Below are 115,343 nucleotides of genomic sequence, written 5' to 3'. Positions count from 1 at the left end.
ATCAACAAATACTTTTAATTTTTCTCTTTCTGAAGAATTAGAATCAGTATATTGTTTATGTTTAAATGATATGAAATTACATATTTTTAAGGTTTCAGGTATTCATGCTAATATAAATAAAATTACATTTAATGAAAATTTAGAATTAAATAATGAAGGATTAGAATTAAATCCTATTGATATTATAACAATTGATAAATTAGACTATTGGACAAATTATCAGGATGAGCAATCAAGAATTGAATCTTTAGCTACAAAAAAAAGATTAGAAGGTAATGACGGAAAATTTGAAACAAAAGAAAAGTTTATTAACTGGTATAATAAAGAAAAAAGAATATGTTGTTATTGTGGTGTCGAAGAAAAAGATTTAAAAGAATATTTTAATAAAGATAATGAACAGTATAAAGATGCAAGACAACGAGGTCAGGTATTAGAAATTGAGAGAATTGTTACTGCCCCAAAAGAAAAGAATGTATATTCTCCTGAAAATTGCTCTTTATCTTGTTATATTTGCAACAATGCAAAAAGTGATTTTATTTCTCCTAAAGATTTTAAGCCAATTGCCTATGGAATAAATAAATTTTGGAAGAATTACTTAAATAAAGATGTAAATTTTCCTGAAAAATCAAAAATATGGGAAATGAAATAAATTGTAAATTTAGAATATTTACTAGAAAATTTCATTCGTAATACAATGAATAGCACCACCAACTTCAATTATTTCATTTAATTCTATTGTTTCAATAATATAATCAGAATAGATATTTTGAAGTTGATTTATGGCTAACTTATCCTCACTAATTCCATAAATTGGAAGGATAATCAAGTTATCAATTTTTAAAAAGTTTAAATATGCTCCCCAGTTTCTGTTTTCATTAAAAAAATTATCACTGTATTTCATAGATAAGATTCTCAAATTTGAATTATTAAGAGCTTTTTTTAGCATTGTATTAAAAGTAGTTGACTCAATAGAAAAGTCATTTATTAAAACACTGTTTTCATCTATAAATCTAACCATACTATCGCTATGACCTAAATAATCATATGGCTGCTTAGGTATTATAATTAATTCATCTAACATACAAATTGATTTTATTTCATTTATTATTTCGTCTTTTGATTTTTTAGGATTTTCTTTAAAAATTTTATCAGTCATAATAGCTTTATTTCTATATCTTACAAAATTTCCACCATCTAAAACTAAATTTAAGTGATTCTTTTTATAATGTATTTTAGTAATAGTTTTTTTATAAAATTGATCTTGAAGATAATCAGGATTATAAATATATGATACTAACTGCCCATTATCTAAACAAAAAGGCATAAAATCCCTTACCCATATATCATTAGTATTTTCTAATACCTTATACTTAATATTATACTTTTTAAAAATAGTTACTAATTTATTTGCACTATTTGGATATTTTTTAAATAGTAATTCTGATAGATTAATTAAAGTCTCCATTTATGCTCCTTGTAATCTTTATCATAATTTATTAAGTAGACATTTCTTTGTCTAATTTAGAAGCTATATTTATATTTAATTATGTAACTTAACTTTCGCACGTTAAATTGATTAAAATTGTAGCTAAATCTCCCTAAAACATTACTCCTTTAGTTAATAATCTTATCCTTGTTGACATAAAAATAATTTAGTTGTTTTTCTATGATATTTTTCTATTTTGAACTCTCAATAAAGCCCTTAAATAGGCACTTTTAGCTATAATATCTATTATATTAAAGGGTAAGAATGCAGATAGAATCCAAGATCATCGGTATTATAAACGATAAGTTAAAAAATCCAATCTATGAAACATTACGTTTGTTAAATATGAAAACTATTTTAACCAAGAGCAATTTTTCTAAAAAAGAGGGAGTTGCTGTTCATATGGTTGTATTACATTTTGTATATATGCTGGTTATGAATAAAAAAATATCAACCTTTATGGATCAAAGTAATGATAGTTTCAAAAAAGATGTATATTATCGATTACTTTCCAATACTTCTTATAATTGGAGAAAACTATTATCTCTTAGTTCTTTAAAGATCTTATCACTACTTCATAAAGTGCAAGATTCAAAGCTAGTAAGAGTTCTTATACTTGATGATACTGTTGAAGATAAAGTTGGTAAAAATATAGAGGGAAGTTGTGACAACCTTTGGAGCAATAAAGCAAAGAGAAAAATCAGAGGTGTAAATGTTGTATCACTAAACTATAGTGATGGTTATTCAAATTTTATGTTGGACTTTGCAATTGCTATGAACAGTTATGCAAGGGTAAAGATAGAAGAGTTTACAAATATTATTGATCATCGAACCAATGCACATAAGCGAAGATTGGAAAGCTTAAAAGGGAAATCACAAATTGCTATAGAGATGATTAAAAGAGCAGTAGCTAGTGGTATATATGCAGATTATCTGCTTGTAGATAGCTGGTATTCTAAACCTGTATTTATAGAAACTATGAATGAACTTGGAGAGGTAACATAAATTCAGACAAAGAATTTTAGAGATTCTGCGTTAAAATAAAAAATGAATAAGGGTTACCATGAGAAAATATAGTCAAGAGTTTAAAGACTCAACAGTACAATTAATTATTAACAATAATGAAAATGTAAAAGATATAGCAAAAGATTTAGATTTAAATCCAAAAACATTATATGCATGGGTTACTGCATATAAAAAAGAACATAATATTCCAATGAGGAATATTGAAATAAAAAGTACACTCAAAGAGAGTGAAGCTGAAGAGCTTAAACGCTTACGTAAAGAGAATAAGATTTTAAAGCAAGAAAGGGATATATTAAAAAAAGCAACAGCATACTTCGCAAAAGAAACTCTATAAAGTATGCCTGGATACAAAAACATACAAAGAGTTTCAATATCAATAAAATGTGTAAAATTCTAAAAGTAAATAGAGCTTCATATTATCATTGGGTAAAAGCTGGTTGTATTGTAAAAAAAGTAGATATTCAACTTAATGAACTTGTAAAATCTATATTTGTTTTTGGTAGAAATAATTATGGCAGTAGAAGAATTCAAGATAAACTAAAAGAACTCTATGGGCTTATTGTATCAAGAAGACGTATTTCTACTATTATGAAAGATTTGAATCTAAAAGTGAATATTAAAAGAAGATATAAAAATACTACAGATTCAAATCATAATCTACCAATAGCACCAAATATTTTAAATAGAGATTTTTATGCTTCAAATCCTAATGAGAAATATGTTGGTGATATTACTTATATTCCTACTGGAGAGGGATGGTTGTATCTTGCAACTGTAATTGATTTATATTCAAGAAAAGTTGTTGGATGGTCTATTGATGATAGTATGAAAGTATCACTTGTAAATGATGCTTTAGATATGGCAATTAAACATAGAAATCCACCTAAAGGACTTATTTGGCATACAGATCGAGGAAGTCAATATGCTTCTTATAGTCATAAAGATTTATTGCAAAAATATGGAATAATTCAAAGTATGAGTAGGAAAGGAAATTGTTGGGATAATGCAGTAGCAGAGAGTTTTTTTAAATCATTAAAAAATGAGTTAATTTATCAGAAATATTTCTATACTAAAAAACAAGCAAAACAAGAGATTTTTGAGTATATTGAGTTTTATTATAATAGAACAAGATCACATAGTTATCTTGGAAATTTATCACCTGTTAGATTTGAAGAAATCAATTTGATGTTACAAAATGAAATAGCTGCATAGAATTATAAAAAAAGTGTCTTATTTTAAGTTACCACTCCAACTTGGATTGCAAGTCATTTCAAGAATGGTAAACAATGACAGGATATGGAATTTTACAGGAGAGAAAAAGACCCTTGATGGCATCTATAACAAATTTAAAAAGCTTAAATCTATCAAGATGGGTCAATATGGCAAAAAGATAAAGTTTGAGTATTTTTCAACCATAGTTGAACATAAAAAAGCTGGTAAATTAAAAATTGTTTTTATAAAAACAAAAGAGAATTTAATACCAATCGTATCAACCAATCTTATACTTAGTGATGAAGAGATTATAGATATTTATAAAAGACGATGGGATATAGAACAAGGGTATAAAGAACTTCGTGAACACTTTGGATTCGGAAAAGAAGAGAATCGAATCTATGAAGCTTTGATAGCCAGAATTACACTATCTTTTTTTACATACAATGTTGTTAGCTATATAAATCGTATCAGCAATGAACCTAAAACAATTGGTGGATTGTTTAAAGATTTAGAATGTGAACTTCATACTCTAGCAATAGCTATGCAAGCATTTTTAGCTATTTTAGATGAGATTGCAAAAATTGAAGAAGTTGTCAATAGAAATGAGGATTTTACAGCTATCATTGATCTATTAAGAGATGTGACTGGAAAATTGCTTGGTTTTAGGTGCGAAAGTTAAGTTATGCTTAAAAATAAAAGCGGTAATTTAGATGACAATGAATTAAGAAATATTAAGATTATAAACAGCTGTGGTAAAGATTTATTAACTTTAATAAATGATATTTTAGACGTTTCAAGACTTGAATCAGGTCAAGTAAAGATTAGCCCATCAAAATTTGATTTTAATAAATTATTTGATGAAATAGTAGATATGTTTTTATTAGCAACAAATGAAAAAGGCTTAGAGTTTATTTATGAAAAAGATGAAAACTTAAATTTTATTTACAATGATGAAGTAAGAATAAAACAAATTATTGTAAACCTTATAGGAAATTCAATTAAATTTACTCAAAATGGGAAAATAACTCTTTGTGTATATTTAAGTGGTGAAAAAATAAATATATCTGTTAAAGATGATGGAATTGGAATTCCAAAAGATAAACAAAAACTTATTTTTGAAAGATTTAAACAAGTGGATGACGGTATTTCAAGAAAATATGGCGGTACAGGTTTAGGTTTAGCAATATGTAAAGATTTAGCAAGATTATTAGGTGGAAATATAAATGTAAAAAGTGAATTAGGTTTGGGTAGTGAATTTGTTGTTACAATTGATAAAAATTTAGATGAATCGAGTTTTAATAAAGTTATTGAAAAAGATAGTTTAAAAAATGATGAATTAAATCAAGATATAAAATGTGAAAAGAAATATAATATACTTCTTTTAAATGATGATGTTATAAGTTTTATGAAGTATACAATAGAATTAAAAAGAGAAGCAAATTCTCTAGTTCAAGTTGATGAAATTACACAATTTATAAAAAACTTAACAAAAAATAAGTTTGATGTTATAATTATAAATATTGAAAACTTTTCTCAATTTATAATACATGATTCTTTGAGAGGTATTGAGTTTAAAAAACTATATTTATTATCAAAAAGTGACATTAAAATTGACAAGAATCTATTAGATTTATCATCAGAAGTTTTTATTATGCCTATAAATAAAGAGGAGTTTATTTCTAAAGTAACTTCATAAAAAATGAATGCAATGAATTAAATCATTACATTCATTTCATCTTCCGTTAGAGTTTTAACACCAAGTTCAACTGCCTTATCATATTTACTTCCGGCATCTTCACCATATATAACATAATCAGTCTTTTTTGATACAGATGAGCTTACTTTTGCTCCAAGTGCTTCAAGTTGTTTTTTTATAACACCTCTACTTACACTCATAGTACCAGTTAATACAACGGTTGTACCTTTAAAAACATTTTCACTAATCTCAACTTTTTCTTCAACTTCAGGATTTATTATCTCAATAAGTTTTAAAACTAATTCATGATTTACTCTCATAAATTCAACATATGAATTAGCCATTTGTTCACCAATCCCATCAAGGGCAATTAATGAATCAATATCAATATCAATTACACCTAAACCAAACTCTAAACAGATTTGTTTAGAAGCTACTTCACCAATATGTTCAATTCCAAGAGCGTTTATAACCCTATGAAGTTGTGTTCCTTTTGTATTTTCAATTGCATTTAAAAGATTATTGATTTTTTTCTCTTTAAACCCTTCAAGGTTTTCTAAATCTTCATATTTTAATGAGTATAAATCTAAGATATCTTTGATTTTCTCTTCTTTAACTAGAAGTTCAACAATCTTATTTCCAAGACCATCAATATTCATACAATTTTTACTTGCAAAATAAATTATTGAATTAACTACTATAGAAGGACAATCAAGGTTTTGACACTTTATCATTGTCCCTTCATCAAGAAGTTCACTATTACATTGGGGACATTGAGTTGGTCTTGAAATTGGTGTTTCATCTCCACTTCTTCTATCAGTAAATACTTTAGTGATTTTAGGAATAATATCTCCACTTTTTATGATAATTACTTCATCATTGATTCTTAAATCAAGTCTTTCAATCTCATCAAAGTTATGTAAAGTTGCACGGCTAACTGTACTTCCATCTATAAGTGTTGGCTCAACGCTAGCAACAGGTGTTATAACACCTGTACGTCCTACTTGTAATATAATCTCTTTTATTCTTGTGGTTTTTTCAACTGCTGGGAATTTATAAGCACAAGACCATCTAGGAAACTTAACTGTATAACCTAATTCTTCACAAGTTTCAATGTCATTTATCTTTACAACCATACCATCAAGCATCATAGGAATCTCATCCCTTGAAGCTATGATTTTATGATAAACTTCTTCTATTTCTTTAACGGTTTTAGTTAAAGTTTGAAGTGGTGGTTTTACAAAACCTAATGAATAGATATAATCCATTTTATCTTTCATATTTTTATGTTCAAGTGTATTTACACCAATTCCCCAAACATTAAAAAATAGTTTTCTCTTAGCTGTGATGCTAGGATCTAGTTGTCTTAAACTTCCAGAAGCTGCATTTCTAGGGTTTGCAAATAGTGCTTCATTGTTTTTTAGTCTTTCTTCATTGATTTTTTCAAAATCTTTTTTTCTAATAACAATCTCACCTCTAATCTCTATTAAAGATTTTTCCTTAATTTCTAAAGGGATAGAGTGTATTGTTAAAACATTATTTGTTACATCTTCTCCAACACTTCCATCACCTCTTGTAATAGCTTGTTTTAATAAACCATTTTCGTAAATAAGGTTTAAGCTCGCTCCATCAAACTTAGGTTCACAATAAAACTCTAGATTTGTATTTACTTTTTGTGCTCTTTTAATCCAATCTTCTAATTCTTGTGTATTAAAAACATCTTCTTGTGACCACATTCTTGATAGATGTGATGCTTTTTCAAAGCCATCTAAAACAAAACCTCCAACTCTTTTATTTGGTGAGTTAGGATGTGATAAATCAGGATATGTTTGTTCAAAAGCTAAACAAGTTCTTGCTAATTTGTCATACTCTTCATCTGTTGCAATTGGGTTATCTTCTACATAATATGCATGTGCCCAATTTATAAGTGTCTGTATCTGTTTTTTATATTCATCACTAGTTATTATTTTTTCCATAAATCTTTCTTTATTAAATTTTATTTTGTATTATATTGAAATTTGCTTATTAATAAGATTAGCTTATATATAAATATTTTTTATACTAAATAGTTTAAAACAAAAAGATTATAAATATTTAATTATGGATTAAAAAGCTTAAAGAATGGACTATTAAAAGTTATTTAGCTAAAATAATATAATTTTTTTTAATAAAAGGTAATCAAATGGATTTTAATCTAACTATCGCGCTAACTATCGCGAGAAAGATGGTGCTTTTTGGAATTGTTGTTTTTATTATTTTAGTTGTTTCTTCAATTGTTAAATATAATCATGTTAGTAATGCAAAGAATAACTTTGAAATATATGCTAAAAAAGCTATGGTTGGTAAATTTGCAGTTATAGAAATAGAAAAAGAATTAAACTATATAAGTAGATGTACTAGAGATATTATGTTAGGTAATGAATATAATAAAAATATTACAAAAATAGAAAATAGTAGAAATGAAATAATAAAACATTTTGATACTTTAAAACAAAGTGTTGTTAATACACCTAATGAAAAGAAAAAGATTGCAGATACTGAAATCTCAAAAAATAATACTTTAGCTTTTATTGATGATGGATTTTCTAAAGTAAAAGCTTTAGAAAATATAGATAGAACAACTGAAGTTTTACAAAAAACATATCAAAATTATAAAAAAGATGCTACTCCTTTAGCAAATGGATCAAGGGAAGCATTAAATAAAATTAAAGATGTTAAGACTAAAGGTTTAGAAAAAAGAACAAAAATGTTGAACGAAGAACTCGATAGTTTAGTTACTTTTATGATTGTAGAATTTTTTGTTTTAGTCTCTTTAATATTTACATATTTGTTCTTATTGATTAAAAATATTTCAAAATCATTAGAAGAATTCAGAACAGGCTTATCATCATTTTTCGATTTTTTAAATAAGAAAACTGACAAAGTTGAGTATATTAATATTAATTCTAAAGATGAGTTTTCACAAATGGCTGCTTTAATTAATAGTGAAATTGATATAGTAAAAAAATCTCTTGATGAGGATAAACTTTTAATTGATGATGCATCGGTAGTTATTAATAGGGTTAAGAGTGGTTGGTATTCTCAAAAAATAGAAGTAGATACAAGTGATCCAACATTGAATACTTTAAAAGAAGGAATTAATAATATGATTGATGCTACCAAAGAGCACTTTCTAGATGTTAATAAAGTTCTTATTGAATATTCAAATTATAATTATACAAATAAACTAGCATTAAATGGGATAGAAAAAGGTGGAGTTTTTGAAACATTAATTAATTCAATAAATAATGTAAGAGACACAACTAATGAGATGTTAAAAGAGAATAGAAAAAATGGTTTAATATTAAATAAATCTGCCAGTCAATTACTTGGAAATGTTAATACTTTAAATAAATCATCAAATGATGCTGCAGCAAAATTAGAGGAAACAGCTGCTGCATTAGAAGAGGTTACTAGTGGTATAAAAAACTCAAGTACAAAAATCATTGAGATGTCAAATATTACTAGTTTAGTTACAAGTTCAGCAGAAAATGGTGAGACACTTGCTAATGAAACAACTCAATCAATGGATGAAATAAATGATAAAGTAACAGCAATTAATGAAGCAATTTCAGTAATTGATCAAATTGCTTTCCAAACAAATATTCTATCACTAAACGCAGCTGTTGAAGCAGCAACTGCAGGTGAGGCAGGAAAAGGTTTCGCTGTTGTTGCTCAAGAGGTTAGGAATTTAGCTTCAAGAAGTGCCGAAGCAGCAAAAGAGATAAAAGATTTAGTGGAAGATGCTACTCAAAAAGCAAATAATGGTAAAAAAATATCTGATACAATGATTAAAGGTTATGAAAGTTTAAATACAAATATTAAAGAAACTATTGATTTAATTAATGATATTTCGTTATCATTTAAAGAACAAGAAATGGGAATTGTTCAAATTAATAATGCAATAAACTCTTTGGATGCTCAAACACAAGCTAATGCTTCCGTTGCTGTTCAAACGAATGATATTGCAAAAAACACTTCTGAAATTGCATTAAATATAGTTTCAAATACAGATTCTAAAGAGTTTGAAGGCAAAGATGAAGTTACAAAACAGTTTTCATAATTATTAAAAAGTAGGTAATATGAGTTATTTAGATATTTGTATAGTTGGATGGAATTTAAATGCATTTATGTTTGTAGTAAATTTTTTAATTGCAATAAAATCTATTTCAGGTGTAAATAGAGAAAATTTAATGGAAGAGAGCCAAGTATTAAAAGAGTTAAAAGAGGAGTTAGAAAAATACTATCCTTATAGAACACAAAGCACTATAATAAGTTATATTGTACCTTTTACAGCATTTTTAAGAATGAGTTTTAGATTGCTTGAAATGTTTTTTTTCTTTCAAAAAAACACTCAAGCAAGAATGTTTGATTACATGGTATATAAATATACAAATGAGATTAACAAGGCTAAAAATCGAGTTAGTTAAGAGTTTTGTGAGAGTTTAGGGACAAAAGAGGGGACAATCTGGTTCTGTATGTAAAGTTTGTCCCATACGTTCACAATGTATTCCTGAAAAAACTCCTGCAAAACGTCTATGGCGTTGGGAACATGAAGAAGTTGTCATTGCACACCGTGCAAAGATGAATACACAAGAAGCTAAAGTGATGATTCAACAGCGTACAGAATTAGTTGAACATCCATTTGGGACAATCAAACAAAAGCTTGGCTGGAGTCATTTTCTAGTACGGGGTAAAATAAAAGTTGCTGGAGAAAATGCTCTTATTATGCTTACCTATAATTTTAGAAGATTATTAAATCTAATTGGTATTACACTGTTTAAAAAGCTGATAAAAGCCAGTAAAAGTGGCAATATTGAAGATATAAAACAAGAAATAGCAGAGTACATTGCAGTTCTAGTCTTTTTTAAAGCTTTTTATCATCGAAAAATGAGTTTATACATTTAAATATTGAAAAATATTCTTTAACTCGATTCTTTTTACTTACATAGGAGTTAGTTCTTTCACAGTCTCTAGAGGTTATGAAAAAGACTATATAGAGTTTATATTCTATTTTTTATTGATATATCAATCCTTTCAAATTCTTTGTTCTATCAACTCACGAATATTCTTGTGCAGAGATTCAAGTTGTAATATTGTTTCCATATCTTCTATATGGTATTGCATTACCCACCATGAAGCCTTTTTAGTATGAGCATGTAAAAGTACTAAATTAAGCGATGAGACTCATTCCAAGAGTATTAGCAAAAAGTTTGTGTTTTAATGCCAAACTTTTGTTTGCTTCAAAGATCTAAATCCAGAGTATTATAAACTTCTAAATTTTCTAATACTGTACTATAGTACAATTAGTAAATGACTAAAAATTGCTATTATAGTATATAAAATTTTACTAGGGACATACTATGGCAGAAACAATAGGAAAAGTACAAGAAGTAAATGGAAATTTTCAAATAGTAGATGAAAATGGTAATGCTGTTCAATTACAAGAAGGTTTAGAAGTTAAAATAGGTGATCAAATACAAGGAGTTGTTGAAGTAGTTAATGGACAAATACAACTTGTTGATGAGTCTGGAAATATTCTAGAGCTTATTGATGGACAAACTCTAAATACTTTAGATGAAACTACAGTTAATGCTAATCAGAATACGACTATTGAATTAAATAATGGGCAAGAAGTGATAGTAAATAATCAAAATAATTTACTATTAGATCAAACTGTTACAAATAATGCTCCAGTTGATTTTCAAGATACAGTTATAGATAATGATACATTAGATTCGTTAGAAAATGATTTAGTTAATGAAGAAAATTTAGTTGTTGAAAACGATAATGATAATAATGAAAATAATGAAGAAGAGCAAATTCAATCAGATTCATCAAAAGCTAGAGAATTAGATAGAAATGCTGATGTGGCAAATGTAATTGCTGACTTAAGAGAACCTGTTTTAAATTTTAGAGAAGAAGATGAAAATATTTTTGGTGATGATATTTTATTTACACAAGCTACATTATCAATAAGTGGAGCTTCTATTGTTTATGAAGGTAATGAAACAATATATACATTGTCACTTACTGAAACTGCCTCGACTGATATGTTAGTGACTTTATCTTATAGTGGTGTAGCAATTGATGGTACAGATTACACATCTATTAAAGAAGTAACTATTCCAGCAGGAGAAAAAGAAACAACCTTTATAATTGAAACTATTGATGATTATATCTCAGATAATAACGAGCCTTATACTATTGTAATTATAGATGCTGTAGGTGGTGGATTTGATAATTTATTTATTGATAGTCAGGCAGATAGAGTAACAACAACAATTATAGATGATTCAAAACCAAATACACCAAATGACCCAAGTGATCCAGAAGAGCCAGGAACATTAGATAGTGTAACAGTAAAATTAGTATCAACAGATATAAATGGAAATGAGATAGCACCAGCAACAATAGCAGAGGGTGAGACAGCATACTATAAAGCAATATTAGTAGATCCTTCAGGAAATCAAATAGTTGGAGCATCAGGTAATGTAGATATTACATTCACTGATGATAGTGCAAAAAGAACAGGAACAGCAGCTAATAGTGATTTAGACTTTGCAGGAACAAACCAAACAGTAGCATTAAATACAGTATTCTCTGCAAATGCCTTAGATGATTATGTAGCAGATTCTGGTGAAACATTTAATGTGCAAATAACAGATGATACATATACAAACGCAACTGCTTATGAAAATGTAATTCATGATACAACAGCAGTAGTAACAACAATAATAGATGATAATGATACAGTTTATGTAAAATTAACACAAGATTCAACAGTATACGAAGGTGAAAATTTAACTCATACTGTTACTCTTGTAGATTTAAATGGGGATCCAATAAGTCCTGCTTCAAATACATCAATTACAGTTAATCTTGAATATCCTACTTCAACTGATGAAACAGAAAACGTTGATTTTAATCCAACAAGAACGATTCAAGTGACAATTGGCAGTTCAGGTACAGCAACTATTTCAAATAGTGCTTTTGATGATATATTAGTTGAAGGAAGTGAAAGTTATAAATTAAAAATTTTAAGTATTCTAGATAATAATTCTACATATGAAAATATATTGCCAACTAACGATAATGTTATCGGTATTATTTATGATGATGTTGAACCTAATCCTGATACTTCAACAGTTAAAGAAGGTTCGAATACTATCACTGGCAATATCTTAACAAATGATGAAATTGGTATTAATGGTAAAATTACACAATTTGATTATACAGATGAAAGTGGAAATACACAGACAGCAACTTTAATTGGAGGAACAGCTTCTGTTGATACAATATATGGAAATATAACAGTAAATGAAAATGGTTCATACACATTTACTTCAGATCCAAAAGAAGATCATTCTTCAGGTGATTTAAGTGATATTATTACTTATACACTTAGTGATGGAACATTAACTGAAACATCAACTTTAACTATTACTGTAACAGATGACACACCAACAGCAGTAGTAGATACAAAATCTATCATAGAAGATGAAATAAGTGTAAGTGATAATGTATTTGATAGCTCAAATAATTCACAAGATGATGTAATAGGAGCAGATACAACAAGTACTCCAGTAACAGGAGTAAAAGCAGGTTCAGATACCTCTGCAGATGCAACTTCAAATGTAGCAAGTGATGTAATAGGGACTTATGGTAAAGTAAATATAGCAAGTGATGGATCTTATACATATACATTAGATAATGCAAACCTAAATGTTCAAGATTTAACAACAGGTGAAAGCTTAACAGATACATTTACTTATACGATTACAGATAGTGATGGAGATATAAGTACAACAACATTAACTATTACAATTAATGGTGCAGATGATGGAGTTGAGCTTACAGTTCCAACAGGACAAAGTGTAAATGAGAGTGGATTAGCAGATGGAAGTAATCCAAATGATAGTGATATAGTAGATTCAAGCTTTACTTTTAAAACTCTAGATGGTTTATTAGAACTTGTAGTAGGTGGAACAACACTTAGTAAAACGCAAGTAGAAGCGATTACTTCAAGTAATACTACTACTATAGATACAGGTGAAGGTACACTAGTACTTAATGGATATAGTAAAGCAGCAGATGGAACAATCACAATAGATTATGAATATACATTAAAAGATAATGTGGATTCAACAACAATCACAAAAGATGATATAAGTATAACTGTAAAAGATACAGATACAACAGCAGATACTCAAACATCAATATTAAGTATAGCAATTGTAGATGACACACCAACAGCAACTCTAGATACAAACTCAATAAAAGAAGATGTTGCTAGTGTGACAGATAATGTATTTACAAATGATACAATAGGAGCAGATACAACAAGTACTCCAGTAACAGGAGTAAAAGCAGGTTCAGATACCTCTGCAGATGCAACTTCAAATGTAGCAAGTGATGTAATAGGGACTTATGGTAAAGTAAATATAGCAAGTGATGGATCTTATACATATACCTTAGATAATACAAACTTAGATGTACAAGATTTAACAACAGGTGAAACATTAACAGATACATTTACTTATACGATTACAGATAGTGATGGAGATATAAGTACAACCACATTAACAATAACAATAAATGGTGAAGATGATGGTGTAACTGTAACTGTTCCAAATGATACAACAGGAACAAAAGGACTTATAACTGATCATGTAGTATATGAGAGTGGATTAAGTGATGGAAGTGCACCAGATGTAAATGATTTAAAAGTAGATTCAAGCTTTACACTAAAAGCATTAGATGGCTTAAAAGATATAACAGTAGGTGGAACAACACTTAGTAAAACGCAAGTAGAAGCGATTACTTCAAGTAATACTACTACTATAGATACAAGTGAAGGTACACTAGTACTTAATGGATATAGTAAAGCAGCAGATGGAACAATTACAATAGGTTATAAATATACTCTAAAAGATAATCAAACACATACAAATGCAGAGTATACAGATGATATAGTAATAGTAGTAAATGATACAGATACAGATACAGATACGATTACTTCAACACTAAAAATCACAATAGTAGATGATGTGCCAACAGCAGTAGCAGATACAAATGCTATTACAGAAGATGCAAGTCCAAATACAGTAAGTGCTAATGTTATAAATAATACAACAGATGATTCTCAAGATGATATAGTAGGTGCAGATGGCGCAACTGTAACAGCTATTAAAAATTCAGCTGATACAGCTGGAACAGTTGGTTCTTCATTAAGTGGAATTTATGGATCAATTGTTTTAGATAGTACTGGAGCTTATACATATACATTAGATAATGCAAACCTAAATGTTCAAGATTTAACAACAGGTGAAAGCTTAACAGATACATTTACTTATACGATTACAGATAGTGATGGAGATATAAGTACAACAACATTAACTATTACAATTAATGGTGCAGATGATGGAGTTGAGCTTACAGTTCCAACAGGACAAAGTGTAAATGAGAGTGGATTAGCAGATGGAAGTAATCCAAATGATAGTGATATAGTAGATTCAAGCTTTACTTTTAAAACTCTAGATGGTTTATTAGAACTTGTAGTAGGTGGAACAACACTTAGTAAAACGCAAGTAGAAGCGATTACTTCAAGTAATACTACTACTATAGATACAGGTGAAGGTACATTAGTACTTAATGGTTACTCAAAAGCAGCAGATGGAACAGTAACAATAGATTATGTATATACATTAAAAGATAATGTGGATTCAACAACAATCACAAAAGATGATATAAGTATAACTGTAAAAGATACAGATACAACAGCAGATACTCAAACATCAATATTAAGTATAGCAATTGTAGATGACACACCAACAGCAACTCTAGATACAAACTCAATAAAAGAAGATGTTGCTAGTGTGACAGATAATGTATTTACAAATGATACAATAGGAGCAGATACAACAAGTACTCCAGTAACAGGAGTAAAAGCAGGTTCAGATACCTCTGCAGATGCAACTTCAAATGTAGCAAGTGATGTAATAGGGACTTATGGTAAAGTAAATATAGCAAGTGATGGATCTTATACATATACCTTAGATAATACAAACTTAGATGTACAAGATTTAACAACAGGTGAAACATTAACAGATACATTTACTTATACGATTACAGATAGTGATGGAGATATAAGTACAACCACATTAACAATAACAATAAATGGTGAAGATGATGGAGTTGAGCTTACAGTTCCAACAGGACAAAGTGTAAATGAGAGTGGATTAGCAGATGGAAGTAATCCAAATGATAGTGATATAGTAGATTCAAGCTTTACTTTTAAAACTCTAGATGGTTTATTAGAACTTGTAGTAGGTGGAACAACACTTAGTAAAACGCAAGTAGAAGCGATTACTTCAAGTAATACTACTACTATAGATACAGGTGAAGGTACATTAGTACTTAATGGTTACTCAAAAGCAGCAGATGGAACAGTAACAATAGATTATGTATATACATTAAAAGATAATGTGGATTCAACAACAATCACAAAAGATGATATAAGTATAACTGTAAAAGATACAGATACAACAGCAGATACTCAAACATCAATATTAAGTATAGCAATTGTAGATGATGGACCAACAGCATCAACAGCAACAGCAAATACAGCAGTAGCAGAGTTAGATGAGACAGGTGGATTAGATACAGTAACAATAATAGCTAATGATGTAACAGGATTATTTAATAGTGATGGATCATATGGACAAGATGGAGAAGGGACAACAAGATATAGTTTAAATGCAACAACAGTAAATACAGGTTTATTCCTAGTAAGTGATCAAGCCCATGCAAATGAGATAGTATTAGAATCAGATGGGAATGGTGGATATATAGGTAAAGCTGGGACTACAGAAGCATTTAGTGTAGCAATCAATGCAACAACAGGTGAGATTATAGTTATCCAAAAAGAGGAGTTAGATCATCCTTTAGAAGGAAGTAATCATAATGATGAGTTAAACCTAGATGCTGCAGGAATCAAAGTAGTACAAACAATCACAGATCAAGATAATGATAGTGTAACAACAACAAGTACAAATGCATTGGATATCGAGTTCTTAGATGATGGACCAACAGCATCAACAGCAACAGCAAATACAGCAGTAGCAGAGTTAGATGAGACAGGTGGATTAGATACAGTAACAATAATAGCTAATGATGTAACAGGATTATTTAATAGTGATGGATCATATGGACAAGATGGAGAAGGGACAACAAGATATAGTTTAAATGCAACAACAGTAAATACAGGTTTATTCCTAGTAAGTGATCAAGCCCATGCAAATGAGATAGTATTAGAATCAGATGGGAATGGTGGATATATAGGTAAAGCTGGGACTACAGAAGCATTTAGTGTAGCAATCAATGCAACAACAGGTGAGATTATAGTTATCCAAAAAGAGGAGTTAGATCATCCTTTAGAAGGAAGTAATCATAATGATGAGTTAAACCTAGATGCTGCAGGAATCAAAGTAGTACAAACAATCACAGATCAAGATAATGATAGTGTAACAACAACAAGTACAAATGCATTGGATATCGAGTTCTTAGATGATGGACCAACAGCATCAACAGCAACAGCAAATACAGCAGTAGCAGAGTTAGATGAGACAGGTGGATTAGATACAGTAACAATAATAGCTAATGATGTAACAGGATTATTTAATAGTGATGGATCATATGGACAAGATGGAGAAGGGACAACAAGATATAGTTTAAATGCAACAACAGTAAATACAGGTTTATTCCTAGTAAGTGATCAAGCCCATGCAAATGAGATAGTATTAGAATCAGATGGGAATGGTGGATATATAGGTAAAGCTGGGACTACAGAAGCATTTAGTGTAGCAATCAATGCAACAACAGGTGAGATTATAGTTATCCAAAAAGAGGAGTTAGATCATCCTTTAGAAGGAAGTAATCATAATGATGAGTTAAACCTAGATGCTGCAGGAATCAAAGTAGTACAAACAATCACAGATCAAGATAATGATAGTGTAACAACAACAAGTACAAATGCATTGGATATCGAGTTCTTAGATGATGGACCAACAGCATCAACAGCAACAGCAAATACAGCAGTAGCAGAGTTAGATGAGACAGGTGGATTAGATACAGTAACAATAATAGCTAATGATGTAACAGGATTATTTAATAGTGATGGATCATATGGACAAGATGGAGAAGGGACAACAAGATATAGTTTAAATGCAACAACAGTAAATACAGGTTTATTCCTAGTAAGTGATCAAGCCCATGCAAATGAGATAGTATTAGAATCAGATGGGAATGGTGGATATATAGGTAAAGCTGGGACTACAGAAGCATTTAGTGTAGCAATCAATGCAACAACAGGTGAGATTATAGTTATCCAAAAAGAGGAGTTAGATCATCCTTTAGAAGGAAGTAATCATAATGATGAGTTAAACCTAGATGCTGCAGGAATCAAAGTAGTACAAACAATCACAGATCAAGATAATGATAGTGTAACAACAACAAGTACAAATGCATTGGATATCGAGTTCTTAGATGATGGACCAACAGCATCAACAGCAACAGCAAATACAGCAGTAGCAGAGTTAGATGAGACAGGTGGATTAGATACAGTAACAATAATAGCTAATGATGTAACAGGATTATTTAATAGTGATGGATCATATGGACAAGATGGAGAAGGGACAACAAGATATAGTTTAAATGCAACAACAGTAAATACAGGTTTATTCCTAGTAAGTGATCAAGCCCATGCAAATGAGATAGTATTAGAATCAGATGGGAATGGTGGATATATAGGTAAAGCTGGGACTACAGAAGCATTTAGTGTAGCAATCAATGCAACAACAGGTGAGATTATAGTTATCCAAAAAGAGGAGTTAGATCATCCTTTAGAAGGAAGTAATCATAATGATGAGTTAAACCTAGATGCTGCAGGAATCAAAGTAGTACAAACAATCACAGATCAAGATAATGATAGTGTAACAACAACAAGTACAAATGCATTGGATATCGAGTTCTTAGATGATGGACCAACAGCATCAACAGCAACAGCAAATACAGCAGTAGCAGAGTTAGATGAGACAGGTGGATTAGATACAGTAACAATAATAGCTAATGATGTAACAGGATTATTTAATAGTGATGGATCATATGGACAAGATGGAGAAGGGACAACAAGATATAGTTTAAATGCAACAACAGTAAATACAGGTTTATTCCTAGTAAGTGATCAAGCCCATGCAAATGAGATAGTATTAGAATCAGATGGGAATGGTGGATATATAGGTAAAGCTGGGACTACAGAAGCATTTAGTGTAGCAATCAATGCAACAACAGGTGAGATTATAGTTATCCAAAAAGAGGAGTTAGATCATCCTTTAGAAGGAAGTAATCATAATGATGAGTTAAACCTAGATGCTGCAGGAATCAAAGTAGTACAAACAATCACAGATCAAGATAATGATAGTGTAACAACAACAAGTACAAATGCATTGGATATCGAGTTCTTAGATGATGGACCAACAGCATCAACAGCAACAGCAAATACAGCAGTAGCAGAGTTAGATGAGACAGGTGGATTAGATACAGTAACAATAATAGCTAATGATGTAACAGGATTATTTAATAGTGATGGATCATATGGACAAGATGGAGAAGGGACAACAAGATATAGTTTAAATGCAACAACAGTAAATACAGGTTTATTCCTAGTAAGTGATCAAGCCCATGCAAATGAGATAGTATTAGAATCAGATGGGAATGGTGGATATATAGGTAAAGCTGGGACTACAGAAGCATTTAGTGTAGCAATCAATGCAACAACAGGTGAGATTATAGTTATCCAAAAAGAGGAGTTAGATCATCCTTTAGAAGGAAGTAATCATAATGATGAGTTAAACCTAGATGCTGCAGGAATCAAAGTAGTACAAACAATCACAGATCAAGATAATGATAGTGTAACAACAACAAGTACAAATGCATTGGATATCGAGTTCTTAGATGATGGACCAACAGCATCAACAGCAACAGCAAATACAGCAGTAGCAGAGTTAGATGAGACAGGTGGATTAGATACAGTAACAATAATAGCTAATGATGTAACAGGATTATTTAATAGTGATGGATCATATGGACAAGATGGAGAAGGGACAACAAGATATAGTTTAAATGCAACAACAGTAAATACAGGTTTATTCCTAGTAAGTGATCAAGCCCATGCAAATGAGATAGTATTAGAATCAGATGGGAATGGTGGATATATAGGTAAAGCTGGGACTACAGAAGCATTTAGTGTAGCAATCAATGCAACAACAGGTGAGATTATAGTTATCCAAAAAGAGGAGTTAGATCATCCTTTAGAAGGAAGTAATCATAATGATGAGTTAAACCTAGATGCTGCAGGAATCAAAGTAGTACAAACAATCACAGATCAAGATAATGATAGTGTAACAACAACAAGTACAAATGCATTGGATATCGAGTTCTTAGATGATGGACCAACAGCATCAACAGCAACAGCAAATACAGCAGTAGCAGAGTTAGATGAGACAGGTGGATTAGATACAGTAACAATAATAGCTAATGATGTAACAGGATTATTTAATAGTGATGGATCATATGGACAAGATGGAGAAGGGACAACAAGATATAGTTTAAATGCAACAACAGTAAATACAGGTTTATTCCTAGTAAGTGATCAAGCCCATGCAAATGAGATAGTATTAGAATCAGATGGGAATGGTGGATATATAGGTAAAGCTGGGACTACAGAAGCATTTAGTGTAGCAATCAATGCAACAACAGGTGAGATTATAGTTATCCAAAAAGAGGAGTTAGATCATCCTTTAGAAGGAAGTAATCATAATGATGAGTTAAACCTAGATGCTGCAGGAATCAAAGTAGTACAAACAATCACAGATCAAGATAATGATAGTGTAACAACAACAAGTACAAATGCATTGGATATCGAGTTCTTAGATGATGGACCAACAGCATCAACAGCAACAGCAAATACAGCAGTAGCAGAGTTAGATGAGACAGGTGGATTAGATACAGTAACAATAATAGCTAATGATGTAACAGGATTATTTAATAGTGATGGATCATATGGACAAGATGGAGAAGGGACAACAAGATATAGTTTAAATGCAACAACAGTAAATACAGGTTTATTCCTAGTAAGTGATCAAGCCCATGCAAATGAGATAGTATTAGAATCAGATGGGAATGGTGGATATATAGGTAAAGCTGGGACTACAGAAGCATTTAGTGTAGCAATCAATGCAACAACAGGTGAGATTATAGTTATCCAAAAAGAGGAGTTAGATCATCCTTTAGAAGGAAGTAATCATAATGATGAGTTAAACCTAGATGCTGCAGGAATCAAAGTAGTACAAACAATCACAGATCAAGATAATGATAGTGTAACAACAACAAGTACAAATGCATTGGATATCGAGTTCTTAGATGATGGACCAACAGCATCAACAGCAACAGCAAATACAGCAGTAGCAGAGTTAGATGAGACAGGTGGATTAGATACAGTAACAATAATAGCTAATGATGTAACAGGATTATTTAATAGTGATGGATCATATGGACAAGATGGAGAAGGGACAACAAGATATAGTTTAAATGCAACAACAGTAAATACAGGTTTATTCCTAGTAAGTGATCAAGCCCATGCAAATGAGATAGTATTAGAATCAGATGGGAATGGTGGATATATAGGTAAAGCTGGGACTACAGAAGCATTTAGTGTAGCAATCAATGCAACAACAGGTGAGATTATAGTTATCCAAAAAGAGGAGTTAGATCATCCTTTAGAAGGAAGTAATCATAATGATGAGTTAAACCTAGATGCTGCAGGAATCAAAGTAGTACAAACAATCACAGATCAAGATAATGATAGTGTAACAACAACAAGTACAAATGCATTGGATATCGAGTTCTTAGATGATGGACCAACAGCATCAACAGCAACAGCAAATACAGCAGTAGCAGAGTTAGATGAGACAGGTGGATTAGATACAGTAACAATAATAGCTAATGATGTAACAGGATTATTTAATAGTGATGGATCATATGGACAAGATGGAGAAGGGACAACAAGATATAGTTTAAATGCAACAACAGTAAATACAGGTTTATTCCTAGTAAGTGATCAAGCCCATGCAAATGAGATAGTATTAGAATCAGATGGGAATGGTGGATATATAGGTAAAGCTGGGACTACAGAAGCATTTAGTGTAGCAATCAATGCAACAACAGGTGAGATTATAGTTATCCAAAAAGAGGAGTTAGATCATCCTTTAGAAGGAAGTAATCATAATGATGAGTTAAACCTAGATGCTGCAGGAATCAAAGTAGTACAAACAATCACAGATCAAGATAATGATAGTGTAACAACAACAAGTACAAATGCATTGGATATCGAGTTCTTAGATGATGGACCAACAGCATCAACAGCAACAGCAAATACAGCAGTAGCAGAGTTAGATGAGACAGGTGGATTAGATACAGTAACAATAATAGCTAATGATGTAACAGGATTATTTAATAGTGATGGATCATATGGACAAGATGGAGAAGGGACAACAAGATATAGTTTAAATGCAACAACAGTAAATACAGGTTTATTCCTAGTAAGTGATCAAGCCCATGCAAATGAGATAGTATTAGAATCAGATGGGAATGGTGGATATATAGGTAAAGCTGGGACTACAGAAGCATTTAGTGTAGCAATCAATGCAACAACAGGTGAGATTATAGTTATCCAAAAAGAGGAGTTAGATCATCCTTTAGAAGGAAGTAATCATAATGATGAGTTAAACCTAGATGCTGCAGGAATCAAAGTAGTACAAACAATCACAGATCAAGATAATGATAGTGTAACAACAACAAGTACAAATGCATTGGATATCGAGTTCTTAGATGATGGACCAACAGCATCAACAGCAACAGCAAATACAGCAGTAGCAGAGTTAGATGAGACAGGTGGATTAGATACAGTAACAATAATAGCTAATGATGTAACAGGATTATTTAATAGTGATGGATCATATGGACAAGATGGAGAAGGGACAACAAGATATAGTTTAAATGCAACAACAGTAAATACAGGTTTATTCCTAGTAAGTGATCAAGCCCATGCAAATGAGATAGTATTAGAATCAGATGGGAATGGTGGATATATAGGTAAAGCTGGGACTACAGAAGCATTTAGTGTAGCAATCAATGCAACAACAGGTGAGATTATAGTTATCCAAAAAGAGGAGTTAGATCATCCTTTAGAAGGAAGTAATCATAATGATGAGTTAAACCTAGATGCTGCAGGAATCAAAGTAGTACAAACAATCACAGATCAAGATAATGATAGTGTAACAACAACAAGTACAAATGCATTGGATATCGAGTTCTTAGATGATGGACCAACAGCATCAACAGCAACAGCAAATACAGCAGTAGCAGAGTTAGATGAGACAGGTGGATTAGATACAGTAACAATAATAGCTAATGATGTAACAGGATTATTTAATAGTGATGGATCATATGGACAAGATGGAGAAGGGACAACAAGATATAGTTTAAATGCAACAACAGTAAATACAGGTTTATTCCTAGTAAGTGATCAAGCCCATGCAAATGAGATAGTATTAGAATCAGATGGGAATGGTGGATATATAGGTAAAGCTGGGACTACAGAAGCATTTAGTGTAGCAATCAATGCAACAACAGGTGAGATTATAGTTATCCAAAAAGAGGAGTTAGATCATCCTTTAGAAGGAAGTAATCATAATGATGAGTTAAACCTAGATGCTGCAGGAATCAAAGTAGTACAAACAATCACAGATCAAGATAATGATAGTGTAACAACAACAAGTACAAATGCATTGGATATCGAGTTCTTAGATGATGGACCAACAGCATCAACAGCAACAGCAAATACAGCAGTAGCAGAGTTAGATGAGACAGGTGGATTAGATACAGTAACAATAATAGCTAATGATGTAACAGGATTATTTAATAGTGATGGATCATATGGACAAGATGGAGAAGGGACAACAAGATATAGTTTAAATGCAACAACAGTAAATACAGGTTTATTCCTAGTAAGTGATCAAGCCCATGCAAATGAGATAGTATTAGAATCAGATGGGAATGGTGGATATATAGGTAAAGCTGGGACTACAGAAGCATTTAGTGTAGCAATCAATGCAACAACAGGTGAGATTATAGTTATCCAAAAAGAGGAGTTAGATCATCCTTTAGAAGGAAGTAATCATAATGATGAGTTAAACCTAGATGCTGCAGGAATCAAAGTAGTACAAACAATCACAGATCAAGATAATGATAGTGTAACAACAACAAGTACAAATGCATTGGATATCGAGTTCTTAGATGATGGACCAACAGCATCAACAGCAACAGCAAATACAGCAGTAGCAGAGTTAGATGAGACAGGTGGATTAGATACAGTAACAATAATAGCTAATGATGTAACAGGATTATTTAATAGTGATGGATCATATGGACAAGATGGAGAAGGGACAACAAGATATAGTTTAAATGCAACAACAGTAAATACAGGTTTATTCCTAGTAAGTGATCAAGCCCATGCAAATGAGATAGTATTAGAATCAGATGGGAATGGTGGATATATAGGTAAAGCTGGGACTACAGAAGCATTTAGTGTAGCAATCAATGCAACAACAGGTGAGATTATAGTTATCCAAAAAGAGGAGTTAGATCATCCTTTAGAAGGAAGTAATCATAATGATGAGTTAAACCTAGATGCTGCAGGAATCAAAGTAGTACAAACAATCACAGATCAAGATAATGATAGTGTAACAACAACAAGTACAAATGCATTGGATATCGAGTTCTTAGATGATGGACCAACAGCATCAACAGCAACAGCAAATACAGCAGTAGCAGAGTTAGATGAGACAGGTGGATTAGATACAGTAACAATAATAGCTAATGATGTAACAGGATTATTTAATAGTGATGGATCATATGGACAAGATGGAGAAGGGACAACAAGATATAGTTTAAATGCAACAACAGTAAATACAGGTTTATTCCTAGTAAGTGATCAAGCCCATGCAAATGAGATAGTATTAGAATCAGATGGGAATGGTGGATATATAGGTAAAGCTGGGACTACAGAAGCATTTAGTGTAGCAATCAATGCAACAACAGGTGAGATTATAGTTATCCAAAAAGAGGAGTTAGATCATCCTTTAGAAGGAAGTAATCATAATGATGAGTTAAACCTAGATGCTGCAGGAATCAAAGTAGTACAAACAATCACAGATCAAGATAATGATAGTGTAACAACAACAAGTACAAATGCATTGGATATCGAGTTCTTAGATGATGGACCAACAGCATCAACAGCAACAGCAAATACAGCAGTAGCAGAGTTAGATGAGACAGGTGGATTAGATACAGTAACAATAATAGCTAATGATGTAACAGGATTATTTAATAGTGATGGATCATATGGACAAGATGGAGAAGGGACAACAAGATATAGTTTAAATGCAACAACAGTAAATACAGGTTTATTCCTAGTAAGTGATCAAGCCCATGCAAATGAGATAGTATTAGAATCAGATGGGAATGGTGGATATATAGGTAAAGCTGGGACTACAGAAGCATTTAGTGTAGCAATCAATGCAACAACAGGTGAGATTATAGTTATCCAAAAAGAGGAGTTAGATCATCCTTTAGAAGGAAGTAATCATAATGATGAGTTAAACCTAGATGCTGCAGGAATCAAAGTAGTACAAACAATCACAGATCAAGATAATGATAGTGTAACAACAACAAGTACAAATGCATTGGATATCGAGTTCTTAGATGATGGACCAACAGCATCAACAGCAACAGCAAATACAGCAGTAGCAGAGTTAGATGAGACAGGTGGATTAGATACAGTAACAATAATAGCTAATGATGTAACAGGATTATTTAATAGTGATGGATCATATGGACAAGATGGAGAAGGGACAACAAGATATAGTTTAAATGCAACAACAGTAAATACAGGTTTATTCCTAGTAAGTGATCAAGCCCATGCAAATGAGATAGTATTAGAATCAGATGGGAATGGTGGATATATAGGTAAAGCTGGGACTACAGAAGCATTTAGTGTAGCAATCAATGCAACAACAGGTGAGATTATAGTTATCCAAAAAGAGGAGTTAGATCATCCTTTAGAAGGAAGTAATCATAATGATGAGTTAAACCTAGATGCTGCAGGAATCAAAGTAGTACAAACAATCACAGATCAAGATAATGATAGTGTAACAACAACAAGTACAAATGCATTGGATATCGAGTTCTTAGATGATGGACCAACAGCATCAACAGCAACAGCAAATACAGCAGTAGCAGAGTTAGATGAGACAGGTGGATTAGATACAGTAACAATAATAGCTAATGATGTAACAGGATTATTTAATAGTGATGGATCATATGGACAAGATGGAGAAGGGACAACAAGATATAGTTTAAATGCAACAACAGTAAATACAGGTTTATTCCTAGTAAGTGATCAAGCCCATGCAAATGAGATAGTATTAGAATCAGATGGGAATGGTGGATATATAGGTAAAGCTGGGACTACAGAAGCATTTAGTGTAGCAATCAATGCAACAACAGGTGAGATTATAGTTATCCAAAAAGAGGAGTTAGATCATCCTTTAGAAGGAAGTAATCATAATGATGAGTTAAACCTAGATGCTGCAGGAATCAAAGTAGTACAAACAATCACAGATCAAGATAATGATAGTGTAACAACAACAAGTACAAATGCATTGGATATCGAGTTCTTAGATGATGGACCAACAGCAGTAAATGATAGTAAATCAGTAGAAGAAGGTGCTGTAAAAGTTACTGGAAATGTAATTACTAATGATACACAAGGTGCTGATGGAGCTGTATTAAAAGATTTTACTTATACCGATGGTACTGGTGCTACAGTTTCTAATTCTATTAACTTTGGGATTGATTTGACAACTCCAACTGGTACTTTAAAAGTAAATCAAGACGGTTCATGGGAATTTACACCAATTAGTTCTGTAGACCATGATGATTCAGGAACACTAGGAAGTTTTACTTACACGCTTATAGATGGTGATGGCGATATTTCAAATAGTGCTACAAACACTATAACAGTTACGGACACTACACCTAAAGTAGGTACAGTAGCAACCGTAAGTGTAGATGAAGATGATTTACCTACAATTGGAACTTCTCCAGATAATAACGCATTAACTGTTGAATCATCATTAGAGATAACTGCAGGTCAAGATGCTTTTGATACTATCTTTGATATTACAGAAGGTGCTGTTAGTGGACTTACAAGTAATGGAAGTCAAATATATTATTGGTTAGATAGTACTAGTAAAGTTTTAACCGCATCAACATCATCTACTGAAAGTGGAGTAAACTCAGGGAATACAATATTTACTGATACTTTAAGTACTACTACAGCAGCGTCAGCTAAACACACTTTTGTATTAAGTGGTGTAATAGACCATGACAATGCAGATGGACAAAATACAAAACCTTTAACGTTTAATTATGATGTTATAGATATAGATGGAAGTAAAGCAGATGGAAGTTTTATTGTAAATATAATAGATGATATTCCAGAAGCTAAAAATGATAATCAATCAACTCCTAAAACAGTGGTAGAAAATGCAAGTGCTATAAGTGGTAATGTCATAACAAACATAAATGATGATGGGGCTGATGTTGGAGGAGCTGATAGTAATTTAAAACTAGTTGACTTTACATATGACACAAACCAAACATATACTTTTGGAACAAGTGATGATGGTACAGATGCTAATGGAGCTTATAAAAAAGTTACTACAGCTAATGGAACATTAAAAGTTTGGGAAAATGGAGATTGGTTATTTACTCCAAATGCAAGTGTAGATAATAGTTCTGGAAATGTTAATGCTAACTTCGATTATACTATTGAAGATTATGATGGTGATGAGAGTTCTGCTACTCAATATATAGATATTTTAGATGGTGCTGATCCAGTTGTAAATAATATAAATAATCCAGATATTGTAGTAAAAGAGGGTGATAGTAAAATAGTATTTGATAATACCACTCAAACATATACAACATATAACACATCAGGTTACAGTGAAACTATACCTTTTTCAACTACAGCCAATGAACACATACTTAACTTTACACAAGGAACAGATAAAGCTGGAATAGTAGAGTTTACTTTTGCAGGAACTACTAAAACTATTTTAGAAGATGGTTCAAATACAGTTACTTCAGCAGCAGATGGAACACTTAAAGTTTATTATAATGGAAATTGGGAGTATACACCTCCATCAAGTTTCTCACATCCAGGTACCAGTGGAAGTGATGATATATTAGATGATTTGAATTTCACATATGTTGTAAAAGATGTTGAAGGTGATGAAGCTAGTGTAACTGGTTCTCAAAATATTACTATCATGGATACAGCACCAAGTATTGGTGCAAATGAAGATATGAGTGTTAGTGAAAATGATTTACAAGGGCTTACAGGAAATTCTGTTATAGTTGATGCAACTACAGATGGAACGGATACTACAGGAAGTCTTGGAATAACAAAACTTCAAGATAGTATAGTTGTTACATTTGATGGAATAACTGATAAACAAAATAGTGGCTTAACAAGTTCTGGAGATACGGTGTATTATCATTTAAATGGAGATACACTAACTGCAGCAACTACAAATGATGATACTGCTATAACTAATGCTAACACAGTTTTTGTTTTAAATTTAAATGATACTACAAGTGCTAGTGCCAATTATGATTTTAAACTTTATAATGAAATTGATCATAGTGGAGCTGATGATGTAAATAAAACAATTACATTTGGATATAAGGTTACTGATAGTGATGGAGATGTAGCAACATCAAATTTTGATGTAACTATTGTGGATTCAACTCCAGAAGCAAGTCCTGCAATAATAAGTACTAATGAAGATACTGCAGTTACTTTCTTTTTATCAGATGAAGCATTTAATGGAGGTATAACTGTAGGTAATTCAACTGATCAAAATGGTAATGCAGTAACGGTTAGTGCAACAACTATTACATCAGGAGGAAGTATTACTCTTTCTGGAAATATAGAAAATGCAACAAGTCAGACTATAGGTACTTTAACAAATAATGGTGATGGTTCTTTAACTTTTACTCCAACAGCTGATTATAGTGGAACACCTAGTTTTAATTATACTGTAACAGATAATGATGGTGATACAGCAAGTGGTACAGTAGATATAAATGTTTTACCAATAGTTGATGATATAGATTATGTTGGTATTGGTGCAACATTAGAGAGTGGGAAATATAAATTAACTGATTTAGATATAAATGAAGATAATTTAATTGATGGTAATAGCGATGGGCAAGAAGATAGTACAGTTAAGCTTGACCTTTCAATACCAAATCCAAATGCACACCTTGGAGAAAGTGATGGAAGTGAAGAGAATGTAGATGTTTCACAAATTACTATAAGCGATATAGCTATTGGTGCAACTATTGAATATAAAGATGGTAGCAATGCAGATGTTTCATTTACTGCAAGTTCAGGAAATACATCTGTAACTATTCTTGTTGCAAATAATTCAACAAACGTAAAATATATACCTGTAGCAGATACAAATGTAGATAATACTTTAAAATATACTTTTACAGTTACAGATGCTCCTGATAATAACAATGATTCTACAACTGATAAAGAACATGATGGTACTACAGACTTACTTGATACAAAAGAGTTTACTCTTTATCAAGATATAAATATAAGTGGTGTTGCAGATGATACTACAATTGGAACTACTAGTCAAACTGGAGATGAAGATACTTGGTTAGATATAGATTCATTTATTACTTCAAAAAGTTTTGGAGATAGTAGTGATGGTAGTGAAACTCATATAATAAGACTTGAAATAGCAAAAACTGAATTCCCAGATGGAGATATTCCTACATTTAAATATAGTGGAAAATCAAGTACTAACTTTACACTTCAAGATGGAAAATATGTTGCTGAGATACCAGAAGATAAATTTACATCTGCTCAAATTAAGATGCCTTCAGATTATAGTGGAAGTGTTGATATTGATGTGTTTGCTATATCTTATGAAGATGATTGGTCAAATATACCTACTGGAATATTACCTTCCACTCACGAGTCAATATCTGAATTGGGATATGATGAGTCTAAAAGTACTGTAAGCATATCTTTCACACCAGATGCAAATGATTCTAGGATAAATAGTGCAGGAAACACTGGTTCTGAAGATACAAAAATAGATATGAATATTAGTATAGATATGAATAGGGATGATGATGGAAGTGAAACAATATCAAGTGCTAAGATATCGAGTTTACCATCAGATGTAAAGATATATGATTCAAGTGATAATTTACTATTTGATAATACAAGTACAGGTGCTGATAATGGAAACACAGAGTTTATCTTAGACTTTAGTGGTTTAAATGAATCCCAAAAAGAGGCATTAATTGAAGGTCTTCAAATTCTACCGCCAGCTCATTCAAGTGCAGATTTAGAAGATTTAGTATTTAGTTTAACTATAGAAGATGTAACAGATGAAGATCTTAATGCTCAAACAAATACTAAAACAAATACCTTTGATATTATAGTTACTCCAGTTGCAGAAAGAACAGATAGTGATACTGCTGGAACAGTTGGAAAAGATATTATTACTCAAGGTAATCATACTTATACAACTAAAGCAAATGAAGATGAATTTTTTGATTTAAATACAGCAGATAGTGGCTTTTCTCTATCTTTAACAAATGAAGATAGTGTAGAAACAACAACTGTACTATTTACTCCAAAAGATGGAAGTGGAAATGAATTAGATGGTACTATATTTAAGTATGGAACTACAGAACTAACATATAATGGAACAGCAATAGAGATACCAGTATCTGAACTTTCTAACTTAGAAGTAAAAGCACCAGCTGAATACAGTGGAAAACTAGTATTGACTACTGAAGTTAAATCAATTGATTATGATGATGATGCTTCTGGAAAAGAAACTGCTAATACTCAAACAAGCTCAGGAGATACTTTGACTATCATTGTTGAACCTGTTGCTGATACTGTAACTGTTGCAATAAAACAGTCATTTGGAAATGAAGATGCAGGTAGAAATGATAATGGAGCAAGTGGGATTCCTTTAAATATAGGAATTACATCAGCAGATGATTCTGAAACATATGATTTAAGATTAAATGATATTCCAGATGGAGCACAGATATATTATAATGGTACTTTATATACTAACCCAAGTCCTGGTTCAACTTGGACATTAGATATTGAATCATTTGATAATGCAGGAGATCTTAGATATGTTCCAGAAGAAAATTCAAATGAAAATATCACATTAAATGTACAAGCAAAATCAACAGATGCTGTTACTGTGGATGGAAATGATATCACAGATGATACATCTTTTATTCCTGCAGATGGATTAGATGTTTTAGTAAATGTTAAAGGTGTAGGAGATAAGCCTACTCATGCTACTCTTGCAACAGAAACAATAACTGATACAAATAGCAACTCAAATACTTACAATAAAATTGTTGCAGAAGATACAGATTCTATTTTATTAAAAGATTTATTTGACTCAAGTACTCCAAACTTTACTTCAGTTGATACAGATGGTTCTGAGTCATTGTTTGTAACTATTACAGGAGTGCCTGCAGGATTTGATATCTCATCTCCTGCTGTTTTATTAAGTGGTAGTGGTACATCAAGAGAGTGGTTAGTTGAAAAAGATAACTTTGATAGTGTGACTTTAGTAATTCCTGAAAATTATAGTGGAGAAGTAAATAGTATAAAATTAAAACTTCAAACAATTGAAGATGATGGAAACAAATCAACAATTACTACAGTAGATACTTCGATTTTAGTAACTCCAGAAATTGATGGAAGTATCAATAAAAATACAACTCAAAATGAAGATACAATACAAACATTAGCTTTTGCTTTTAACAATGGTGGTGATTCAAATGAAGCTCTAACTTCTCTTCAAATCGATACTGATAGTATTAGTTTAACTGGAGTTAGCCTATTTAAAAATGGAATAGATATTACTGGTAATGGATGGGTAAATGTAGATGTTGATAGTGATGTTATCACAGCTTCAATACCTGCTGATTTAGATACAGATTATAGTTTCCCAATTAGATACACTATGAGTGATACAACAAATGATAGCTCTTCTTATACTGATACAACAATTGGTGATAGTACTTATGATTCAACAAATACAAACTACACAACAGCTACATATAATGTAACAGTAAATGCCGTAACTGATACAGCAACATTTACTTTAGATGAATTTACAGATATTGACGGTGACGGTACTAATGATATTACTTATAATAGTGGAACTCAAACAGTTACAGTAAATGCAAATACAAAATTCCAAGTGCCACTTCATTTAACAGCTGATGATATGGCAAGTGAAAGTTCAAATGGACAAGATTTAGATAGTGAAACAATAAGTAATACCGTTACTCTTTATAATGTACCAAGTGGAATTTATGTAAATGATGGTACATATTATGGAAATGGTATCTGGAGTGTTGAGATAAGCGATGATTTAACATTGGATCAAGTTTTAGGTGAGGTAAATAAAATATCATTTGAAGTTGGAAATACAAATTATCCTAATATAAATCAAGAAATTACAATTAATATTTCCCACCAAGATGTAGGAGCAGATGTTCTAACAAATACACAAACATTTACTTTAGTAATAGATGGAGATACTTTTAGCAATACTGATACAGGGGATATTACACCTATTGATTTAGAAGTGAGTGAAAAAATACCAACAAATCTTACTGAAGATAGAGGAACACCATTGAGTGATTTAGTAGAAGTAGCAGATGGGATAGTGGGTAATGACACTGGTGATTTCGTTATTTTAGTTTCAAACTTAAATGGAGCAACAATTTCTGGTATGCAATTAATCACACAAAATGGTAATAGTTTTTACTCTCTTCCTGGAGATGGAACGTATACAGATATTCAAACAGCATTAGAATCAATAACTATAACACCAAATTCTAATGAAAATATAAACACGCTTTCAAATGTAACTTTTGATTTTTCTATAGAAACTATAGGAACAAATAATACAAATACATATGATTTATCTTTAGATAAACAAATAGCCCCTGTTACAGATGAAACAGTTATAAATATATCAGGTTCAGATGTTGATGAAAATAGTAGTGATAATGTATTCACAATATCATTAAGTAATGATGCAGATGGAACAAGAACTCAAATAATAGATGGAAAAGTTTATTTACAACTTTCTGATAATGGTAATGGTGGTACATTTGTAGGAGATAACTTCACCCTACCAAGTGTTACAACAATAGCTGCAAATAGTGTGAGTGATGATCAAGGCAACTCTTTACCTGCGGGAGATTATTATGTAATAGAAAATGTTGATTATACAGACTCTTTAAGTATAAAATACACACCTAATACAAATGTGATTGCTCAAGATGTAATAGACATAAAAGCCTACACTATATCTAAAGAAGACCCAGAATCAAGCCCTTATACAACGCAAACTTTATTATCAAGTCAAACAGCTACTTATGATATAAAAGCTGTCAATGATGATATTACAGATTTTAATCCAAGTGCCAATGGAAATGAAGATGAAGTTGTAAACATCTCTTTACCTAACACAGTTGAATTAAATGATAATACAGAGTCAATAACAAGTGTTATACTAAAAGATATACCTTTTGGATATAAAGTTACTTATGATGGAGCTGAAGTTACAGGAACTCCTGTTGGTGTAGATGCTAATGGTGATTATATTTATGAGTATAGTTTTCTTGGTATTAGTGACATAACGACAGATATTGCAAAAATTGGTATTGAAAAAGTTGGTGTTGAGAATTTTAATGGAACAATTTCAGATGCAAAATTGAGTATAAGTTATGGAGAAACAGGTATTCCTAATAATACAGTAACTGAGAATTTTGATATTGTATTCAACCCTGTTGCAGATGAGTTGATTTCTTTTAATCCTACTGATGCCTTAGGTGATGAGTATGTAGATAGTAGTTCTCCTTGGACTAAAATAAACCTAAATACTAATGTTAAAGATGTAGATGGAAGTGAGACAGTTTATGTAGAGTTTACTAACCTTCCTGATGGAACTACATTTAGTTTAGATAATGGTAGTACGACAATAGCAGCTAGTAATATTAGTTATGATAGTGATACAGGAAAATATACAGTTGCTAATATTCCATATGATCAAATAAACTCACTTTATATTCAAACACCTACAGGATATAAAGGTGGTACAATTACAGTAGACGCATGGACTGTGGAAAGCTCAAATAATGACACTAGTACAAAAATAACAGGGAAAACTTTTGACATAGAACTTGAATCAAAAGCAAGTGGGGTAACTTCATTTACAAGTACAGTTGGAAATGAAGTAAATACTACAATAAGTGGTAAAAATGTTGTAAGTTCTGGATATGAAATATCTTTAACTATAGATAGTTTAGATTTATTAGATAAAGATGGAAGTGAGTCTTTATTTGTAAAACTATCTGGATTAGGGAATTCTTTTGATGTAGATGCTTCAAACTTGACAGGAGTAACAGCTACAAAAGTTGGAAGTGATTGGATAGTAGATATTGGAAGTGCAACTGATAGCCATTACGCTGATGCGATTACAGCACTTTCAAATGGAAATTTAAAACTAGTTTCTACAACTACAAGTGGTACAGTTAATACAATTAATGTAAGTGCATATTCTGAACTTGATGATGGAAGTAAATCAAGTGAAACAACAGTTTCAAATGTTGCTTTAAATACTACTGTTGATACAACAGAAGATATGGATGGAACAGCAAATAATGATATTATTCAAGGTAGCAGTAATGCTGACACTATAAATGGTCAAGGTGGAGATGATGAAATCAATGGTGGTTCAGGAAATGATGTTTTAAATGGTGGAAATGGAGTTGATACTATTGATGGTGGAGCAGGAGCTGATATTATAAACGGTGATGGTGGAAATGATACTATAAACTTTGATGGAAGTGATACTGTTGATGGTGGAACTGGAACTGATACTTTAGTTTTAGATAGTGGTATAGACTTATCAGATGTATCAAATATTTCTAACATAGAAAAAATAGATTTAACTCAAAATGGAGATCATGATATTACAGGACTTTCATTACAAGATGTTATTGATATGACAGATAGTGATAATGATTTGGAGATACTTGGAGATGCTTCTGATAATGTTCAGTTAGTAAATGAAGCTGGTAAAACATGGTCAACTAATAACGTTGTAGATGGTGATGGTAATAAAACTTATACAAATATAGGTGATGCTAGTGTTACGTTAAAAATAGATCAAGATATAAACATAAACATAATATAAAAGGTAGAGGAAAATAAAACATGAAAAAATTATTAGTAGTATTAGCTTTAGGGGCAATGGTAAGTTTAAACGCAGGAATGGTATCAGCAGTAAGTGGACCAAATACATCTGAGAATGAGTATGAGAATAAGGAGAGGGGAATTATTGTAAATCAAGATGTAGATGGTGATGGTATTATTGATACAGAAGATGATTGTTTAGAAACAATTCCTTGTAAAGAAGAAGGTTGCCAGAAAAAAGAAGAGCCTAAACCAGTTGTAATAGGTGATGATGATAAAGATGGAGTATTAAATAATATAGACCAATGTCCAAATACGCCAGCAGGATTTGAAGTAGATGAATTAGGATGTAGTAAGTTAGTTGATTTAAAAGTATTGTTTGAGAGAGATAGTTATATAGTAGACTCAAACTTTACACAAAGACTAGATACATTTATAGAATTTATGAAAAAACATCCAAAATATAACGCAGAGATTCAAGGACATACAGATAGTAGAGCAAGTGAGAAGTATAATGAAGTACTATCACAAAATAGAGCAGACTCAGTAAAAGCATATTTAATCGAAAATGGAATTGAAGAAGAGAGATTAAATTCAGTAGGATTTGGAGAGTTAAGTCCAATAGATACAAATGATACGGCAGAGGGAAGAGCAAATAACAGAAGAGTTGTTGCTGTTTTAAAAAAATAGTTATATATAAGTAAGATATCTATAAAATTAGATATCTTACAAAATAAAGAAAAATATGAACTTACTGAAAAATATCTTATTCTTTTTAATAATCCCACTACAAGTACTTTCTAGTGAACTTGATTTGACTAAAGACGAAAAACAGTTTATTTCTTTTAATTATGATGAGTTAAAATATCTAGATAGTTTGAAGACAATTAAAATGTGTGTTGATCCAAATTGGGAACCCTATGAAGTAATAAAAAATAATAAATATGAAGGATTAGTATCAGAATTTATTAAATTAATAGAAAAGAAAATTAATAAAAAATTTGAATTAATAGTTACAGAAAGTTGGATAGAAAGTTTAGAGTTTATCAAAAATAAAAAATGTCAAGTTTTGCCATTTTTAAATGAAACAACTAAGAGAAAAGAGTTCCTAAATTTTACACCTACCTTGTATACAGAACCAGATGTAATAGTCACAAAAAATGATGTTCAATATATTTATAACTCCTGAACAGGAAGAAAACTTAGATATAAATGTTGAAATAAAATATGTTTCATCTATGAATGAAGCTTTAGAAATGGTATCTGAAGGAAAAATATTTGCAACAATAGGTTCTTTTTTAGGAACAGTTGACAAAATGAAAGAATTAAATTTGCCAAACATAAAAATTGCGTTAAAAATTGGTATTGAAAACTCTTATAAAATGGGTATAGTTAAAAATGAACTTGTTTTACATTCAATATTATCTAAAGCTGTAACTTCGATTACAAAAAAAGAAAAAGATAAAATTGTTAATAATTTATTATACATGATTGTATTTATAGTCTTAGTGATATCAATATTTTTTATTTATAGACATTATGAAATTAAAAGAAATGGTTGAAATAGAGTTAGAAAAATCTAGAGATAAAGATAAGCTATTGTTCCAGCAAAATAAAATGGTTTCAATGGGCAGATGCTAGAAAATATTGCACATCAATGGAGACAACCTTTATCTCAAATCAATTCTTCGATTTTAGTTATAGATGAAATTTTAAGTGAATCTAATTTTAATAATCTTGAAGTTAATACAAAACTAAATGAAATTGAAACAATGACAAAATATATGTCACATACAATTGATGATTTTAAAAATTTTGTATCAGTTGATAAAACTAAAACAAAGTTTAATATAATAAAAACTATTGAAAAATCTATTGAGATAGTAGATGCTGCTTTTATATATGAAAATATAGATTTAATATTAAAATACAATAAAGAAAATATAATTTATAAAGGATTCCCTAATAATTTGCAGCAAGTATTACTAGTAGTTCTTAATAATGCAAAAGATGCATTTAATTTAAGAAAAATAAAAAAAGGTGTAGTTGTGATAGAAGTTACAAAGATAAATAAAGAATGTATAATAAGTATTTCAGATAATACAGGTGGAATTGATGAGAAAATAAAAGATAAAATATTTGAACCTTATTTTACAACTAAACATCCAAATGTTGGTACAGGTTTAGGACTATATATATCTAGAAAACTTTTAGAGAAAACAATGAATGGAAGTATTAAAGTTGTTAATAGAAATCAAAGTGCAAATTTTATTATAACATTAAAAGAGGAAGATGAAAAGTGAATACTGAAAAGAAGTTATATTCAATGCTATTCATTGAAGATGAAGATATAATTAGAAAAAACTATGTTAGATACTTAAGTCAATATTATAAAAATGTTTATGAAGCAAGAGATGGAATAGAAGCCTATGACCTTTATAAAAAACTTAATCCAGATATTTTAATTGTAGATATTAATTTACCTAAAATGACAGGTTTGGAACTACTAAAAAAGATAAGAAAGACTGATCATTCAACAAGAGCTATTATTTTAACTGCTCACTCAGAGGTTGATTATTTATTAGAAGCTACAGAACTTAAGTTAACAAAATATCTTGTAAAACCTATTACTAGAAATGAAATAAAAGATGCTTTAAATATTGTAAATGAAGAAATACAAATGTTTGAAACTAAAATGAAAAAATATGTGGTTTTAGATGATGATTTTATTTGGAATCTTGAACTTAATGAATTATATAATCAAAAAGTATCAGTATTTTAACTCCTCAAGAAAATAAAATTTTGAAATTATTTATTGAAAATATTGGTAAAGTATTGTCATATGAAACTATTATAGAAGAGATATGGTTTGATTACGAATTTAACAAAGTTGATGCTTTAAAAACTTAAGAAAGAAGCTATTAAAAGGGATTATAGTCAATGTATATGGTATTGGCTATAAAATGCTAATTAAGCAATAATTTTTTTCCTTTGCTTGTTGGTAGCTTAAAATAATTTATTTTAATAGAGCCACTTGCAGATTATAAAAAACAACCCGTAATTTAAGCTGATTTAAATTTTAAAAAGTTGAATCAAACTTCAGATAAGTTATAATTTTTTACTACAAAAATTTAACAGAAGAGCGATTCAACTTATGGAAATTATTCTACCAAAAATATCTTCAAGTCTATCTAAAATGTGGACTAAGGTTTTAAATCTTGAAAATTCACTTTTTCCTTCTTTGAAAAGAGAGCTTCAATTAGAAGAGTTGTCAAATAAAGAGCAAAAGCTTATTAAGATATTAGACTTTGCTGCGATTGAAAAAAATATCACTGTCGTATCTATTACAAACACTCCAAAGCATAGAGAAGAGATTGCACGAGCATTTATTGCAAAGAGTGTTTACAATATCCAAACAACCAGAGACCTTATCGATAGACTTCATAGTGATAGAACGCTGAGGATCTTGTGTGGGTGGAGATATAAAAACGATATTCCAAGTGAGTCTAAATTTAGTAGAGTCTTTAAGGAGCTCAGTGAGCTTAAAATTGCACAAAAGACGCATGAGCAGTTTGTGAAGGAGTATCTAAGGGATACACTCTTTTTTTATAATGCAAGTGATGCAACAAAAATACCACTGAGAGAAAAACCTGTAAAAGTAGAAAAAGAAAAGTTTAAACCAAAAAGAAGAGGACGACCTAAAAAAGGTGAAACAAGAGAGCCTAAAACACCCAGTATCTTGCAGCAACAAGAAGATATGAAAACCACAAAGCAGATGCTATCTTTGGTATCAACGCAGTGTGGAGTTGGAAGAAAACAGAATTCCAAAGGCAACTTTGAAACATGGATAGGAGGGAAACTCCATATCAGTGTAGTAGATGGAGATATCCCTATTACTGCTATTTATTCAGGGGCAAATGTTCATGATAGCTCAGTAGCACTTCCTCTTATAAACGAGACAAGCAAAAAAGTATCATATCTTTATGACTTACAAGATGCAGGATACGACAGCAATATTATCAGAGATTTTTCCAAAAAACTAAATCATAGACCGCTTATTGATATCAATCCGAAGAACTCCAAAGAGTTAAAAGAAAAAATTCAACTTATAAAAGATGAAAAAAAGAAATTTAAAATTCTAAACCTTACTCAAAGTTTAGATACCCATCACTATAATCAAAGAAGTATGGTTGAGAGAGTCAATAAATACCTCAAAGAAGACTTTGGATGCAGTAATATTTATTATAAAGGAGCTACAAAAGTAGCTTCTGTTTTAGCATTTGGTATTTTATCAGTTTGTATTCATCAGAGTTTGAAACTGGTAACATAACTTTTAGCTAAAAACACTAAAAATTAGCCATTTTTAAAACTCAACCATCAAGCACGCACCCAATAATAGTTTTTTATCTAAAATTGACTCATAAAGCGGTAAAATGATTAAAAGTTTAAAAGATCTGCTTGATAAGTTTAGTAGGTTTACAAATTCACTAGTTTATGATGGTGGAATTTGCAAGCGGCTCAATAATAAATTATTTTTGTAAAAAAGTTATAAATTAATGTAATTATTACAATTTCCTCATTATTTACTCACTTTTATATGCTATAATAATAAAAATTTTTTATTTAGAAAAATATTATAGGGAGAGAGGGTGAAAGAGGTTTTTTTATCAAAAAAAGTTTTATTGAGTTGTTTGATTTTAGGACAGGTAGCAGTTGCAGAGAATTATAAAAAAATAGTTTTAGAAAGCTTTCAAGATAGTAGTAAAGCTCAGGCTAAATATGATTTGTTATTAAAAGACATTAATGGGAAAATAAGCGCAGAAAAAGATAAATATCCTTTCAATGTTGTAGTAAGACCGTCAGGAAACTATCATATTTTAGCAATAGAACCATTTAAATATCTATCTGAAGCTAAAATAGTTTTATCAAAGCTAAAAAATGATTTTCCAACCGCTTATATCAATAGCAATGCAGAGACTTTTGATAAAAATGAACTGATAGATAAAAAAGATTTAAATAAAGATAAAGAGGTGTTAATAGTAAATACCTTTACTCTTGAAGATATGCTAAAAGAGATTATTTATACTGATCCAGAAATTAAAGAAAAGTTATTTCAATATAATTCAATTGTAGAAGATATAAATATTTCAGATGCTGGTAACTACCCTACAATAGACTTAATAGGTAAAACAGGAATAAAAGAAACTAAAAAAGAAGGTAGTGAAAGAGATAGATATGATACATCTGAAATCACTCTTAAACTTGTTCAAAATCTATTTAATGGTTTTGGAACAAAAGCTGCAGTAAATAGAGATGAAGCAAGAGCAAAAGCTGCTTTTAATAAATACATAGAAGTTGCTCAAGATAAAATGTATAGAGCAATTGAATCATATATTAAAGTTGTAAGATATAATGAAGTTCTTAATATTGCAAAAGATAATGTGAAAGTACATGAAGAAACACTTCTAAAAATCCAAGATAGATATGAAAAAGGGTTTAGCACATTAAGTGAAGTTGAGAGAGTTAAAGGTAGACTAGCTTTATCTAAATCAAATTATGTATCGGAAACTAATAATTTAATTGATGCAAAATTCAACTTTCATAAAGCATTAGGTAGATATGTGGATGAGAATAGTTTAGTTCCTCCAACTTTTAATGGTACTTTACCTAAGACTTTAGAACATGCTAACGATATTGCAATTCACAATAACCCATCTATTTTAGTAGCTAATTATGATATAAAAGCTATTCAAGAATCATTACAGTACGTTCAGAAGAATGATTATCCTACATTAGATTTAGAATTGCAAGGGTCAAGGTATAATAATTTAACTGGTTCATCAGTTGGTAGAGAAGATGATTTAAGTGCTATGCTAGTTTTAAATTATAATTTATATAGTGGTGGTGCTCATAAAGCTGAAAAACAAAAATATATAAGTTTATTAAACTATGAGTACGCACATAAAAATAAATTAAAAAGAGATGTTATTGAATCTTTAGGCTTGTCTTGGAGTGCATATAAAATGATACAAGAACAATATAAGTATCAAATTGATTATAGAGACTTAACTGCAAAAACAAAAATTGCTTATGATGAAGAGTTTCAGTTAGGAAGAAGAACCCTTATTGATTTACTTGATGTTCAAGACGAGGTAAATAATATTAAGATAAAAGTTATACATAATAAGTATGATTTAATTTTTGCCAAGTATAGAGTATTGGATGCAATGGGAGAGCTATATAAATCATTTGGGCATGAGTTTAAAGAAGAGTATAAAGAAGATAAGTTATTAGCTTATGTTGACCAAGATAATGATAAGATTTTAGATTGTGAAGATCAATGTGATAATTCTGCTAAAACAGAAACTAATATATATGGATGTCAAGGAATTACTTGTGTTGAAGTTGATGAAATTCAGTTTAATACAAAAATAAAAGATACTAAAGAACAACTTGATACAAGTGAAGTTCAAAATTTATGGGGTGTAAAGTAGAAAATAAATGAAAAAATCATTTGTATTATTTTTTATAGTTATTATAGTATGCACAACTCTTGTTTCAAAAGAGTTGTACACGAATACGATTTTAAAAAAGATAAATGCTAAATATGGAAAATTTACTACAAATAGATTTCTACTTTTAAAAGAAAAAATTAATAGCGTAAAGAAAAAATCAGATTTTGAAAAATTAAAAGTAATTAATGCTTTTTTTAATAAAGTAAAATATGATTCTGATTCTAAAATATGGAATAAAAAGGATTATTGGGCAACACCATATGAGTTTTTAGCAAAAGATAGGGGTGATAGTGAAGATTTTGTTTTTGCTAAATATTTTACATTAGTAAATGAATTAAATATTGATAGTAGTAAATTATTCTTTACCTATGTTAAATCAAAACAAAAAAAAATATCTTATATGGTTTTAACATACTATAAAACAAAAAAATCAATACCTATTATATTAGATTCAATTAATTACAAAGCACTTCCTGCAACAAAAAGACCAGATATAATTCCTATTTACAGTTTTTCAGCAAAAAGTGCGGGTATAAATAAAAATCAAAAAAGTAAATTTAAAGCATCTCAAAGTTTAAAGTTTAGAAAATTAATAAGAAATATAAATGAAGGAAAAATATGAGTTTATATAAGCAGTTAACAATTTTAATTACTATTTTTTTAGTTTTAATGTCAACAGTTCTTTTGTGGTTTATTTTAAGCTACAATAAAAATTTAATTGAAAATCAATTAGGTTCAAATGCAAAGAATAGTGCATCTTTTTTAGGATTATCTATAAGTAGAGATGTTGATTTTAAAGATACTTCTACAATGGAAGGGATGATTAATTCAATTATTGATAATGGTTTTTATGAGTATATTGCTGTTTATGATATTGATGATAATGAAGTTATAAAAATTTCATCACCAAGAGAATTAGAAAAAACACCTAAATGGTTTTCAAATATTTTTGCTATTAATGCACCAAACTTTAATTCAAATATTATGAATGGTTGGATTAATATTGGTAGTCTAGAAGTAAAAGTTCATCAGGACTATGCTAATAATCAAATGTGGAACACATTTAAATCAATTGCAAAAATTTTCTTTTTTTCAACTATTTTATTGTTAATAGTATTCTATTTCTTTATAAATAAAATTTTAAGACCTTTAAATAGATTAAGTATTCAGGCCAAAGCTATTGATAATAATGAATTTATAATTGAAAAAGAGCTTCCAAATACTGTAGAGTTCAAGAATGTAGCACTTGCAATGAATAAAACTATTTCTAAAATGGAGACTATTTTTAATAAAGAAGTAGAAACATTAAATAAATATAACGAACTTCTATATAAAGACAGTGATACTAAGTTGGGTAATAAAAATTACTTACTTCTAAAGTTAAATTCATATCTTAAAAATTCTCATGGTTTATTAGGTTTTGTTGATATTAAAGATGAAATTTCCTTTAAGAAAACAGTTGGATTTAAAAGTTATTTTTCATTTAAAACATTTATAATTGAACAATTAGATAATGGCTTTAAATCAAATAAAGATTTTATTTTATGTAAACTTGATGATGGTGTAATTGCAATATTACTACCAAATACACATTATGAAGATGTTAGTAAAAAATTTGAAAATATTTATAAAAATATTCAAGATTATATTAAAACAAACAAATTAAATGAAGTATTTGATTTAAAAGTTGCAGTTGGTATATCTAACTATGTTCAAAATACATCACTAAAAGATGTTATGTCTAAAACAGACCAGTCTTTATCAATAGCAATGCAAAAAAATGATTTAAAACTAAATTACTTAGAAGATGATATTAAATTTACGAAACAAGAATGGATAGAATTACTTCAATGGGCGTTTGATTATGATGGATTATTTTTCCATTCTCAAAATATTTTAAATATTACAAATAACACTTTGTATATGAAAGAGTATTACACTAGACTTAAGGATAAAGACGGAAATGTTTATTCTCCAGGTGACTTTTGGTCTATTGTTGGGTCTATGGGATGGTTAGGAAAACTAGAAAAACAAACTATTAAAAAGATTTTCCAAACAAAAAAAGAATCTACAATAGAAGATAAAGCGGTAATTAATTTAACATCTGATTTTATTTCAAATAAAGTAAGTGTTCAATGGCTTATAGAAGAATTAAATAAAAGTTTTATTAATAAACCTATAACTTTTTATTTTGAGTGTATTAATGCAGATATATTAAGTAATATTGATGATTTTAAATACTTTACAAAACAGTTGGAAACTACAAAACATAAATTTGCAATTGAAAGTTTTACTTTTGACAGTGATAATTTAGATTACTTAAAAGATTTAAAGCCTCAATATATAAAAATATCTAAATCATATATTGTAAGTAATGAAAATAGAATTACAGATAGTATTCTAATTAATATTACTTCAACTATTGGTGCACAATTGATAGTAAAACATGTTGAAACAAAAGAAGAATTTGATTTATTAAAAGATTTAGGGATTAAATATTTACAGGGAAGATATGTAGATACAATTGAGGTAGCTGATGTTTAAAAATTTAGATAATAATAAATTATCTGCTTCTTTATTAGATAATTTATACTATTTTTTAAAATATTACCATAAGTCAATTAGTTTCAATACTTTAATAGAAGGTTTTCCTGTAAAACCTAATGAAAAAATACCTAATATGCTTTCTATTTATAATAATAAACCACTATTTATTACAGTAGCAAAAAAGTCTGGCTTTAAATCAAAATATACAAAGAAAAAATTTTCAGATATATCTGAACTTCATTTACCAGCAATAATTATTTTAAAAGATAGTACTTCTTGTATATTAGAAAAAATTGATTTAGATACTAAAAAAGCTATTATTCATGTCCTTGATATGGATGAAACAAAAGAAGAGATTGATTTATCAAAGATTAAAGAATTATATACTGGTGAAATGTTTTTATTAAAAAAAGAACATTTTGAAAGTGAAATAAAACCGAATATTTTAAAAGCTAATGATGAACATTGGTTTTGGGGTTCTGTTAAAAAGAACATTACAATTTACAAAGATGTTATTATAGCTTCAATTTTGATTAATATATTTGTTTTACTAACACCTTTTTTTGTTATGAATGTATATGATAGAGTAGTACCTAATTTTGCTATAGAAACTTTATGGGCTTTGGCTATTGGTATTTGTGTAGTTTATATTTTTGATCTAGTTACCAAGTTTATTAGAGCTTACTATATTGATATAAGCTCTAAGAAGATTGATATTATTGTCTCTTCAAAACTTTTTGATAAAATTTTAAATATTAAGCTAAAGCATAAACCTAAATCAATTGGAGCATTTGCAAATAATATTAAAGACTTTGAGTTAATTAAAAACTTTTTTTCGAGTTCTACTATTGCAGTATTAGTTGATTTACCATTTATAATACTATTTTTAATTGCAATTTTTTATATTTCAGGTAGTATCGTTGTTGTTCCTATAATATTTATTAGTTTAATTTTATTTTATTCATTATTTATAAAAGGCCCACTACAGAAAAGTATAGAGTCTTCAAATGAGTCAATATCCTACAAAAATGGTATATTAATTGAAAGTTTAAATGCTTTAGAGACTTTAAAAAGTTTAGGTTCATCTGGACATTTAAGATGGAAATGGGAAGAAAGTACTGCTGATATATCAACAAAATCTCTTTTAACAAAAATGTTAACTACTTCAATTACTAATATAAATGCTTTTTTTGTACAACTAACTACTATTTTTATAGTTATTTATGGTGTTTATGCAATTGGTGAGAATGAATTAACATTAGGAGGTTTAATAGCAGCTGTAATTTTAGGAGGAAGAGCTGTTGCACCTATTGGGCAAATAGCTTCACTTATTAGTAATTATGAACAAGCAAAAACTTCATATAATATGTTAGATAATATAATGAATATTCCAGTGGAAAGAGAATCAAATAAAGCAGCAATCCATAAAGAATATATTGAAGGAGATTTTGAGTTTAAGAATGTTTCTTTTTTTTATGATGAAAGTAAAAAAGTGCTTGACTCAATAAGTTTTAATGTTAAAAAAGGTGAAAAAGTAGCAATTATAGGAAAAATTGGTTCTGGTAAATCAACTATTATGAAGCTTCTTATGAAACTTTATGAATCAAATGAGGGTGAAATTATTTTAGATGGAATAGAACTAAGTCAAATAGAACCTTCAGATGTTAGAAAAAATATCGCATACGTATCTCAAGATACTTTACTATTTAATGGAACATTAAAAGAAAATATTTTGTATAAATATCCTTATGAAAACGATGAAGTTTTAATTAAAGCAACTAAAACAGCACAACTTATAGACTTTGTAAATGCACATCCTTCAGGGTTTGATTTATACGTTGGAGAAAGAGGAGATACTTTATCTGGTGGTCAAAAGAAAGCAATTTCTTTAGCACGAGCTTTAGTTGGGGATTATTCGGTTTTACTTTTAGATGAACCAACAGACAGTATGGATATTACTACAGAAAGAAATTTGATTAATGCTCTAAAAGAAGAGATAAAAAACAAAACAGTTTTATTAACTACTCATAAAAGTTCTATGCTTGAATTAGTGGATCGAATCATAGTTGTAGATAATGGAAAAATAGTTTTAGATGGTGAAAAAAACTATGTTATTAATGCTTTGGCAAATAGGAGTAAAGAATAGCTATGAAAGAAATAGATAAAACTTCAGATTATGATTATATTAATTCTGTTTCTCAAGCTTTAGTAGAGAAAGTACCTAATAGTACAAAAGTTCTATTATATATAATTGTTTTATTAGTTGTCTTTTTTTTAATTTGGGCATATTTTGCAAAAATTGATCAACTTGTACGAGGTGAGAGTAAAGTTATACCTTATGGTCAGAATCAAATAGTTCAGAATTTTGAAGGTGGAGTTATTACAGATATTTTAGTAGAAGAAGGTGATTTAGTAAAAAAAGGTGATGTTCTATTAAAATTAAAAAATAAGCAATATTCTTCAACATATGAGAAGAATATTTTAGAAATAGAATCTTTAAAAGCAAGAAGCAATAGACTTTACGCAGAAGCAAATAATAAAGAATTTTTATTTGATAAAAATAATGATATTTATCAAAAAGAGTATGAATTGTACAAAAGTGACTTGTCTCAACTTGATTCAAAGCTAAGAGTTTTTGATGAGCAAATATCTCAAAAAGAAAAAGAAAAAAATGAAATTAGGTCAAGAATTAGACATTTAGAACAGAGTTTCAATTTGATTATTCAAGAACAAAAAGTTATGGATCCATTGGTAAAAAGAGGTATAGTTTCAAAAGTTGAATATCTAAAACTTTTAAGAGAAGCTAATACTATTAAAGATGAATTAGAATCGGTTAAATTATCACTTACTAGAATTAGTTCATCAGTAAAAGAGTATAAAAATAGATATAAAGAAGCAAAAATAGAATTTCAAAATAATGCTCATAAAGAATATAATGAAGTAATTGCAAAAATAGAACAGTCTTTAAAACAAAATCAAGGTTTAGAAGATCAAGTTAACAGAACATTAGTAATCTCTCCTGTTACAGGTTATATTAAAAAAATGCATGTAAATACTATTGGAGGTTCTGTACAACCTGCTATGGATTTAATAGAGATAGTTCCAAAAGATGATAATTTATTAATTGAAGCTAAAATTAAACCAGAAGACATCGCTTTTTTACATCCAGAACAGAAAGTGACACTAAAATTTACTGCATACGATTTTACTATTTACGGTTCTTTAGATGGGAAGATAGATAAAATTTCTCCAGACTCTGTAACAGATAAAGAGAATAATACATATTATTTAGTTTATATTAAAACAAATAAAAACTATTTAGGAACTGATGCAAAACCTCTTGAAATAATGCCAGGAATGAGAGGAAGTGCAGATATAAAAACGGGACAAAAAACAATAATGACTTATCTTTTAAAACCATTGATTAAAACTAAACAATATGCTTTAACGGAGAATTAATGAGAATTATTTTAGTTTCCATAAATAGAGTATTACATCAACAATGGAAAAAAGCAATACATAGCACAGTAGAAGTAATAAGTTTATATAGTATTATTGAAATTAAAAAATTTACTTTTCATTCAAAAGATATAATTATATTTGATTATGATAATTTAGAAAATGAACTTTCATATTTGTTGAGTAATAAAGTTGTTTGTCTTAGTTCTAAATTAGATAATATTGAAGGATTTAATCTTTTAAAAAAAGGTATAAAAGCTTATGGTAATAACTATATGACTCCTATGAATTTGGCAGAAGTTATTAAAACTGTATCTTTAGGCAAGATCTGGATTTCTCCTGATTTAATGAGTTTTATCATAAAAAATTCAACATTAAATCAAAATTTAGTTAATGAGGATTTTTCATTAGAGGAGTTAACTTCAAGAGAACTAGAAGTAGCCAAAGAAGTATCTAAAGGTCACACAAATAAACTAATTGCTCAATATTTAAATATTACAGAAAGAACAGTGAAAGCTCATATTAGTACTATTTTTTCTAAATTAGATATTTCAGATAGAGTATCATTGGGTATAAAAGTTAAAGAATATCTTCGAAATAGAAGTTAAATAATGTTAATTAAATTTTTTAAATATATTTTAATTTTTTTAGTAATTTTTATATGCTGATTTTTCAGTATCTTATTTAAATGAAGAAAAAAACTATAAAACTGTAAATGAAGTGATTAATAAAGAGTTTACTTCAATTCCTTCAAACTATATAATGGCCTGAAATGTCAAGCAACGCATTTTCTTTTTTTAACACTTTCCATAACTAAATTTATTCTATTAATTATATCTATATTCGATGGTCTGGATCTAAACTTCTTATTTGAAAGTACTGAGGGATTAATTGCAATAATAAAAGCATAAAATCTATTTCTTTTATTTTGAGGAAGCATATGATAAATAAATCTATACAATTGAACATCATTACTTTTTAATTCCGGTAATTTATATATATATCATATTTTCCACCTAAAAAAATATTTAATGCTTCTTTTTCTATTTCGTTTGCTGAAAAACTACAAGCTTTTATAATATCTTTATAAGAATATGATGAAAAAACTTTTACAATATTAGAATCGTTTTTTTTCTTTAGTTTTTGAGGATTCATTTTTAAAGCTTTTAAGCTTCTTGCTAATGTAAGTGCTTTTTTTGCTAATTTATCAGCATCACTTATAAAATTCCTTGTTAACCATAAAAATTGAGCAGATGTGAATTTATATTTTACATATAGTTCTAAATTAGAAATATCAATACCCTTACAATCATATACAAATACTACATCTGCATATTCTTTATTTAATGCAATTTTTACACTATAAACTAAAGCAATAAACTCTGCTTCATGTATGTTTTTTATATTTTCTAAAGTAGTTGAATATTTGTTCCCACTAAACGTATCTATAACTCCAATACCAGCTTTTTTTGTTTTATCACAATAACTTGCATCTGAAATCATAAATATATTCATCTAAAGCCTTTAAAAGAATTTACTATTTTTTATTATATTTTAATTAAAAAATGTAATTAAAAATATTACAATTTGAAATATATTATTTGAGTGATTCTTTATGATAAGTATTAAAGTAATCGCACTTGTATAATATTATATATAGTTTAGATTTCATTAGTATAATTAGTATTTTTCAATATACTTATAAATAAATCGATATCTCTTAAAGTAAACGTTGGTGAAATATAAAAAATTTCATTTCCAATCGAATATTCTTTAAACTCTTCTAGATTTAAATATTTTAAATTTTCAATGATAATTATGTCGTCAATTTTATATAGTATTTTATCTTTTACATTTTTTATATTTGTACAAATGTCAAGTGCAAACCAAAAATGCACCAATATGCAGTGCAAAAGTGCACCACTTAGTAACACCTATTTGTTAGAAATATCTAACAATCCAGCTTCCCTTTTTTGCTTTAATCTATAGCTTTCACCAGTAACATTTATTAAATGTGAATGATGAATTAATCTATCTAAAATAGCTGCTGTTAAAGCTTCATCATTATTAAGTACCTCCTTCCATTTTGTAAATGATAAATTTGAAGTTATAATTATTGAACCAAGTTCATATTTTTTATTAACTATTTGGAAAAATAGATTTGCTTGAGCTCCATTAAATTTTACATACCCAAACTCATCTATTACAAGTAATTTTGCAATTCCAATAACTCTTTTAAAATAGCTATCAAGTTTATTCTGAGATTGAGCACTTTCAAGTTGAATCATTAAATCACTTGCAGTTATAAATTTAGTTTTTATTCTTTCTTCAATTTCATCACTAATTGTTGTTTGATTTTTCTTTACAAGTTGTGGTTCAAATGTTCCTGCTCTATCTCTTGGAGTATTTAATTCAAATGTACCATCTGTTGATTTTATAGTTTTACTTGTTTTACCATTTTTTCTATTTCTATTTCCAGATAAAACATCTTGTGTAATATGAGATTCTACTTCAGCTTCTAATGCTGCTTCTACTAATTGTTTTACTAAAGGAGCAAGTACACCATCTTTACCACTAATTTGTTTACCAGCTAAAAGTTGTTGTACTGCTTCATTCTTGTGCTTGCACTCTCTTTGAGAAAATCAAATTGTGTTTCTTCTTTCATTGTCAATCCTTGATATTATTTTATCTGATTGACACAGAATTTCTAACACTCCCAGTGTAAGTAATTTTTTGAAGCTTATATATTTTATATAAGCTTCATATTTTAATTTCTATATTCTTCTGCTATCTTTTTAACAATTTGGAATACATTTTCAACAGAACTAATACTAACTTGCTCTTTTCTAGAGTGAGGGAATTTAATAGTTGGTCCTATTGAAGCTATTTTTATATGTGGATATTTATCTTTAAATATAGCACATTCTAATCCTGCATGAATTGCTTCTAGTGATGCATTTTTATTAAATTCTTTATAGATTTTAAGTACAGAGTTTGTAAATTCATTTATATCTGGTTTCCATGCTGGATATTTTCCATCAGTTGTTACTGTGAAGTTATATTTTTCTAGTAGTTCTATTGTTTCTTCTTTTAGAACTTTTAGATTTTCATTTGCCATAGATCTTGCACTTAACTCTATTTTTATATTATCTAAATTAGTTTTTATTATCGCTAGATTTATTGAGTCTTGAACTACATTTAACTCTGTATTCATACTTCTAAGTCCATTATTAAATTCATATATAAAATCTATTATTCCATCATCCCAAATATTTAAATGCTCTGATTTAGTATCAATTTTCTTGATTTCCATATTTTCATGTGTTAAAGTAGGGGGTGTATTTGTAGCAATAATTGCTTTTACGTTTACAGGGATTGAATTTATTCTCTCTCCTCCATTTATATCTAAAAGCTTACCTCCACACTCTTTTATAGCTTGAGCAACTAGTTTTATTCCATTTGGAATATTCTTATCAATATCAACACCACTATGTCCACCTTGTAGTTTTGAAATTGATATTTCATAAAGGTCTAAATTATCATTATTAGGAATAATCTTTTTATTTGAGTTAATTCCAAAAATATCAACTCCTCCAGCACATCCAATACAAATCTCACCTTCTTCTTCACTATCAAGGTTTAACATATATTTGGCATTTAATTCAATATCTAAATTATTAGCTCCTATTAAACCTATTTCTTCATCACTAGTAAATAAAAATTCTCCATCATACTGTTCATACATAAGTTTTATCATGTATGCACAACCAATACCATTATCTGCACCAAGTGTAGTATTGTCAGCTCTTAAAGTATCTTCATCTTCTTGAATAATAGTAGGAATACATCCATCATCTAAACATACAATATCATAGTGAGATTGAAATACTAAGTTTGCATTAGAGTTTTCTTTTTTACATAGAATGTTATTGTATTTATCTGTTAGGCATAGATATCCTAACTCTTTTGATAGATTTTCCATGTAAGATATAAAAGGTTCATGTGTTCTAGAACATCTTGGTATAGATGTAATTGTTTTAAATATTTCAATAATAGTTTTCAAAATTTAGCCTTAGTTTTTAGATTATTAACTGTTTGTATTATAGTATTTAAAAAAAAATTATAATTAATTGGTTTTTGTATAAAATTAGATATACCTAACTCTTTAAGTTTGTTTAATTTTGAAGATTCGGTATGTGCTGATATTACTATAATAATTTGATTTGGATTATCTTTTAATACTCTCTTACATAAACTAATACCATCCATTTTAGGTAAATTTAAATCAGTAATTAAAATATCAAAGTTTTTACAGTTTTGTCTTTTAAATGCTTCATAATAGTTATATCCTTGTTCCCCATCATGAGCTGTTATAATATTTGGAAAAAAGTTAGATAGTAATTTTGTAATTTGTTCTCTAACCTCGTTATTATCTTCTATGAAAAGGACATTTAATTTTTTAGATAATTGTGTTATTTCATTTATATTTTCATAGTTCATTAAATAAAATCCTTTTTTGGTAAATAGATTTTGAAAATTGCTCCTTCATGAGCGTTTTCAACTTTTAGTAAACCATTACAATGCTCATTTATAATAGTTTTACTCATATATAAACCTAAGCCTGATCCTTCTTTTGATTTTTTAGTCGTAAAATATGGATCAAATATTTTTCCTAAAATTTGAGGTTCAATTCCCCCTCCATTATCACTAACTTCGATTATTGCATATTTATTATCTTCATATGTAGATATTTTTACTCTTTTCTCAGTTATATTCTTATCAATTAATATATCTTCTGCATTTTTTAGTAAGTTTAATATAACTTGTTGAACTTCTGTAGCATAAATCTCTATTCTTTTATTGTATTTAAATTTTGTAGTTAAAATTATATCTTTTGAGTCAAAAGAAGTTTTTATTATATTAATAGATTTACCAATTAAATCCTCTAATGTAGTAATCTCTTTTTCTTTATCTCTTTTAAAAAAATCTCTAAAATCATCAATTGTTGATGAAAGATGCTGGGAGTAATCATTTATTAATTCTAATTCATTTTTTAACTCTTCTTTTGTGATAGGATTATTTAATAACTGTTTTAAAAGTAAATTATTTGTTGTTGCAGAAATTGCTGTTAGAGGTTGTCTCCATTGATGAGCAATCATAGAAATCATTTCTCCCATTTGAGCAAGTCTTGATTGTTGAATCAATTGAGTAGTTTTTTCTTGATTCTTTTTCATTTCTTGTTTTATTTTATCTTCCAGCTTTAAAGTAAGTATCTCTAAATCACTTTCCATCTTTTTTCTTTTATTTATATCCCTAATTACAGCATGAATTACTGGTTCGTTATCTATTTCAATAGATGTTAAAACTACTTCTATCCAAGATTTATTTTTATTTGAATCTAGATGAATCCATTCAAAACTACATATTCCTTTATTTAAAGCTTCATTGATTCTTATTTTTGATAGCTCTTTTGAGTATATACCATTTGATTGTTTTTTAGGTGATATATCTTCAAAACTTTTATTAAGTAGTTTCTTTTTTGTTATATTTAAGATATTTAAACTAGCTTCATTACAATCAACAATAACTTCATTTTTGATTAGTAAAACACCATCTGCTGATTTACTATATATTTTTTCAAATAGTTCTTTTTGTTTTGCTAACTCTTTTGTCTTTTTTTCAATTTCATTATTAGCTAATTGAAGTTTTTGATTATGTTTATCTAAAATAACTTGTCTATATGATAATATTAAAAAAATTATAAATACTACACCAAATACTTTCCATAATAAAGAGTAATCAAATTCCTCTTTTATAGGCATATTTGTCCATTTATTGAAAATTTTAGTATGTTCATCTTCACTAATTGTACTTAGTGCTTTGTTTAAAATATTTAGTAAATTTTTTTCACTATTTGATACAGCAATACTAGTTGTAAAAGGCATATTTGTATATCTTGAAATAAATATATCATTTAAAGCATAACGTGACATATAATAAGACGCAATAGGAAGTGCTTCAATTGCAAAATAGACCTTCCCACTATTTACAGCTTCTAATGTTTCATAATCACTTTTTGTTTCTTTAATTTGTATATCAGGATAATTTGATTTAAGAAGTTTTAGTAATTGATCAGTAGATTTTTTGGCCATAGTTTTTGTAATTACTTCTTCAATATTTTGAACAACAGGTTTACCTTTTTGTGTAATAATTGCATATTTATAGTTTAATACAGGGCTAGTTAAAGTGGAAAACTCTACAAGTTCATCAGATTTTGATACGCTAGGAATAATATCACAAGTTCCATTTTGCAAATTTTTTATAGCTTCATTAAAATTTTCAACCAAAATAGATTCAAATTTTGTATTTAATCTATTTTCAACTAATTTTAAAGTATCAATAGTGATACCTTTTATTTTATTATCCTCATAAAACTCAATAGGTATTAAATCAGGTATATTACACATCTTTATTGTATTTTTATTTTTTAGATACATTTTTTCATCATATGTAAGTATATTATTTAATTCATGTAAGTTATTAGCTTAACTTTCGCACCTAAAACCAAGCAATTTTCCAGTCACATCTCTTAATAGATCAATGATAGCTGTAAAATCCTCATTTCTATTGACAACTTCTTCAATTTTTGCAATCTCATCTAAAATAGCTAAAAATGCTTGCATAGCTATTGCTAGAGTATGAAGTTCACATTCTAAATCTTTAAACAATCCACCAATTGTTTTAGGTTCATTGCTGATACGATTTATATAGCTAACAACATTGTATGTAAAAAAAGATAGTGTAATTCTGGCTATCAAAGCTTCATAGATTCGATTCTCTTCTTTTCCGAATCCAAAGTGTTCACGAAGTTCTTTATACCCTTGTTCTATATCCCATCGTCTTTTATAAATATCTATAATCTCTTCATCACTAAGTATAAGATTGGTTGATACGATTGGTATTAAATTCTCTTTTGTTTTTATAAAAACAATTTTTAATTTACCAGCTTTTTTATGTTCAACTATGGTTGAAAAATACTCAAACTTTATCTTTTTGCCATATTGACCCATCTTGATAGATTTAAGCTTTTTAAATTTGTTATAGATGCCATCAAGGGTCTTTTTCTCTCCTGTAAAATTCCATATCCTGTCATTGTTTACCATTCTTGAAATGACTTGCAATCCAAGTTCATTCATAGTTTCTATAAATACAGGTTTAGAATACCAGCTATCTACAAGCAGATAATCTGCATATATACCACTAGCTACTGCTCTTTTAATCATCTCTATAGCAATTTGTGATTTCCCTTTTAAGCTTTCCAATCTTCGCTTATGTGCATTGGTTCGATGATCAATAATATTTGTAAACTCTTCTATCTTTACCCTTGCATAACTGTTCATAGCAATTGCAAAGTCCAACATAAAATTTGAATAACCATCACTATAGTTTAGTGATACAACATTTACACCTCTGATTTTTCTCTTTGCTTTATTGCTCCAAAGGTTGTCACAACTTCCCTCTATATTTTTACCAACTTTATCTTCAACAGTATCATCAAGTATAAGAACTCTTACTAGCTTTGAATCTTGCACTTTATGAAGTAGTGATAAGATCTTTAAAGAACTAAGAGATAATAGTTTTCTCCAATTATAAGAAGTATTGGAAAGTAATCGATAATATACATCTTTTTTGAAACTATCATTACTTTGATCCATAAAGGTTGATATTTTTTTATTCATAACCAGCATATATACAAAATGTAATACAACCATATGAACAGCAACTCCCTCTTTTTTAGAAAAATTGCTCTTGGTTAAAATAGTTTTCATATTTAACAAACGTAATGTTTCATAGATTGGATTTTTTAACTTATCGTTTATAATACCGATGATCTTGGATTCTATCTGCATTCTTACCCTTTAATATAATAGATATTATAGCTAAAAGTGCCTATTTAAGGGCTTTATTGAGAGTTCAAAATAGAAAAATATCATAGAAAAACAACTAAATTATTTTTATGTCAACAAGGATAAGATTATTAACTAAAGGAGTAATGTTTTAGGGAGATTTAGCTACAATTTTAATCAATTTAACGTGCGAAAGTTAAGTTATTAGATCCAAACCATTTTCTTTTTAAGGTTAAAATTTCTTCATCACTAATTGCTTTTTGACCTTTTTCTAAAATAGAATTTAGATGTTTATTATCTTTATTTGTAGCCATTCTAACTAATGAAACTAATCTATTATCATCTACATAATTAGTGGCAATCACTCCTGAAATATTCCTATTTGAAATTATATAGTCTAAAACATTTTTTTTACCAACTGTAGCATCTGCTTTACCTAAAGATAACATTCTTAGGGCTTCCAAAGAGTCTTTTACAAGAATTTGTTTAATATTAGGATAGTGTTTAGCTAAAAGTTGTTGTGCGAAAAAACCTTTAGGCATTACTATAGTTTTACCTTCTAGTTTTTTTAAAGTATCTATATGTTCATTTCCATTTTGCACATATATAGCATTTGCAGCTGTATGAAAAACGCTAGTAAAGTTAAAGTATTTACTTCTTTCTTGATTTTTTGAAATATTAATAATTGAATCTATTTCATTATTTTTTAACATCTCCATAAACTCATTCCAAGTTTTGTTATGAATATATTCAATCTCCATACCAACTTTTTTTGCAAGAAGATTCATATAATCAATACTAAAACCTTTTGGTACACCATTTTCATTGAAATTATATGGAGGCCAATTCATTTCATTATGAAGTTTAATAGGTTGATTGTTTTTTAGATACTCTTTCTCTTCTAATGTTAGATTTAATTCATTACAAAAAGATGAAGATATTACAAAAAAAGTAAGAATTATAAGTTTAAGTAAGTGCATTTTTAATCTTTTTTATATTTTATACAATAGCCATATGAATATAAAGTCTCAAATAACTCATGGCCTAATTTAGATTTTAATCTTGAAAGTAGATTTCGAATTTTTTTTGTATTTTCATCACAATTATCAAATATAAAATCTTCAATCTCTTCATAGGTTTTTGTTTCACTATTTGTATTTATAAATAGTTGAAAAAGCTTAGTTTCATTTTTTGTAAGCTTTACAGGCTCATTATTTTTTAATAGTCTATTGTTTTGCTTATCCCATATTAAATCATTTTCTAAATAAATAAAACTACTTTCATTTAAAGTATTATACTTTTCAACAATATTAATTAACATAGATGTGATTTGTTCTAAATTGTAAGGTTTTAATAAATAACCATCAATTCCACTATTTATAGTTTTTAAAAAGAAATCTTTATCATCATGGGCTGAAACTACTAAAATAGGGATCTTTTTATTACTTTTTCTAACAAACTCAATAAATGATATACCATCAATTTGAGGCATTACTAAATCAGTTATTATTAAATGAAACTCATTATTGATAAATAATTCTATAGCTTCTTTTCCATTATTTACAGTTGTTATATCATTGAAAAATGACTTTAACATTTTATAAGTTTGATCTTGAACTTCAATATTATCTTCGATATATAAAATATCAAAATTTTTTGTGTATCGAACTACATCTAATATTTTTTCATTTAACATATAATTACCCAATATAAATTAAATTAATTGTATCAAAAGTAAATTAAAAGTTTAGGAAATAATAAAGATTAATATAAATAAAGGAACTAAAAAGCTCCTTTATTTTGGTAGTTAGTTGATTGTTTCTTTTAAGTTTCTATTTTTAAAAGCTAAAATAATTGTGAATATAACAATCACTGTTGTTACATAAACCCAAGTTGGAACTGGAACTGGGTCACCAGTTGCATATGAGTGCATACCTGATAAATAAAAGTTAACTCCAAAGTATGTCATTAAAATTGAACTAAATGCCAATAATGATGCTGTTGAGAATACAAAAGGATTATTTAATGCTTTTACAAATCTTAAGTGAATTACTAAAGCATAAACACAGATTGATACATAAGCCCATGTCTCTTTAGGATCCCATCCCCAATATCTTCCCCAAGATTCATTTGCCCAAACACCACCAAGGAAGTTACCAATAGTTAGCATCACTAATCCAACAATTAATGCAATTTCATTAATTGCTGTGATATTTTTGATATTTTCATCAATGTGAGGTCTATTTTTTCTAAAAATAAACATGATAAGTGTCATAAAACCAAGTATTGCACCTAGACCAAAGAATCCATATGATGCTGTTAATATCGAAACGTGAATAGTAAGCCAGTATGATTTAAGAACTGGAACCAAGTTTGTAATTTGTGGGTCAATTCCTGTTAGGTGTGCAGTAAACATAAATATACCAGCAACAATAACAGCAGCACTTAATGCAAGTAATGATTTTCTGAAAAATATTACTCCAGCAAATATTGCTGACCATGAAATATATAACAGTGACTCGTATAAGTCAGACCACGGTGCATGACCTGATAACATCCATCTAAATCCCATACCAAATGTTTGAATAGCAAATAATATAGCTAAAATACTGAAGAAAACAAATGTTAGTTTTTTAGATTTAAAGCTTGGTTTAAATACTGTAGCAAATGAAAATATTAACATTACTAATCCAAGTAAAACATATGCCAAAGTCAATTTGAAGAAAATATCTAAATTATTAAATAAAATTTCATTATCTATATATGATTCAGTTAAATTTATTTCACTACCAACTTTCACTTGATAAGTTTTAATCATATCTAGGAAATTATTTGCTTCATTCCATTTGTAATCAATAACAGAGTTTATAAAACCTCTAGTCATTGCATCAACAGCTTGTTGATTTTTACCTTCAAATGATGAAATAGCTTCTAATGGAGCATACCATTTGTTATTGTCATCTTTGATATTACCTTCAATTACTTTTGGATAAATACTAAATAGACCTGCATTAAAAGTTGAATACATAATATTTAATCTTTCATCAACTTTAATTATATCTTTTTCAAAAGTACCTCTTTCCATTGGTTTCGTTTGAAGTGCTTTTTCTGCTTCTTGAGTAAGAGCATATTTACCATCTTTAAATACTTCAGAAAAAGCGATATATTTTTCATTATCATTTAAACCTAAGAATTTTTTTAGTTTTGGAGTTTTGATTTTAATTAATTTTAAATCTCCCCAAATATCAGGTCTTGTTAGCATTCCTAAAATAATTTGGTCTGAGTTTAATCCAAACCAGCTATCTTTTCCACTAACTTTTTTTATGATTTCTTTATTTAAAGTTGAAACAGGTTTCATTCTTCCACCAAAACTTTGAGTAACTAATCTTGAGAATTTTTCAGCAGTTGGTGCTGATTCATTTTTGAATTTTTCTAAATACTCTTTAATACTCTCTGTTTTTTGTTGATGATCTTTGTCTGTAACAGTTTCAGCTTTTAATTGAGTTCCCGTAAATCCTAATGTTAAAGCAACAAGTAATGATGCTAAATTTTTGCTTCCTACATATTTAGTAAGTTTCCAAAATCTTGATTTCTTATCAAAGAAATTAATTACAAAACCTAGTGTTAAGATAAAGTATCCTAAATATGTTGGCCATTTTCCTGGGTCATTATTTACTGATAATACAGTACCTGACTCATCTGGGAAATAAGAACTTTGGAAGAATAAGAAATTACCCTCAAATAGTGTTCTGTTCATAAAAATTCTATAATCATAAGATTTTCCATCTTCTTCAATTACAGTAACTTCTGATGCATATGAAGATGGAGACATACTACCTGGATATCTATCTAATTGGAAGTCATTTAATCTAATAGAAAATGGTAAATCTAAAAGCTTAGAACCGTAAGTTAACATTACTTTAATATCACCAAAATCTAATTCCCTTGGCATTCCTTGCTGACCCCTAAGTCCAGGAAGTCTTACTTGTTGTTTTTGTCCATTATATACTGTTTCTACAGTTGTTAGACCCATTTTAGCAGTCGCATCTTTTTTTGCAAACATATAATCAACATAATGAATTTCAATAGATTTATTATCACCAAAATTTATTGTATGTGAGAAGTTATTTAAAGAAGGGAATAGGGCAGTGAACTCTTTTTGATATTCTTGATAATATGATTTATCGCCATCCACAATTGTAACTTGTAAGTAAGGTTCAAGAGAAATCATAGTATTAGAAGTCTCACCTTCTTTGATTTGCATAATTCCTTCATAACCAGCATATCTAGTTATTCCAGCACCAATTAAAATTACTACAAATGAAAAGTGGAATAAAAATTTACCTTTACTTTTCCACATTTTAAATTTGTAAATAATACCGATTAAATTTAAAGTAGTTAAAACCAATACAGTTTCATACCATATATTATTATAAACTAATACTCTAGCTGAAGATGTACCAAAATCATTTTCAATGAATGTAGCATATCCTGCACCTGCTGCAAGTATTACAATTAATAATAATGTTACTTTAAAAGAAAAAAACATGTTTATTAATTTCAAAAATTGTCCTTTTTTAAATTTTAATGATTATATTAACAAGAAGTTAATCTTTGGTTAATGAAAAATGAAAATTTTTTCATATTCGAATTTTGGAAGTATATCAAAAAGAACTTATCATCTCTTTGATTTAAGATGCTTTTTCATTATATATTCATATAATTGCAAAATGAATTTAGAAGAATTACAAAAAAAGAAATATGAATGCCGAACTTGGAAAAATGTTCAACCTTGGTATGATGAAATACTAAAAATTAGTAACATAAAAAAAGGTGAACTTTTCATTGATTATGGAGATTGGTTTACAATTGGAAAGAGAGAAGATTTAACTCAAGAAGAGTTTGATATTCTTGAAAATGCTGCAAAAAAATTAATCCCTTGGAGAAAAGGTCCTTTTAACTTATTTGGTTTAGAAATCGACAGTGAATGGCAAAGTAATATTAAATATAATCTTATAAGACCTCATTTTAATCTAAAAGATAAAGTTGTTGCTGATATTGGCTGCAATAATGGTTATTATATGTTTAGAATGCTAGAGGATAAACCAAAAAGATTAATTGGTTTTGATCCAAGTCCTTTGACATTACATCAATTTGAATTTGTAAATCATTTTGTAAAATCTGATATTACTTATGAAATGCTTGGAGTTGAGCATTTAGAATATTATAATCATAGTTTTGATTTTATTTTTATGTTAGGGGTTTTATATCATAGAGCAGATCCAGTTGGAACTTTAAAATCATTAGCACGAGGGTTGAACTCTAAAGGTGAGATTTTAATTGATACATTTATGATTGATGGAGATCAAGAGATTTGTTTAACACCAAATAAAAGATATTCTAAAATTCCTAATATCTATTTTATTCCAACAATTCCAGCACTTAAAAACTGGTTAGTTAGAGCAGGATTTGAGAATATTGAAGTAATTGCAACTACAACAACAACTAGTGAAGAACAAAGAAAAACAAAATGGTCATTTGATCAAAGTTTGGAAGATTTTTTAGATCCAAATGATCCAACTAAAACGGTTGAGGGTTATCCAGCACCAAAAAGAGTTTATATGAAAGCTAGAAAAATACAATAGGTTTAAAATAAATCTATTGTATCTTCTACTCTTAAATCCTCATAATTAAAAAAAGTACTTCTACCTTTATTTTTAGCTTCATATAAAGCTATATCTGCATTTTTTATTGTCTCATTAATACTTTCTTTATCACTAACTATATGCTTATCCATTCCTATACAAATAGTTTTTTTCAGGATTTGCTTAGTATTTTCATTAACAAGGATTTCAGTTTGTGCAAAATCAGATATTATTTTATGCGCAAGTGATGTAACTTCATGCTCATACTCAGTACTAAGTAAAGTAACTAAAAATTCATCCCCTGTTAATCTACCAACTAAATCAAACTGACTTACATTTGAGTGAATTGTTTTAGCAAGCTCTACTAGTACTTTATCACCTATATCATGGTCAAACTCATCAATAACTGCTTTAAAATGATCAACTCCAATCATTAAAAAATAGATATGAGATTGTTTGTTTTTAGATAAGCTTAAATGTCTTGTAAGAGTTTCCACTAAATAGTTTCTATTATAAACATTTGTAACTGAATCAATTGAAGAAGACTCGACGTAGTTTTTCTTTAAAATACCATTTTGTACAATTGGAGAAATTAAATCAAAAGCACCATCAATTATGTGATATTGATCTTGAAGTATTCTATTATGAACTTTTGAGATTGCTTTGAATGATATTGTAGCATTTAAACTTGTATGTGTATTTACAATAAAAAAGTTTGTAAAATCATCATCTAAATAAAAGCTTTCACCTTCTACTAAAATATTTTCTTTTTCATTTTTATTAATATCAAATAGTGTAAAAGTCATATTATCTATTCTAAATTCATTATGTAACCAAAAATAAATATCTTGAGCAATTTGTTTAAGATTAGTTGCATACTTTAACTGTTCATATAATCTAAAAATTTTAGAAATACTTTCAAATTCTACACCTGTTGAACCAGATGACTTTATAAGCTCTATAATATTATTTTTCATTTTAAACCTTTAGAAAAAATCTATTGTATGAGTCTCTTCTTCAGTAAATTTAAATACCTGTCCTCTTCCTCTATTTTGAGCTTCATATAATGCAATATCTGATTTTTTAAGTATTTCATCTAATGTTGTTGCATCATCTGGATAAATAGATATACCAGTACAAATTGTTTTCATTAAGACTTGATTTGTAGCTTCATTAACTACAACCTTCTCTTCACTAAAATTATTAATAAGTTTCTGTGACGCAATTGTAGCATTTTCTTCATTAATTATATTCATAAGTATTACTAAAAATTCATCATTAGAAATTTTAATAACTATGTCTGATTCCCTAACAGATTTCTTTAAAGAACTAGAAAGTGTTTTTAAAACTTTATCTCCTGTTGAGTAATCAAATTCATCAATAACTGCTTTGAATTGATCAATTGCTATTTTTACAAAAGCAACTTTTTTTTGTTCTCTATTTGCTAAACTAAAAATTGCCTGGATATAATTTTGTAAATAACATCTATTATAAGCGCCTGTTATATGATCTACTAATGATAGCTCATCAATTGTTTTTTCCATATATTTATTGAAAATAGATTGAGAAAAAACTTGTAATGAAAATTTTATACTATTTAAATGACTTTTAACAATGTTGTTGTTCTCATCATCACTAGCATAAAATTCAAATAATATATCAGTGTCACAATTTTGTTTAAATTTTAAAATATCTATTAACTTTAAGTCATGGCTTATATTATCAAAAAAAATAAACTCATTTTCTTTACTTACTGCTTTAATTTTTAGAAAATTGACATTATGATGAAGATTTAGATATTCAAAAGTATTTATACAAGATTTTTCTAAGTCTGATAATTTTAATTTTTCATTTTCATTAATTATTTTTTCACAATTTAAAGTCATTCTTATCCTTGTATATATGATTGCCACTGTTTTAATGTAGAAATTTCGCTTTTTAAAGTCGTTTTATCCCCATGACCTGGGTAAATGTGGAAATCTTCAGTCCATTTAAGTATTTTATCTAAACTACGTCTCATTAACGTAGCATTTGAATTAGGAAAGTCAAATCTTCCTATAGTTCCTTTAAAAATAAAATCACCTGTGAACAAATGAGAACCAATTTGAATGGCTGAACATCCAGGGGTATGACCTGGGAAGTGATGGAATTTTATTTTAATCCCTTCTATTTCAATTTCTTGGTCTGGTTGAATTAATACATCAGGAGTTGAAGGGGGCATTCCCATACCATAAGGATCTTTTTCAAGCATAAATTCATCATCAATTGGAGTATAAAGTTTTATGTTATAAGTCTCTTTTACAATTTGATTTGACCATACGTGATCAAAGTGACCATGAGTATTTAAAACAGCTATTGGATTTTTTACATTGTTCTTAATCCATCTTAACGCATCTACTCCTGGATCTATAATTATATTTTTATCATCAATTGTAACGATATAACAATTAGTTTGATAATCACCCATTGCTTGTACTTTTATATCCATATTAACCTACTTTTTGCTAAAATAATAACTATTATATCAATAGTAAGGTTATGAATGGATTATTTTTCAAATTTAGAAGAGGTTATATTATCAAATGAACCCAAAGATAAAATAGCAAAATTTAAAGTTTTTTATAAAAACTTTAAAGAAAATAACTTTTTTTTCAATAATGACTACACTCCATATAAAATGCAAAACCCATCATATGAAACTTTTTTAAATATTGTAAAACCTACAACTTTACCAAAAATCAAAAATTTCAATTCAATTGAAGGTAAAAAGTATTTATTACATACTATTTTACATATTGAATATTCTGCAATTGATTTAGCTTTAGATGCAGCATTAAGATATAAAGACTTACCAAAAGATTATTACGAAGATTGGTTAGAAGTAGCAAATGATGAAGTAAGACACTTTTTAATGTTGGAGAAACTACTAAATGAACTTGGTGGAAAGTATGGAGATTTTGATGTTCACAAAAATCTTTTTGAAGCTATGGAAAAAACACCTGAGTTTTTAAGAAGAATGGCAGCAGTTCCAAGATATTTAGAAGCAAATGGCTTGGATCAAAATCCAAAAATTATGGAGAAGTTAAATTCAAATAAAGATGAATTTAATGATAAAATATTAGATGCTTTAAACACAATTTTAATTGAAGAAGTTGATCATGTATCAAAGGGTGATAGATGGTTTAAATATGCATGTGATTTAGAAAACTTACCACATGATAGTACATATTTAGAAATTATTGAAGATGTATTTCCTGGTTCTACAAAAAGAAAGATGGACTTAAATTTTGAGGATAGAAAAAAAGCAGGTTTTTCTTGTGATGAATTAAAAATATTATCTAAAAAAGCTGACTGTAGTTAATATATAGCTACATTTAAAACAGCTTTTGTAGTGTCATTAGAGTTATCTAATTCTAAAGTTGAAGATATTTTATCTTTTGATAGCTCACCTTCTAGTGTTTGTAAAATATGCCAAAACCTTTCATTAAAAGGTGTCTCTATTTTTTTTATTTTATTTTCTATAATAATTTTAGCAATTGTTTGAATACAATGAAAATAAAATATTTTATTTTTTGCTCTTTGAGTTTTATAATCTCTCATGATTTTTAGATTATTAATAAATACTTCTTTATCAATATCTTCTAAAGTACTATTTAATACATCATTTTCTTCATTATCTAAATGTTTCAAATAAGAAGAAACTTCTTTATCTAAAGTCTCTTCTAGATTAGGATGATGTTTTTTTAAAATATCTACTATCTCATTTGGAGATAATCTTTTATCATTTAAGACATGAGAATATTTTTGTTTTGAAATATGTGGATGATCAATTGAAACAAGAATATCAATTGCGTACTTTAAATACTTATATTTATCTTCTTTCCCATCTTTAAAAGAAATCCCATGTTGGCTTATCATAGGTTTTAATCCAGCATATTCTATTTTTATCATCTTATTTCCTTAAGATTAAGAGAACCACTTTTTAACTTTATCAAACATTGATTCAAAGTTAGTTTCATGTTGTTTACTTTCAACACCAAAACTCTCTTGAAGTTTTTCTAGTAGCTCTTTTTGTTCATCATTTAATGATTTAGGGTATTCGATTTTGATTTGTACTATAAAATCACCTTTACCATATCCTTGAACTGATTTTACACCTTCACCCCTAAAAGTAAACTGTTGTTTATCTTTTGCATTTTTAGGAATTTCAAGTTCAAGTTCACCTCTTAGACCTGGAACTTTTATTTTTGCTCCAAGTGCTACTTGAGTAAAGAATATTGGAGCTTCTACGTAAATATCATCATCGTGTCTTACAAATTGAGAATCCTCTTTAACTCTTATTTGTAAATATAAATCTCCTCTAGAACCTTCAGGTGAAATATTTCCTTTTCCTGAAACTCTAATTCTCATCCCATCATTAACACCTTCAGGAATATCAACTTTAAAGGAGTCTTTTACTTCATCATACCCAGTTCCACCACATGCGTCACATGAAGCACTTGGTGCTTGACCAGTACCACCACAAGTTGGACAAGTTTGTGCAAATGTCATAAACCCTTGTCTTGAATGCACTTGACCTTGTCCATTACAAGTTTTACAAGTAGACATTTTACCATCTTTTGCTCCTGTACCTTTACAAGGTTTACAAGCAGTTTTATAAGTAAAGTCAATCTCTTTTTTACACCCAAATATTGCTTCATTAAATTCTAAAACAACATCCACAGCTGTGTCTAAATTATAGTTATATGATTTTCTTTGTCTTCTTCTAGAACCTCCTCCACCGAAAGCTCCCCCAAACATCTCTTCAAATACTGAACTTAAATCATCAAAACCACCAGAGAATCCTCCTCCTTGACCATGACCTTCAAGTCCTGCTTTACCGTATCTATCATAAATTGATTTTTTTTCTTCATCACTTAATACTTGATATGCTTCATTTACAGCTTTGAATCTTTCTTCAGCTTCTGAATCATCAGGATTTTTATCTGGATGGTATTTCATAGCCATTTTTCTGTAGGCTTTTTTTATCGTGCTTTTATCTGCATCTTTACTAACTTCTAATAATTCATAATAGTCTATTTCAGTCAAATTAGAACTCCTTAAAAAAATGTTTGTATGAATAATTCGCGATTTTATCTAAAAGTATATAAAGGTTTGCTATAATCCGCGTATGAATAAAGGACTTGAAAAATTTTACGAATTAGTTGAAGCTTTTGAATCTTTACCTACTATTGGTAAGAAATCAGCTCTTAGACTTGCTTATCATATTGTTATGAATGATAACTATTGTGGAATAAAAATAGCTCACAGTATAGAAAATGCTTTAAAAAATATTACTAAGTGTTCAAAGTGTGGTTCTATGAGTGAACATGAAATTTGTGAGTTTTGTTTAGATGATAGTAGAGATGAAACTACATTATGTATTGTTCAAAGTGCAAAAGATATTTTTATCATAGAAGATTCAAAACAATTTGATGGAAAATATTTTGTTATGGAAGAACTAGATGAAAATAGTTTAAGTATGCTAATTAATCTTGTAAAAGATAATAAAGTTGAAAATATACTATTTGCTATTACCCCTTCTATTGCTAATGATGCGTTTATTTTGTATATCGAAGATAAACTAAAAGAGTTTGATATCAATTTTACAAAAATAGCACAAGGTGTTCCTACTGGGGTTAGTCTAGAAAATGTTGATATATTGTCATTATCAAAAGCAATTCAAAGTAAAGTAAATATTTAAAGTTAGTAGGATAAAATTCTGTCATGAATAATCGAATCATTTGTCAAAAATGTCTATACTATTTTGTTACGTGGGAACCTAGTAAACCTCATGGTTGTAAAGCTTATGGGTTTAAATCTCGAACTATTCCTTCAATGGTTGTAAAAAATAGTAGTGGTCATCCATGTAATTTTTATACTTTGAAAAACCAAAAGTAATATTTTAAATGAGTTTACAAAATATAATACTAAAAATTAATGATGAAAAAATCAAAATTATAAAATTATGGCTAGAAGATGATAACTTTAAAAAATTAATTGATATACATAAATTAAATGAAGATATAATTATTAAGCGATATGCAATTGCTGTATGGGATTACTATTTTAATTGTGTAGTACATAAAAATCAAGCAGGTGTATCTACATTAGTAATTGATTTTATCAAGTATCTAAAAAAACATGAATTGAAATCTTATGAACTTTTTATTGTTTATTCTGCTTTTAAAAATTCTATAATAGAGTATTGTTACAAACATGATTATCACTCACTTGAAATAATAAAAGATATAAATGATTATTTTGAACAAATATTTTCTCAAATATTAAATGTTTATTCAAAATCAATTAAAGATATAGAAAAAGCTCTAAATAAATCAGTTGATATTGTAGATAAATATGTTTTAATGAATAGGTGTGATAAAGAAGGTTTTATAACTTCAGTCTCATCTGCTTTTTGTAGTATTTCTGGATACAATAATTATGAATTGATTGGCAAAAACTATATTAATATTTTACATAATGATGAAAATAAAAATATATTGGAAAAAATACTTAAAACTATTAAAATTGATGAAAAATGGCAAGGTAAGTTAAAATATCGTAAAAAAAATGGAAATTATTATTGGGTACAGGCAACTATTCATCCCAATTTTGATAATTTAGGAGAAATAATTGGCTTTGATGCAGTTTATCAAGATATAACAGCACAAATAGAGTTTGAAAAGCAACAAAGTATATTAATAGAACAATCTAAATCAGCTGCTATGGGTGAAATGATATCTATGATTGCACATCAATGGAGACAGCCATTACAAGCTGTTTCAATATTAGTTCAAAAGCTTTCTTTACTTAAAGAGATTGATGGCGAAATTAGTGATGAATTATTAAATGAGGTTATATCGCAAGTTGTAGGTCAGTTAGATTATATGTCTAAAACAATTGATGACTTTAGAGATTATTTTAAACCTAATAAAAGAAAAGAGAGTATTTATATTGAAAATGTAGTTAAAAAATCAATAGATTTCTTGGATTATTTATTTAGAGTTAATTTAGTAAGAGTTAATTATGTAAATAGTTCTAAAAGTTCTTTAGAAATATACTTAAATGAAATTGTACAAGTATTAATTAACCTTTGTAAAAACTCTATTGATGCTATGATTGATAAGAATATAAAAGAAAGAGTAATTGATATTAAAACTTATGAAATAAAAGACCAGCTAGTAATTGAGTTAGAAGATAATGCTGGTGGAATAAAAGAAGAGATTCTAAATAAAATTTTTGAACCATACTTTTCAACAAAAAATGATAAAAATGGAACAGGATTGGGGTTATATATGAGTAAGCAAATTATACAAAAGCATTCAAATGGAGAAATCTATGTTGAAAATACTGTAAAAGGTTCAAAATTTACAGTAAAATTACCATTAAATTAGGAGTTTAATTTTGTTATATAAAGAGTTTAAAGAGAGTATTAAATCTTTAGGATTTAATACTATGGAAGATTTTATAAAATATGCTGGTGTAACATCTGATGAAGTTTTAGACTGGGAAGATAAAAATCAAGTACCTTATATTGTTTCACTAGTTTTACATTTGTTAAAAGGAGAAAAAGAGTTACCTAGTACCTCTTCTTTAGATAATGTAGTTGAAGAGTGTTTACCTTTAGCAACGCTTTTAGATGAAGCTTCATCTTTTCCCCATAAATTAGAAGAGATGTTCTTATTGCAAAAAAAGCTTAATGACTCTACTAATGGTAAAAACTGGGAGCTTGGTATTAATAAGTTTGGAAAAGAGATAAATTGGCTTAGATGTATTCATATGGAAGTTGCAGAATTAATTGAATCAACTCCATGGAAACACTGGAAAAATATCAATTCTGAGCCAGATATGAATAATATTCATGTTGAATTAGTTGATATTTGGCACTTCTTAATGTCTTATATTTTACAAGAAACAAATGTACCAAAAGCAGTATCTTTAGTAAATACACATTGTATTTATGAAGCAGTAACTGAAGTAGATGTGAAATTCATGATGACTGAGGCTGAAAAATTATCTTATATAGCTTTAGCAATTGATACAGGAAATATGCCATCATTTAGTGGGGTTGAAAGATTTATTGATCAATTCTTTAGATGTTGTAAAATTTCTGGATTGTCATTTATGTGGTTACAAAAATTATATATTGGTAAAAATTGTTTAAATCAATTTAGACAAGACCATGGATATAAAGAGGGAACTTATATAAAACAGTGGAATGGTAAAGAAGATAATGTTGTGATGGTAGATATCTTAGAAAAAATGGATGATGTTAGTTTTGATGATTTATATTCAAAATTAGAAGATGCTTACAATAGTTGTAAATAATAGGTTTTAAACCTATTATTCATTAACTATATTCGTTTTTATAATCTACATAATGCCCTGCATGTTTGATTAATTTTTCTCTATCTTCATCAGTTAGAGTTTTAACAACTTTTGCAGGGCTTCCCATAATTAAACTTTGAGGTGGAAATACTTTTCCAGCAGTTACAAGTGAATTAGCACCAACTATACTTCCTTCTCCAATAACAGCATTATCTAAAACAGTTGCACTCATACCAATTAGACAATTGTCTTCAACAATACATCCATGAAGCATAACTTTATGTCCAATAGTTACATTATCACCTAAAATTGTTTGAGAATCAACATCTGTATGAATACATGATAAATCTTGAACATTTGTGTTTTTACCAATAATTACTTTATTAACATCACTTCTAATTACACAACCATACCAAACTGAAGAGTTTTCTCCAATAGTTACATTACCAACTACATCAGCACTTGGTGCAATCCAAGCTGTAGGATGGATTTGTGGGTAAAATTCTTTGAATTTTAAAATCATTATTTATCCTTAGTTTGATTTTAAAATATTATAACTTGTGAAGTAAAAAAATGCAAGGTTAAATATAAAGCTAATTATTTAGCTTTATATTCAACTATAGTAGCTTCAGAATAGTTTGGAACATTATCATATGTAAATACAGCATAATATTTATTTATATCTTTTGCCCCAAAGTCATCAAATGTATAGTCATCTTTCCCTGCATATATTTTTGTTCCATCTTGATGATTTATAGGTTTTCTATGAGGATTTTTAATTACTTTTACTCCAACTAGAGAGTTATTAGATGGATTTTTCCATGTAAGTTTTATTTTTCCATTTTCAACAATTGTTTTAAGATTTGTAACACTTTTTAATGGAAACCTTCTTTTTGGAATGTGTTCAATGATTAGTTTTGGACTTAAAGTCTGGTTTTTTATCTCCCAAGATACTTTTTTGTCTTTTATTCCTTTTTTTGAAGATGTAGGGTTCAGAATAAATGATATATCAGCTTTTTCATTTAGTTTTTCATTTAACATTCTTTCTGAAAATGAATCAAATAAAAAGTATTGAGTTTGATTATTTTTTAACTCAATTGCACTAACATCATATCCAATATTTTGCAAAATCTCTCTATTTGCAATTTTATTATAATCTTTATCTATATTTGAATCTATAAACTCTAAATGAAATCGAATATCATCTTTTATATAAATTTTTGTAGAGTTAAGTTCAAAATATGCTTTTGTTATCATTGTGTCATTATATGGGGGTAAAGAAGATAAGTTAAATTCAAAAGATGAATAAATTTTAGAACCATTTTTATCAAAACCTGAAATAGCAATATTCTCTTTATGTTCATTTTTACTAATTGTATTTATCTCTTTTGGATACAAAGTTGTAATTGTTGGTTCTATTGTATATGTTAATTCTAACCTTGGTCTATAATTTAAACCAAAACCAAATTTTCCATAACCTATATCCCATTGCATCATTTGTCTATTTCTACCAACTTTTAACTCTTTAGGACCTTCTATTCTAAATACAATTATATTATTTCTAATATTATCTTTTAAACTTTTACATTCAATTCCAGATAATGTCCAATTTCGCCATATTCCTTGTGTTAATTGGTGTGATTCAGTAGGTCTTCCTATATATTTTACAATTTGCATATTTTCAACATCTTCATAACTTGTAATGTCACCCATTGTATCTTGATTTACTATTCCAACATTCCATTCACCATACTTTTCAATAGTTGTAGAAACTCTATTAATTGGGTAAAGATTTAATGAAGCAGATTTTATAATTGCATTTGAGGGTAATGAATTTAGATTTATTGATACTATTGCATAAGATATCCCTTTATTTTCATCCACTCCAACAAATAATGAATTTACTCCAAAGTGATTTGCATTATTTGTTATGTTTTCTGCTACATATCCAGTTCCTTTTGAGTTGGCATAATAAGTTCTACTATATTCATCATATTCAACTAATGTTCTAACTTTTATTTGAGGAAAGAAAGGAGATTTTTCATTTGTTTGTTTATTTACAGCTCTAATATTATAAAAGTAATCTTTATTTGAATCTAAATTAATATCACTAAATTCTAAAGATTTTATTTTTGCAATTAAATTTGAGCTATTACAATAACTCTTATTTTTATCACTTCTATAAATTTCAAAATATATATTATCTTGTAAATCATATTCCCATTTTAAATCTACATGGTTCGAACCCACACTAGTGATATCAAAAGATTCTACTCTTTTAACACTATTTTCTTTCGAATAATTATCTGTTTCTTTTAAAGCATGAATTAATGCAGGGATATGTTCTCTAAAGTTTTCATTCATATCTTCTAGATAATCACTTATATTTCTAGTTCCTACTTCGACAACAGTAGATATAATGCCTTGGGAATAGTAAAACTCTCTACCACTACCAGAAATTAATTTAGCAGGAGGCTTTCCTTGATGAATTCCATATTCTCTGCCTGATATTTTTTTTATCTCTTCTGCCATATTTGCACATAAAATATTCATATCTGTTGTATCTATAGTATCTTCATGTCTAAAATCATGGGCTGGGAAAAATACATTTCCTTGTGAATGATAATCTAAGGCTATAGTTATATTTGGATGATTTAAAACAAAATCTCTAAGTGCTTTTGTTTCTGGTTCACTAAAAGGTTCAGGTCCCCCATAAACATTTGAGGTTGTTGAAGTAGACTTTATAAAGCCAATAGGAAAGTTTCTATTTAAATCTACACCATAAGTTCCATCTGCATTTTGTCTTCTATTTTTCCTCCAAAAACTAAAATGTGTTCTTGAAAATTCATATCCATCTGGATTAGCACAAGGAACCATATATATAGTACTTACATCTAAATATTTTTGTAGTGTGGTATCTATTTCTAAATTTTCTAGTACATATTTAGCAAACTCAATTGCTAATTCATGTCCTATCCATTCTCTTGCATGGATAGTCCCTGTAAAAAATAAAGCCGGTCTTGTATTTGCAGTTTTTATATCTTTAGAAATAGTAATCAAATTAATATCTCTTTTTTCCCATGTTTGACCTATTGATTCTAACTTAAAGTTTTTAGGATAGCTTTTTTGTAGTTCTTTGAAAATTAAAGTTGAATCTTCATAAGATCTATATAGTTGTTTCAAAGCTATTCTCCTATAACAACTAATCTTGATTTTAATTGAGCAAATTTATTTTTGCCAATACCCTCAAGTTTTTTTAGTTCATCAATTGATTTTATCTCTTCAACTTCTTTTTTATAATCTATTATTATTTTTGCTAACTTGCTACCAATTCCTTTTATTTTTTTTAGTGTATCAATATTAACTTTATTGATATCAACTCTCATATCATCTATGTAGCTATCCCAAGTTTTAATCATATTCTCATCAATAGATTCAATTTCTAATAAATCTGTTATATCTGTTATTATATTGTGTTTTAAATACTCTTCAATCTCAAAAGCTAAATCATCTTCCATCCCGTATAGACTCATTAAATCTGTTAATGTTGCAAAATTTAAATCAATCTTTTTTAACTCAATTTTGGTACTTTTTTTTGATTGTTTATTTATGTTAATTGGTAAATCTTCAAAAGAAACTGTTTTGGGAACATCACTTTGTAAACTTTGTTGAGTTAGTTCCATTTCATAAGTATCTGTCTTATCATTGATTAAATACTCTCCATCACAACTTGGTTTATATTTACTAAAACCAATATGCCTCATAGTTCTTAATAAACTAGAATCTATTTTTCCTAATTCTTCCCATGAGAATAAAGGAACATGTGGTTTTTTAAACTTTCCATTTGATAAGTCCCACATGATATATTGACAAATCCAATCTCTAATATAAGGAAATGCTGCAAATGCTGTTGCACACTCTAATATATAAGCTTTTGATGTTTTTTCACTAATAGCAATATCACAAGCATAATATTCAGCTTTCGCAGCTTTACTTGCTTGTACTGCTAATTCAAGTGCATTCATTGGAACATTTTTATAACTCATACTACCACCTTGGCTTGTATTTGTTATCCATTGGTCTTTACCTGAATATCTCCAAAAAGCACAAACTGGTTTATGTCCTATTAACATTACTCTAATATCACCTGAATCCTTTAAATCAATTGCATTTTGAGTATAAATAGGATTATATTTTTTATTTTCTAAAAGAGTTTTTGCTTCTTTATAGTTGTCCACTTTGTGAACATAGTAACCACCATAATTAGAAGCACCGTAGCTTCTTTTAATAATCTGTGGATATGAAGCTTTATTTTTTAGGTAATTCATACCCTTTTTCTTATCATAAAAAATTTTAGTTTTTGGTATTGATAAATTATATTTTTCACAAAATAGTGTTACATTTTCTTTTGACTTATTTGCAAATTGAGATTCAATTGATGGTACAAATCTAACATTTGGTAATTCTTTTGCTATTTCTACAAAAGTATCATAAGCGGTTGCTGGAATATTACCAATAAGAACTTCTATTTTCTTCTTTTTTACTTCTTTAATAAATCTATCCTTATCATTTTTCCAATGATAAGTAACAGTTTCAATTTTATCACTCCAACCTTTGAAGTTAGATTTATCAAAGAATCTTAAAACATAATCTAAGTATAGTAGTCCTATTTTTGGTAATTTTTTCATTTGTACAGCCCTTTATTTTTTGTTTTTTTATCTATTAAATCAACAATTAGTTCTATTTTTTTATTATTGAAATCTAATCCCATTTTTTCTTGTTCTGGTGTTGCAAAAGCTGGAATACCATTTATTTCTAATACAACATACTCTTCTTTTTTTCTATCATAAATAATATCTACACCAGCTATGTCTAAACCTGTTAATTTTGTAACTTTTTTTGCAAGTTCAATAATTTCGTCATTTGGTTCTCTTAAAAATACACTTCCACCACTTGTGACATTTGTTTTCCAATGTCCCTTTGCTGCTTTTCTACCATAGCATCCAACAAATTTACCATCAACTATGTCAATTCTATAATCTGTGTTATCGTAATCTATAAATTTTTCTACATAAAAATATTTTAAATTTACTTGATTCAAAAATGGAATTAACATATCTAAAGCTTCTTCATTTTCTATTTTTGTTAAACCAATTCCTCCCCAACCATCTGTTGGTTTATAAACCATTTTTTTCCATTTTTTCATTACATCACTAAGTCTGTGAACATCATCTCTATGACAAAGTTTATAATCAGCAGTATTAATACCATGCTGTCTTAAAAAAAATGATGTTTGGAATTTATCTTCTGTTAATTCAAAAGCTTCATAAGAGTTAATCATGGGTATAACTTTGTTTAAAGCTTTATATAAAAAAGTTTGATAGGGTGTTTGTTCACCTGCATTGTAAGAAAAGAATAAATCTAATTTATCTAATTTAATATTACTATTATCAATATCATAAATTATATGGTCATTTTTTGCAATTGCATCTCTAAGATTAAGATTAGCAATAGTTTCAATATCTCTATCTTTTAACTGTTTAATAATTTTTTTTTGGATTTTATCTCCACCACCATTTTGATATAGCCACATACCAATTTTTCTTTTTGTCATTTAGTTTACTTCCTTTTTAGATTTGATAGTGATTTAATATTTTTGTCATTAGTTGAATTCTTTGTTCAAAGCTGGTTATTAATGCTCTTTCTTTAATAGTATGGTCTCCATCACCAAATGGACCAAAACCATCAAGTGTAGTTACCCCACAACTTGATACTATATTTGCATCACTAACACCACCTCTTTTTTCAGTAAATATTTTTGTCTCTGCAATTTTTTCAATCTCTTTTATAAGTTCAAGTTGTTTTTTATTTTCTTCCATAACATCTCTTTGAATATCACCACTTAAAATAGAAGTTGTTCCCTTGACATAAGCTGTATTAGTAATAGTTTTTAAAGCTTCTAAAACTCTATTTTTCTCATCTGTTGTTGTATATCTAATCTCTAAAAGTAATTCGCAAGTAGGAGAAATAGTATTTGCTCCAATACCACCATTAATTTTTCCTACATTTACAGTAGTTCCTAATTTAAGGTTTGTAAGTTTTATTAGTTCTTGCAGTTTATAACTAGCTTCTAAGTTTGCATCACTACCTTTATCATAGTGATTTCCAGCATGAGCAGCAATTCCAGTAATATTTATTTTAAAAGTTCCTACACCTTTTCTTGCTGTAACAACTTCAAGATTTGCTCCAGCTGCTTCAAAAACAAAACACAAATCATAATCTTTTGCAAGTTCACTTGTAAGTAATTTAGAATCATCACTTCCTGTCTCTTCATCACTAACTAATAAGAAGTCAATATTTTCGATTTTTCCATTTTGATTAAATAAATTTCTAAGTGATTCTAGTGCAACAATATTTCCACCTTTCATATCACAAACACCAGGTCCATAAATCCATCTATCATCTTTTGAAAAACCTTCATAAGTATTAGGTGGGAAAACAGTGTCATTGTGTCCTAAAAGTAGTATTTTTGTACCTGTAGTTTTTGTAGATTTAAATAAAATATGATTACCTATGTTTTCTCTTTCATAGATAATAGTTGAGAAGTTTAATTCTTCAAGCCAAGTAGACATAAGTTTTGAAACTTCATCTACACCTTGTTTATTTTTTGTATATGAGTTGATTTTAATCAGTTGTTCTAAATCATTTAGATAATTCATATTTTGTTCCACAAGTTTTAGTGAAACAATCATAATACTTAAGAATTACAATTTGGATACAAAAATTAAAAGTTTTTTTGAAGTGTTAAATGTGAGAATAGGGTGAAAGTAAATTCACCCTAATTTTAATTATTTTGAGTTTTTCTTACCAGCGATGATAAATCTTAATGCATTAAGTCTAATGAACCCTTCTGCATCTTTTTGGTTATATACTTCATCTTCTTCAAATGTTGAGTAAGCATCATCATATAATGATTTTTCAGATTCTCTACCTACAACAGAAACATTTCCTTTGTAAAGTTTTAATCTAACTGTACCTTCTACATTTTCTTGAGTTTTATCAATTGCAGCTTGAAGCATTTCTCTTTCAGGTGAGAACCAGTATCCTTGGTAAATTAACTTAGCATATCTAGGCATTAACTCATCTTTTAAGTGAGCCTCTTCTCTATCTAAACAAATAGACTCAATTGCTCTGTGAGCTTTTAACATGATAGTTCCGCCTGGAGTTTCATAACAACCACGTGCCTTCATACCAACATATCTATTTTCAACGATATCAATTCTTCCAATACCGTGCTTATTCCCAAGTTTATTTAAGTTTTCTAATAATATTGCAGGAGATTGTTCTTCTCCATTAATTGAAATTGGGTCACCATTTTTATATCCTATAGTGATATATTCAGCCTCATCAGGTGCATTTTCAGGTGAGTTTGTCCATAACCACATAGACTCTTCTGGCTCATTATTTGGATTCTCTAAATGTAAACCTTCATAAGAGATGTGAAGTAAGTTCGCATCCATAGAGTATGGAGATACTGCTGGGTTACCATCTTTATCAATATGTTTTTGAGAAATTTCAATACCATGCTCTTTAGCATATGCTAATAATTTTTCTCTTGAGTTTAAGTCCCATTCTCTCCAAGGAGCGATAACTTTAACATCTGGTTTTAATGCTAATGCACCAATTTCAAATCTAACTTGGTCATTTCCTTTTCCAGTTGCTCCATGAGATACAGCTTCTGCACCTTTTTCATTTGCAATTTCAACTAATTTTTTAGCAATTAAAGGTCTTGCAATTGAAGTACCTAGTAAATACTCACCCTCATAAATTGCGTTTGCTCTAAACATTGGGAAAACGTAATCTTTTACGAATTCTTCTTTAATATCTAATATAAATACATTTTCAGGTTTAATTCCACAAGCAATAGCTTTTGCTCTTGCTGGTTCTACTTCTTCACCTTGACCTAAATCAGCAGTAAATGTAATAACTTCAGCATTGTATTCATCTTGAAGCCATTTTAAAATAATAGATGTATCAAGCCCACCACTATAAGCTAATACAACTTTGTTGATATCTTTTTTACTCATAAACTATCCTATGATTGTTATTATTTTTAAGGGCATATTTTATCTAATCTTAGCTATAATCTACTTTATGAGAATAGATAAATTTTTAAATGCAGTAAATATAACTAAAAGAAGAGCAGTTGCTGAAGACATGCTAGAGCATAAAGTTGTTTTTATAAATGACCAAAGTGTAAAAAAATCAAAAGAAGTAAAAGTTGGTGATATTATAGAAATTAGATATTTAGAAAGAAGTGATAAATTTCAAGTTTTACAAATTCCAACAACAAAATCTACACCAAAATCAAAAATGGAAGAGTATGTAAAAAGGATAGAAAATGTTTAATACTACAAAACTAAAATTTGATGATATTTTTGAAAATAGATTACCAGAAGATGAAGTTAAAGAGTACTTAGTTGAACTTTACGAAAGAGGTGAAGATGCAGCTGAAATTGCAGGTGCTGCAAGTGCAATGAGAGATCATTTAATTCCTCTTCCTATTCATAATAGTTTGCAAGATAAATTGATTGATAATTGTGGAACAGGTGGAGATAAATCAAACTCTTTTAATATCTCAACAACAGTTTCAATTTTACTTGCTGCTTGTGGTTCTTATGTAGCAAAACATGGAAATAGAAGTATCACAAGTAAATCAGGAAGTGCTGATATGCTTGAAGCACTTGGAATTAATTTAAATTTATCATTAGAAAATAGTGCAAAAATGCTAGAAGATACAGGCTTTACATTTATGTTTGCACAAAATCATCATCCGTGCATGAAATATATTATGCCTATAAGAAAAAGTATTCCTCATAGAACAATATTTAATATCTTAGGACCATTATCTAATCCAGCAGGTGTTACAAAACAGTTAATAGGTGTATTTGATAAAACATATATAAACAAAATTGCAACAGCTTTAGACCTTTTGGATTCAAAAAGATCAATTGTGGTTTCATCAAATGATGGTATGGATGAAATTTCGATTTCTGATGTGACATATGCTACTTCAATGTTTAATGGAAAAATTGAAGATTTTGAGATTAACCCAGAACATTACGGAATGCAAATGGCATCTAAAGATGATATTGTAGGAGCAAATGCAGCTTTTAATGCAAGATTAACTTCTGATATTTTATCTAAAAAATTAGTGGGTGCTAAACTTGATATTGTATTATTAAATACTGCAGCTGCATTAATAGTTGATGAAAAAGCTAGAGATATGAAAGATGGTATCGATATAGCAAAAGATGCAATTTTAAGTGGAAAAGCAAAAGAAAAACTTGATGAATTAATTAAAGTATCTAATCAACTAAAGTAGGATTTATTTTGAGTAAAAAATTTGAATTAGATATATCTGAAATTGATACAGTTGTTAAATATTTAGATGAAAAAATAAATGATGAAGATACAGTTGTAATTTTAAGAGGTGATTTAGCAAGTGGAAAAACTACTTTAGTAAAGAACTTTGTTAAGTATTTAGAACTTGAAGATTTAGTTACTTCTCCAACTTTTTCTCTTCAAGCTGTATATTCTGATAAAATTTATCACTATGATGTATATAACAAAACTTTAAGTGAATTTATCTCTTTAGGAATGCTAGAAGAGTTTGAAAAAGAGGGAATACACTTTGTAGAGTGGGGAGATGATGAACTAAAAGATATATTAGATGATTATGGATATAAAGTTTTAGTTGTAGAAATAGAAAAATTAGAAAATAAAAGGCTATATAAGATTGATGCATAATTTAAGAATAGTTGATATTACTAAAAATATAAAAAAGACTCAAATACTTCATGGTATTTCTCTTGAAGTTAATTCAGGAGAAATTGTAGGTTTATTAGGACCTAATGGTGCAGGTAAAACAACAACTTTTTATACTGTATGTGGATTAGTTAGACCAAGTAGTGGTGAAATATATTTCGATGATAAAGATATTACAAACTTACCTTTACATAAAAGAGCTTTAAAAGGGATTGGATATTTACCTCAAGAATCTTCTATCTTTAAAGACTTATCTGTTGAAGATAACTTAATGTTAGCAGCACAAATAGTTACAAATGATAAAGATGAACAACATAAAAGAGTTGAAGAGTTACTTGAACTTTTTAATATTGAACCTATTAGACAAAGAAAGGGTGTTTCTTTATCAGGAGGTGAGAGAAGAAGAACAGAAATAGCAAGGGCTTTAGTTTCTCAACCAAAGTTTCTACTTCTTGATGAACCTTTTGCAGGAGTTGATCCAATCGCTGTTAAAGATATTCAAGAGATTATTCATCAATTAACTAAAATAGATATTGGTGTTTTAATAACAGACCATAATGTAAGAGAAACTCTAGAAATTTGTGATAGAGCATATGTTATGAAAGCAGGGGCTTTACTTGCAAGTGGAACTAGTGAAGAGATAAAAAATAATGATCAAGTTAGAGAACATTATTTAGGAGAAGATTTTAGTTTTTAATAAACTATTTTCTCTTAAGTTTATTTAAAATTTAATAGTTCAGGAGATTTTAGGGGCTGAGAGAAATAATATCCTTGAGAATAATCTGCACCTAAATTTTTCACTATTTTATATATATCTTTATTTTCAACATACTCAGCAACTGTTTGTAAATTGAGATTTTTAGCAAACTCTATAATTGTTTTTGTGATTTTATACGAGTTTTCATCTATAGCAATATTTTTTATTAAAGAGGCATCTATTTTTAAATAATCAACTTTCATTTTTAGTAAATGTTCAAAATTTGAATACCCTGAACCAAAATCATCGATAGCAACTTTACAACCTAACTTCTTAATCTCATTTATAAAATTAATTAAAAGTTCATAATTCTTTATATTTTCATCCTCTAAAATTTCAAATACAACTTTATCTTTTACTGAATAAGTTTTTAAAGCATTTTTAATAAATCTTAAAAAGTCAGGATCAGCAATATCTTCATAAGAAATATTTACTGTAAATTCAAAATTTAAATTACTAAATTTTTTAAAAGCTTTTTCTATAACTATTTTAGTGATTTTAGTATATTGTTTTGATTTTTTTGAAATATCTAAAAAGAAAAAAGGCGAAATTACATCATTGTTTTCATCTATCATTCTAACTAAACATTCATATTTTTCTATTTTTAAAGTTTTATTATTAACTATAGGTTGGTAATAAACAACAATTTTATCTTCTAAAAAAGCATTTTTTAATTTTTTTGTCCAAAGCATATTATTTTCATACTCTTGAAATTTATCAAGCTCTTCATAAAAAATTACAAAATCTTTATTATCTTTTTTAGCAGACTGTAAAGCAATATCTGCAGTGATTAGTTTATTGTTTTTGTGGGAAAATGAAATACCTGAAGTAATTCTCGTATCAATTTCATGCTGATCAATAAGAAATACTTTTTTATAAATTATTTCATGTATCTCTTTTATTACTTTAGTAAATAATTTTTGATTATCTTTAGTATATGTAATACAATAAGTATCCGATGGAAATTTATAAAGCCTCATACATGATTTATCTATAAAACTATTTATAAGCTTTGATATTTCATTTAAAATATAATCACCAATTCTAAGTCCAAAAAAATCATTAATTTCTTTAAATGAATTTATATCTAAAATAGCAACTGCTTGAAGCTTAACACTTTTATGTTGTAGTTCATCTATTAATTTTGCTCTGTTTGGTAATTTTGTAAGGTTATCTGTGTAAAGTAAATTATAAAGCTCTTTTTTATGAGTTATTTCATGACTAATATCATTGAGAATTATGATATTAGTTTGATTATGGGTTAAATATATTTTTTGTAAAGTGTAATATTTTTTATTTAATGATTCATTATCAAAAATTGATACTCTACAATTTTTATGACTAATTTGTGCTAACCAATCTTTTTTAATGTTGTTTAAAAAGCCCTCTTCAGTTTCAAATAAATCTCCTATATCTTCATATTTGTTATTAATATCTTTTAAAGAGTATTTACCTACTAGTCTGTAAAAATAGTCATTAGCAAATAAAACTTTTTTACCATCTGTAATAAAAATAGGATTTGAGATACTGTTTATAATTGAATTAGAAAGTTCTTGTTCTTGCTTTAGTAGTAAATCATTATTTAAAAAGTTAGTGTAGTTTTTTACTTTTAAAACTAAATCTTCAAAATCTATTGGTTTTTTTATAATATCAAACTTTGTTATATTTGAAATATAATCTTTTACATTAGACTTATCACTTAAAAAAAGTACATATCTATTAGACTTAATATATAAATCTACCATTTTGTGTAGGTTATTATCTTCAATATCAATAATTAGTAAGTGATGAGCCTCTTTATTATTTACATCAGAATCATATTTAAAATTAACATTTAAAAGTGTAACTTCTAATTCTTGTAAATAGTTATTAAGTATATTTTGTGCAGATTTACTAACCTGTATATCAAAGTGCATTTTTTGACCTATTAAAAAATTATTTAAAGTTTTCCATAAAAAACCTTTAATGTTACTTTACTAAACTATTTACAGAATAAAGCTTATTTAAGAGTTATTTTGAAAAATTCTTAATGCATTATTTAAATCTTCTTGTGTATCAATACCAAAAGATTTAGATTCAACTTTTACCATCGTAATATTATAATTATTATCTAAAGCTCTTAGTTGTTCTAACTTTTCTAAGTTTTCTAATCTAGAAGGTTTTAATGAACAAAATTCATTTAATGATTTTTTTGTGAATCCATAAATTCCTAAATGTCCATGATAAACAGCATTCTCATAATGATCTCTATGATATGGAACTTTTGCCCTTGAAAAATATATTGCATTTGAATTTTCATCTAATACAACTTTTACATGATTAGAATCATCTGCTAATTCAGATGAAATTTCTTTATAACAAGAAGTAATCATAATATCTTCATCTTTTTCAACGACTGTTTTAACTCTATTAATTACAGCTTCAATAACTTCTGGTTCTATAAAAGGCTCATCTGCTTGAACATTTACAATAATCTCATCATCACTCAAATTTAATTTATTAACTGCTTCATTTATTCTATCTGTACCACTTTGATGATCACTTGAAGTCATAACAGCATCAAAACCATGTTCTGAGGCTAAATCAATAACCTCTTGTGAATCAGTTGCAATAACTACTTTATCTAATGAACTAACTTGTTTTGCTGTTTTAATTACCATTGGTAAACCTAAAATATCCACTAATATTTTATTTGCAAACCTACTAGAATTTAATCTTGCTGGGATTATAATCATTTATTAACCTTTATATAAAACCTTATTTTTAGAGATAATATTATATTATAAATACTTTAATAAGACTATGAAAGAGATGATTATATGAAGAAAACGATTACAGTTATAGATACATTTGGATTTTTATTTAGAAGCTATTTTGCACTACCACCACTTAAATCAAAAAGTGGATTCCCTACAGGACTATTAACAGGTTTTATGAATTTTGTTTCTAATATTGGAAAAGATTTTCAAACAGATTATATAGTTTTTGCACTAGATGCAAAAGGGGATACTTTTAGAAATGAGATTTATGACCAATATAAATCTCATAGACCAGATGTTCCAGAAGATTTATTAAAACAACTTCCTATTGCTATTTCATGGATAGAGAAAATGGGGTTTAAAACTGCTATTAAAACTGGCTTTGAAGCTGATGATATTGTAGCTTCAATTGCTCATGATGCAAAACAAAAAGGCTTAGAAGTTAGAATTGTATCCCATGATAAAGATTTATATCAATTAATTGATGATGATAAAGTTTATATGTTCGATCCAATTAAAAAAACTGTAATTAATGAAGAAAAATGTTTCGATAAATATGGTGTTCATCCTAATCAGTTTACAGATTATCAAGCACTACTTGGAGATAGTGCTGATAATGTTCCTGGTGTTAAAGGAGTAGGGGCAAAAACAGCAGAAGCACTTATTAAAGAGTATGGAACATTAGAAAATATCTATGCAAATTTAGAAAATATTGAGAAAAAAAGATGGCAAACTTTACTGACTGAAGGTAAAGAGATGGCTTTTATTTCAAAACAACTTGTTACCTTGTCAACTGATTGTCATTGTATTGATAATTTAGATGAATTCATTTTACCCAATGATAATCCAATATTAAAAATTGCAGACATTTTAATTGAATATGACATGAATAGGATATTAGATAGAGTTAATAAAGATGGAATGGGCTATAAAACTTCAATTCCTCAAAAGCAAGAACCAAAAGAGGATTTTCAATATGAGTTAATAACAGATGACAGTAAACTTTCACTTGTAATAAATTCTATTCCAAGAGATGCAATTGTTGCATTTGATACTGAAACTACTGATGTGGATGTTAAGAATGCAAAAATTGTTGGTTTCTCTTTTGCTTATGAAGAAAATAAAGCTTATTATGTCCCAATTGCTCATAATTATTTAGGTGTACCAAATCAAATATCTTTAGATAGTGCAAAACAAAATATTATCCAGTTAAATAGACATAAACTTGTTTTACAAAACTTTAAATATGATTTTGAAATAGTAAAACAAAACTTAGATATAGAATTAAATTTATATGCTGATACTATGATATTAGCATGGCTTTTAAACACAAGTGAAAAAGTAGGTTTAGATTATCAAGTAGATAAATACTTTGACCATAAAATGATATCTTTTAAAGATATAGTAAAGAAAGGTGAAGATTTCTCAAATGTTGACATAGCTAAAGCTTGTGAATATGCTGCAGAAGATGCTTTAATGACTCTAAAACTTTATAATAAACAATTAGAAGTATTTAAAGAAACTAATAATGAAGATTTATTAAAAATTGCATTTGATTACGAATTTGATTTTATTTCTGTACTTTTAGAGATGGAAAGAAATGGAATAAAAGTAGATGTTAATAAGCTTGAAGAGTTAAAGAAAAACAACAATGAACATATTCAAAAACTTACTTCAGATATTTATGAAACAGCAGGCGTTGAATTTAATATAAATTCACCTAAACAGTTAGGGGTCATTCTTTTTGAAACATTAGGTTTACCGACTAAGAAAAAAACAAAAACAGGTTATAGTACAAATGAAGTTGTTTTACAAGGCTTAATAGATGCTCACCCTGTTGTTCCTTTACTTTTAAAATATAGAGAAGCATTTAAGCTTCAATCAACTTATATTGAACCACTTTTAGAATTAGGTTTAAAAAATGATGAAAATAGAGTTTATACTTCATTTTTACATACAGGGACGGCAACAGGAAGATTAAGTTCTAAGAATCCTAATTTACAAAATATTCCAGTTAAGAGTGAAGCAGGGGCACAAATTAGGTCAGCATTTATTCCAAAAAAGGGATACAAATTAGTCGGAATTGATTATTCTCAAATTGAATTAAGACTTCTTGCTCATTTTAGTGAAGATCCTGCTTTAGTTGAAGCTTTTAATGCAGATTTAGATATTCATCATCAAACAGCAGTTAAGATTTTTGGAGAAGAAGAGGCTGCTTTGAAAAGATCAATTGCAAAATCAATTAACTTTGGATTATTGTATGGTATGGGAAGTAAAAAATTAGGAGATACTTTAGGAATTCCAGCTAAAGAGGCTAAAAAATATATTGAATCATATTTTGAGGCATTTGTGAGTGTAAAAGATTATTTAGCCTCTATAGAAGATTATGCCTTACAACATGGATACATAAAAACATTATTAAAAAGAAAAAGAATTTTTGATTTTGACAGTGCAAATGGAATGCAAAAAGCTGCATATTTAAGAGAATCAGTTAATACTTTATTTCAAGGAAGTGCTGCAGATTTAATTAAATTATCTATGTTAGAGATTTATAAAAAATATAAAAATAATAGTTCTGTGAAAATCTTGTTACAAATACATGATGAGTTAATCTTTGAAATTCAAGAAAATAAAGTGGATGAAATAACGAAAGAATTGACACAGATAATGGAAAATGTGTATAATTTGAAAGTTCCTTTAAAAGTTAGTAAATCAATTGGTGACTCTTGGCAAGAATTAAAATAGGTATTTAAAGTCTTAAATTTGACTTAATAACACATTATATTTCGTTATTATTTTGACAAATAAAAAAATATTTGTTATTATTATGTCAAAAATCAATAAAAAAAGAGAAAAATTATGTTAAAAACTGTAAGAAATATAAGAAAACTATATAATGCAAAGTTACTTTTCATAAGTAGTGATAAAAAAATCAGTGAAACTATTGATACTGAATTTGATGACTATTTTAAAGAATTAAAATTAGCAACAAATAAAGAAGATGCATTAGAATTAGCTTGTTCTAATACTTATGATATGGTTATTGTAGATACAAATATTGAAGGAATAAGTTTTTCTGAGCTTTGTTCAGAATTAAGCCAAGTTGCTCCAACTTTACCTAAAGTTATAATTTCAGATTCAGAAGATAATGAAGATATTGTAACAGCAGTGAATTATGGTGCCTATACATTTTTATCAAAACCTTTAAGACCAAAAGACATTAAGCTATCAGTAATAATGTGTTTAAATCAAACTAAAAGGGGTGATAAAATTGAATTTGATCAAGGTATTTATTTTGATGAATATAGAGATCAGTTTTTTAGACCTGGTGGAGCTTTAATTGATTTTACAAGATTAGAAAAATCTTTCTTAAAATTATTAATTGCTAAGAGAAATGAAATTGTAGATTATGATACAATTAAAGATGTGGTTTGGAAAGGTAAGGATATGTCAATTTATACAATGAGAAATATTGTTAATAAAATCAGACAAAAAACTTACTATGAAATTATAAGAAATCACTCAAATAAAGGTTACACTGTAGGTATTTCTAAATCTTAGAAATACCAGTATTTGCAAAATCTTAATAAAAAAGTTATAATATGGAAGAACTGATCGTTTCCAAAGAGGAATTAGTCCAGATGTTTGAGGAAAACAAGATAGTTGATACTGGCCGTGGTTGGCTTATGAATAATAAGTTGATTGATATTATTGCTCTTCATGAGATAGATCCCAAATTTCTTCAAGATGTCACAAATGCTAAGTTCTATAAACTAATTATAAAAGGTTAAAAATAATGTCCCATTGTCCGTTCTGCAAAAAAAAGATTGCTATGAGTAAAGCTTTTTGTTCTAGAAGTTGTAAAGAAAACTATTTTCAATTAATTGCTATTCAAGTACCTAAGCCATTCTTGAAAAGAATTTATGTTTTTTGTACACCTGAACAAAGAGAAGCTGAAATAGAGAATTTTGCAAGTAGGCATGGTTGGAGATTAGATTTACTAAAAAATAAAATTAATGAATTAGCAGAAGAGTCTGGATATGGTAATGAATTACAAAATAAATAGTTAAACTTTTAACTATTTATTTTTTTTAAATTTAAATAAACAACCATACAAATAGTAAGTACTATTCCCGATTGTAATATTCCCATTGTAAGCCACTCTCCCCATAAAAAACCCAATTGTACATCAGGTTGTCTGAAGAATTCTGCAATAATTCTGGCAATTGAATATAAAGCACCGTACATTAATGCTAGTTGCCCATCAAAACTTTTTTTGTTTCTAAAGTAAACTAATATAGCAAAAACAACTAAACCTTCCAATATTGCTTCATATATTTGAGAAGGATGCCTTAATACACCATCTATATAAATACCCCATGAAACATCAGTTGTTCGACCAATTAGCTCTTGATTGAAAAAATTCCCTAATCTTCCAAATACATAAGCTGCTGATATACCTAATACAGAAATATCAGCTAAAAACCAAAAAGAAACCTTGTTTTTTTTGCAAAATAGTAATGATGCAATAATAAATCCAAATAAAGCACCATGGTAACTCATACCTGAGATTCCTACATATTCACCATTAACGTAGGGGTTAAATATTTGCCAAGGATGAGTTAAATAATAAAGACTATTAGGGTCATAAAATATTATATAACCAATTCTTGCACCTAAAATTACACCAATTTCTGCCCACCAAATATATGAATCAAATAAATCATTAGATATAGGTAGCTTATCATGTTTGATAAACCATTTCGCGATAAATATTGCAGAAATTAAAGCTAAAGCATACATAATCCCATACCAGTGAACTGATACGGGACCTAAATTAAAAGCAACAGGATCAAAATTTGAGTATATATTTTGCCAATACTGCATATTAATCTTCTAATGCCTCAGCAATTAATTCAATTGGATTTTTAAATACTACATCAACATTAGCTTGATATAAAGAGTTTGTAATTTGCATTCTACATGCAGAACATTCAGCACTTACAATTTGTGCTTTTGTTTCTTTAATCATAGCTGCTTTTGGTGCACCTGCTGCTTTTGCGAAGTGATATTTTTCTGTTTGCATAGTAACACCACCAAAACCACAACATCTATTAGAATCACTCATTTCAGTCATTACATAGTTTTGTTTTAATAAGTTTCTTGGTTCTTGCCAAACACCTTGCATTTTTTTAGCATGACATGGATCATGGTAAGTAACAACTTGTTCCATTTGTTTTCCAGAACTTGCAAGCATATTTTTTAACTCTGTATTATTTTCTAGCCATTTAGTTGCTAAAAAAATCTTCTTTGATAATTTAACTGCTCTAGCTTTCCACTCAGGTTGATCATGGAAATAGTGTTCCCAATCTTGATTAATCATTGCAGAACATGTAGCTTCAGGAATAATTACTGCATCTACATCATCAATCCAAGATTCAAAATATTCAATATTTTTTTTTGCTAAATAATCTACTGTATCAAAATCACCAGTAAAATAAGCTGGTGCTCCACAACATAATTGTTTTTTAGGAATAAAAATATCTAGTTCAAGTTTTTTAAGAATCTTTACTAAAGAATCTCCTGTATTTGTATATGTATAGTTACTCATACAACCAATAAAAATTGCAACTTTGTTTTTCTTATCAATTGTTTCAACTTTGTTTTTTGCTTTTATTAACTGAGGGTATTTATTTAAAAAACTTCTCATATCAGCAAATGGTAAAGCTCTATCTTTTTTAACAATTGGTAAGCTAAATCTAGGTTCTGCAGATTGCTTACTTTTATCTATTTTTAAAGCACATGTTTGGAACATCCATCCCATTTTAGATAATAAATCCATAGTTTTTCTATGTCTTAATAACCAAAAGAACATTCTTTTATACCAAGCAATTCCATATTTTTTTGCAATATCACTTCTTACTTGCTCAATAATCATATCAGTTGGCAAGTCATTTGGACATACTTCAACACAGTTTGTACATAAAAAACATGATTCAAAAATATCTTTTGCATTTTGATCTAGTTCTAACTCATCTCTTTCATAAGCACCTAATAAATCAATAAAACCTCTAGGAGAAGTTGCTTCATCTTGATTTATATTAAATATTGTACACACGGGTTTACATTTACCACATTTTACACAATCATCACTGATTGCAGTATAGTTAAATTTATTAATTGACACTTTGTATTAACCTTTTAAAGTTTAAAAATTTTAATATTTATAATAAAAATTTAATATACTAAAAAAATCGTTAAAATTTGGTAAGAGTATATACTTTATGGTAGTTGTGATTTTGCTTTTATTTTTTCTTCTAGATTAATTTTTGTTCTATTTAATGCACTATTTATAAGTCTTAAATATTCAATATTATCTGTCATTTTATAGGCTTGCTTATATAACTTATGTGCATATTCTAATTGATTTTTATATTCATATATTAAAGCCAAGTTATAAATAGCTTCTACACTTCTTGCATCAAAACTCTCAAGTTTTTCTTTTGCTTTTTCAATATTTCCACTAATTAATAAATCGATAATTAAATCAAAGTCATCTATTTGTGTATCTAAATATTTAATTTTATTGTCATCTAATTCACTCATAATTGGGATATTAAAATATACATAATGAGGTGATATATCCTTTATTATTTCATTTGATAATTCCGATGCTAGATTTGAGTTGATTTCATATTTATTTCTTGGTATTTGGTGTGGTATATAGTTTCTATGGTGATTATTAAAACAAAAATTTTCACTATAAGTATTTGTATAAATTTTAGTGAAAAGTAAATTTCTATTTTTTGCATCAATTAAATCAACTTTTGTAGATACCTTGTAATCCCTCTCTTCACAAGGAACCCTAATGATTTTATATCTTTCACACACTCTTTTTACTTTTTTATCTTTTGTTTTTTTATCTTTTTCTCTTATTTCTTCACTAAATTTTATACATCTGTTATAATCAATTTTTTCATTATAATAAGGTCTTAGAAAAAGTGATGATTCTAATACTTCTCCATTTAAAATTACATCAACGTCATTATCATACTTTAAATTAAAGACTCTTTTCCCATTTATTACTTTATTTACAAGGGCTTCTTCTAGTGATATTTTTTGATTAATATCATCGTTAATAAAATTAAAAATCCCTATTGAGTGATATTTCTTCTCAACTTTTCCTGGATGTAAAGCACTTACTGTTAGTTTTTTTTGAGAGCAACCTGTAAGTAGTATTAAAATAAGCGCAGAAAAAAGTAGTAATAATTTCATTTTAATAATCCTTTTATATTGATAAAGATTATATCAAAATTGTATAATGAAAGTGAAAATAAGTAGATTTTAAATCTAAAATGAGATAATATAATTTAAAATAATATTTTCAATTTAAGGATAAATAATGGGATTTTTTACTGCAGATTTATGTGATAATTATTGTGAACAATTAGAAGTTTTAGGACCAAATTTTAAATCATATGGTGGAACAAGAAAATTTCAAGGTGAGGTTGTTACAGTAAAATTAGATAAAAATAATAAAGATTTAGCCCAATATTTAAAAAACAACGATGGTACAGGAAAAATTGTTGTTGTTGATGTTGGTGAGAGATATTTTGCTGTAGTTGGTGATAATTTAATGAAATTTGCAACAGATAGTAAATTTGAGGGAATTATAGTTAATGGATACGTTAGAGATACTTTAATTACTAAAGATTTTGATACAGGTTTATTAGCTAAAGGTACTTGTCCTAGAAAATACTCTCCACAGCAAGATGGTGAAATTGGAGTTACAATTAATATTGATGGTGTTGATATTGAAAATGGCAATTATATTTATGTTGATACAGATGGAATTGTTGTAGCAAAAGAGAAAATAGTGTAATGTATTTATTTGGCTTTGGATCTTTAATAAATTTAAGTAGTGCACAAAAATCATTTGAGCGAAAATTGAGCCAAAATGATTTGATACCTATAAAAATAAAAGGTTATAAAAAAGTTTGGAATTCAATAGAAAATATTGATTTTGAAGATATGAAAAATGCTAATGGCATTTTTTTAAATCTTCAAGAAGATAAAGATAAAATAGCTTTAGGAGTTGTAATAAAAATTACAGATAAAGAGTTAGAACTTTTAAAACTTAGAGAAAAAAACTACTCTTGTATAACAATCAAAAAAGAAAATATTTTAAATAACTCTAATATTGATGAAGATTTAATTGCTTTTATGACTACAAATGAAGAAAAAATTGCAAAAGTCGGATGTCATAATTGTTATATACCTGCTAAATATATTGACTTAGTTAGAACTGCCTTAAATAATTACTCAGCAAATTATAAAAAAGAGTTTGAAGAGGAAACTTTTAGTAATTACCCTTTTTTATTAAAAGAAGGAACTTACAATTTTAGTGACCCCATTCAAAATAAATTTGCCAAAGAGGGTGTTGAAAAGTAGTGAAACAGAGCAATTGTACAATATATACTGCTTCATTTAATAAATCAAATAGAAAAAATAAAATTGATAGTTGTATTGAAAAAGCTGATAATGAAATTAATATAACCTATTGTGAAAATGATACTTTTGATAAATTTGAAAATGATTTTAATGACTTTATAGGTAAGTCAAAATCTTTATTTAATATTAAAAAGAGTGTTTTAAAAATATTTATATCTTTTGTTTCAATAATTGTAATTTTATTTGCTTTGTTATCTGTTTCTATTTATGAAGATTTATTAAAAAAAATCATATTTGAAATGCCATTTGAATGGAGATTTTCTGATTGGGTATCAACTTTTTTTGTAATTGTTTTTATTTTTGGTTTATTTTTGATGCCTTCTTTATTAGATGGAGAGGATAGTGAATTTAAAGAGTTAATTTATTCATGGTTCAATAAAGATATTAGAAAAATAAAAAGATTAAAAGCAGCTATATCTAGTTTAGATAGAAAGCAAAAAATAAATCTTTATAATTTTGATTTAGAAAATAACAATCATTGGATATGGAAAGTTTTTACTAATGTAATAGTTAATAAGTTTCAAAATATATCTTTTTATGTTAGAAATGATCAAGTAAAAAGTGTAAAAAAGTTTTTGGATAAATATGAACTTTTAACTCTTAATATTGTAAATGAAAAGGACCATAAACCATATGTAAACTATGAAGTTCTTATGTCAACTCAAGAGAAAAGTGTATTATCAATGATGCAATTGTGTTCAACGAAAATAATTAATAGAAAAGATATCGAGAATATCATATCTTTAGAACTATTTGAATTTTCTGGTAAAAATTTTATTAAAAATGCTCAGGATTCTACACAGCTAGTTTTTGGTTTTCAAAACTTTATTAACAGAAGTTTTGATGATTTTAATCTACTTATTCAAAAAAGTTCTAATCAAGTTCTATTTTCTAAAAATATGAAATATATTAATCTTGCAGAAGAGCAGAATGAATTAGCTTTTTATTTAAGAAATCATATAGAAGAGTGTGTGGAAAAATTTGAGAATCCAATTTCTCTACTTATTTTATATTATTATGTTAAGGATTTAGTTCTTGATGAAAAAAGGCTAATTCGAATAATTGAGAAGCTAATTATTACAATTTCAAATAAGCAAGATTATGAGTTAATTCAAAAATATTGGTTTGATATTGCAGGTGAAATGTTTGATTGTGAAGATATCAGTAGTTTTGAAAAACAACAAAAAACATTTTATAGAAATATCAGTGTTGATAGTTTAAATATATTGTCAAATTTATTTGAAAGAAATGGATACTTTAATCAAGCGATATTGATAAATAAATATTTATTTGAATTAAATCCAATTACATATGGAATAAATATCTCTTCTTTACATGAGAGAATGGGAAATTTTGAATTAGCATTAAACTCATTACCTAAAACAATAGAAAAAAGTAATGAGTTGCCACTTGAAAATGATATTAGGTTTTTACAAAGAAAACTATGGATTATTGTAAGTCAAAGGAATCTTGAACTTAAAGAGGAAAGTAATCTATTATTAGAAAAGTTAGAAAATTTGCTTTTTTCTCATAAACGAGATAATAAAGCGATTTGGTTGTGGCATTATTATAATATAAAAGCTAATTTTGAAGAGTGGAATGAAAACTATGATGAAGCTATAAAATTTTATGAAAAGTGTTTATCTATACCTACTCTTGGTTCATTTGAATATGGAGCAACATTTGTAAATATGGCTATTGCATATAGGTTTAAGTATCTTGAAAGCTTAGAAAGCAATTTTATTACCAAATCAATTAAATTGGGGAAAATAGGTATGAATCTCAAAAAGAGTGTAGGGGATAGAGATGAGATGCCTGTTGTAATTCATAATTACAATTTAAATGTATTGTGTAAACTATCTTGTGATAAAAACTTAGATATTTTACTTGCAAATGAAATTTATAAGCTAAGTCAAGAAGCAATAGATATTTTAGATTCAACAGCTTCTATAAAAAGATTAGGAATGCTTTTAATAGAAAACTATATAAGTGCTGATTTATTAAAAAAAGATAATATATCTGTAGTCGAAAGATTACGTCAACATATTAATTTAGTTGATGCCAATGAATTGAATCAGCTATTAAATACATACAAACAGTTTATAAAAACAAATAAAATAACAAGTTTAGATTTTTTAGACGAAAAAATAAAAGGAATAGAATGAATTATAGATCTCAGACTATAAATTTAAGTGTTGGTACTATTGAAGAAAAAAGAGAAGAGATTAAAGAATATTTTTTACAAACTTATGAATTAGATGAAAAACTTTTTGACTTACTAAAAGAGAAGGATTTTATATATAAACAACCAAATAGACTAAGACATCCCTTAGTTTTTTACTATGGACATACTGCAACATTTTTTGTAAATAAATTAATACTAGCAAATATACTAAAAGATAGAGTTAATAAAGATTTTGAATCAATATTTGCTATTGGTGTTGATGAAATGAGTTGGGATGATTTAGAATCAAAACACTACAAATGGCCAACTTTCGAAGAGATTAAAGAGTATAGAGCACAAGTAAAAGAAATAGTATTAAATTTAATAGATACGATTGAGTTTACGATGCCTATAAATTGGGAATCTCCTATGTGGATTATTATGATGGGAATTGAACATGAGAATATTCATATAGAGACTTCTTCAGTACTACTGCGAGAACTAGATATTAAATATTTATCAACTGATGAAATATTTGAATATGGAGAAGAACAAAGTGAAGAATATCCACAAAATGAACTTTGTGTTGTCAAAGGTGGAGATGTTGTCATTGAAAAAGATAGAGCAAATCCAATTTACTATGGTTGGGATAATGAATTCTCTTTCCACAAAGCAACAATCAAAGATTTTAAAGCTTCTAAATACTTAGTTTCAAATGGTGAGTTTTTAGAGTTTGTGAAAGAGGGTGGATATAATAAACCTGAATTATTCTCAAAAGAAGGAAAAGAGTGGTTAGATTTCACTCAAGCTAAGCATCCAACTTTTTGGATAAAAGAGGATGGAAAATATTTTTTAAGAGAAATTAATAGAATAGTGCCATTACCTCTTAACTATCCAGTAGATATTAATGTTTATGAAGCAGAGGCATTTTGTAAATATAAATCACAAAAGTTAGGCTTTGAAGTTAGACTTCCAAGTGAAGATGAATATTATAGATTAAATGATTATGTAAATGCTCAAGTAAAAGTTGAAAATGGGGAAGCTAACATAGGATTAAAACAGTTCAATCAAAGTCCTGTTGATAAATATAAGTTTGATGAGTTTTATGATGTAGTTGGAAATGTATGGCAATGGTCTATTACTCCAACTTATCCATTTGATGGATTTGAAACACATCCTATATATGACGATTTTACAACACCAACTTTTGATGATAGACATGCACTTATAAAAGGTGGATCTTTTATTTCACTAGGAAATGAGATCTTAAGAGAAGCAAGATATGCATTTAGAAAGCATTTCTTCCAACATGCAGGATTTAGATACGTGAAATCAGACAATGAATATAGAACAAAATTAAACGACAATGTATACGAAACAGATGAACTTATTTCTCAATATTGTGAGTTCCATTATGGAGCAGAAAACTTTGGAGTTAAAAACTTCTGTGTAAACTCAGTTGAGAGTTTAAAACCATATTTAAAAGATATTGATAATAAAAAAGCTTTAGATTTAGGATGTTCAGTAGGTAGGTCAACATTTGAACTAGCTAAAACTTTTGATGAAGTTATGGGAATTGATTTTAGTGCAAACTTTATTAATGTTGGAGTTAAATTAAAAAAATATGATTCTTTAATTTATAAAGTTAAAAAAGAGGGCGAGTTATTTGATGAAAAGTCAGTTTCTTTAGAAGAACTTGGATTGGAAGATATTAAAAATAAAGTATCATTTATGCAAGGTGATGCTTGTAATTTAAAAGATATTTATACAGGGTATGACTTAATATTCTGCTCAAACCTAATAGATAGGTTATATTATCCAAAAAAATTCCTAGATGATATTCCAAGTAGAATAAATGATAATGGACTTTTAGTTTTACTAAGTCCTTATACTTGGCTTGAAGAATATACTCCAAAACAAAACTGGCTTGGTGGATATATTAAAGATAATAAAGAAGTATATACTTTAGATACACTAAAAACTGAATTATCTGATTTTGAATTACTAGATACTATTGATGTACCTTTTGTAATCAAAGAAACTAATAGAAAATATCAACATACAATTTCACAAATGACAATTTGGAAGAAAAAAGCTTAGGCTTTTTCTTCTATTTTATACTATTTTAGATAAAGAGAATTTATCTAATGCTAATATATGGTGATTTCTAAATTTTAAACAAATAGAGAAATGGCTTCTATCTTTAGTAAGAAGAGTCTCGTTTTTTATAGTTTTTAGTTGAAATATTTCAAAATATTTTCTAGCTACTTTAAAAATTGATTTGTATATATCGCAATTTATCAAATCTTTTGAGCAAGTATTGCAACCATGAAAAACATCTCTGTCTTCCCACATCATTATACTTGGGATTGATGCTAAAGCTAAAGACATCTCTTTATCATTCCACTTTTCAATATATCTTTTTTCATAATAATCATTTAATTTCTCATGAATTTTTTTAGAAGTTGTGACTTTTATTTTAGAATAATTATTTAGTTTTGACCATATTAATAATTCAATAATATTTGTCCATAATTTATTAGTATTAATATGTGCTCCATTAATTAGAATTAAAGAGTAGGGATTAGTTTTATGAATTTTATTTACTTTAGATAAGTTTTCAAAGGTTGTTGAAGTATAGTTTATCTCTTCTTTCATTGATGGTATATAAAATTTCCAAGAATCTCTATAGTTAGAATCTCTTATTATTCGTCCATATTTTATATCAATTATCTTATAGTTAACAAAATTTGATTTATTTGTTTGGTTAATAGCATAGCTAACTCTATAAAAAAAACCATATTTTAAAGTTGCAATTTTTTTTGCTTCAACTTTAGTATTATTAAATTGGACAGAAAAAATTGATTCTGTTTTACTTAAAAAACACACCACATATTTATTATCACTTTCTACTGATAATAAAGGACCTAGGACTAATCTTTCACTCATAGGAACTCCTTTTGTGTTGCTAAAAAATAATTATAACATATAATCTAAGTTTATGTATAATAATTTTTATGTTTATTTTTACTAAAAAAGACAATATTTACATAGTAAATATTCTGTTTATTACTATCTTTTTTATTTTAAATCTATCAATATATTATTCAAAGTATTTAGATATAAAGTATGAAGAAGTATATAAAGATAAGGTACAAGTACTAAATATTTATAAAAAGAAAGATTTTAATATATTAAAATTAAGTGCATCAAATTATAACTTTTTTACATCTGTACCAAAAGATTTAGTTTTAGATAAACTTGATCATATTTCAATTGTTTTTATAACAAAAGAGTTAACTTTTTATGATTTTCTCAAAGGTTTTTATACAAAAACAATAAATGTGGAAAAATTAAATATCAAAACTAAAAGACAAGATATATCAAAATATATATCCTCTTTACACGAAAATGATTTAATATCTCAACTTTTTAATGCTCTTTTTTTAGCAATACCTGTAAACTCTGAATTAAGGGAAGTATTTACAAATTATTCAATAAGTCATTTGATTGCATTATCTGGTTTTCATATCGTAGTTTTGAGTTTTATTGTATATTGGATAGTATATTATCCATATTTTATTCTTCAAAAAAAGTATTTTCCTTATAGAAATAGAAAGTCTGATATTTTAATTATTACATTTATATTGATTTTTTTATATTTAATTTTTACAGGTTTTGTTCCTTCACTTGTTAGAGCATTTATTATGCTTATGATAGGATTTGTAATATTACGTTCAAATATAAAGCTTTTTTCTTTTAAAACATTAGGTATGACTTTTTTAATTGCAATATCATTTTTCCCCAATTTTCTGTTTTCTATTGGATTTTGGTTTTCAATAGGAGCAGTTTTTTATATATTTTTATATTTACAATACTTTAAACATATTAATAAATATGTTAGTTTTATATTTTTTAATATTTGGATATTTTTAGTTTTTAATCCAATTGTTCATTTTTTTTATGAAAATACAACTTTAGAACAATTGTTATCTCCTATTTTAACTATCGCTTTCACATTGTTATATCCAATTGAAATAATTTTACATATTATGGGTTTTGGTAATTTACTTGACACTTATTTATTAGATTTTATAAATTATGAATTTGATGTTTATCAAAAGTATACAAATTTGAATTTTTTATTACTATTTATTTTTTTATCAATATTTTCAATATTTAGCAAAAAAATATTTTATGCTTTAAATATTTTAATAAGTGTTTATAATATTTATTTGTTTTTATTATAATAATAGTAAAACTGATAATAATTATCCATTTGTTTGTTAAATTAAGTTGAAAAATTAATTATTAATTAATTTTTTAAGATATATAATGACTATATTTTATAGATAAGAGAGATTTAATATGAAAAGAATTCTAACTTTTGGTACTTTTGATATTTTTCATTATGGACATTTAAAAATTTTAGAAAGAGCTGCAAAATATGCAGATGAGTTGATCGTTGGAGTCTCTTCAGATGATTTAAATTTTAGGAAAAAGGGTAGAAAACCTTTATATTCTCAAGAAGAGAGAATGAGAATTGTTAAGTCTTTAAATTTTGTTACAGATGTATTTTTGGAAGAATCATTAGAATTAAAAAGAGATTATCTTTTATTTTATCAAGCAGATTGTTTAATTATGGGATGTGATTGGACTGGAAAGTTTGATGAGTTTAGTGATATTTGTAAAGTTCTATATTTACCTAGAACACCTGATATATCAACAACTGAGTTGATACAAAAAATTAAATTATTATAAAGTGAGAAAAGTTGAATTATAAAAATTGTGAAGTAGTAGTGTTTTTTTCTGGAGGTGTTAATTCTTTTTATCAAATACAACAATGGGAAAAACCTTTTGAAGAGTTAAGTAAAAAACATAAAGTTTTGTATGTAATCACAGATTATGAAGTTTATATAAAATATATAAATGAACAAAAATTAGAATGTATATATATAGAAACATTTACAGATTTAATTGAGTTTTATCAAAATAATGAATTCCCAATAGTTTTATATGTAAATAATTCATTAAAAAATTTCCAATCTATAAGATATAGTAGAGGTTATCATATACATTTAAATCATGGAGAAAGTGAAAAAGAATCTATGCGTTCTAATCAATCTCAAGCTTATGATTATGTATTTACAGTAGGACAAAGAGGAGTTGATAGATATAAAGAATATCTATTGAATTTTGATAAAAAGAAGTTTATACAAATAGGTAGGCCTCAACTTGATTTTGTTAGTAAGTTACAATTTAATAAAAAAAAGAATCAAAAGGTTATTCTTTATGCACCAACATGGGAGGCAACTCATCCTAGCATGAATTACACTTCAGTTCCTAAATATGGTGTACAGCTGGTAAAAAAGATTTTAGAAAATGAAAAAAATATATTAATCTATAAGCCTCATTCTGCACTTGGAACAAGAAATGAAGATGCAAAATTAGCCCATGAAGAAATAGTGAATATTATCAATCAGTCTAAAAAGGCTCATTATATGCCTGAACAAAATATCAATGATGTTTTTACAATTGTAGATTTTACTTTTTTTGATAACACTTCAGTAATGATTGATTATTTGTATACAGATAAGCCAGCTGCATATATAGAAGTCTTAGCAGATCAATCTATAAATATGCTTTCACAAGCATTTGTAACTATTAATGAAAAAAATTTTTTAAATTTAAATGAAATATTGAAAACTGAATTAAGTAGTGATACAAATAAAGAAAAAAGAAATGAGATTAAAAAGAATTACTTAGGTAATTATAAAAAAGGAGGAAGTACAAAAAAATTTATTAATAACATAACTAAATATATCAAGAAAAGAAGTAAAAAAATAAAAGATATTTTAAAATAAGGAGCGAGTTTGAAAGATATTAATTATATATCTAAAGATGCAAAAATAGGTAAGAAAACGATTTTAAATGCACCTGTTAGATTAGTCGGTAATGCTGTTGTTAAGCATTCTTGTGAAGTAGGGAGTTATACTTTTATCAATTCTGGAACAACATTATTTCCTGGAACAAAAATGGGTAAATTTTGTTCTATTGGTAAAAATTGTGAATTAGGGGCGTTTGATCATCCAACTACTTGGCTTAGTTCTTCTGCTATTCAATATAATTTAAAATTACATTTTCCAGATTATGTAGATGATTTTGAGCAAAAAAAGATTGTAAGACCTAGTGAAACAATATTTGGAAATGATGTGTGGGTTGGTTCTTTAGCTATTGTTAAAAGAGGACTTACTATTGGTGATGGGGCTATTATTGCTGGTGGATCTGTTGTTGTTAAAGATGTTCCCCCTTATGCAATTGTAGGTGGAGTGCCAGCAAAAGTTCTTAAATATAGATTTGATGAAGAAACTATTGAACGACTAAAAAAAGTTAAGTGGTGGGATATGTCAATATCCAAACTAAAGGATATTTCATTTGACAATATAAGTGAAGCATTAGATCAATTGGAAAAAAGAAAAGAAGATTAATTTAAATCTTCTTTTTATCCTAAAATTTTATCTAATGTATATTTTAAATCCTCATCTAAATCAGTCATAGAACTTCTCATCCAGTTTAGGTATCCTGGGTCTTCTTGTGCCACTTCAGCAATATCTCTATTTCTATATTTACCAAATCTAAATGTTTTAATCATAACTGGTGTTTTTGTTAAGTCAACAAGTTTTTCAATTGGATTATAATCAGGATAAATTTCTCTACATTTTCCAACAAGTTTTGTTAAAAATAGCTTCATAACTAAAACATCACCAATAGCATCGTGAGCTTTTATCGTGATATTATGTTTAGCTGCTTCTGCTTGTTCAACTTTGTATAGCTCTAGTGCATATCTGATGTATTGTAATCTATGATAAGGAAGCTCAGGAAATAAATGTTTAGCACATCTTAATGTATCTATAATTTGATATTGATTTACAAATCCTTCTTTTTGAATCATTCCCATATCAAACTTGATATTATGTGCAATTAAGAAGTTATCAGGAGTATTTAATTCTTCTAATCTTTTATAAAAAGTAGTTTCAGTGGCAGTTGGTTTACCAACAATTAAATCAGGAGTAATATTATGAACTTCCATAGCTTCAAGCTTGATTTCAACATCACTTGAACAAAACTCATCATAAGCTTCTACTTTTCCTTTTTGATCTACAATCATACCACCAAATTGTATAACTCTATCTTCTTCTTGATTTCCTGTAGTTTCAGTATCAAACAGTACGTAATAAGCCATCTTCTTCCTTTAAATAATTAGCATTCCATCACCATAGGAGAAAAATCTGTATTTCTCTTTTACAGCTTCATGGTATATTTCTAGTGTTTTTTCTAATCCAACAAATGATGCAATTAACATAATTAGTGTTGATTTTGGTAAGTGAAAGTTTGTTAATAGATGGTCAACTTTAATTGGAGTATTAGCTGGATTTAAAAACAGGTCACATTCACCTTGTATTTTATTTGTCCTTGCATAGTATTCAACTGTTCTTGTTACTGTTGTCCCAACAGCTAATACTTTTTTTGCATTGTCTAGCTCTTTTTTAACATTAATTCCTATTTCAAAATATTCACTATGCATTGGGTGTTCTAATATATCTTCTGCATCAACAGGTTTAAATGTTCCAGCACCTACGTGAAGTGTTAGATAGTTTACTGGAAAGTTTTGATTTATTTTTTCAAAAAGTTCATCCGTAAAGTGTAATGATGCAGTAGGTGCTGCTACTGCTCCATAATTTTTAGCAAATAAAGTTTGATAATCTTTTTCATCTTGTTTATTATCTTCTCTATTCATGTATGGAGGTAAGGGTAAGTGTCCAATTTTATTTAAGATTTCAACAAGTGATAAAAAGTCCAGTTTTTTACCATCTTTATAAAATTCTACAACTCTACTACCATCTTCATTTATTTCAACTACTTTTGCAACTAATCCTTCATCAAAGAAAATCTCAGTTCCAATACTTCTAACTCTTCCTCTAGTCATAACAAGATATCTGTCCATAAATAGAGGCTTATTTAAAAGTAGTTCTATTTTACCACCACTTTGTTTTTGACCAAAGATTCTTGCTTTTATAACTTTTGTATCATTTAAAAAAATTGATATATTTTTTGGAAGTACTTCTAATAGATTTTTAAAAGTAGTATGAGTTATAGTATCAGTTTTTCTATCATAAACCAAAAGCCTCGCAGAATCTGCGGGGCTAACTGGTTTTGTTGCTATAAGTTCTTTAGGTAGTTCGTAATCATAACTTGAAGTTTTTAATGGGTCAAGCAAATTTATTACTCCTCCTCATCTTCATCATATTTTGGCGCAGGATTAAATACTTTTGCAATATAAATTGAAACAATGTAAAGTAAGATTAATGGGCCTGCCATTAAAAACTGTGTTAATACATCAGGTGGTGTTAAAAGTGATGCTACAATAAATATAATTACAACTGCATATTTAAAGAAGTTTTTTAACATTTGGTCATCAACTAAACCAATTTTTGCTAGGAAAAATGTAATAACTGGTAACTCAAATGCAATTCCAAAACCAAATAATAGTTTAGTAAAAAAACCTACATACTTACCAATACTTGGTAATACTGTAACTACAGCCGAACCAAAATTAACTAAGAATTCAAAACCAAATGGTACAACTATATAGTAAGCAAAAGATGCACCAACTAAAAACATTAGTGTTGCAAAAAATACAAATGGAACTACTAATTTCTTCTCATGTTCATATAATCCAGGTGCTAAAAACAGCCACATTTGCCAAAAGATCACTGGTAATGAAACAATAAATCCAGAAAAAAATGCAACTTTAAGTGCAGTGAAGAATGTCTCTTGAATCTCAACTGCAACCATTTGAGAGTTTGGAGGAAGTACTGCCTCAACAGGTACCATCATCCAGCCTAAAATTGGTTCATAAAAGAAAAAACATGCAAAGAACATAACTATTAAGCATCCTGCTGAAACCATAAGCCTTTTTCTAAGGTCTGCAATATGGGGTTTTAAATCTTCAAACATTAAGCATTATCCTCTTTTTTTTCTTCATCAAATTTAACTTTAAATTTATCACTTTCATTATTTGTTATTTCTACAGTTTCTTTAGCTTTTTTATTCTTTTTAAATGAAACTTTTTCAGCTTTTTTCTTCTCTTCTTTTAGTTTTTCAACCTGATCATTTTCTGCATAAGTAGCATTTACACTAGTTACATGATCTTGCCTTGGTTCATCATTTATAATATCATTTAAACCTAAATCAACTTTTGTTTCACTTGAAACAGATGTTTTCATATCTTCAATTTGAGCTTTGAATTTATTTGCTTGGTCTTTCATTTCACTAACATTTAATTCACTATCTAAAGTATTCTTAGCATCATCAAGTCCTGATTTAAATTTTTTGATAAATTTAGCAACTTCAACCATTGCTGTTGGTAGTTTATCAGGTCCTAAAGCAATAATTGCAATCACTGCGATTAGTAGGATTTCCATAAAGCCCATTCCAAACATATACATCTCCAATATCTATTTAAAAGATAAGATTTTACCTAAATTTTGTTAAAATCTAACAAAATTATAATCTAATCAATAAGGGAAAAGATGAAATTAATAGTTCTACTTGTAATAGGAGTTATACTATTTTTTATTGCAAGAAATTACAAAACAGAAAGATTTAAAAATATTAATTTAAAAGTTAAAGAGAAGTTTGATGGTGATTTAATGAATCATGAAGCAGGTTTGTTAGTTGCTTTAATGGCAAAAGTTGCAAAAGCTGATGGTCAAGTTTGTGAACTTGAAGCAGAACTTTTAAAACATACTTTTAATGATATCTCAAGCCATTTTGAAAATAGTGAAGAGATTAGAGATAGATTAAAAGAGCTTTATATAAATGAGAAAAAAAGTTTTGATAATACTATTGATGTATGTAATAAACTTCACTCTTTAACAAAATTTGATTATGCAAAAAGAGTAAAAATTTTAGAATATCTATTAAATTTAGCATTTATTGATAAAGAGTTTTCAGATGCTGAAAAAATGATTTGTGAAGATATTTCAAATGCACTAAAAATTAAGCAAACTGATTTTGATAACATTGTTAATAATTTTATAGCATTTTATGCTCAACAAGCATCAAATAAAGCTTTAAATTTAGAAAAAGCTTATGAAGTATTAGAAGCAAGCCCAAATGATGATGCAGCAACTTTAAAGAAAAAATATAGAAGTTTAGTAAAAAAACATCATCCAGATATTATTTCAGGGCAGGGAGCTAGTCAAAGTATTATTGATGAAGCAACTAAGAAACTTCAAGAGATTAATGAAGCTTATGAATTAATAAAAAAAGAGAAAGGTTTATAAAAATTGTTAGAATTTGAAGATAATTATGAAGTTTGCAATTGTAAAAAAGTAACTATAAAAGATATAAAAAATAGTATTCTAGAAAAAAATGCAATGACTTTAAGTGCAATACAAGAGCTTACAACTGCAGGAACTGAGTGTAGACATTGTATTTTTCCAGAAGGTGATTTTGGTAAAATGAAAAAGAAGATTTATTGTAAAGATATTTTAAATGAATATAAAAAGGAATTAAATGGCTAGAAATTTTCCACACTCTTACGAAGTTTGTACTTGTAAACATGTTACACTTGGTGAGATAATTTATGCAATAAAAGAAAAAAATGCAAAAACATTAGAGGATTTAGGGAAAATTACAGATGCTGGGACTTGTTGTAAGTCTTGTAGGTGTGCCCAAGATGATATTGGTGTTGAAAAAATGGAATTGTATTTAACTGAAATTTTAGACAAGTTTAACAAAGAGAATTAATGAAAAAACAATTAATAGAAGAAATAAAAGAGTTAATAAAAATAAATCCTGAAGAAACGATTGAAATAAATCCAAATTATTTAGAGTACTTCGATATTGATGAACTAATTGATATTAAAAATAAATTAAAACTTAAAAGAAACAATATTATTGAAACTAATTCTAATTTCTTAGATGAAATTTATGAAAAAACAAAAAAAGATGAGATATAATAACTACACAAAAGGATAAAACGTGATAAATTGGGAAGATATAAAGAATCAACTAATTATATTTTTAAAAGAAGAAGTTAAAAAAACTGGTCATGAAAAAGTTACTGTTGGTCTTTCAGGTGGGCTTGATTCTGCAGTTGTGGCAGTATTATGTAAAGAGGCATTTGGAGACAATTTAAACTGTGTTTTAATGCCATCACAATTCTCATCTTTAAGTTCAACAGAACATGCAATTGAGGTATGTGAAAAATTTGATATAAAATATGAAATTATTCCAATTGAACCAATGGTTAGTGCCTATATTGAGAATATGGATGAAGATAAACTTAGAATTGGTAACTTTAGTGCAAGAATGAGAATGTCTGTACTTTATGATGTATCATCTAGAGAAAAATCTATTGTAGTTGGAACTTCAAATAAGAGTGAATTACTACTTGGGTATGGAACTATTTTTGGAGATATTGCTTGTGCCATAAATCCAATTGGTGAAATGTACAAAAGTGATGAGTTTGATTTCGCAAGAACGTTAGGTGTTCCTGAATCGATTTTATCTAAACCACCAAGTGCTGACTTATGGGAAGGTCAAAGTGATGAAGAAGAACTTGGATATTCTTATAAACATATGGATGATGTATTAAAACAGATGGTTGATAACGGTAAATCTAAAGATGAATTGTTAGCTTTAGGATTTGAAGAAGAACTAATAGATTTATTAACTTACAGAATTAAAGCAAATGCATTTAAAGGTAAATTACCTACAATTGCAAATATTAAATGGAATTAACATATGACAAAAAATATACCAATATTTAGAGCCTCAGTTGATAATGAAGAATTAAGCCAATTAAGAATGGTACTTGATTCAAAAGATGATTTATCTAAAGTAATTGAATTTGAAGAGAGCATGCAAAAGTTCATAGGTGCAAACCATGCAGTTGCTACTGCTACTTCAACTGCTGCTATTCATTTAGCACTAAGTGCTATAAAATTAAAAAGAGGAGATAAAATCTTAATGTCTGTTAACTCTTTTGTTAACTTACCTGAGTGTGTAAGACATTTTGATGCAGAACCTATTTTTGTTGATATTAACTTGGATGACATGAATATCGATTTAGATAAATTCGAACAAGTTCTAAAAGAGAATAGTTCAAAAAAACTTAGAGGTGCAATTATCACTTTTGTAGGGGGACAAACACCTGATTTAGACAGATTATATGATATTGTTGAAAAATATGGAATAATCTTGATTGAAGATTGTAGATCAAGTTTAGGAGCTAAATACAAAGGCAAAATGGTTGGAAATCTAAGAGCAGATATGACTATTTTTTCAACAAACCCATCAAATTCTAAATATGCAATTTCAAGATCAGGAATTATTGTAACAAATAATGATGAAATTGCTGCAAGAGCAAAACTGCTTAGAACTCACGCACTTACAACTACATATGATAGTTATGGAAACTTAGATTACGTATATGATGTAGTTGATATAGGTCATAAATATGATTTATCGGAGCTTGATGCAGCATATGCACTTGCTCAATTAAATAAAACTGATAAATTTGTAAAAAGAAGAAAAGAAGTTGCTGCTATTTATACAAAAAGATTAAAAGATGTAAAACATATTGAAATTCCTCCTCATATTGAAGAGAATGTATTTACACAATTTATAATCAAAGTATCAAGAAATAGAGATGCTTTTGCAAGAGCATTAAAAGAAAGAGGCGTTGCAACAGGGCTTAATTATATTCCATTACATCTTTTATCATATTATAAAACAAAATATTCCATAAAAATTACAGCATTTCCAAATGCTTTAAATAATTATCAGCAAATATTATCACTTCCTATCTATGCTAGTTTAACTGATGAGGAAGTAAACTATGTGTGTGATCAAATTATTGAAGTCTCTTCTGAATGGATATAAACTAAAGTGAACTCAAAATTTCACTTATGGATAGAAGATTATCTCTTCTTTCCAAATGCTTTTCAAAAATTAATATCATTTTTTCTAGTTCCACTTACTTTTATTTATATGCTAATAATTCTAACCAAAAGAGCTATGGCAAAACAAATTCATTTTGGAATACCAGTAATTTCTGTTGGAAATATAATAGTTGGTGGTAGTGGTAAAACTCCTGTAACTATTGCACTTGCTTCAAAATATGAAAACTCTTGTGTAATTTTAAGAGGTTATGGAAGGCAATCCAAAGGATTATATGTCGTATCACAAAATGGAAAAATATTGGAAGATGTAACTACTAGTGGTGATGAAGCGATGTTATTAGCACAAGCTTTGCCAAATAGCACAATAATTGTTAGTGAAGATAGAGTAAAAGCTATTTTAAAAGCTAAAGAGTTAGGTTGTAAAATAGTATTTTTAGATGATGGATTTTCAAAATATCATATTGCAAAATTTAATATTCTTTTAAGACCAAAAAAAGAGCCTGAAAATATCTTATGTTTACCAAGTGGAGGATATAGAGAACCAAAAGGTTTTTATGCTCAAGCTGATATTGAATTAAAAGAAGATAGGGATTTTAAAAGAATAATTACTTTTAAAAAAGATAATAAAATTATTGAAAAACTACCTGAAAAAATTGTTTTACTAACAGCTATTTCTAAGCCAAAAAGATTATTAGAATTTTTGCCAAAAAATACTATTATGGAGAGTTTTCCTGATCACCATAATTTTACAAAAGAAGAGATAATAGAAGTTACGAAAAAGTATAAAGATTATAGTTTTGTAACAACAGCAAAAGATATGGTTAAGTTAGATAGATTTAATATTGAAAATATATATTTAATGGATTTGAATATTAAATTCAATAATGTAGATTTTTCTTTATTAGAAGAGTACTTAAAAGATTTTAAGGAGAACTAATGGAGTTAATTGGTGGTTTATTTGTTTTAATTTTTGGTTTATTTGGATTCATACTTTTTATTTATGTGATTATTGATATTTTAAGACATGAATTTACAGGTTATAATAAAATTATCTGGATTATTGTATTACTATGTTTACCTGTTCTTGGTGCAATTTTATATTTGATTTTTGGAAGAGGTCAAAGGGTTAAATAAGAGTATAAACTCTTATTTATTTTATAATATGTCCTACAAATTTAGACATGTTATTTAAAATCTTCTCACCCCTTCTAAATCCTAATCCACAAGCTTCGTAAGCAAAAAATACTCCTGCTTGATATGAGTTACCTTCACTATCAGTTGGTAGTTCTACATACTCTTGATAAATAGCTTTGTGACCTTCATATTCACCTGCTGTTTCAACATCAATACTTCCATCTTCATTAATGATTTTTGTATTAGCACCTTCTCTACCAAAACATCTTTTCTCAACTTGTTTTTTATTCTCTAATGGTTCAAATGAAGTCTCTAATAATAATGGATGATTTGGATATAAATCCCAAAGAATTTTCATAAAACCTTTTGATTGGAACATTAAAGTATATGCAGGATTAAATATAATTGCTTTTTTTTCTTTAATAATATCAGTTAAGATTAAAGCTAATTCACTCTCTTCAATACCTATATCTTCCCAAGGAACTAATTTAAACCAAAATTCAAATAATTCATCCTCTTTAAAAATCCCTTCATCATTAAATTGAACTCTATCCATAAATTCAAAATCAGTGTTAAATCCAGCTTCACTAGCAATATGTTGTAAAAGTTTAGTTGTGTTTTCATCTTCACTTGAACCACTAATAGAAGAAAATAATATCTTCCACCCCAAGTCTTTATAATACTCTTCAAACTTTTCAATATGACTATCAAGGGTAATAATTCTTTTAAAGTTATCCTTTAAAGCTTCAAACATATTATTAAATTGACTTGCTTCATCTAATCCATTTGCTTTTAACATAGCCCATTGAATAACTGCTGTTTCAAACAATGCAGTTGGAGTATCTGCGTTAAACTCAATTAGTTTAATAGGTTTACCATCAATACCACCTGCTAAATCAAATCTTGAATATAAATGCCAATGAACATCATTTTCCCATGACTCTTTTATTAAATCAACTAAATTAAATGGTATATTTATTTCATGGAATAAGTCATTTTCAATTACATACTCACCAGCTTCACAAAACATATCATATAACTCATTACAAGCCTCATAATATGCATTAGCTTCATCTTCAGTAATTTCTACTATTTCATCTGCTACATAAGATGTATTATCATTATCTGTATGCCATACAAATCCAATAGATTCTAAGTATTCAGGTGTTAGAGGGTTTAATTTTTCTAATTTCATTTATATCACCCTCCAAAAGATCTAGAAGAACCAAATGAACTTTTAGATGAACTTGAACTTGATTTATTTCCAAAGAATCCACTACTTTTTGAAGATGATGATTTTGTAGTGCTACTTTTATTAGTGTTATTAAATGAACTTTGTGATCTACTATAAGTTTGAGGAGATTTATACTGTGCTTTTCTTTGATTTTGATAGTTTTGATTGTTGAATAATTTATTACCTAACCAAGATCCAATCATAGCACCTGCAATTGAAGATAGCAATACTCCACCAAGTCCCATTCCTCCATTTGACATTTCAGGATTTGTTAATGCAGAAGTTCCATTGTCAATTTTTGCTTCTTCTTCTTTTACTAGTTTATCAATTTCTTCTTGTGTTAAAATTCTCTCTGTTCCATCTGGCTTTCTTAATACGATAGTAGTTTTAGAAGCAGGGAATTCATCTGCAATTTTATATTGACCACTTGCAGATTCTTCAACAACAACAAATGCGCCTTGTTTTTGACTAGCTTGGCTAAAAGCATCACTTTGCCCTTGTTGTTGATTATTGTTGCTTGAGTCACCACAACCCACTAATCCAGTTACTAAAATAGCTCCTAATCCACCAACCATAGCATAATTAGATATCTTTTTAATATGATTTTTCTTTTTCAATCTTATTCCTTTTCATACTTTTTTAATTATTGTTCAAATTTTTGACTTATATTACTAAAGTGTTGCTATAAAAAAGATGAAAGAATCAATTTTTGTTATTCAATGTAGATAATGAACTATATTGTGGATAAAATGTAGATTCATTTACAAATTCTTAATTTGTAAAATGGAGAGAGCTAGTGAATCTACATACACAATTATATATGAATATATCTTAAATATTACTTTTATTTATATAGAAATTATAAGATATAGTTATATATTACTAATTTTGTTTTTTTACACAAGTTTTTTTGTCTTCTAAGCAAATATATTCTTTATTATTCTTCAAAATTGTTACCATTCTAATACCTGGCTCAAACATTCTATCTGAAATTTGAAAATATGCTGTAAAATAAGGCATTGGAGACCAAATAGAGTTTACATCTTCAAATTTTCCATCAATTGTTCTAATTTGAAAAGGAAAAGTCTCACCTGTACAAAGTATTTCTACTTGTCCAGAGTATCTAGCAGTTGAATATCTATATAAGGTACTTTTATCATTTTTTGTTACTCTAAAAATCTCATCTAAGTTTTTAGCACTTGCGTGAGCACCATGCGCTATATATTCAGCATATTCTAAAACTTTTATTTGTGATGCACTTAGTAGTGAAGTTAGACAAAGTATAAAAAAAATACTTTTTTTCATCAAAATCCTTTAATTGTTTAATTACAATTATAAAATAAAAATATAACTTTAATATAGCAATAAATAAAAATATATTTTTAATATGTAATTCATTAATTTTGATATAAAATAAGTCTAAGTAACATATTAAGTGTTATTACTAAAAGGAAAATAATGAAAAAATTTGTTTTTATAACATTAACTACAAGTTTATTAACTGTATCATCATTTGCTAGGGATGTTATTTTTAGTATCTATGAAGATAGTGATATAGTAAAAACTGACAAAGGTTGTATATCTACAATTTGGACTGGAGAAGAGGGGAGTATTGAACTTGTTGTTAATTTTGATAAAAAAACATGTAATACAATAAAAAAAGATATTACTTACATTATGAATGTTAATTTAGAAAAATGTAAAGAGTTAAAATCTATTGATAGTGATAAGTACGCTTGTAATGTAAATAAAATAAAAGAGTATAATTACTAAGAAGGGTTAATTACCCCTTCTAATAAATTTGAAATCGGTTTTATAAGATTTAGGAATCCAAACTTTTGTTCTTTACCATTTTCTTTAACAGTCGCTAAAGCTTCAATTTAGTGACAAATGTATGAAAACTTTACAACTATCTTCGTAAAATTCAAATGAATTTTTAGTTATTGTTACATTCCCTGTATCAACTTGATTACAGTAAGTTGTATCTAAAGAGTATTTTCCAATCAATTCTTTTGGAACAATATCATTAGCCAATAAGTTTGTAGAAGTTAAAACAAGAAAAGAAGTAAATAATTTATTAAATTTCACCTTTTAATCCTTTTCTCATAGCTTCAATAAGCTCATCATTAGCTTTTGTATTAGTAAATAATTCAAACGCTAAAACACCTTGATAAAGTAGCATGTCCTCGCCATCTTTTATCTCACATCCTTTATCTTTAGCAAGTGCTAAAAATGGAGTTACTTTTCCATATACACAATCAAAAGCAAAAGAGGCATTTTTTAATACAGGTTCTAATATTTCTATAGGAGCGGGTAAATATTCATCTTTTAGTCCAGCACTTGTTGAATTTACAACTAAATCAAAATTTTTTAATTCAAAACTATCCCAAGAAGAGCATTTAATACCTTCATTTTTGAAAAACTCTAGTTTTCCTTCACTTCTATTTAAAACTGTAACTTCTATACCTTTTTCTTGTAATGCTAGAGAAATTGCTTTTGCTGTACCTCCTGCACCTAATAATAATACATTTTTAACATCACCAAAAGACTCAATAGCTTTTAAAAATCCTGGCGCATCAGTATTATAAGCAATTACTTTTCCATTTTCATTTATATATGTATTTACTGCTTGAATTTTATTTGCTAAACCTCTGATTTCATCAGCATTTTGATATGCAAACTCTTTATGAGGTACTGTTATATTAGCTCCTTCAAAGCCTTTTTGTAAAAATACTTCTTTTATAGTACTTCCATCTTCAAGTTGATATTTATCATAATTTCCATCAAACTTAATATGATTTAGTCCTGCATTTTGCATTTGTGGTGACTTAGAATGTGCTACTGGGTTCCCAAATAATACAAATTTTTTACTCATTTATTTCCTTTTATTTTTTTGCTATTAAGTTAAAAAGAGGGTACTCTTTTTCATTTCTTTTGTGGATATATGTAGTTTCAAATGAAATGATTTGAAACCCTACATCTTCAAATATTTTTTTTACACTATTCTCTTCATAACCAAAATGTTCAACACCATCATTATTATGTTTAGCATGAAATGTACCATCTTCTTTTTCTAAATCATTTATACAAACAATTCCTCCATCAACTAAACAATCATAAGCTTTTTTTGCGAACATATTTGTATCTTTTATATGGTGCATTGTCATTGAAGAGATAAATAAATCATATTTATTTTCTTCTATTTCATCTTCATTCATATTATGTTTCATAGCTTTTATATTGTCAAAGTTTAATTCTTTTGCTTTTTCATTAAACCTTTCAACCATGCCATCTGAATAGTCCATACCTAATATATTATTTGTTTCATTACTAAGTGCAAAAGATATAAATCCTGTGCCACAACCATAATCTAAGATATTGGCATCATCTTTTAACTTAATATGTTTATTCAAATTTTCAACACAGGCATTTGAGCTATCAATACTTGTTTGTTTTTTATCCCATGTTTTAGAAGCTTCATCAAATCTATTCAAATCAAATCCTTAAGAATTTTTTGGTAAATTATATCAAAAAGCTATAAAGATGAAATTATGAATCAAATAAAATATTATTTTAGTACTATTGAAGATGGGAATTTAGCTTATCATGTAAATGATAAAAAAGAAAATGTTGATACCAACAGAGCTAAACTTGCTAGAAAAATAAATTATAAAAGTGAAGATTTAGTTTATATGAATCAAGTTCATGGAAATAATGTACAAGTAGTCACAAAAGAATCTCCAAAATTAATTGATAACTGTGATGGATTAATTACAAACCAAAAGGGCTTACCTTTGATGGTAATGGTAGCAGATTGCATTCCTATACTATTTTTTGATGAAAAAAATGAAGTAATTGCAGCTGTTCATGCTGGAAGAAACTCAACTTTTTTAAAAATTGCAGAAGTTACAGCAAAAAAGATGATAGAGGTTTTTGATTGTAAAGTTGAAAATATTAAAGTTATTATGGGGCCTAGTATTCAAAAGTGTTGTTATGAAGTAAGTGAAGAGTTAATTGACATAGTAAAAAATAGTTTTGGAGAAGAGTTTTGTGATGGAAGATTAATAGATTTGCAAGGTATTAATAAAAAGCTATTAAATAATTTAGGTATTTATAATATTGAAATCTCAGAAGTTTGTACAATGTGTTCAAATGAGCCTTATTTTTCATATAGACAAAACAAAAAGTGTGGAAGATTTGCTGGTATAATATGGTTTTAAATAATATTAATAATGTAAAATTATCTATTAAACTATAAAATGGTATTATTCAAACTTTAAAAATAAGCTTGAATGATATAGGACGAAAATGGAAGAGTATATACTTTTAATAGATACTGAAGATGCAAAAGGACTTGTTTATAACATTTCAAAAGTTCTTTTTGCAAATAACTTAAATATAGAACAAAATGCTGAATATGTTGACCCTGAAACTAAAAAATTCTTTATGAGAAGTATTATTTCTGGTAAAGTATCAGCAAATATCTTATTAAAAGAGTTAAAAGAAGTTTTACCTCAAAGTGCTCAAATAAAACTAAATAAAAAAGAGAAAAAAGACGTTGTTATTTTAGCTACAAAAGAGTCTCATGTTTTAGGTGATTTACTTATTAGATATGTAGCAGGTGAATTAAATGCTAATATTAAAGCAGTTATTGCAAATCACGAAGTTTTAGGTGATTTAGTAGAGAAATTTGATATTCCTTTTACTTGTATTAGTGCAGAAGGTTTAAGTAGAGAAGAACATGAAGATAAAATGATTGCTAAAATCAATGAATATGAACCAGAACTAATTGTTCTTGCAAAATATATGAGAATTTTAACTCCTAAATTTGTACAAGAATATCCTAAAAAAGTACTAAACATCCACCACTCATTTTTACCAGCATTTATCGGAGCAAACCCATATAAACAAGCACATGAAAGAGGTGTTAAAATTATTGGTGCAACTGCTCATTATGTAACAGATGACTTAGATGAAGGACCAATTATTTATCAAGATGTTGTAAGAGTTGACCATAGTTACTCGTGGGAAGACATGAGAAATGCGGGAAGAAATGTAGAAAAAATTGTACTTTCAAATGCCTTTGAATATTTACTAAATGACAGAGTATTTGTTCATGGAAATAAAACGGTAATTTTATAATGTTTAATATAGTACTACACGAACCAAGAATACCTGGAAATGTTGGGACAATTGGAAGACTTGCATTTGCAATGAATTGTAAACTTCATTTAATAAAACCTTATGGTTTTGGTGAAATCACTGAAAAAGAAGTAAGAAGAGCAGGGCTTGATTATTGGTTTGATTTAGAAGTTTATGAATATGAAAATATTGAAGAATTCTGGGAAAAGAATCCTTTAAATAATAGACATTTTTTTGCTACTACAAAAACAGATAAAGTATATTTTGATGCAAAGTTTTTGCCAAATGATTATATCTATTTTGGAAGAGAAGATGCTGGACTACCTGAATCTATTATGGATAAAAATAAAGCAGGGTGTGTAACAATTCCTATGACAAATGATGCTAGAAGTTTAAATATTGCAAACTCAGTATCAATTATTGCTTATGAAGCATTAAGACAAAACTTTAGTGAGTTTAAATAATGGCACAAAAACAGATTGTTGTTGGTGGTTTTAGTGAAGCTCAAAGAAAAAAAGAGCTTGAAAAAGTAAAAGTAAAATATGAAAAAAAAGGCTACAAGTTTTTAAAGTATATAGATAATGGGACTTTAAAATCTGTAGCAGTTTTTGAATTAGATGAGTCAATATTAAGAAAAGAAAAATCTGCACAACTAATAGTTGCTGGAATTGGATTTATGGTTATTGCAGCTATTTTATATCTAAAAGGCTACTAATAAAAGTTAATTACAAGCTCTCTTGAGCTTTTTTAATTAACTTTTTAATAGCTTTTATTTTCTCTTTTTTATCTGATTTATCTTCAAACTCTTTTTTCTTTTTCCTAAGTTTTTTTATAAGTTCTTCTATCTCTTTTTTATCATCTTTTTTTAATTCTATTTTATTTAAATGTCCATTTATATATTCAAATATTTTTTTCAGTTTCATTATCTATATCCCCTAGCATTCTTAATTTTTCATCTTTAATAAATAGTATATTTGCAATTCTATATAAGTTTCTACATATATTAAATACAGTTGTAGAATCATTTATAAGTGATGTTGCCATTTTTGATGTTATTTTCTCACTTCTAATTAAATTATCAATTCTTTCGCTGTACATTAACTCAAAATCCTGTAGTTTATCTTTATCCATTTGAATTATCGTTGATATTTCTACTTCATCATGATTACTATCTTTTAGTTGATTAATTGAAAAAATTGTATTAACAATAACTCCTTTTATATCTAAATACTCTTTCTTTACAAATTCATTTTTGCTATTTAAATATAAATCCATATTCTTTTGTATATCTCTTGTATCTTTTAAAATTTTTACTATAACATTAGATGCAATCTTTAATTGTGCAACATATTCATGCTGTTCTTTTGTCATATTTTCTTGAGATAATAAAGAGTATTCTATAATT

General features: G+C 27.9%; 95 protein-coding genes and 2 pseudogenes (2 of these 97 only partly in view). 57 read left to right on the top strand and 40 right to left on the bottom strand.

Annotation, left to right across the window (positions count from 1 at the left end):
- On the top strand, positions 1 to 649 hold the 3' portion of the coding sequence (locus APAC_RS08065; protein ID WP_130233625.1) for a hypothetical protein. Its footprint begins 107 nt before the window's first position; 649 of the gene's 756 nt are visible here — the last part of the coding sequence; the start codon falls outside the window, past its left edge; it ends in the stop codon at positions 647 to 649.
- Between the two features lie 21 nt (positions 650 to 670).
- Here the strand turns inward: APAC_RS08065 and APAC_RS08060 are convergent, their stop codons facing one another.
- A complete protein-coding gene (locus APAC_RS08060; protein ID WP_130233624.1) occupies positions 671 to 1,465 on the bottom strand; it encodes an agmatine deiminase family protein in 795 nt (264 codons plus the stop codon).
- Positions 1,466 to 1,750: 285 nt separating this feature from the next.
- Here APAC_RS08060 and APAC_RS08055 point away from each other — a divergent pair, with 285 nt between their 5' ends.
- Genes APAC_RS08055 through APAC_RS08035 form a run of 5 tightly spaced genes read left to right on the top strand, consistent with a single transcriptional unit; the run spans position 1,751 to position 5,423 of the window.
- Positions 1,751 to 2,491, top strand: coding sequence for a transposase (locus APAC_RS08055; RefSeq protein WP_170170139.1), 741 nt, complete (start codon positions 1,751 to 1,753; stop codon positions 2,489 to 2,491).
- A gap of 58 nt (positions 2,492 to 2,549) precedes the next feature.
- Positions 2,550 to 2,846: a transposase gene (locus APAC_RS08050; protein WP_044416656.1), complete on the top strand. Its 297-nt coding sequence runs from the start codon at positions 2,550 to 2,552 to the stop codon at positions 2,844 to 2,846.
- Positions 2,804 to 3,724, top strand: a complete 921-nt coding sequence (locus APAC_RS08045) for an IS3 family transposase (protein WP_119173274.1) — start codon at positions 2,804 to 2,806, stop codon at positions 3,722 to 3,724. Before APAC_RS08050 ends, APAC_RS08045 begins: the two co-directional genes overlap by 43 nt.
- A 13-nt stretch (positions 3,725 to 3,737) precedes the next feature.
- Complete coding sequence (locus APAC_RS08040) at positions 3,738 to 4,406, top strand: transposase (RefSeq protein ID WP_170170138.1); 669 nt, start codon at positions 3,738 to 3,740, stop codon at positions 4,404 to 4,406.
- A 3-nt stretch (positions 4,407 to 4,409) separates the two neighbouring features.
- Positions 4,410 to 5,423 carry a sensor histidine kinase gene (locus APAC_RS08035; protein WP_130233623.1) on the top strand — a complete coding sequence of 338 codons (1,014 nt, stop codon included), beginning with the start codon at positions 4,410 to 4,412 and terminating at the stop codon, positions 5,421 to 5,423.
- 17 nt (positions 5,424 to 5,440) lie between these two features.
- Here APAC_RS08035 and ligA read toward each other — a convergent pair whose 3' ends face one another.
- Positions 5,441 to 7,399 carry an NAD-dependent DNA ligase LigA gene (ligA, locus tag APAC_RS08030; RefSeq protein WP_371868598.1) on the bottom strand — a complete coding sequence of 653 codons (1,959 nt, stop codon included), beginning with the start codon at positions 7,397 to 7,399 and terminating at the stop codon, positions 5,441 to 5,443.
- Between the two features lie 206 nt (positions 7,400 to 7,605).
- On the opposite strand from ligA, the gene APAC_RS08025 reads away from it, so the two are divergent.
- From APAC_RS08025 to APAC_RS07950, 17 genes and pseudogenes are all read left to right on the top strand, one after another.
- Complete coding sequence (locus APAC_RS08025) at positions 7,606 to 9,525, top strand: methyl-accepting chemotaxis protein (protein ID WP_130233622.1); 1,920 nt, start codon at positions 7,606 to 7,608, stop codon at positions 9,523 to 9,525.
- Positions 9,526 to 9,544: 19 nt separating this feature from the next.
- Entirely contained in the window at positions 9,545 to 9,892 is a 348-nt protein-coding gene (locus tag APAC_RS08020; protein WP_130233621.1) for a hypothetical protein, read from the top strand.
- A 55-nt stretch (positions 9,893 to 9,947) separates the two neighbouring features.
- Positions 9,948 to 10,370, top strand: a pseudogene (locus tag APAC_RS08015) (transposase); the annotation flags it as partial.
- A 455-nt stretch (positions 10,371 to 10,825) separates the two neighbouring features.
- Positions 10,826 to 34,993 carry a DUF5801 repeats-in-toxin domain-containing protein gene (locus APAC_RS08010; protein ID WP_130233619.1) on the top strand — a complete coding sequence of 8,056 codons (24,168 nt, stop codon included), beginning with the start codon at positions 10,826 to 10,828 and terminating at the stop codon, positions 34,991 to 34,993.
- A 20-nt stretch (positions 34,994 to 35,013) separates the two neighbouring features.
- Positions 35,014 to 35,682 (top strand): OmpA family protein, encoded by a 669-nt coding sequence (locus APAC_RS08005; protein WP_130233618.1) that lies wholly within the window; start codon positions 35,014 to 35,016, stop codon positions 35,680 to 35,682.
- Between the two features lie 55 nt (positions 35,683 to 35,737).
- The gene (locus APAC_RS08000) at positions 35,738 to 36,181 is read left to right on the top strand and encodes a transporter substrate-binding domain-containing protein (protein WP_130233617.1); all 444 of its coding nucleotides are present in this window, start codon (positions 35,738 to 35,740) and stop codon (positions 36,179 to 36,181) included.
- Complete coding sequence (locus APAC_RS07995; protein ID WP_130233616.1) at positions 36,153 to 36,554, top strand: type 2 periplasmic-binding domain-containing protein; 402 nt, start codon at positions 36,153 to 36,155, stop codon at positions 36,552 to 36,554. Before APAC_RS08000 ends, APAC_RS07995 begins: the two co-directional genes overlap by 29 nt.
- 72 nt (positions 36,555 to 36,626) lie before the next feature.
- Complete coding sequence (locus APAC_RS07990; RefSeq protein ID WP_130233615.1) at positions 36,627 to 37,295, top strand: sensor histidine kinase; 669 nt, start codon at positions 36,627 to 36,629, stop codon at positions 37,293 to 37,295.
- On the top strand, positions 37,292 to 37,774 hold the full coding sequence (locus tag APAC_RS07985; RefSeq protein WP_228255899.1) for a response regulator transcription factor: 483 nt from the start codon (positions 37,292 to 37,294) through the stop codon (positions 37,772 to 37,774). Before APAC_RS07990 ends, APAC_RS07985 begins: the two co-directional genes overlap by 4 nt.
- A gap of 20 nt (positions 37,775 to 37,794) precedes the next feature.
- Entirely contained in the window at positions 37,795 to 37,902 is a 108-nt protein-coding gene (locus APAC_RS13370) for a helix-turn-helix domain-containing protein (protein ID WP_237673353.1), read from the top strand.
- Positions 37,903 to 38,146: 244 nt separating this feature from the next.
- The gene (locus APAC_RS07980; protein ID WP_130233614.1) at positions 38,147 to 39,322 is read left to right on the top strand and encodes a transposase; all 1,176 of its coding nucleotides are present in this window, start codon (positions 38,147 to 38,149) and stop codon (positions 39,320 to 39,322) included.
- Positions 39,323 to 39,683: 361 nt separating this feature from the next.
- Positions 39,684 to 41,486: a TolC family outer membrane protein gene (locus APAC_RS07975; protein WP_130233613.1), complete on the top strand. Its 1,803-nt coding sequence runs from the start codon at positions 39,684 to 39,686 to the stop codon at positions 41,484 to 41,486.
- Positions 41,487 to 41,493: 7 nt separating this feature from the next.
- Positions 41,494 to 42,129 carry a transglutaminase-like cysteine peptidase gene (locus tag APAC_RS07970; RefSeq protein WP_130233612.1) on the top strand — a complete coding sequence of 212 codons (636 nt, stop codon included), beginning with the start codon at positions 41,494 to 41,496 and terminating at the stop codon, positions 42,127 to 42,129.
- Positions 42,126 to 44,051, top strand: a complete 1,926-nt coding sequence (locus APAC_RS07965) for a bifunctional diguanylate cyclase/phosphodiesterase (RefSeq protein ID WP_130233611.1) — start codon at positions 42,126 to 42,128, stop codon at positions 44,049 to 44,051. Before APAC_RS07970 ends, APAC_RS07965 begins: the two co-directional genes overlap by 4 nt.
- Positions 44,044 to 46,200, top strand: a complete 2,157-nt coding sequence (locus tag APAC_RS07960; RefSeq protein ID WP_130233610.1) for a type I secretion system permease/ATPase — start codon at positions 44,044 to 44,046, stop codon at positions 46,198 to 46,200. Before APAC_RS07965 ends, APAC_RS07960 begins: the two co-directional genes overlap by 8 nt.
- Positions 46,201 to 46,202: 2 nt before the next feature.
- Positions 46,203 to 47,513 (top strand): HlyD family type I secretion periplasmic adaptor subunit, encoded by a 1,311-nt coding sequence (locus APAC_RS07955; RefSeq protein WP_130233609.1) that lies wholly within the window; start codon positions 46,203 to 46,205, stop codon positions 47,511 to 47,513.
- A complete protein-coding gene (locus APAC_RS07950) occupies positions 47,513 to 48,121 on the top strand; it encodes a response regulator transcription factor (protein WP_130233608.1) in 609 nt (202 codons plus the stop codon). The genes APAC_RS07955 and APAC_RS07950 overlap by 1 nt, the downstream gene beginning before the upstream one ends.
- 370 nt (positions 48,122 to 48,491) lie before the next feature.
- Here the strand turns inward: APAC_RS07950 and APAC_RS07945 are convergent, their stop codons facing one another.
- From APAC_RS07945 to ccsA, 9 genes and pseudogenes are all read right to left on the bottom strand, one after another.
- Positions 48,492 to 49,028 carry a ribonuclease H family protein gene (locus APAC_RS07945; RefSeq protein ID WP_130233607.1) on the bottom strand — a complete coding sequence of 179 codons (537 nt, stop codon included), beginning with the start codon at positions 49,026 to 49,028 and terminating at the stop codon, positions 48,492 to 48,494.
- Positions 49,029 to 49,447: 419 nt separating this feature from the next.
- Positions 49,448 to 50,128, bottom strand: a pseudogene (locus APAC_RS13450) (ATP-binding protein); the annotation flags it as partial.
- A 152-nt stretch (positions 50,129 to 50,280) separates the two neighbouring features.
- Positions 50,281 to 51,576 carry a M20/M25/M40 family metallo-hydrolase gene (locus APAC_RS07930; RefSeq protein ID WP_130233606.1) on the bottom strand — a complete coding sequence of 432 codons (1,296 nt, stop codon included), beginning with the start codon at positions 51,574 to 51,576 and terminating at the stop codon, positions 50,281 to 50,283.
- Positions 51,573 to 52,013: a response regulator transcription factor gene (locus tag APAC_RS07925; protein ID WP_130233605.1), complete on the bottom strand. Its 441-nt coding sequence runs from the start codon at positions 52,011 to 52,013 to the stop codon at positions 51,573 to 51,575. The genes APAC_RS07930 and APAC_RS07925 overlap by 4 nt, the downstream gene beginning before the upstream one ends.
- Positions 52,013 to 54,010 carry an ATP-binding protein gene (locus tag APAC_RS07920; protein WP_130233604.1) on the bottom strand — a complete coding sequence of 666 codons (1,998 nt, stop codon included), beginning with the start codon at positions 54,008 to 54,010 and terminating at the stop codon, positions 52,013 to 52,015. Before APAC_RS07920 ends, APAC_RS07925 begins: the two co-directional genes overlap by 1 nt.
- Before the next feature lie 48 nt (positions 54,011 to 54,058).
- Positions 54,059 to 55,423, bottom strand: a complete 1,365-nt coding sequence (locus APAC_RS07915) for an IS4 family transposase (protein WP_130232179.1) — start codon at positions 55,421 to 55,423, stop codon at positions 54,059 to 54,061.
- A 179-nt stretch (positions 55,424 to 55,602) separates the two neighbouring features.
- The gene (locus APAC_RS07910) at positions 55,603 to 56,400 is read right to left on the bottom strand and encodes a transporter substrate-binding domain-containing protein (RefSeq protein ID WP_130233603.1); all 798 of its coding nucleotides are present in this window, start codon (positions 56,398 to 56,400) and stop codon (positions 55,603 to 55,605) included.
- A gap of 2 nt (positions 56,401 to 56,402) precedes the next feature.
- Positions 56,403 to 57,116, bottom strand: a complete 714-nt coding sequence (locus APAC_RS07905; protein ID WP_130233602.1) for a response regulator transcription factor — start codon at positions 57,114 to 57,116, stop codon at positions 56,403 to 56,405.
- Positions 57,117 to 57,227: 111 nt separating this feature from the next.
- Positions 57,228 to 59,984: a cytochrome c biogenesis protein CcsA gene (gene ccsA, locus APAC_RS07900; RefSeq protein WP_130233601.1), complete on the bottom strand. Its 2,757-nt coding sequence runs from the start codon at positions 59,982 to 59,984 to the stop codon at positions 57,228 to 57,230.
- A 166-nt stretch (positions 59,985 to 60,150) separates the two neighbouring features.
- Between ccsA and cmoB the strand changes: the two genes are divergently transcribed.
- Positions 60,151 to 61,065 carry a tRNA 5-methoxyuridine(34)/uridine 5-oxyacetic acid(34) synthase CmoB gene (gene cmoB, locus APAC_RS07895; RefSeq protein ID WP_130233600.1) on the top strand — a complete coding sequence of 305 codons (915 nt, stop codon included), beginning with the start codon at positions 60,151 to 60,153 and terminating at the stop codon, positions 61,063 to 61,065.
- A 2-nt stretch (positions 61,066 to 61,067) separates the two neighbouring features.
- Here the strand turns inward: cmoB and APAC_RS07890 are convergent, their stop codons facing one another.
- The 3 genes from APAC_RS07890 to APAC_RS07880 are packed head-to-tail and all read right to left on the bottom strand — an operon-like array spanning position 61,068 to position 63,553.
- The gene (locus tag APAC_RS07890) at positions 61,068 to 62,042 is read right to left on the bottom strand and encodes a GGDEF domain-containing protein (protein ID WP_130233599.1); all 975 of its coding nucleotides are present in this window, start codon (positions 62,040 to 62,042) and stop codon (positions 61,068 to 61,070) included.
- A 9-nt stretch (positions 62,043 to 62,051) separates the two neighbouring features.
- Positions 62,052 to 62,951, bottom strand: a complete 900-nt coding sequence (locus APAC_RS07885) for a GGDEF domain-containing protein (RefSeq protein WP_130233598.1) — start codon at positions 62,949 to 62,951, stop codon at positions 62,052 to 62,054.
- A gap of 2 nt (positions 62,952 to 62,953) precedes the next feature.
- Positions 62,954 to 63,553, bottom strand: a complete 600-nt coding sequence (locus tag APAC_RS07880; RefSeq protein WP_130233597.1) for an MBL fold metallo-hydrolase — start codon at positions 63,551 to 63,553, stop codon at positions 62,954 to 62,956.
- A gap of 54 nt (positions 63,554 to 63,607) precedes the next feature.
- On the opposite strand from APAC_RS07880, the gene APAC_RS07875 reads away from it, so the two are divergent.
- Positions 63,608 to 64,426: a ferritin-like domain-containing protein gene (locus APAC_RS07875; protein ID WP_130233596.1), complete on the top strand. Its 819-nt coding sequence runs from the start codon at positions 63,608 to 63,610 to the stop codon at positions 64,424 to 64,426.
- On the opposite strand, the gene APAC_RS07870 is transcribed toward APAC_RS07875, so the two are convergent.
- Both APAC_RS07870 and dnaJ read right to left on the bottom strand, forming a co-directional pair.
- Entirely contained in the window at positions 64,423 to 65,016 is a 594-nt protein-coding gene (locus APAC_RS07870) for a hypothetical protein (protein WP_170170136.1), read from the bottom strand. The genes APAC_RS07875 and APAC_RS07870 overlap by 4 nt on opposite strands.
- A gap of 15 nt (positions 65,017 to 65,031) precedes the next feature.
- Positions 65,032 to 66,153: a molecular chaperone DnaJ gene (gene dnaJ / locus APAC_RS07865; RefSeq protein WP_130233595.1), complete on the bottom strand. Its 1,122-nt coding sequence runs from the start codon at positions 66,151 to 66,153 to the stop codon at positions 65,032 to 65,034.
- Between the two features lie 82 nt (positions 66,154 to 66,235).
- Between dnaJ and recR the strand changes: the two genes are divergently transcribed.
- The 3 genes from recR to APAC_RS07845 all read left to right on the top strand — a co-directional run bounded on the left by recR (position 66,236) and on the right by APAC_RS07845 (position 69,435).
- Positions 66,236 to 66,808 (top strand): recombination mediator RecR, encoded by a 573-nt coding sequence (gene recR / locus APAC_RS07860; protein ID WP_130233594.1) that lies wholly within the window; start codon positions 66,236 to 66,238, stop codon positions 66,806 to 66,808.
- Between the two features lie 205 nt (positions 66,809 to 67,013).
- Entirely contained in the window at positions 67,014 to 68,501 is a 1,488-nt protein-coding gene (locus APAC_RS07850) for a PAS domain-containing sensor histidine kinase (protein ID WP_130233592.1), read from the top strand.
- A gap of 10 nt (positions 68,502 to 68,511) precedes the next feature.
- Positions 68,512 to 69,435, top strand: coding sequence for a dUTP diphosphatase (locus APAC_RS07845; RefSeq protein WP_130233591.1), 924 nt, complete (start codon positions 68,512 to 68,514; stop codon positions 69,433 to 69,435).
- A gap of 22 nt (positions 69,436 to 69,457) precedes the next feature.
- Here APAC_RS07845 and APAC_RS07840 read toward each other — a convergent pair whose 3' ends face one another.
- From APAC_RS07840 to APAC_RS07815, 6 genes are all read right to left on the bottom strand, one after another.
- Positions 69,458 to 69,958: a gamma carbonic anhydrase family protein gene (locus APAC_RS07840; RefSeq protein ID WP_130233590.1), complete on the bottom strand. Its 501-nt coding sequence runs from the start codon at positions 69,956 to 69,958 to the stop codon at positions 69,458 to 69,460.
- Between the two features lie 74 nt (positions 69,959 to 70,032).
- Positions 70,033 to 72,618: a M14 family zinc carboxypeptidase gene (locus APAC_RS07835; RefSeq protein WP_130233589.1), complete on the bottom strand. Its 2,586-nt coding sequence runs from the start codon at positions 72,616 to 72,618 to the stop codon at positions 70,033 to 70,035.
- Between the two features lie 2 nt (positions 72,619 to 72,620).
- Positions 72,621 to 74,123: a helix-hairpin-helix domain-containing protein gene (locus APAC_RS07830; protein WP_130233588.1), complete on the bottom strand. Its 1,503-nt coding sequence runs from the start codon at positions 74,121 to 74,123 to the stop codon at positions 72,621 to 72,623.
- A complete protein-coding gene (locus APAC_RS07825; protein WP_130233587.1) occupies positions 74,120 to 75,049 on the bottom strand; it encodes an ATP-grasp domain-containing protein in 930 nt (309 codons plus the stop codon). The genes APAC_RS07830 and APAC_RS07825 overlap by 4 nt, the downstream gene beginning before the upstream one ends.
- Before the next feature lie 16 nt (positions 75,050 to 75,065).
- Entirely contained in the window at positions 75,066 to 76,154 is a 1,089-nt protein-coding gene (locus tag APAC_RS07820) for a M20 family metallopeptidase (protein WP_130233586.1), read from the bottom strand.
- A 129-nt stretch (positions 76,155 to 76,283) separates the two neighbouring features.
- On the bottom strand, positions 76,284 to 77,522 hold the full coding sequence (locus APAC_RS07815) for an argininosuccinate synthase (protein ID WP_130233585.1): 1,239 nt from the start codon (positions 77,520 to 77,522) through the stop codon (positions 76,284 to 76,286).
- Positions 77,523 to 77,589: 67 nt separating this feature from the next.
- Between APAC_RS07815 and APAC_RS07810 the strand changes: the two genes are divergently transcribed.
- Genes APAC_RS07810 through lptB form a run of 4 tightly spaced genes read left to right on the top strand, consistent with a single transcriptional unit; the run spans position 77,590 to position 79,960 of the window.
- A complete protein-coding gene (locus APAC_RS07810) occupies positions 77,590 to 77,844 on the top strand; it encodes a S4 domain-containing protein (protein ID WP_130233584.1) in 255 nt (84 codons plus the stop codon).
- On the top strand, positions 77,837 to 78,820 hold the full coding sequence (gene trpD / locus APAC_RS07805) for an anthranilate phosphoribosyltransferase (RefSeq protein WP_130233583.1): 984 nt from the start codon (positions 77,837 to 77,839) through the stop codon (positions 78,818 to 78,820). Before APAC_RS07810 ends, trpD begins: the two co-directional genes overlap by 8 nt.
- Before the next feature lie 8 nt (positions 78,821 to 78,828).
- Positions 78,829 to 79,245 (top strand): tRNA (adenosine(37)-N6)-threonylcarbamoyltransferase complex ATPase subunit type 1 TsaE, encoded by a 417-nt coding sequence (gene tsaE / locus APAC_RS07800; protein WP_130233582.1) that lies wholly within the window; start codon positions 78,829 to 78,831, stop codon positions 79,243 to 79,245.
- Positions 79,238 to 79,960 (top strand): LPS export ABC transporter ATP-binding protein, encoded by a 723-nt coding sequence (lptB, locus tag APAC_RS07795; RefSeq protein WP_130233581.1) that lies wholly within the window; start codon positions 79,238 to 79,240, stop codon positions 79,958 to 79,960. The genes tsaE and lptB overlap by 8 nt, the downstream gene beginning before the upstream one ends.
- Positions 79,961 to 79,980: 20 nt before the next feature.
- On the opposite strand, the gene APAC_RS07790 is transcribed toward lptB, so the two are convergent.
- Both APAC_RS07790 and kdsB read right to left on the bottom strand, forming a co-directional pair.
- On the bottom strand, positions 79,981 to 81,936 hold the full coding sequence (locus tag APAC_RS07790; RefSeq protein ID WP_130233580.1) for an EAL domain-containing protein: 1,956 nt from the start codon (positions 81,934 to 81,936) through the stop codon (positions 79,981 to 79,983).
- Positions 81,937 to 82,023: 87 nt separating this feature from the next.
- Positions 82,024 to 82,755 (bottom strand): 3-deoxy-manno-octulosonate cytidylyltransferase, encoded by a 732-nt coding sequence (gene kdsB / locus APAC_RS07785; protein WP_130233579.1) that lies wholly within the window; start codon positions 82,753 to 82,755, stop codon positions 82,024 to 82,026.
- An 84-nt stretch (positions 82,756 to 82,839) separates the two neighbouring features.
- Here kdsB and polA point away from each other — a divergent pair, with 84 nt between their 5' ends.
- From polA to APAC_RS07765, 4 genes are all read left to right on the top strand, one after another.
- Positions 82,840 to 85,524, top strand: a complete 2,685-nt coding sequence (polA, locus tag APAC_RS07780; RefSeq protein WP_130233578.1) for a DNA polymerase I — start codon at positions 82,840 to 82,842, stop codon at positions 85,522 to 85,524.
- A gap of 114 nt (positions 85,525 to 85,638) precedes the next feature.
- Positions 85,639 to 86,340 (top strand): response regulator transcription factor, encoded by a 702-nt coding sequence (locus tag APAC_RS07775; RefSeq protein ID WP_130233577.1) that lies wholly within the window; start codon positions 85,639 to 85,641, stop codon positions 86,338 to 86,340.
- A gap of 41 nt (positions 86,341 to 86,381) precedes the next feature.
- The gene (locus APAC_RS07770; RefSeq protein ID WP_130233576.1) at positions 86,382 to 86,570 is read left to right on the top strand and encodes a hypothetical protein; all 189 of its coding nucleotides are present in this window, start codon (positions 86,382 to 86,384) and stop codon (positions 86,568 to 86,570) included.
- A 41-nt stretch (positions 86,571 to 86,611) separates the two neighbouring features.
- Positions 86,612 to 86,845, top strand: a complete 234-nt coding sequence (locus APAC_RS07765; RefSeq protein ID WP_237673351.1) for a hypothetical protein — start codon at positions 86,612 to 86,614, stop codon at positions 86,843 to 86,845.
- A gap of 8 nt (positions 86,846 to 86,853) precedes the next feature.
- On the opposite strand, the gene lgt is transcribed toward APAC_RS07765, so the two are convergent.
- From lgt to APAC_RS07750, 3 genes are all read right to left on the bottom strand, one after another.
- Positions 86,854 to 87,666: a prolipoprotein diacylglyceryl transferase gene (gene lgt, locus APAC_RS07760; protein WP_130233574.1), complete on the bottom strand. Its 813-nt coding sequence runs from the start codon at positions 87,664 to 87,666 to the stop codon at positions 86,854 to 86,856.
- Between the two features lies 1 nt (position 87,667).
- Positions 87,668 to 88,966 carry a (Fe-S)-binding protein gene (locus tag APAC_RS07755; RefSeq protein ID WP_130233573.1) on the bottom strand — a complete coding sequence of 433 codons (1,299 nt, stop codon included), beginning with the start codon at positions 88,964 to 88,966 and terminating at the stop codon, positions 87,668 to 87,670.
- A gap of 95 nt (positions 88,967 to 89,061) precedes the next feature.
- Positions 89,062 to 90,054 carry a hypothetical protein gene (locus APAC_RS07750; protein WP_130233572.1) on the bottom strand — a complete coding sequence of 331 codons (993 nt, stop codon included), beginning with the start codon at positions 90,052 to 90,054 and terminating at the stop codon, positions 89,062 to 89,064.
- Positions 90,055 to 90,181: 127 nt separating this feature from the next.
- On the opposite strand from APAC_RS07750, the gene rraA reads away from it, so the two are divergent.
- The 4 genes from rraA to ovoA are packed head-to-tail and all read left to right on the top strand — an operon-like array spanning position 90,182 to position 95,554.
- Complete coding sequence (gene rraA, locus APAC_RS07745) at positions 90,182 to 90,661, top strand: ribonuclease E activity regulator RraA (protein WP_130233571.1); 480 nt, start codon at positions 90,182 to 90,184, stop codon at positions 90,659 to 90,661.
- On the top strand, positions 90,661 to 91,230 hold the full coding sequence (locus APAC_RS07740) for a gamma-glutamylcyclotransferase (protein ID WP_130233570.1): 570 nt from the start codon (positions 90,661 to 90,663) through the stop codon (positions 91,228 to 91,230). The genes rraA and APAC_RS07740 overlap by 1 nt, the downstream gene beginning before the upstream one ends.
- Positions 91,230 to 93,455: a hypothetical protein gene (locus APAC_RS07735; RefSeq protein WP_130233569.1), complete on the top strand. Its 2,226-nt coding sequence runs from the start codon at positions 91,230 to 91,232 to the stop codon at positions 93,453 to 93,455. Before APAC_RS07740 ends, APAC_RS07735 begins: the two co-directional genes overlap by 1 nt.
- Entirely contained in the window at positions 93,452 to 95,554 is a 2,103-nt protein-coding gene (gene ovoA / locus APAC_RS07730) for a 5-histidylcysteine sulfoxide synthase (protein WP_130233568.1), read from the top strand. Before APAC_RS07735 ends, ovoA begins: the two co-directional genes overlap by 4 nt.
- Before the next feature lie 15 nt (positions 95,555 to 95,569).
- On the opposite strand, the gene APAC_RS07725 is transcribed toward ovoA, so the two are convergent.
- Positions 95,570 to 96,403, bottom strand: a complete 834-nt coding sequence (locus APAC_RS07725; protein WP_130233567.1) for a metallophosphoesterase family protein — start codon at positions 96,401 to 96,403, stop codon at positions 95,570 to 95,572.
- A 68-nt stretch (positions 96,404 to 96,471) separates the two neighbouring features.
- Between APAC_RS07725 and APAC_RS07720 the strand changes: the two genes are divergently transcribed.
- The 4 genes from APAC_RS07720 (at position 96,472) to APAC_RS13445 (ending at position 99,942) form a co-directional block, all read left to right on the top strand.
- The gene (locus APAC_RS07720) at positions 96,472 to 97,704 is read left to right on the top strand and encodes a ComEC/Rec2 family competence protein (RefSeq protein ID WP_130233566.1); all 1,233 of its coding nucleotides are present in this window, start codon (positions 96,472 to 96,474) and stop codon (positions 97,702 to 97,704) included.
- Positions 97,705 to 97,822: 118 nt separating this feature from the next.
- Positions 97,823 to 98,215 carry an FAD synthase family protein gene (locus tag APAC_RS07715; RefSeq protein ID WP_130233565.1) on the top strand — a complete coding sequence of 131 codons (393 nt, stop codon included), beginning with the start codon at positions 97,823 to 97,825 and terminating at the stop codon, positions 98,213 to 98,215.
- 11 nt (positions 98,216 to 98,226) lie between these two features.
- Complete coding sequence (locus tag APAC_RS07710; RefSeq protein WP_130233564.1) at positions 98,227 to 99,318, top strand: CDP-glycerol glycerophosphotransferase family protein; 1,092 nt, start codon at positions 98,227 to 98,229, stop codon at positions 99,316 to 99,318.
- A gap of 9 nt (positions 99,319 to 99,327) precedes the next feature.
- Entirely contained in the window at positions 99,328 to 99,942 is a 615-nt protein-coding gene (locus tag APAC_RS13445; RefSeq protein WP_130233563.1) for a CatB-related O-acetyltransferase, read from the top strand.
- A 14-nt stretch (positions 99,943 to 99,956) separates the two neighbouring features.
- Here the strand turns inward: APAC_RS13445 and APAC_RS07700 are convergent, their stop codons facing one another.
- Genes APAC_RS07700 through tatB form a run of 4 tightly spaced genes read right to left on the bottom strand, consistent with a single transcriptional unit; the run spans position 99,957 to position 102,939 of the window.
- Entirely contained in the window at positions 99,957 to 100,697 is a 741-nt protein-coding gene (locus APAC_RS07700) for an exonuclease domain-containing protein (RefSeq protein WP_130233562.1), read from the bottom strand.
- A 9-nt stretch (positions 100,698 to 100,706) separates the two neighbouring features.
- Positions 100,707 to 101,732: a tRNA preQ1(34) S-adenosylmethionine ribosyltransferase-isomerase QueA gene (gene queA / locus APAC_RS07695; protein ID WP_130233561.1), complete on the bottom strand. Its 1,026-nt coding sequence runs from the start codon at positions 101,730 to 101,732 to the stop codon at positions 100,707 to 100,709.
- 5 nt (positions 101,733 to 101,737) lie between these two features.
- Positions 101,738 to 102,472 (bottom strand): twin-arginine translocase subunit TatC, encoded by a 735-nt coding sequence (gene tatC / locus APAC_RS07690; RefSeq protein ID WP_130233560.1) that lies wholly within the window; start codon positions 102,470 to 102,472, stop codon positions 101,738 to 101,740.
- Positions 102,472 to 102,939, bottom strand: a complete 468-nt coding sequence (gene tatB, locus APAC_RS07685; protein WP_228255898.1) for a Sec-independent protein translocase protein TatB — start codon at positions 102,937 to 102,939, stop codon at positions 102,472 to 102,474. Before tatB ends, tatC begins: the two co-directional genes overlap by 1 nt.
- Positions 102,940 to 103,047: 108 nt before the next feature.
- Here tatB and APAC_RS07680 point away from each other — a divergent pair, with 108 nt between their 5' ends.
- Genes APAC_RS07680 through APAC_RS07645 form a run of 8 tightly spaced genes read left to right on the top strand, consistent with a single transcriptional unit; the run spans position 103,048 to position 107,562 of the window.
- A complete protein-coding gene (locus tag APAC_RS07680) occupies positions 103,048 to 103,803 on the top strand; it encodes a TerB family tellurite resistance protein (protein ID WP_130233558.1) in 756 nt (251 codons plus the stop codon).
- 3 nt (positions 103,804 to 103,806) lie between these two features.
- A complete protein-coding gene (locus tag APAC_RS07675) occupies positions 103,807 to 104,043 on the top strand; it encodes a (2Fe-2S)-binding protein (RefSeq protein ID WP_130233557.1) in 237 nt (78 codons plus the stop codon).
- Positions 104,036 to 104,269 (top strand): (2Fe-2S)-binding protein, encoded by a 234-nt coding sequence (locus tag APAC_RS07670; RefSeq protein ID WP_130233556.1) that lies wholly within the window; start codon positions 104,036 to 104,038, stop codon positions 104,267 to 104,269. Before APAC_RS07675 ends, APAC_RS07670 begins: the two co-directional genes overlap by 8 nt.
- A complete protein-coding gene (locus APAC_RS07665; RefSeq protein ID WP_130233555.1) occupies positions 104,269 to 104,481 on the top strand; it encodes a hypothetical protein in 213 nt (70 codons plus the stop codon). Before APAC_RS07670 ends, APAC_RS07665 begins: the two co-directional genes overlap by 1 nt.
- A 22-nt stretch (positions 104,482 to 104,503) precedes the next feature.
- Positions 104,504 to 105,265, top strand: coding sequence for an NAD+ synthase (locus tag APAC_RS07660; RefSeq protein ID WP_130233554.1), 762 nt, complete (start codon positions 104,504 to 104,506; stop codon positions 105,263 to 105,265).
- Between the two features lie 3 nt (positions 105,266 to 105,268).
- Positions 105,269 to 106,408 (top strand): DegT/DnrJ/EryC1/StrS family aminotransferase, encoded by a 1,140-nt coding sequence (locus APAC_RS07655; RefSeq protein ID WP_130233553.1) that lies wholly within the window; start codon positions 105,269 to 105,271, stop codon positions 106,406 to 106,408.
- 6 nt (positions 106,409 to 106,414) lie between these two features.
- Positions 106,415 to 107,365 (top strand): tetraacyldisaccharide 4'-kinase, encoded by a 951-nt coding sequence (locus tag APAC_RS07650; protein ID WP_130233552.1) that lies wholly within the window; start codon positions 106,415 to 106,417, stop codon positions 107,363 to 107,365.
- A complete protein-coding gene (locus tag APAC_RS07645; RefSeq protein WP_130233551.1) occupies positions 107,365 to 107,562 on the top strand; it encodes a PLDc N-terminal domain-containing protein in 198 nt (65 codons plus the stop codon). Before APAC_RS07650 ends, APAC_RS07645 begins: the two co-directional genes overlap by 1 nt.
- Positions 107,563 to 107,578: 16 nt before the next feature.
- On the opposite strand, the gene APAC_RS07640 is transcribed toward APAC_RS07645, so the two are convergent.
- From APAC_RS07640 to APAC_RS07630, 3 genes are all read right to left on the bottom strand, one after another.
- Complete coding sequence (locus tag APAC_RS07640) at positions 107,579 to 108,757, bottom strand: glutathionylspermidine synthase family protein (RefSeq protein WP_130233550.1); 1,179 nt, start codon at positions 108,755 to 108,757, stop codon at positions 107,579 to 107,581.
- Between the two features lie 5 nt (positions 108,758 to 108,762).
- A complete protein-coding gene (locus tag APAC_RS07635) occupies positions 108,763 to 109,413 on the bottom strand; it encodes a UPF0323 family lipoprotein (RefSeq protein ID WP_130233549.1) in 651 nt (216 codons plus the stop codon).
- Between the two features lie 265 nt (positions 109,414 to 109,678).
- Positions 109,679 to 110,101, bottom strand: coding sequence for a hypothetical protein (locus APAC_RS07630; protein WP_130233548.1), 423 nt, complete (start codon positions 110,099 to 110,101; stop codon positions 109,679 to 109,681).
- 153 nt (positions 110,102 to 110,254) lie between these two features.
- Here APAC_RS07630 and APAC_RS07625 point away from each other — a divergent pair, with 153 nt between their 5' ends.
- Positions 110,255 to 110,569, top strand: coding sequence for a hypothetical protein (locus tag APAC_RS07625; protein ID WP_130233547.1), 315 nt, complete (start codon positions 110,255 to 110,257; stop codon positions 110,567 to 110,569).
- 102 nt (positions 110,570 to 110,671) lie between these two features.
- On the opposite strand, the gene APAC_RS07620 is transcribed toward APAC_RS07625, so the two are convergent.
- Genes APAC_RS07620 through APAC_RS07610 form a run of 3 tightly spaced genes read right to left on the bottom strand, consistent with a single transcriptional unit; the run spans position 110,672 to position 112,290 of the window.
- Complete coding sequence (locus APAC_RS07620) at positions 110,672 to 110,884, bottom strand: hypothetical protein (RefSeq protein ID WP_130233546.1); 213 nt, start codon at positions 110,882 to 110,884, stop codon at positions 110,672 to 110,674.
- Complete coding sequence (locus APAC_RS07615; protein ID WP_130233545.1) at positions 110,874 to 111,671, bottom strand: shikimate dehydrogenase; 798 nt, start codon at positions 111,669 to 111,671, stop codon at positions 110,874 to 110,876. The genes APAC_RS07620 and APAC_RS07615 overlap by 11 nt, the downstream gene beginning before the upstream one ends.
- 10 nt (positions 111,672 to 111,681) lie before the next feature.
- The gene (locus tag APAC_RS07610) at positions 111,682 to 112,290 is read right to left on the bottom strand and encodes a class I SAM-dependent DNA methyltransferase (RefSeq protein ID WP_130233544.1); all 609 of its coding nucleotides are present in this window, start codon (positions 112,288 to 112,290) and stop codon (positions 111,682 to 111,684) included.
- 57 nt (positions 112,291 to 112,347) lie between these two features.
- Between APAC_RS07610 and pgeF the strand changes: the two genes are divergently transcribed.
- From pgeF to APAC_RS07590, 4 genes are all read left to right on the top strand, one after another.
- Complete coding sequence (gene pgeF / locus APAC_RS07605) at positions 112,348 to 113,016, top strand: peptidoglycan editing factor PgeF (RefSeq protein WP_130233543.1); 669 nt, start codon at positions 112,348 to 112,350, stop codon at positions 113,014 to 113,016.
- Between the two features lie 88 nt (positions 113,017 to 113,104).
- Positions 113,105 to 113,938, top strand: a complete 834-nt coding sequence (gene purU / locus APAC_RS07600; protein ID WP_130233542.1) for a formyltetrahydrofolate deformylase — start codon at positions 113,105 to 113,107, stop codon at positions 113,936 to 113,938.
- The gene (locus tag APAC_RS07595) at positions 113,938 to 114,402 is read left to right on the top strand and encodes a tRNA (cytidine(34)-2'-O)-methyltransferase (protein ID WP_130233541.1); all 465 of its coding nucleotides are present in this window, start codon (positions 113,938 to 113,940) and stop codon (positions 114,400 to 114,402) included. Before purU ends, APAC_RS07595 begins: the two co-directional genes overlap by 1 nt.
- The gene (locus APAC_RS07590; protein ID WP_130233540.1) at positions 114,402 to 114,653 is read left to right on the top strand and encodes a hypothetical protein; all 252 of its coding nucleotides are present in this window, start codon (positions 114,402 to 114,404) and stop codon (positions 114,651 to 114,653) included. Before APAC_RS07595 ends, APAC_RS07590 begins: the two co-directional genes overlap by 1 nt.
- Positions 114,654 to 114,663: 10 nt before the next feature.
- Here APAC_RS07590 and APAC_RS07585 read toward each other — a convergent pair whose 3' ends face one another.
- Positions 114,664 to 114,861: a hypothetical protein gene (locus APAC_RS07585; RefSeq protein WP_130233539.1), complete on the bottom strand. Its 198-nt coding sequence runs from the start codon at positions 114,859 to 114,861 to the stop codon at positions 114,664 to 114,666.
- Positions 114,839 to 115,343 carry the end of a Na/Pi cotransporter family protein gene (locus tag APAC_RS07580; protein ID WP_130233538.1) on the bottom strand. 1,277 nt of this gene lie beyond the right edge of the window, so 505 of the gene's 1,782 nt are visible here — the last part of the coding sequence; the start codon falls outside the window, past its right edge; its stop codon occupies positions 114,839 to 114,841. Before APAC_RS07580 ends, APAC_RS07585 begins: the two co-directional genes overlap by 23 nt.

The sequence above is a fragment of the Malaciobacter pacificus genome (assembly GCF_004214795.1).
Classification (GTDB): Bacteria; Campylobacterota; Campylobacteria; order Campylobacterales; family Arcobacteraceae; genus Malaciobacter_A; species Malaciobacter_A pacificus.
Note: the sequence above shows the minus strand (reverse complement) of the source record. Positions and strands in the feature narration are given on the sequence as shown.

Coding starts and splice junctions, on each gene's coding strand:
- APAC_RS08060 (WP_130233624.1), bottom strand. CDS start 1,465: ATGGAGACTTTAATTAATCTATCAGAATTACTATTTAAAAAATATCCA.
- APAC_RS08055 (WP_170170139.1), top strand. CDS start 1,751: ATGCAGATAGAATCCAAGATCATCGGTATTATAAACGATAAGTTAAAA.
- APAC_RS08050 (WP_044416656.1), top strand. CDS start 2,550: ATGAGAAAATATAGTCAAGAGTTTAAAGACTCAACAGTACAATTAATT.
- APAC_RS08035 (WP_130233623.1), top strand. CDS start 4,410: ATGCTTAAAAATAAAAGCGGTAATTTAGATGACAATGAATTAAGAAAT.
- ligA (WP_371868598.1), bottom strand. CDS start 7,399: ATGGAAAAAATAATAACTAGTGATGAATATAAAAAACAGATACAGACA.
- APAC_RS08025 (WP_130233622.1), top strand. CDS start 7,606: ATGGATTTTAATCTAACTATCGCGCTAACTATCGCGAGAAAGATGGTG.
- APAC_RS08020 (WP_130233621.1), top strand. CDS start 9,545: ATGAGTTATTTAGATATTTGTATAGTTGGATGGAATTTAAATGCATTT.
- APAC_RS08010 (WP_130233619.1), top strand. CDS start 10,826: ATGGCAGAAACAATAGGAAAAGTACAAGAAGTAAATGGAAATTTTCAA.
- APAC_RS08005 (WP_130233618.1), top strand. CDS start 35,014: ATGAAAAAATTATTAGTAGTATTAGCTTTAGGGGCAATGGTAAGTTTA.
- APAC_RS08000 (WP_130233617.1), top strand. CDS start 35,738: ATGAACTTACTGAAAAATATCTTATTCTTTTTAATAATCCCACTACAA.
- APAC_RS07995 (WP_130233616.1), top strand. CDS start 36,153: ATGATGTTCAATATATTTATAACTCCTGAACAGGAAGAAAACTTAGAT.
- APAC_RS07990 (WP_130233615.1), top strand. CDS start 36,627: ATGCTAGAAAATATTGCACATCAATGGAGACAACCTTTATCTCAAATC.
- APAC_RS07980 (WP_130233614.1), top strand. CDS start 38,147: ATGGAAATTATTCTACCAAAAATATCTTCAAGTCTATCTAAAATGTGG.
- APAC_RS07970 (WP_130233612.1), top strand. CDS start 41,494: ATGAAAAAATCATTTGTATTATTTTTTATAGTTATTATAGTATGCACA.
- APAC_RS07965 (WP_130233611.1), top strand. CDS start 42,126: ATGAGTTTATATAAGCAGTTAACAATTTTAATTACTATTTTTTTAGTT.
- APAC_RS07960 (WP_130233610.1), top strand. CDS start 44,044: ATGTTTAAAAATTTAGATAATAATAAATTATCTGCTTCTTTATTAGAT.
- APAC_RS07955 (WP_130233609.1), top strand. CDS start 46,203: ATGAAAGAAATAGATAAAACTTCAGATTATGATTATATTAATTCTGTT.
- APAC_RS07950 (WP_130233608.1), top strand. CDS start 47,513: ATGAGAATTATTTTAGTTTCCATAAATAGAGTATTACATCAACAATGG.
- APAC_RS07945 (WP_130233607.1), bottom strand. CDS start 49,028: ATGAATATATTTATGATTTCAGATGCAAGTTATTGTGATAAAACAAAA.
- APAC_RS07925 (WP_130233605.1), bottom strand. CDS start 52,013: ATGAACTATGAAAATATAAATGAAATAACACAATTATCTAAAAAATTA.
- APAC_RS07920 (WP_130233604.1), bottom strand. CDS start 54,010: ATGTATCTAAAAAATAAAAATACAATAAAGATGTGTAATATACCTGAT.
- APAC_RS07915 (WP_130232179.1), bottom strand. CDS start 55,423: ATGCAGATAGAATCCAAGATCATCGGTATTATAAACGATAAGTTAAAA.
- APAC_RS07910 (WP_130233603.1), bottom strand. CDS start 56,400: ATGCACTTACTTAAACTTATAATTCTTACTTTTTTTGTAATATCTTCA.
- APAC_RS07905 (WP_130233602.1), bottom strand. CDS start 57,116: ATGTTAAATGAAAAAATATTAGATGTAGTTCGATACACAAAAAATTTT.
- cmoB (WP_130233600.1), top strand. CDS start 60,151: ATGAATTTAGAAGAATTACAAAAAAAGAAATATGAATGCCGAACTTGG.
- APAC_RS07890 (WP_130233599.1), bottom strand. CDS start 62,042: ATGAAAAATAATATTATAGAGCTTATAAAGTCATCTGGTTCAACAGGT.
- APAC_RS07885 (WP_130233598.1), bottom strand. CDS start 62,951: ATGACTTTAAATTGTGAAAAAATAATTAATGAAAATGAAAAATTAAAA.
- APAC_RS07880 (WP_130233597.1), bottom strand. CDS start 63,553: ATGGATATAAAAGTACAAGCAATGGGTGATTATCAAACTAATTGTTAT.
- APAC_RS07875 (WP_130233596.1), top strand. CDS start 63,608: ATGGATTATTTTTCAAATTTAGAAGAGGTTATATTATCAAATGAACCC.
- APAC_RS07870 (WP_170170136.1), bottom strand. CDS start 65,016: ATGATAAAAATAGAATATGCTGGATTAAAACCTATGATAAGCCAACAT.
- recR (WP_130233594.1), top strand. CDS start 66,236: ATGAATAAAGGACTTGAAAAATTTTACGAATTAGTTGAAGCTTTTGAA.
- APAC_RS07850 (WP_130233592.1), top strand. CDS start 67,014: ATGAGTTTACAAAATATAATACTAAAAATTAATGATGAAAAAATCAAA.
- APAC_RS07840 (WP_130233590.1), bottom strand. CDS start 69,958: ATGATTTTAAAATTCAAAGAATTTTACCCACAAATCCATCCTACAGCT.
- APAC_RS07830 (WP_130233588.1), bottom strand. CDS start 74,123: ATGAAAAAATTACCAAAAATAGGACTACTATACTTAGATTATGTTTTA.
- APAC_RS07825 (WP_130233587.1), bottom strand. CDS start 75,049: ATGACAAAAAGAAAAATTGGTATGTGGCTATATCAAAATGGTGGTGGA.
- APAC_RS07820 (WP_130233586.1), bottom strand. CDS start 76,154: ATGAATTATCTAAATGATTTAGAACAACTGATTAAAATCAACTCATAT.
- APAC_RS07815 (WP_130233585.1), bottom strand. CDS start 77,522: ATGAGTAAAAAAGATATCAACAAAGTTGTATTAGCTTATAGTGGTGGG.
- APAC_RS07810 (WP_130233584.1), top strand. CDS start 77,590: ATGAGAATAGATAAATTTTTAAATGCAGTAAATATAACTAAAAGAAGA.
- trpD (WP_130233583.1), top strand. CDS start 77,837: ATGTTTAATACTACAAAACTAAAATTTGATGATATTTTTGAAAATAGA.
- lptB (WP_130233581.1), top strand. CDS start 79,238: ATGCATAATTTAAGAATAGTTGATATTACTAAAAATATAAAAAAGACT.
- APAC_RS07790 (WP_130233580.1), bottom strand. CDS start 81,936: ATGCACTTTGATATACAGGTTAGTAAATCTGCACAAAATATACTTAAT.
- kdsB (WP_130233579.1), bottom strand. CDS start 82,755: ATGATTATAATCCCAGCAAGATTAAATTCTAGTAGGTTTGCAAATAAA.
- polA (WP_130233578.1), top strand. CDS start 82,840: ATGAAGAAAACGATTACAGTTATAGATACATTTGGATTTTTATTTAGA.
- APAC_RS07775 (WP_130233577.1), top strand. CDS start 85,639: ATGTTAAAAACTGTAAGAAATATAAGAAAACTATATAATGCAAAGTTA.
- APAC_RS07770 (WP_130233576.1), top strand. CDS start 86,382: ATGGAAGAACTGATCGTTTCCAAAGAGGAATTAGTCCAGATGTTTGAG.
- APAC_RS07765 (WP_237673351.1), top strand. CDS start 86,612: ATGAGTAAAGCTTTTTGTTCTAGAAGTTGTAAAGAAAACTATTTTCAA.
- lgt (WP_130233574.1), bottom strand. CDS start 87,666: ATGCAGTATTGGCAAAATATATACTCAAATTTTGATCCTGTTGCTTTT.
- APAC_RS07750 (WP_130233572.1), bottom strand. CDS start 90,054: ATGAAATTATTACTACTTTTTTCTGCGCTTATTTTAATACTACTTACA.
- rraA (WP_130233571.1), top strand. CDS start 90,182: ATGGGATTTTTTACTGCAGATTTATGTGATAATTATTGTGAACAATTA.
- APAC_RS07740 (WP_130233570.1), top strand. CDS start 90,661: ATGTATTTATTTGGCTTTGGATCTTTAATAAATTTAAGTAGTGCACAA.
- ovoA (WP_130233568.1), top strand. CDS start 93,452: ATGAATTATAGATCTCAGACTATAAATTTAAGTGTTGGTACTATTGAA.
- APAC_RS07725 (WP_130233567.1), bottom strand. CDS start 96,403: ATGAGTGAAAGATTAGTCCTAGGTCCTTTATTATCAGTAGAAAGTGAT.
- APAC_RS07720 (WP_130233566.1), top strand. CDS start 96,472: ATGTTTATTTTTACTAAAAAAGACAATATTTACATAGTAAATATTCTG.
- APAC_RS07715 (WP_130233565.1), top strand. CDS start 97,823: ATGAAAAGAATTCTAACTTTTGGTACTTTTGATATTTTTCATTATGGA.
- APAC_RS07700 (WP_130233562.1), bottom strand. CDS start 100,697: ATGGCTTATTACGTACTGTTTGATACTGAAACTACAGGAAATCAAGAA.
- tatC (WP_130233560.1), bottom strand. CDS start 102,472: ATGTTTGAAGATTTAAAACCCCATATTGCAGACCTTAGAAAAAGGCTT.
- tatB (WP_228255898.1), bottom strand. CDS start 102,939: ATGGAAATCCTACTAATCGCAGTGATTGCAATTATTGCTTTAGGACCT.
- APAC_RS07680 (WP_130233558.1), top strand. CDS start 103,048: ATGAAATTAATAGTTCTACTTGTAATAGGAGTTATACTATTTTTTATT.
- APAC_RS07670 (WP_130233556.1), top strand. CDS start 104,036: ATGGCTAGAAATTTTCCACACTCTTACGAAGTTTGTACTTGTAAACAT.
- APAC_RS07665 (WP_130233555.1), top strand. CDS start 104,269: ATGAAAAAACAATTAATAGAAGAAATAAAAGAGTTAATAAAAATAAAT.
- APAC_RS07655 (WP_130233553.1), top strand. CDS start 105,269: ATGACAAAAAATATACCAATATTTAGAGCCTCAGTTGATAATGAAGAA.
- APAC_RS07645 (WP_130233551.1), top strand. CDS start 107,365: ATGGAGTTAATTGGTGGTTTATTTGTTTTAATTTTTGGTTTATTTGGA.
- APAC_RS07640 (WP_130233550.1), bottom strand. CDS start 108,757: ATGAAATTAGAAAAATTAAACCCTCTAACACCTGAATACTTAGAATCT.
- APAC_RS07630 (WP_130233548.1), bottom strand. CDS start 110,101: ATGAAAAAAAGTATTTTTTTTATACTTTGTCTAACTTCACTACTAAGT.
- APAC_RS07625 (WP_130233547.1), top strand. CDS start 110,255: ATGAAAAAATTTGTTTTTATAACATTAACTACAAGTTTATTAACTGTA.
- APAC_RS07615 (WP_130233545.1), bottom strand. CDS start 111,671: ATGAGTAAAAAATTTGTATTATTTGGGAACCCAGTAGCACATTCTAAG.
- pgeF (WP_130233543.1), top strand. CDS start 112,348: ATGAATCAAATAAAATATTATTTTAGTACTATTGAAGATGGGAATTTA.
- purU (WP_130233542.1), top strand. CDS start 113,105: ATGGAAGAGTATATACTTTTAATAGATACTGAAGATGCAAAAGGACTT.
- APAC_RS07595 (WP_130233541.1), top strand. CDS start 113,938: ATGTTTAATATAGTACTACACGAACCAAGAATACCTGGAAATGTTGGG.
- APAC_RS07590 (WP_130233540.1), top strand. CDS start 114,402: ATGGCACAAAAACAGATTGTTGTTGGTGGTTTTAGTGAAGCTCAAAGA.
- APAC_RS07585 (WP_130233539.1), bottom strand. CDS start 114,861: ATGAAACTGAAAAAAATATTTGAATATATAAATGGACATTTAAATAAA.